This window comes from Streptomyces sp. NPDC006923, from assembly GCF_040635655.1.
Taxonomy (GTDB): Bacteria; Actinomycetota; Actinomycetes; order Streptomycetales; family Streptomycetaceae; genus Streptomyces.
Genome location: NZ_JBEYIF010000013.1, coordinates 1 through 115343, shown reverse-complemented (window position 1 = coordinate 115343; position 115343 = coordinate 1). Strand labels below are relative to the sequence as shown.

Here is a 115343-nt window from a genome sequence, read left to right as displayed (position 1 = left end):
AGCGGACCCGCAGCCCGAAGCGGTCGAGGGCGACGGGGACGGCGGCCGTGCCGCCTCCGGCCGTCGCCCCGCCCCGTTCCCCGAGCAGTCGGCGCAGCCCCTGGACCTCCCCGCTGTGCGCGGCGTGCAGATGCTGGAGCAGCTCCGCCTCGTGCTCCATCAGCGGGTCGGCCACGGCGGCGGCGAAGTCCTCTGGGCGCACCGGGCCGGCGCCCCAGAGGTCGTCCACGGACGCTTCGCCCACCTCCAGCCGGAGCATCACCCGCCCGGGCTCCGACAGCGCGGGCTCCCGGGTGAGCCACCCGGAGAGCGAGGCGCGGCCCCGGATACGGTGGGGTACGGAGACGGGCGCGACATCCGTGACCTCCAGCACCGCGCTCAGCTCGTCGTCCTGCGCGTGGGCCGCGGCGCGTACGGCGGGAGAGCCGGCGGGGAACACCAGGAAGACCTCGCCCTCGGGCCCGACGGTGCGGGCGTCCGGCATCAACTGGTGGCTCCGGGCCCCGTTCAGACCTGGAATGAGCAGCACTGCCGAGCATGTACTCTGTACGAGAGTTCGTGTGCGTTCGGCTGCTGACGGCATCCGATCGATTTCAAGCCCGCTGGGACGCGGCTGACCATGAGCTGATCGGACCTCCGTCGATTCGGTGCCCTGCGCGGTGCCGTGACTGTCTGTGATGCGCGTGGTGTTCCCAGGGCGAGACATGCGATCTCCTTTGAGTAAGGTGAGCCTAACCTAACCTACAACGGAGGTCTGGAGAACGTGCCTAACCAGTCGCGTCCCAAGGTCAAGAAGTCGCGTGCGCTCGGTATCGCGCTGACGCCCAAGGCTGTCAAGTACTTCGAGGCCCGTCCCTACCCGCCGGGTGAGCACGGTCGTGGACGCAAGCAGAACAGTGACTACAAGGTCCGTCTGCTGGAGAAGCAGCGCCTGCGCGCCCAGTACGACATCAGCGAGCGCCAGATGGCCCGCGCCTACGACCGCGCCAAGAAGGCCGAGGGCAAGACGGGCGAGGCCCTGGTCGTCGAGCTCGAGCGCCGTCTCGACGCGCTGGTCCTGCGGTCGGGCATCGCCCGCACCATCTACCAGGCCCGCCAGATGGTCGTCCACGGTCACATCGAGGTCAACGGCGGCAAGGTCGACAAGCCGTCCTTCCGTGTCCGTCCCGACGATGTCGTGATGGTCCGCGAGCGCAGCCGTGAGAAGGTCCCCTTCCAGGTCGCGCGCGAGGGTGGCTACGACACCGACGGCGAGACCCCGCGCTACCTGCAGGTCAACCTGAAGGCCCTGGCGTTCCGCCTGGACCGTGACCCGCAGCGCAAGGAGATCCCGGTCATCTGCGACGAGCAGCTCGTCGTCGAGTACTACGCCCGCTGACGCGGCGCGCGGACTCACCAGCGCTTCAGCCCGCCGCTTCCCCGCCCTTCCGGGTGGGGGAGCCGGCGGGCTTCCGCTTGTTCCGGGCGGGCCGGCGCGCGCCGGAGGCCGGCGCCGGGGCCGGGACGGCAGGCTGTCCGCCGAGCGCCCTGCGGACGGCCGCGGCCGCGGAGAGCCCGCGCCCCTCGCTCGCGTACGCCTCGTACCGCTCCCGGCCGAGCAGCTCACCGGCCCGCCGCCGGCACAGCGCGCGCGGCGCACCGAAGTAGCCGGAGCCGAACAGCGGGACGCCGACCGGTTCCCACAGCCGGGTCGCGGCTCCCTGGAGGACAGCGGCCTCGGCCGGATCGCCCTCGCTCGCCGTCACCAGCGCCATCAGCTCGACCGCCAGCACCAGCCCGACCAGGTCGTTGAAGGTGTGGTGGATGGTGATGGACTCGGCGACCAGGGCACGTGCCCCGGCGTACTCCGCGCGGGTCCAGGCCGCGTAGCCCAGCACATAGAGGGCGTACGCCCTGGCCCAGCGTTCGCCGCTGTCCTCGCAGACCTCGCGGACCTCAGAGCACAGGGCGACCGCCGCGTCCAGATCGCCCTGGAAGACCAGTGACATGGCCAGTTCGGCCCGGCCCATCAGCACATTGCTGTTGAGTTCTCCCAGCTCCTGGTAGGCGGCGAGCGCCGAACGCAGCAGCCGTTCCGCCCGCGGCATGTCGTCGGAGAGCAGCGCCAGACATCCCAGCCGGTGCACGGCGTAGGCGTGCGCGTGCGCGTTGCCGGTACGGGCCGCCTCCTCCCGGCACTCGTACAGCGCGCCCACCGCCGCCGGGCCGTCGCCCTGGAGGACCGCCACATATCCCAGGACCCACAGCGCCTTCAGCCGTGCCTCGTCGGAGGGGGTGTCCAGCGCGAGGGCCCGCTCCAGCCAGTGCCGTCCCTCGGTGAGCCGGCCGCAGCCGGCCCAGTAGAACCAGAGCGTGCCCGCCAGATGCTGGCCCAGCCGGGCCTCACCGGGCGTCTCCAGACAGAGTTCGAGCGCCGCGCGGAGATTGGGCAGCGCGCTGTCCGTGCCGACCGCGACCTGCGCCTGGCGCGGGCCGAACCAGTCCAGCTCGTACCAGGTCACCAGGCCCATGTACCAGTCGCGATGGCGCCGGCGCATCCGTCCGGTGTCGTCCAGGGCGTCCAGCCACCCGGCGCCGTAGGCCCTGACCGTGTCCAGCATCCGGTAGCGCACCCCCGCCGGTGTCTCCTCGCGGACCAGCAGGGACTGGCTGATCAGCTCGGCGATCTCGTCGACGACGCTCTCGGACGGCAGTTCGGGACCGCCGCAGACATACTCGGCCGCCTCCAGTTCGAACGGCCCGGCGAAGACCGACAGCCGTGCCCAGAGCAGCCGTTGCGGCGGGGTGCAGAGCTCATGGCTCCAGCCGATCGCCGTCCTGAGCGTCCGGTGGCGCGCCGGCGCGTCCCGCCGGCCCTCGGTGAGCACCCGGAACCGGTCGCCGACGCGGTCGAGCACCTGCTCCACGGAGAGCGCGGGCAGCCGTCCGGCCGCCAGTTCCAGGGCGAGCGGGAGGCAGTCGAGCCGGCGGCAGAGCTCCCGTACGGCGGGGCGCTCGGCGTCGGCGGGCCCGAAGCCGGGCAGCACGGAAGCCGCCCGCTCGGTGAAGAGCAGGAGCGCGTCCTCGTCCGTCATCGGCGCGAGCGGGAAGGGCAGCTCACCCTCCACCCGCAGCGTCCTGCGGCCCGCGGCGAGCACCCGCAGCCCCGGTGCGCGGCGCAGCAGTTCGGCCACCAGCGCGGCGCACTCGTCGACGAGCCGCTCGAAGCCGTCCAGGACGAGCAGCAGCCGGCGCGGGGCGAGATGGTCGGCCAGCACCCGGCGGGGCGGTCTGCTGCTGTGGTCGGTCAGTCCGAGCGCGTCGGCGAGGGCGTGTTCCAGCAGCCCGGGGGCGCGCAGCGTGGACAGGTCGGCGAACCAGACCCCGTCGCAGTAGCGTTTCTTCGCCAGGTGGGCCGCCCGGACGGCCAAGCGGGTCTTGCCGACCCCGCCGACTCCCACCACCGTCACCAGCCTGGACCGGCCGAGGCGCTCCGTCAGCGCGGACAGCTCCTCCGCGCGCCCCACGAAAGGGCTCAGCTCGACGGGGAGATTGCCCGGGACCGGGGGAGGCCCGTCGGAGGAAGGGCCGGAGCGGAAGGAACGGCGCATGGCACACGCAGAGTACTCATCCGGCAGCACTCCGTACAATCTCGCGGTCGCCCCCGGTTCCGGCGGAGGGTAATGCGGTACGGGACGCGACCGCCGGCGCGATAGGGTCGGAGGACGACTTTCCAGTCGCCTTCCAGAGGACCGTCAACGATCAGGGAGCGGTGCGGCGTGACCGGTGGAGAGGTTGCCGGGATCCTGGTGGCCGTGTTCTGGGCGATTCTGGTCTCCTTCCTGGCCGTGGTGCTGGTGAGACTGGCCCAGACGCTCAAGGCCGCCACCCGGCTTGTGGCGGATGTGACGGAACAGGCCGTTCCGCTGCTCGCGGACGCGTCCGCGACCGTCCGCTCCGCACAGACGCAGCTCGACCGGGTCGACGCCATCGCGACGGACGTCCAGGAAGTCACCTCCAACGCCTCGGCGCTGTCCACGACGGTCGCCTCGACCTTCGGCGGACCCCTGGTGAAGGTGGCGGCATTCGGCTACGGCGTACGGCAGGCCCTGGGACGCAGGAGCGCACCGGCCGCCGGTGCGCCCCGCCGCACGGTGGTCGGCCGCACGGTGCCGGCGGCCCGCCGCAGGAAGAAGGGCTGACGCAGCGATGTTCCGCCGTACGTTCTGGTTCACCACAGGCGTGGCCGCAGGCGTCTGGGCCACCACCAAGGTCAACCGCAAGCTCAGGCAGCTCACCCCGGAGAGCCTCGCCGCCCAGGCGGCGGACAAGGCGCTCGAAGCCGGGCACAAGCTGAGGGAATTCGCTGTTGACGTCAGGGCGGGGATGGCGCGGCGCGAGGCCGAGCTGGGAGAGGCGCTGGGCCTGGAGGCACCCGCCGACCCCGCGCTTCCGGCGCCCCGGCGTATCGCCGCCATCGAGCAGACCGCTCACCCCAGGACCAAGAACTCCTACAACCCGCACAACCGGAATGAGGACCACTGATGGAGTCGGCTGAAATCCGCCGCCGCTGGCTGAGCTTCTTCGAGGAGCGCGGGCACACCGTCGTCCCTTCGGCGTCGCTCATCGCGGACGACCCGACTCTGCTGCTGGTCCCGGCGGGCATGGTGCCCTTCAAGCCGTACTTCCTCGGCGAGGTCAAGCCGCCGTTCCAGCGCGCCACCAGCGTGCAGAAGTGCGTGCGTACGCCGGACATCGAAGAGGTCGGCAAGACCACCCGGCACGGCACCTTCTTCCAGATGTGCGGCAACTTCTCCTTCGGGGACTACTTCAAGGAAGGCGCCATCAAGCTCGCCTGGGAGCTGCTCACCGGCTCGGTGGCGGACGGCGGCTTCGGCCTGGAGCCCGAGAAGCTCTGGATCACCGTCTACCAGGAGGACGGCGAGGCCGAACGCATCTGGCGTGATGTCGTGGGCGTACCGGCCGAGCGCATCCAGCGTCTCGGCATGGGCCCCAACTTCTGGTCCATGGGTGTGCCCGGACCCTGCGGCCCGTGCTCCGAGATCAACTACGACCGGGGCCCGGAGTTCGGCGTCGAGGGCGGCCCCGCCGTCAACGACGAGCGCTACGTGGAGATCTGGAACCTGGTCTTCATGCAGTACGAGCGCGGCGAGGGCACCGGCAAGGACGATTTCGAGATCCTCGGTGACCTGCCGTCCCAGAACATCGACACCGGTCTCGGTCTCGAACGCCTCGCCATGATCCTGCAGGGCGTGCAGAACATGTACGAGATCGACACCTCGATGGCGGTCATCGACAAGGCCACCGAGCTGACCGGGGTGCGCTACGGCGCCGACCACGCCTCCGACGTCTCGCTGCGGGTAGTCACCGACCACATGCGTACGTCCGTGATGCTCATCGGTGACGGTGTCACGCCCGGCAACGAGGGCCGCGGCTATGTGCTGCGCCGCATCATGCGCCGCGCCATCCGCAATATGCGGCTTCTCGGCGCCACCGAGCCGGTCGTCGCCGAACTGGTCGACGTGGTCATCAAGACCATGGGCGACCAGTACCCGGAGCTGGAGAGCGACCGCAAGCGCATCGAGACCGTGGCCCTCGCCGAGGAGGCCGCCTTCCTCAAGACGCTCAAGGCGGGCACCAACATCCTCGACACCGCCGTCACCGAGACCAAGGCCTCCGGCGGCCGGGTCCTCACCGGCGACAAGGCCTTCCTGCTCCACGACACCTGGGGCTTCCCGATCGACCTCACCCTGGAGATGGCCGCCGAACAGGGCCTGTCCGTGGACGAGGACGGCTTCCGCCGCCTGATGAAGGAGCAGCGGGAGCGGGCCAAGGCCGACGCCAGGGCCAAGAAGTCCGGCCACGCCGACCTCTCCGCCTACCGCGCGGTCGCCGACGGCAGCGGCGCCACCGAGTTCACCGGCTACACCTCCACCGAGGGCGAATCGACCATCGTCGGCCTGCTGGTCGACGGCGTGCCGTCGCCCGCGGCCTCCGAGGGCGACGACATCGAGGTCGTGCTCGACCGCACCCCGTTCTATGCCGAGGGCGGCGGCCAGCTCGCCGACCAGGGCCGGATCAGGCTCGACACCGGCGCCGTCATCCACGTCCGCGATGTCCAGCAGCCGGTCCCCGGTGTCACCGTGCACAAGGGTTCGGTGCAGGTCGGCGAGGTGACGGTGGGCGCCCCGGTGCACGCCGCCATCGACATCACGCGCCGCCGCGCCATCGCCCGCGCCCACAGCGCCACCCATCTCACGCACCAGGCGCTGCGCGACGCCCTCGGCCCGACGGCCGCCCAGGCCGGTTCGGAGAACTCGCCGGGACGCTTCCGTTTCGACTTCGGTTCGCCGGCCGCCGTGCCCGGCACGGTCCTCACCGACGTCGAGCAGAAGATCAATGAAGTGCTCGCCCGTGAACTGGACGTCCGGGCCGAGGTCATGAGCATCGACGAGGCCAAGAAGCAGGGCGCCATCGCCGAGTTCGGCGAGAAGTACGGCGAGCGGGTCCGTGTCGTCACCATCGGTGACTTCTCGAAGGAGCTGTGCGGCGGTACGCACGTCGGCAACACGGCCCAGCTCGGCCTGGTGAAGCTGCTCGGCGAATCGTCGATCGGCTCCGGAGTGCGGCGCATCGAGGCCCTGGTCGGCGTGGACGCGTACAACTTCCTCGCCAAGGAGCACACCGTCGTCGCCCAGCTCCAGGAGCTGGTCAAGGGCCGCCCCGAGGAGCTGCCCGAGAAGATCTCCGGCATGCTCGCCAAGCTGAAGGATGCCGAGAAGGAGATCGAGAAGTTCCGTGCCGAGAAGGTCCTCGCCGCCGCCGCCGGGCTGGCCGCGAGCGCCGTCGACGTACGGGGCACCGCCCTGGTGACCGGGCAGGTCCCGGACGGCACCTCGGCCGACGATCTGCGCAAGCTGGTCCTCGATGTCCGGGGCCGTATCCCGGGCGGCCGGCCGGCCGTCGTGGCGCTGTTCACCACGGCGAACGGACGTCCGCTGACGGTCATCGCCACCAACGAGGCCGCCCGTGAGCGCGGTCTCAAGGCCGGTGACCTGGTCCGTACCGCCGCCAAGACCCTCGGTGGCGGCGGTGGCGGCAAGCCGGACGTCGCCCAGGGCGGCGGGCAGGACCCGGCCGCCGTCGGTGACGCCATGGCTGCCGTCGAACGCCTTGTCTCCGAGATCTCATGAACCGGGCTCGCGCGGTCGGAGAGACACACCGCGGGAAAGAGGTCTGACGCCGTGCGCCGAGGACGCCGTCTCGCGATCGATGTCGGTGACGCCCGGATCGGGGTCGCCTCGTGCGACCCCGACGGGATCCTCGCCACGCCGGTGGAGACCGTGCCGGGACGCGATGTCCCGGCCGCCCACCGGCGGCTGCGGCAGCTTGTCGAGGAGTACGAGCCGCTCGAGGTGCTGATCGGGCTGCCCCGGTCCCTCAACGGTGGCGAAGGACCGGCCGCCGCGAAGGTACGTGTGTTCGCCCAGGAGGTGGCCCGGGGCATCGCGCCGCTGCCGGTACGGCTGGTCGACGAGCGCATGAGTACGGTGACGGCCGGTCAGGGACTGCGCGCCTCGGGCGTCACGTCCAAGAAGGGCCGGTCCGTCATCGACCAGGTGGCGGCGGTCGTCATCCTCCAGAGTGCGCTGGAGGCCGAACGGGTCTCTGGAAGTGCTCCCGGTGAGGGCGTCGAAGTGGTCATCTGATCGCGATACGGTAACGTTCCGCGCGATGCGGTGGTGTTTCGAACAGCCGCCGCACAATGAAGAGGCGAACGACCGCCGTGTCACTGCGCTCGGCGACGCCGCCTCGCGGCTCTAGGGGATCGATGACTGACTATGGCCGGGGCCCCGGCTCCGCACCGTGGCACCCCGAGGATCCCCTGTACGGGGACCAGGGGTGGGGAGCACAGCAGCCCACAGACGGCCATGCTCCCTACGGCGGGCAGCCGCAGCAGCACTATCCGCCGCAGCAGCATCCCCAGACCCAGGGGCAGTACGGGGCAGGTCAGGACCCGTACCAGCAGGCTTACCAGCAGCCGCAGTACGACGGGAACGGCGTGCCGCAGCACGGTGGGCAGCCGGGATACGACCCCCAGCAGTACGTCGATCCCCAGCAGCAGCCTCAGCAGGCCCAGGCGCAGGCGCAGGCGCAGGCCCAGGCCCAGGCCCAGACACTGCATCAGCAGCAGCAGCAACATCAGCAGCAGCAGTATGTCGACCCCCAGTACAACGGCGGCTGGGACACCGGCCAGCAGGCGACGATGCCCTACGCCGGAAACGCTGTGCCCCCTTATGAGGCGCAGCAGGGCGGCGCCTATGGGGAGAACCAGGACTATTACGGCACTCCCGACGCGTTTCCGCCGCCTCAGCCGCCCGGTCGGCGGCAGCCCGAGCCCGAGCCGGAGACCGAGTGGGACGCCGATCCGCAGAAGGAGGAGGACCATCCCTTCTTCACTGGTGACGAGGGCCGCGACGACGACGGCGAGCACGACGGCGACCCGGGCGTGGACCGGCGCGGCAATGGCCGTGAGCGCCGCGGCAAGACGAAGAAGAAGAGCCGCAACGGCTGCGCGTGCCTGTTCCTGACGGTGGTGCTCGCGGGCGGTGTCGGTGGCGTCGGCTACTTCGGCTACCAGTTCTGGCAGGCCAAGTTCGGCGCGCCGCCGGACTATTCGGGCAAGGGCTCCGGCTCGGTCCAGGTCGAGATTCCCCAGGGGGCCGGCGGCTACGAGATCGCCGCGATCCTGGTCAAGAACGGTGTGGTGAAGAGTCAGGGCGCCTTTGTGGCCGCCCAGCGGGGCAACCCCAAGGGCAACATGATCCAGGCGGGCGTCTACTCGCTCAGCAAGGGCATGTCGGCGGCGAACGCCGTGACGCAGATGCTCAAGCCCAGCAGCCGCGAGTCCCTGATCATCCCTCCGGGCACACGCAACGTCGTCGTCTACAAGCAGATCGACAAGCGGCTCGGTCTTCCGGAGGGCACCACCCAGGGGGTCGCCAAGGAACAGGCCGCGAATCTCGGTCTGCCGGCCTGGGCCAGGAACCACCCGTCGGTCAAGGATCCGCTGGAGGGCTTCCTCTATCCCGCGAGCTATCCGGTCGCGAAGGGGACAAAGCCGGAGGCCGTCCTCAAGAAGATGGTCGCTCAGGCGAACGCGGAGTACACCCGGCTCGACCTGGCGGACAACGCCAAGCGGCTCGGCCTCGAAAGCCCGTGGGAACTGGTCACCGTCGCCAGCCTTGTCCAGGCGGAGGGCAAGACGCACGAGGACTTCCGCAAGATGGCCGAGGTCGTCTACAACCGTCTCAAGCCCACCAACACCGAGACGAACCAGCTCCTCCAGTTCGACTCCGCCTTCAACTACCTCAAGGGCCAGAGCAAGATCGCGATCAGCGAGTCCGAGATCAACAGCAACAAGGACAAGTACAACACCTACACCCAGAAGGGCCTCACCCCCGGGCCCATCGGCAACCCGGGCAACGAGGCGCTGGCCGCGGCCCTGGATCCGACGGAGGACGGCTGGCTGTACTTCGTGGCGACCGACGGAAAACACAAGACCGAGTTCGCCAAGACCTATGCCGAATTCCAGACGCTCAAGGAAAAGTTCAATGACCGTCAGGGCACAGGCTGAGGCGCGCAGGGCGGCCGTCCTCGGGTCGCCCATCGCCCACTCCCTCTCCCCGGTGCTGCACCGCGCCGCGTACGCGGGTCTCGGGCTCACCCACTGGTCGTACGACCGCTTCGAGGTGGACGAGGCCGGGCTCCCCGGCTTCTTCGCGAAGCTGGGCGACGACCGCTGGGCCGGGCTGTCGCTGACCATGCCGCTCAAGCGGGCGGTCATACCGCTGCTCGACGAGGTGACCGAGACCGCGGCGGCCGTCGAGGCCGTCAACACGGTCGTCTTCGGTGACGACGGCCGGCGGGTGGGGGACAACACCGACATCCCCGGCATGATCGCCGCGCTGGGCGAGCACGGTGTGGACACGGTGGAGTCCGCGGCCGTCCTGGGCGCGGGCGCGACCGCGTCCTCGGCGCTCGCGGCGCTCGCCCGGATCTGCACGGGGCCCGTCACGGCGTATGTGCGCGGTGAGACCCGGGCGGCCGAGATGCGCGGCTGGGGCGAACGGCTCGGTGTCGACGTCCGTATCGCCGGCTGGGCCGACGCCGCCCTGGCCTTCGAGGCGCCGCTGGTGATCGCCACCACCCCGGCCGGTGCCACCGACGAGCTGGCCCTCCGGGTCCCCGGGCGTCCCGGCACACTCTTCGACGTGCTGTACCACCCCTGGCCCACGGCCCTCGCCGCCGCCTGGTCGGCCCGGGGCTGTCCGGTCGTCGGCGGTCTCGACCTGCTGGTGCACCAGGCGGTGCTCCAGGTCGAGCGGATGACGGGACGCTCGCCGGCGCCGCTCGCGCTGATGCGGAAGGCGGGCGAAAAGGCGCTCGAAGCGCGATAGATCCCGTCCCGGCCGGTTTGCCACACCGTGCGACGGCTGTCCCCGGCCCCGGCACGCCGTCCGCCGGTTGGACCGGAGGCCGGGCCGCGCCATGGGCGTGGGAGGATCGGAGATGGCGGGCCAGGGCCGCGCACCCGGTCGCGCCACTGCAGTTCCAGGCGCGAGGATGAGGAGCACCGTTGAGCAGGTTGCGCTGGCTGACCGCAGGGGAGTCGCACGGCCCCGCACTCGTCGCGACGCTGGAGGGTCTTCCCGCGGGCGTACCCATCACCACGGAGATCGTCGCGGACCACCTGGCCCGGCGGCGCCTCGGCTATGGGCGCGGCGCGCGGATGAAGTTCGAGCGTGACGAGGTCACCTTCCTCGGCGGTGTCCGGCATGGCCTGACCATGGGATCGCCCGTCGCGATCATGGTGGGAAACACCGAGTGGCCCAAGTGGGAACAGGTCATGGCGGCCGATCCGGTCGATCCCGCCGTCCTGGCCGAGCTGGCCCGCAACGCGCCGCTGACCCGGCCGAGGCCCGGCCACGCCGATCTCGCGGGGATGCAGAAGTACGGCTTCGACGAGGCCCGGCCGGTCCTGGAGCGCGCCAGCGCCCGGGAGACCGCGGCCCGGGTCGCGCTCGGCGCCGTGGCGCGGTCGTATCTCAAGGAGACGGCCGGGATCGAGATCGTGTCCCATGTGGTCGAGCTGGCCGCCGCCAAAGCGCCCTACGGCGTGTACCCCGTGCCGTCCGACGTGGCGAAGCTGGACGCCGACCCGGTGCGCTGCCTGGACGCGGACACGAGCGAGGCGATGGTCGCCGAGATCGACCAGGCCCACAAGGACGGCGACACCCTCGGCGGTGTCGTGGAGGTGCTGGCTTACGGAGTGCCGGTCGGCCTCGGCTCGCACGTCCACTGGGACCGCCGGCTCGACGCACGCCTGGCAGCCGCGCTGATGGGCATTCAGGCCATCAAGGGCGTCGAGATCGGTGACGGCTTCGGTCTGGCGCGGGTGCCGGGATCCCAGGCGCACGACGAGATCCTCGCGACCGACGAAGGCGTCAGGCGTGCCTCCGGCCGCTCCGGCGGTACCGAGGGCGGTCTGACGACGGGTGAGCTGCTGCGGGTACGGGCCGCGATGAAGCCCATCGCCACCGTGCCCCGCGCGCTCGCCACCATCGACGTGGCCACCGGTGAGGCCGCGAAGGCCCACCACCAGCGCTCGGACGTCTGCGCCGTGCCGGCCGCCGGCATCGTCGCCGAGGCCATGGTCGCGCTGACCCTCGCGGACGCGGTCGCCGAGAAGTTCGGCGGCGACAGCGTCCCGGAGACGCGCCGCAATGTCCGCTCGTACCTCGACAACCTCCAGATCCGATGAGCGCGGACAGCGGACCGGCCATTGTGCTGGTCGGCCCGATGGGGGTCGGCAAGTCCACCGTCGGTGAGCTGCTCGCCGCACGTCTCGGCACGGGCTTCCGGGACAGCGACGCCGACATCGTCGCCGCGCGGCAGAAGTCGATCTCCGACATCTTCGTCGACGAGGGCGAGCCGCGCTTCCGTGAGCTGGAGCGGGAAGCGGTACGGCTCGCGGTCGCCGAGCACACGGGCGTCCTGGCCCTCGGCGGCGGCGCCATCCTCGACGCCGCCACCCGCGAACTGCTCACCGGGCTGCCCGTCGTCTACCTGTCGATGGAGGTCGGTGAGGCGATCAAGCGCGTCGGGCTGAACACCGCGCGCCCGCTGCTCGCCGTCAACCCCCGCCAGCAGTGGAAGCTGCTGATGGAGGCGCGCCGCCATCACTACACCGATGTGGCCCGGGTGGTGGTCGCGACCGACGACCGCTCGCCGGAAGAGGTCGCGGAGGCCGTCCTCGACGCCCTGGAGCTGAAGCACCTTCCGGGGACCGCCGCACCGGCGGCCGGTACCGAGGACCCCCGGACCGCCGACAAGGAGAACCACGCATGACGGACCAGGCAGTCACCCGTATCCAGGTCGGCGGCACGGCAGGGCACGACCCGTACGAGGTGCTGGTCGGCCGGCAGCTCCTCGGCGAACTGCCCGCGCTCATCGGCCCGAAGGCCAGACGGGTCGCCGTGCTGCACCCGGAGGCGCTCGCCGGGACGGGCGAGGCGCTGCGCCAGGACCTCGCGGAGCAGGGGTACGAAGCCGTCGCGATCCAGGTGCCCAACGCGGAGGAGGCCAAGACCGTCGAGGTCGCCGCGTACTGCTGGAAGGCGCTCGGCCAGACCGGCTTCACCCGCACCGACGTGATCATCGGCGTCGGCGGCGGGGCCACCACCGACCTGGCCGGGTTCGTCGCCGCGACCTGGCTGCGCGGAGTGCGCTGGATCGCCGTACCGACGACCGTGCTCGCCATGGTCGACGCGGCGGTGGGCGGCAAGACCGGCATCAACACCGCCGAGGGCAAGAACCTCGTCGGCGCCTTCCACCCGCCGGCCGGGGTCCTCTGCGACCTGGCCGCGCTGGACTCGCTGGGCGTCCACGACTACGTCAGCGGCATGGCCGAGATCATCAAGGCGGGGTTCATCGCCGACCCGGCGATCCTCGATCTGGTCGAGGCCGACCCGGCGGGCGCCCGTACCCCCGCCGGCACGCACACCGCCGAGCTGATCGAGCGTTCTATCCGGGTCAAGGCCGAGGTCGTCTCCAACGACCTGAAGGAATCCGGGCTGCGCGAGATCCTCAACTACGGCCACACGCTGGCGCACGCCATCGAGAAGAACGAGCGCTACAAGTGGCGGCACGGCGCCGCCGTCTCCGTCGGCATGGTCTTCGCCGCCGAGCTGGGCCGTCTCGCCGGCCGTCTCGACGACGCCACCGCCGACCGGCACCGCTCCGTCCTGGAGTCCGTCGGGCTGCCGCTGACCTACCGGGGCGACCAGTGGCCCCGGCTGCTGGAGACGATGAAGGTCGACAAGAAGTCCCGCGGCGACCTGCTGCGCTTCATCGTGCTGGACGGTCTCGCCAAGCCGACCGTGCTGGAGGGGCCCGACCCGGCCGTGCTGCTCGCGGCGTACGGGGAGGTGTCCGCGTGACCCGCCGGGTCCTCGTCCTCAACGGGCCCAACCTCGGCCGTCTCGGGTCGCGTGAGCCCGATGTCTACGGCGCGACCTCGTACGCCGGGCTGGTGGACACCTGCCGCACGCTGGGCAAGGAACTCGGCTTCGACGTCGACGTACGCGAGACGAACGACGAGGGAGAGCTGATCCGCTGGCTCCACGAGGCCGCGGACAGTGCGATTCCGGTCGTTCTCAACCCGGGCGCCTTCACCCACTACTCGTACGGAATGCGGGACGCTGCGGCCCAGCGCACCGCGCCCCTCATCGAGGTGCACATCTCGAATCCGTACGCCCGTGAGGAGTTCCGGCACACCTCGGTGGTCGCGGCCGTCGCCAGCGGAACGGTCGCGGGCTTCGGAATCGGCTCGTACCGGCTCGCCCTGCGGGCCCTCGCCGAGGAACTGACCGGCTGACCGGGCACCTGGAAGGGACCCCGGCCGTTGCCGTGGTGGCGGCCGGGGGCGGTACCGTTCGGTAGCACGCGGCCCCGGGGCCGCCGACCAGCGTCAGTCGTACGAGACGGAGTGGCACCGGATGCAGCACGCAGTGGGGGCTCCGCTGCCGCCTCCTCGGGGGCCGGGGCAGGGAGCGGGCGGATGGTCGCAGCAGGCACCGCCGCCGGGCTCGCCGGCAGGGCCCGGCCCGCACCAGGGACAGCGGCCCGCGCCGGGCTGGACCGGAGCGGGACCCGCGCAGGGCCCGCCGCCCCCGCCGCAGCACGCTCCCGGAGTCCGTCCGGGCGCGCCCGGGCAGGCGCCCGTACCGCCGCCGGGCCCGCCGGCCGCACCGCCGCCCCCGGACTCCACCGGGCACATCCGGCTCCCGCCCGGCGGCCCGGTGCCCGTACCGCCCCCGCCGTCCGCGGACGGCGGCACCGGCGCCGCGACGCTCGCCGTGCTGCTCATCGGCCCGGCCGGCGCCGGCAAGACCACCGTCGCGCGTCACTGGGCGCAGCGCCGCCGCGTGTCCACCGCGCACATCAGCCTGGACGACGTCCGCGAATGGGTCTGCTCCGGTTTCGCCGACCCCCAGGCCGGCTGGAACGACCACTCCGAGGCGCAGTACCGGCTGGCCCGCCGCACCTGCGGCTTCGCCGCCCGCAACTTCCTGGCCAACGGCATCTCCTGCATCCTGGACGACGCGGTCTTCCCGGACCGGCCGGTCGTCGGACTCGGCGGCTGGAAGCGCCATGTCGGCCCGGGGCTGCTGCCCGTCGTGCTGCTCCCCGGCCTGGAGATCGTGCTGGAGCGCAACGCGGCCCGCAGCGGAAACCGCCGGCTCGCCGACGAGGAGGTGGCCGGCATCCACGGCCGGATGGCCGGCTGGTACGGATCGGGGCTGCCCATCATCGACAACTCCAGCTATGACGTGGAGACCACGGCCCGGGTCCTCGACGACGTCCTGGCCCGCGCGCTCGCCAGCCCGCCGAGCTGGTAGGCCGCGCGGACGGCCCCCAGTCGGACGCGCTGAACCGGCCGGGTGGCGCGTTCGCTCATACGCTCGGATCATGTCAGACGTGTATGCGGCCCGCCGCGCGCGGCTGCGCGACCGGTGTGCCGCGGCAGGCAATGCCGCGGCCCTGGTCTCCCGCCCCGCCAATGTCCGCTATCTCGCGGGCGGGGCGCTGCCGGGTGCCGTGCTGCTGCTCGGCCCCGACGAGGACACGCTGCTCAGCCCCCGCACCCCGCTGGGCGCCGCCGACGGACGGGTCGACGAGCGGCTGCGGGGGATCGTCCTGCCCACCACGACCGGCGACCCCGCGGTCGCGGCGGCCGGGATCCTCGTACGGGCGGGCGTGGAGTCGCTCGCCGTTGAAGAACACCATCTGACCGTCGCCCGACACCGGGCGATTGGCTCCGTGGCACCCCGGCTGCGCCTCGCGGACCTGGGCTGCGCCGTCGAGCAGCAGCGCATCGTCAAGGACGAGGAGGAGATCGGCTGTCTGCGGATCGCGGCCGAGATCGCCGACCAGGCGCTGGGTGAACTGCTGGAGTCGATCCTGGTCGGCCGCACCGAACGCCATCTCGCGCTGGAGCTGGAGCGGCGGCTCGTCGATCACGGCGCCGCGGGCCCCGCCTTCCCGACCAATGTCGCCACCGGCCCCAACTCCGGCCGCCACGGGCACCATCCGTCGGACCGCCGGGTCGAGGAGGGTGATTTCCTCACGGTCAGCCTCGGTGCCGACTACCGGGGATACCGCTGTCTCATCGGGCGGACCTTTGTCATCGGCACCTCACCCGACGACTGGCAGATCGAGCTGTACGAGCTGGTCTTCGCGGCACAACGGGCAGGTCGGGAGGCTCTCGTACCGAGCGCCGGCTACCGCGACGTGGACCGCGCGGCCCGTCAGCCGCTGGAGGCGGCCGGGTACGCCGAGGGGCTCCCTCCCCGTACGGGGCACGGGGTCGGGCTCGAAATCGACGAGGACCCGCAGCTCGCCCCTGCGGCCATGGGTAAACTGGACGCTTGCGTGCCGGTCACCGTCGGACCGGGGGTCCACCTCCCGGGCCGGGGCGGTGTCCGGATCGATGACACGCTCGTCGTCCGCCCCGAGGCGGACGGCGGGCCGGAGCTACTCACCATCACGACCAAGGAGCTGCTCGCGCTCTAGCGCGCACTCCCGGTCGTCCACCAGCTTTCAGTCCAGGAGATTCCGCAACCGTGGCTTCCACGAACGACCTCAAGAACGGCCTGGTGCTCAAGCTCGACGGGGGCCAGCTCTGGTCCGTCGTCGAGTTCCAGCACGTCAAGCCCGGCAAGGGCCCGGCCTTTGTACGCACCAAGCTCAAGAACGTGCTCTCCGGCAAGGTCGTCGACAAGACCTTCAACGCCGGTGTGAAGGTCGACACGGCCACCGTTGACCGCCGTGACATGCAGTTCTCGTACATGGACGGCGAGTACTACGTCTTCATGGACATGCAGACGTACGACCAGCTCATGGTCGACCGCAAGTCCGTCGGTGACGCGGCCAACTACCTCATCGAGGGGTTCACGGCCAGCGTCGCCACACACGAGGGCGAGGTGCTCTACGTCGAGCTGCCCGCCGCCGTCGAACTGGTCGTGCAGCACACCGACCCGGGCGTGCAGGGCGACCGCTCCACCGGCGGCACCAAGCCCGCCACCCTGGAGACCGGCTACGAGATCGGTGTCCCGCTCTTCATCACCACCGGCGAGAAGATCAAGGTCGACACGCGCTCCGGCGAGTACCTCGGCCGGGTGAACAGCTAACCGTGGCTGCCCGGAACAAGGCCCGTAAGCGCGCCTTCCAGATCCTTTTCGAGGCCGACCAGCGCGGGGCGCCCGTGCAGACGGTCCTCGCGGACTGGATTCGGCATGCCCGGACCGACGAGCGCCAGCCGCCGGTGGGCGAGTACACCATGGAGCTGGTCGAGGGGTACGCCGAGTACGCGGACCGTATCGACGAGCTGATCTCCACCTACTCGGTGGGCTGGACGATCGACCGGATGCCGGTCGTCGACCGGAACATCGTGCGGCTCGGCGCGTACGAGCTGGTGTGGGTGGACGACACCCCGGACGCGGTGGTGATCGACGAGGCGGTACAGCTCGCCAAGGAGTTCTCCACGGACGACTCCCCGTCCTTTGTGAACGGCCTGCTGGGCCGCTTCAAGGACCTCAAGCCGAGTCTGCGCCGCGTCTGAGCCCCGGGGCCTTCCCGGAGGCCCGGGATCCGGCTGCCGCGCCCGCTCGGCTCGCCAGGCCCGAAGCAGAAGACCGCTCGTCTTCTGCTTCGGGCCTGGCGCGTACCGGGCCTCGCGGGCGCCGGGCGCGGCCCGCGCGAGTCCGCGCACCGGGGGCACCCGCCTCTCCGGACGCAGCGGAGGGCGGCCCCCTACCACGGGTCCGCCCTCCGGAGGTGACGTTTCTGCTGTTTTGTTCCCGGTTCGGTCAGCTCTCCTCGTGGGCGACCGCACGGCGGGCGTCCGCGTCCAGGACGCCCCAGCTGATGAGCTGCTCGGTCAGGACCGACGGCGACTGGTCGTAGATCACGGCGAGCGTCCGCAGGTCGTCCTGGCGGATCGACAGGACCTTGCCGTTGTAGTCGCCGCGCTGGCTCTGGATCGTCGCCGCGTAACGCTGCAACGGGCCCGCCTTCTCCTGCGGCACATGGGCCAGCCGCTCCAGGTCCAGAACGAGCTTCGGCGGCGGCTCGGCCGCTCCGCCGGGCGTGGTGCCCGGGAGGAGTTCCTGCACCGGGACCCCGTAGAAATCAGCCAGCTCGGCGAGGCGCTGCACCGTGACGGCACGGTCGCCGCGCTCGTACGAACCGACCACCACGGCCTTCCAGCGGCCCTGGGACTTCTCCTCCACGCCATGGAGCGAGAGGCCCTGCTGGGTGCGGATGGCGCGGAGTTTGGCCCCGAGCTGCTTTGCGTATTCGCTGGACATATAGCTCCCCGGACGAAGTCTGGTAACTCACTGTGAGGTTACGCAGCGTTACTTGGATGCGTCAAGCCGGGGAGGCCGGGGGGCCCTCCGCGGAGCCCCGGAAGAGGGGCGGTACACGGCGTTCCGGCGGCCCCTGGTAGCTTGGGTGGCGTAATTCAGACATCCCGACGTCCTTTAAGGTCCGTCCCGTGAGGCGGAGAAGGAGGTCCGTTTCGCATGGACACGGAAAACCCGCCGGAGAGCTCCGGCATCGCGCGCCCCGTGCTGGAGGCGCCCGACATCGCACGGGTTCTCACCCGTATCGCCCACGAGATCGTCGAACGCGCCAAGGGCGCGGACGATGTGGTGCTGCTGGGCATTCCCACCCGCGGCGTCTATCTGGCCCGCCGGCTGGCCGGCAAACTCGCGGAGATCACCGGCCGCTCGATCCCCGTCGGCTCCCTCGACATCACCATGTACCGCGACGACCTGCGCCTGCGGCCCGCCCGCGCGCTGGCCCGCACCGACATTCCCGGTGACGGCGTCGACGGACGCCTGGTGGTCCTCGTCGACGACGTGCTCTTCTCCGGCAGAACGATCCGCGCCGCCCTCGACGCGCTCGGCGACATCGGCCGGCCGCGGGCCGTACAGCTCGCCGTGCTCGTCGACCGAGGCCACCGCGAGCTGCCGATCCGCGCCGACTACGTCGGCAAGAACCTCCCCACCTCGCTGCGGGAGACGGTCAAGGTGCAGCTCGCCGAGGAGGACGGCCGGGACACCGTGCTGCTCGGCCTGAGGCAGCCCGCCGCGTCCGGCGAGCAGTAGCGGCGTCTCCGTACGCCCTCCGTCCCGTACGGCCGCGCCGGCGCGCCCGCACGCCCGCACACCTCCACACACCGGAGCCCTCCCGATGCTGCGCCTCCCAGGGGCAAACCCCCGCACACCCGGCCATCTCATCTCGGCCGCCGATCTCAGCCGTGACGACGCCGTCCTGATCCTCGACACCGCGGAGGAGATGGCCCGGGTCGCCGACCGGCCCATCAAGAAGCTGCCGACCCTCCGCGGCCGTACCGTCGTCAACCTCTTCTTCGAGGACTCGACCAGGACCCGGATCTCCTTCGAGGCCGCCGCCAAGCGGCTGTCGGCCGATGTCATCAACTTCTCCGCCAAGGGCTCCTCCGTGTCCAAGGGCGAGTCGCTCAAGGACACCGCGCTGACCCTGGAGGCGATGGGCGCGGACGCCGTCGTCATCCGGCACGGCGCCTCCGGCGCCCCCTACCGGCTGGCCACCTCCGGCTGGATCGACGGCGCGGTCGTCAACGCCGGCGACGGCACCCACGAGCACCCCACCCAGGCGCTGCTGGACGCCTTCACCCTGCGCCGCCGCCTGGTCGGCCCGGACACCGGCATCGGGCGCGGTCTCGACGGCCGGCGGGTGACCATCGTCGGCGATGTGCTGCACAGCCGGGTCGCCCGCTCCAATGTCCTGCTGCTGCACACGCTGGGCGCCCGGGTCACCCTGGTCGCCCCGCCCACCCTGGTGCCGATCGGCGTCGAGCGGTGGCCCTGCGAGGTGTCGTACGACCTCGACCGGGTGCTGCCCGAGTCCGACGCGGTGATGATGCTGCGCGTCCAGCGGGAGCGGATGAACGCCGCGTTCTTCCCGACCGAGCGCGAGTACTCCCGCCGCTACGGCCTGGGCGGCGACCGGATGGCCCGGATGCCCGAGCACTCCGTCGTGATGCACCCGGGCCCGATGAACCGCGGTATGGAGATCACCGCCGAGGTCGCCGACTCCGACCGCTGCACGGCCGTCGAACAGGTCGCCAACGGCGTCTCGATCCGGATGGCAGTGCTCTATCTGCTGCTCGGCGGCAACGAGCCCGCCGTCACCCACTCCCGCCCGTCGGCCGCCACCAACCCAGATCCGGCGCGTCTCGCGCCCGCCACAGACTCCGAGGAGAGCAAGTAACCATGGGCAAGACCCTTGTACGGGGCGCGAAGGTACTCGGCGGCGAGGTGCGGGACGTCCTGATCGACGGCGAGACCATCGCCCGCGTCGGCACCGGGATCGAGCCCGGTGACGCGACCGTCGTCGAGGCCGCGGGGCGGATCCTGCTGCCCGGTCTGGTCGATCTGCACACCCATCTGCGCGAGCCGGGCCGCGAGGACTCCGAGACCGTCCTCACCGGCACCAGGGCCGCCGCCGTCGGCGGCTTCACCGCCGTGCACGCCATGGCCAACACCTTCCCGGTCGCCGACACCGCCGGTGTGGTCGAGCAGGTCTGGCGGCTCGGCCGGGAGTCCGGCTACTGCGATGTGCAGCCCGTCGGCGCCGTCACCGTAGGACTGGAGGGCAAGCAGCTCGCCGAGCTGGGCGCGATGAACGACTCCGCCGCCGGGGTCCGGGTCTTCTCCGACGACGGCAAGTGCGTCGACGACGCCGTGATCATGCGCCGGGCGCTGGAGTATGTGAAGGCCTTCGACGGAGTGATCGCCCAGCACGCCCAGGAGCCCCGGCTCACCGAGGGCGCCCAGATGAACGAGGGCGTGGTCTCCGCCGAGCTGGGTCTCGGTGGCTGGCCGGCCGTCGCCGAGGAGTCGATCATCGCCCGCGATGTCCTGCTCGCCGCCCATGTCGGCTCCCGGGTCCACATCTGCCATCTCTCCACGGCCGGCTCGGTCGACCTGGTCCGCTGGGCGAAGTCCCAGGGCTGGAACGTCACCGCCGAGGTCACCCCGCACCACCTCCTGCTCACCGACGAGCTCGTGCGCTCGTACAACCCCGTCTACAAGGTGAACCCGCCGCTGCGCACGGAAGCCGATGTGACGGCCCTGCGCGAGGCCCTCGCCGACGGCACCATCGACTGTGTCGCCACCGACCACGCCCCGCACCCGCACGAGGACAAGGACTGCGAGTGGGCCGCGGCCGCCATGGGCATGGTGGGCCTGGAGACGGCGCTCTCCGTCGTCCAGCAGACGATGGTCGACACCGGCCTGCTCGACTGGGCGGGCGTCGCCGACCGGATGTCCTTCCGCCCGGCCCGCATCGGCCGTCTGGCGGGCCACGGCAGGCCCGTGGCGGCGGGGGAGCCCGCCAACCTGACCCTGGTCGATCCGGCTTACCGTGGTGTCGTGGACCCCAAGGGCTTCGCCTCCCGCAGCCGCAACACCCCGTACGAGGGACGCGAGCTGCCGGGACGCGTGACCCACACCTTCCTGCGGGGCCGCGCCACGGTCGTCGACGGGATTCTGGCGTGACAAGTGCGAAGCTCCTCCTGACGCTGGCCGCCGAGCGGAAATCGGCGGACGTGACCGACTGGGCCGCCCGGCTCGGCTGGGTGATCGGTCTGCTGCTCTTCATCGCGTTCGTGTACTGGCTGATGCGCCAGGGATGGAAGTGGCGCGGCAGCCTCCAGTCCGGGCTGCCTGAGCTGCCCGCGCCGCCGGAGACCCCCGGCGCGGCCGTCCCCGGTGCCGACGGCGCGCCCCTGCCGGTACTGACCGGCCGCTACCACGGCTCGACCACCGCCGGGCAGTGGCTCGACCGCATCGTCGCCCATGGCCTGGGCGCCCGCAGCAGGGCCGAACTGACCCTGACCGACGCCGGTCTGGAGGTCGTACGCCCCGGCGCGAACGACTTCTTCGTCCCGGCGGGCCGGCTCCGCGGGGCCCGGCTCGACAAGGGCATCGCGGGCAAGGTCCTCGCCGAGGGCGGTCTGCTGATCGTCACCTGGCAGCACGGCGACACGCTGATCGACTCCGGCTTCCGCTCCGACCGCTCCGCCGAGCACCCCGCCTGGGCCGCCGCCGTCAACTCCCTGGCCCGGTCCCTCACGGCATCCACCCCCGCATCCACGACGACATCCACCACGACGGAAGGCCCCGCACGATGACCACCTCCACCCGGGGAAGCGCCCAGCGAGCGGCGCTTCCCGCCGTACTCGTCCTGGAGGACGGCCGCACCTTCCGCGGCCGCGCCTACGGGGCCGTGGGGGAGACCTTCGGCGAGGCGGTGTTCTCCACCGGCATGACCGGCTACCAGGAGACCCTCACCGACCCGTCGTACCACCGCCAGGTCGTCGTCATGACCGCCCCGCACATCGGCAACACCGGCGTCAATGACGAGGACCCCGAATCGAGGCGGATCTGGGTCTCCGGCTATGTCGTCCGCGACCCCGCGCGCACCCCCTCCAACTGGCGCTCGCGCCGCTCGCTCGACGAGGAACTGGTCGCCCAGGGCGTCGTCGGCATCAGCGGTGTCGACACCCGCGCGCTCACCCGCCATCTGCGTGAACGCGGCGCGATGCGCGTCGGCATCTTCTCCGGCGAGGCGCTCACCGGTGCCTCCGGCGCCGGACCGGCCGACGAGGCGGCGCTGCTGGCACGGGTGCGCCAGGCCCCCGAGATGACCGGGGCCGACCTCTCCGCGGAGGTCGCCACGGAGCGGACGTACATCGTCCCCGCCATCGGCACCAAGCGCTTCACCGTCGCCGCGCTCGACCTGGGCATCAAGGGAATGACCCCGCACCGGCTGGCAGAACGGGGCATCGAGGTGCACGTCCTGCCCGCCACCGCCACCCTCGACGAGGTGTACGCGGCCGGTCCCGACGGCGTCTTCCTCTCCAACGGCCCCGGCGACCCGGCCACCGCCGACCTCAGTGTCGTCAAGGGCGTACTGGAGCGCGGCACACCGCTCTTCGGCATCTGCTTCGGCAACCAGCTCCTCGGCCGCGCGCTCGGCTTCGGCACCTACAAGCTGAAGTACGGTCACCGCGGCATCAACCAGCCCGTGCAGGACCGCACGACGGGCAAGGTCGAGGTCACCGCCCACAACCACGGATTCGCCGTCGACGCCCCCCTCGACCGGGTCTCCGACACCCCGTACGGCCGCGCCGAGGTCTCCCACGTCTGCCTCAACGACAACGTGGTCGAGGGCCTGCGGATGCTCGACCGGCCGGTCTTCAGCGTCCAGTACCACCCCGAGGCGGCCGCCGGCCCGCACGACGCCGCGTACCTCTTCGACCGTTTCGTCTCCCTGATGGAGGGCCAGCGTGCCTAAGCGCACCGATATCCAGTCCGTCCTGGTCATCGGTTCAGGACCGATCGTCATCGGCCAGGCCGCTGAGTTCGACTACTCGGGCACCCAGGCGTGCCGGGTCCTCAAGTCCGAGGGCCTGCGCGTCATCCTGGTCAACTCCAACCCGGCCACGATCATGACGGACCCGGAGATCGCCGACGCGACCTACGTCGAGCCGATCACCCCCGAGTTCGTCGAGAAGATCATCGCCAAGGAGCGCCCCGACGCGCTGCTGCCCACCCTCGGCGGCCAGACCGCGCTCAACACCGCGATCTCGCTGCACGAGGCCGGCACCCTCGACAAGTACGGCGTCGAGCTGATCGGCGCCAATGTGGAGGCGATCAACAAGGGCGAGGACCGCGACCTGTTCAAGGGGGTCGTCGAGGCCGTACACGCCAAGATCGGCCATGGCGAGTCGGCCCGCTCGGTCATCTGCCACTCCATGGACGACGTCCTGTCCGGCGTCGGGACGCTCGGCGGCTACCCCGTCGTCGTCCGGCCCTCCTTCACCATGGGCGGCGCCGGGTCCGGCTTCGCCCACAACGAGGAGGACCTCCGCAGGATCGCCGGCCAGGGGCTGATGCTCTCCCCGACCACCGAGGTGCTCCTGGAGGAGTCCATCCTCGGCTGGAAGGAGTACGAGCTGGAGCTGATGCGCGACAAGAACGACAACGTCGTGGTCGTCTGCTCCATCGAGAACTTCGACCCGATGGGCGTGCACACCGGTGACTCGATCACCGTCGCGCCCGCGATGACGCTCACCGACCGCGAATACCAGATCCTGCGGGACATCGGCATCGCCGTGATCCGCGAGGTCGGTGTCGACACCGGCGGCTGCAACATCCAGTTCGCGGTCAACCCCGAGGACGGCCGGGTCATCGTCATCGAGATGAACCCGCGCGTCTCCCGCTCCTCCGCGCTCGCCTCCAAGGCCACCGGCTTCCCGATCGCGAAGATCGCGGCCCGGCTCGCCGTCGGCTACACGCTGGACGAGATCCCCAACGACATCACGGAGAAGACCCCCGCGTCCTTCGAGCCCACGCTCGACTATGTGGTCGTCAAGGTGCCGCGCTTCGCCTTCGAGAAGTTCCCGGCCGCCGACGCCAGCCTCACCACCACGATGAAGTCGGTCGGCGAGGCCATGGCCATCGGCCGCAACTTCACCGAGGCACTCCAGAAGGCACTGCGCTCGCTGGAGAAGCAGGGCAGCCAGTTCTCCTTCAGCGGCGACCCGGGCACCGCCGCCGACAAGGACGCGCTGCTGGAGACCGCCAAGGTCCCCACCGACGGCCGGATCAACACCGTCATGCGGGCGATCAGGGCGGGCGCCACGCCCGAGGAGGTCTTCGACGCGACAAAGATCGACCCCTGGTTCGTCGACCAGCTCTTCCTGATCAAGGAGTACGCGGACGAGCTGGCCGGCGCCTCGAAGCTCTCGCCCGAGCTGCTCGCCGAGGCGAAGCGGCACGGCTTCTCCGACGCGCAGATCGCCGGGATCCGGGGCCTGCGCGAAGACGTGGTCCGCGAGGTCAGGCACGCCCTCGGTGTGCGTCCCGTCTACAAGACGGTCGACACCTGCGCCGCCGAGTTCGCCGCGAAGACCCCGTACTTCTACTCCTCGTACGACGAGGAGAGCGAGGTCGCGCCGCGCGAGAAGCCCGCCGTGATCATCCTCGGCTCGGGCCCCAACCGCATCGGCCAGGGCATCGAGTTCGACTACTCCTGTGTCCACGCCTCCTTCGCGCTGAGCGCGGCCGGCTACGAGACCGTGATGGTCAACTGCAACCCCGAGACGGTCTCCACCGACTACGACACCTCCGACCGGCTCTACTTCGAGCCGCTCACCCTGGAGGACGTCCTGGAGATCGTGCACGCCGAGACGCTCGCGGGACCGGTCGCCGGTGTCATCGTGCAGCTCGGCGGCCAGACCCCGCTCGGCCTCGCCCAGGCGCTCAAGGACAACGGCGTACCGGTCGTCGGCACGCCGCCGGAGGCGATCCACGCCGCCGAGGACCGCGGCGCCTTCGGCCGGGTCCTCGAAGAGGCCGGGCTGCCCGCGCCCAAGCACGGCACGGCCACCACCTTCGCCGGGGCCAAGGCCATCGCCGACGAGATCGGCTACCCCGTCCTCGTACGGCCGTCGTACGTCCTCGGCGGCCGGGGCATGGAGATCGTGTACGACGAGGAGCGGCTCGCCACCTACATCGCCGAGTCCACCGAGATCAGCCCCAGCCGACCGGTGCTGGTCGACCGCTTCCTCGACGACGCCATCGAGATCGACGTCGACGCGCTGTACGACGGCACGGAGCTGTACCTCGGCGGAGTGATGGAGCACATCGAGGAGGCCGGCATCCATTCCGGCGACTCGGCGTGCGCCCTGCCCCCCATCACCCTGGGCGGCTTCGACATCAAGCGGCTGCGCACCTCCACCGAGGCGATCGCCAAGGGTGTCGGCGTCCGCGGACTGATCAACATCCAGTTCGCCATGGCCGGAGACATCCTGTACGTCCTGGAGGCCAATCCCCGCGCGTCCAGGACGGTCCCCTTCACCTCCAAGGCGACCGCCGTACCGCTCGCCAAGGCCGCCGCCCGCATCTCGCTCGGCGCCACCATCGCCGAGCTGCGCGACGAGGGCCTGCTGCCCTCGCACGGCGACGGCGGCACGCTGCCGCTCGACGCGCCGATCTCCGTCAAGGAGGCCGTGATGCCGTGGTCCCGCTTCCGCGACAGCCACGGCCGCGGGGTGGACACCGTCCTCGGCCCGGAGATGCGCTCCACCGGTGAGGTCATGGGCATCGACTCGGCCTTCGGCACGGCGTACGCCAAGTCGCAGGCCGGGGCCTACGGCCCGCTGCCCACCAAGGGACGCGCCTTCATCTCCGTCGCCAACCGCGACAAGCGCTCGATGATCTTCCCGGCGCGCGAACTGGTCGCGCACGGCTTCGAGCTGCTCGCCACCTCCGGCACCGCCGAGGTCCTCAAGCGCAACGGCCTCAGCGCCACCGTCGTACGCAAGCAGAGCGAGGGCCCGGGGCCGGACGGGGAGAAGACCGTCGTCCAGCTCATCCACGAGGGCGGGATCGACCTCATCGTGAACACGCCCTACGGCACCGGCGGCCGTCTCGACGGCTACGAGATCCGTACGGCGGCCGTGGCGCGCGGCGTCCCCTGCCTGACGACCGTCCAGGCGCTGGCCGCCGCGGTCCAGGGCATCGACGCCCTGAATCACGGCGACGTCGGGGTGCGGTCGCTCCAGGAGCACGCGCGGCATCTGATCGCGGCCCGCGAGGACTGACCGTTCCAGCAGTAGGCCCGAAGGGGGACACCGGACCGGTGTCCCCCTTCTCATGAGGAAAGACACTCCATGTACCGATTCTTCTTCAGGCTGGTCTTCCGGCGGATGGACCCCGAGCGGGCCCACGGGCTGGCCTTCCGGTGGATCCGGCTCGCCGCCAGCGTCCCCGTCCTGCGCACCGTCGTCGCCGCCGTCCTCGCGCCCCGCTTCCAGGAGCTGCGCACCGAGGCGTTCGGCCTGCGGATGCACGGCCCCTTCGGGCTCGCCGCCGGTTTCGACAAGAACGCCGTCGCCATCGACGGCATGGCGATGCTCGGCTTCGACCATGTCGAGATCGGCACGGTCACCGGCGAGCCGCAGCCCGGCAACCCGCCGTCCCGGCTCTTCCGCCTGGTGGCCGACCGCGCGCTGATCAACCGCATGGGCTTCAACAACGAGGGCTCCGCGGCGGTGGCGGCACGTCTCGCCGCCCGCGACGCGGTCTTCCGTACCACGGTCGGCGTCAACATCGGCAAGACCAAGGTCGTCCCCGAGAGTGAGGCGATCGGCGACTACGTCACCTCGACGGAGCGGCTGGCCGGTCACGCCGACTACCTCGTGGTCAATGTCAGCTCGCCGAACACGCCCGGTCTGCGCAGCCTCCAGGCCGTCGAACTGCTCCGGCCGCTGCTGACCGCCGTACGCGAGGCGGCCGACCGGACCGTCACGCACCGCCGGGTCCCGCTGCTCGTCAAAATCGCGCCCGATCTCGCCGACGAGGACATCGACGCCGTCGCCGACCTCGCCGTCGAGCTGGGCCTGGACGGCATCATCGCCACCAACACCACCATCGCCCGCGACGGGCTCGGCCTGGTGTCCGGCCCGGCACTGACCTCGGAGACCGGCGGACTGTCCGGCGCGCCCCTCAAGGCGCGCTCGCTGGAGGTCCTGCGCCGGCTCTACGCGCGGGTGGGCGACCGGATCACCCTGGTCGGGGTCGGGGGCATCGAGAACGCCGAGGACGCCTGGCAGCGCATCCTCGCCGGCGCCACGCTGATCCAGGGCTACAGCGCCTTCATCTACGAGGGCCCGTTCTGGAGCCGCGCGATCCACAAGGGGCTCGCCGCGCGCCTGGCCGCCGGCCCCTACGCCACACTCGCCGAGGCCGTCGGCGCCGACACCAGGAAGGCCACCGCATGAGCCACCCCCGTCCCCCGGAGCCCTTCGGGGCCCGGCTGCGCCGTGCCATGGACACCCGCGGCCCGCTCTGCGTCGGCATCGACCCGCACGGTTCGCTGCTCCGGGCGTGGGGCCTGGACGACGACATCGCGGGCCTGGAGCGCTTCACCCGTACGACGGTCGAGGCTCTGGCGGACCGGGTCGCCGTGCTCAAGCCGCAGTCGGCGTTCTTCGAACGGTTCGGCTCGCGCGGCGTCGCCGTGCTGGAGAAGGCCGTCGAGGAGGCGCGGGCGGCCGGTGCGCTGGTCCTGATGGACGCCAAGCGCGGCGACATCGGCTCGACGATGGCCGCGTACGCCGCGACCTACCTGGACCAGGACTCGCCGCTCTTCTCGGACGCGGTCACGGTCTCGCCGTATCTCGGCTTCGGTTCGCTGCGTCCGGCACTGGACGCGGCGGCCGCCTCCGGCTCCGGTGTCTTCGTGCTGGCCCTCACCTCCAATCCGGAGGGCGCCGAGGTGCAGCGCGCCACCGCGGCCGACGGCCGGTCGCTCGCACAGCTCATGCTCGACCACATGGCCGAGGAGAACGCCGGCGCGTCGCCGCTCGGGTCGGTCGGCGCGGTCGTCGGCGCCACCCTCGGCGACGCGGGCGTGGATCTCGCGATCAACGGACCGCTGCTCGCTCCCGGGATCGGCGCGCAGGGCGCGACCCCCCGGGACCTCCCCGGGGTGTTCGGTGCCGCGGTCGGCAATGTGGTCCCGAGCGTCAGCCGGGGCGTCCTGCGGCACGGTCCCGACACCGGCGCGCTGCGGGCCGCCGCGGCGCGCTTCGCCGACGAGGTGAGGACGGCTGTGGGCGCCGCGCGGTGAGGTTCGGGCACCGCGTGGGACGCCCGATGACAGAGTTCTGAGAAGAAAAGCAGGTCAATTTGCACGAAATGTCGCGGTCGATCGATGCTGACCAGGACTTTTCGTCTGTTCTCGCTGACTCAGGCGGCCTTGGCCGCTAGTCTCCGTCGAGAGCCAACGTGCAGTGCGTTGCCCGTTGCTCGCCTGGTGTGGGGCGATCAGGTCCCTCACCGGTCCGTATCCGACAGTTCGACATCCGAGGTGACGTAGGCGTGGCTCTTCCGCCCCTTACCCCTGAACAGCGCGCAGCCGCGCTCGAAAAGGCCGCCGCGGCTCGCCGGGAGCGGGCCGAGGTCAAGAATCGACTCAAGCACTCCGGCGCCTCCCTCCATGACGTCATCAAGCAGGGCCAGGAGAACGACGTCATCGGGAAGATGAAGGTCTCCGCCCTGCTTGAGTCCCTGCCCGGCGTGGGCAAGGTCCGCGCCAAGCAGATCATGGAGCGGCTCGGCATTTCCGAGAGCCGCCGTGTGCGTGGTCTCGGCTCCAACCAGATCGCCTCCTTGGAGCGCGAGTTCGGCGGCAGTGGCGCCTGACGTTTCCGGGCACCCCCGGGAACCTGGATAATCGCTGCATGGCAGCAGAGGCACGACCGCGGCTGACCGTGCTCTCCGGCCCCTCCGGGGTCGGTAAGAGCACGGTCGTCGCCCATATGCGCAAGGTCCACCCCGAGGTATGGCTCTCGGTGTCGGCCACCACAAGAAAACCGCGCCCCGGCGAGCGCCACGGCGTCCAGTACTTCTTCGTCTCCGACGAGGAATTCGACAAGCTGGTCGCCAATGGTGAGCTGCTGGAATGGGCGGAGTTCGCGGGCAATCGCTACGGCACTCCGCGCCGGGCGGTCCTCGACCGCCTGGAGGCCGGCGAGCCGGTACTGCTGGAGATCGATCTTCAGGGTGCCCGGCAGGTCAGGGAATCGATGTCCGATTCCAGGCTGGTCTTCCTGGCTCCGCCGAGCTGGGACGAGCTGGTACGCCGTCTGACCGGCCGGGGCACCGAATCGGCCGAGGTGATCGAGCGCCGGCTGGAGGCCGCTCAGGTGGAGCTGGCCGCCGAATCGGAGTTCGACACGACGCTGGTCAACACCTCCGTCGAGGACGTCTCACGCGAGCTGCTAGCCTTGATGGCAGTTGCTTGATCTTCTGTGATTTCCTCGCACCCCGTGTGTGCCGGTGTCACCGGCGCCAAGCGTTCCCGGCGCCACCAGTCTTCTGACTGTTTTCCGTTTTCCTGAATTATCTTCGGAAGGTCCAGAGAGTGTCCTCTTCCATCACCACGCCCGAGGGCATCATCAACCCGCCGATTGACGAGTTGCTTGAAGCCACTGACTCGAAGTACAGCCTCGTGATCTACGCGGCCAAGCGCGCGCGTCAGATCAACGCGTACTACTCGCAGCTCGGTGAGGGCCTGCTCGAGTACGTCGGTCCGCTGGTGGACACCCATGTCCACGAGAAGCCGCTCTCGATCGCCCTGCGGGAGATCAACGCGGGACTGCTGACCTCCGAGGCCATCGAGGGCCCGGCCCAGTAGGCGCAGACGCTCTTCATCCAGGCCCGGCAGCGCGACTGCCGGGCCTGTGGTGTGTCATGTGGTTGTGTCATTGCCGGGACGCAGGAGGGGAGACACGGTGGACAAGCCGAAGGTCGTTCTGGGGGTCGCGGGCGGGATCGCCGCGTACAAGGCGTGCGAGCTGCTGCGCCGGCTCACCGAGTCCGGCCACGACGTACGGGTCGTACCGACCGATTCGGCCCTGCGGTTTGTCGGGGCCGCGACCTGGTCGGCCCTCTCCGGACATCCGGTCTCCACCGAGGTCTGGTCCGACGTCCACGAGGTGCCGCACGTGCGGATCGGGCAGTCCGCCGATCTGGTCGTCGTCGCCCCGGCCACCGCCGATCTGCTCGCCAGAGCCGCCCATGGCCTCGCCGGTGATCTGCTCACCAACACACTCCTGACCGCGCGCTGTCCCGTCGTGTTCGCACCGGCGATGCACACCGAGATGTGGGAGCACCCCGCCACCCAGGAGAATGTCGCGACGCTGCGCCGGCGCGGAGCCGTCGTCATCGAGCCCGCCGTCGGCCGTCTCACCGGGGTCGACACGGGCAAGGGGCGGCTCCCCGACCCCGGAGAGATCTTCGAGGTCTGCCGACGGGTCCTGGCGCGCGGCGTGTCCGCGCCCGACCTGGCGGGCCGCCATGTCGTGGTCAGCGCCGGGGGCACCCGCGAACCGCTCGATCCCGTGCGCTACCTGGGCAACCGCTCCTCGGGAAAGCAGGGGTACGCGCTGGCCCGTACGGCGGCGGCCCGGGGGGCGCGGGTCACCCTGATCGAGGCCAACACCGGGATGACGGATCCCGCCGGGGTGGACGTCGTCCATGTCGGGACGGCCGTGCAACTGCGGGAGGCCGTACTGAAGGCCACCGCCGAGGCCGACGCCGTGGTCATGGCCGCCGCCGTCGCGGACTTCCGGCCGGCGGTCTACGCCGAAGGCAAGATCAAGAAGAAGGACGGTGAGGAGCCCGCGCCCGTCGCGCTGGTCCGCAATCCGGACATCCTCGCCGAGATCTCCGCCGAACGGGCGCATCCGGAGCAGGTGGTCGTCGGCTTCGCCGCGGAGACGGACGACGTCCTCGCCAACGGCCGCCGGAAGCTGCTGCGCAAGGGGTGCGACCTGCTGGTCGTGAACGAGGTGGGGGAACGCAGGACATTCGGCGCCGAGGAGAACGAAGCGGTCGTGCTGGCGGCGGACGGCGGCGAGACACCCGTGCCGCACGGGCCCAAGGAGGCCCTCGCGGATGTCGTGTGGGATCTGGTGGTGCCGAGGCTGGGCCGGGCGCGTACCGGCGGGACCGGCGACTGACCGTGACCGGGCGCCCGGCTGCGGAGCGTGATTCCGGGCGCCCGGCGCGGGCCGTATGAATTCTTTGTTGCGCCTTATTCGCGGCGCTCCTCCGGTTTTGTCGCTCCGATGGGCGAAACCTGATGAAACCAGGCGTAGTCATCTCTGGTCAGGGCCGATCGCCGTACCGCATAATGCAGTGCCGCGGGCGACGGGGCTCCCACAGACCGAGACACCTGGCCCCGTGGTCCCATTCGACCGATAAAGTGGTCGAGGACCGTCGCGGGGCCTGCAGCCTCCCGCCGGTCCGCCAATGATCAGCCAGCAGCCGCTGCAACCTCAGGGAGCGATGTGTCCCGCCGTCTGTTCACCTCGGAGTCCGTGACCGAAGGTCACCCCGACAAGATCGCTGACCAGATCAGCGACACCATTCTTGACGCGCTCCTCCAGGAGGACCCGTCCTCCCGGGTCGCCGTGGAGACCTTGATCACCACGGGTCTGGTCCATGTGGCCGGCGAAGTGACCACCAAGGCCTACGCGCCGATCGCCCAGCTTGTGCGGAACAAGATTCTGGAGATCGGCTACGACTCCTCGAAGAAGGGCTTCGACGGCGCCTCCTGCGGCGTTTCGGTGTCCATCGGCGCGCAGTCGCCCGACATCGCCCAGGGCGTCGACACGGCGTACGAGAAGCGGGTCGAGGGCGACGAGGACGAGCTGGACAAGCAGGGCGCCGGCGACCAGGGCCTGATGTTCGGCTACGCGTGCGACGAGACGCCCGAGCTGATGCCGCTCCCGATCCACCTGGCGCACCGGCTCTCGCGCCGCCTCTCCGAGGTCCGCAAGAACGGGACCATCCCGTATCTGCGTCCCGACGGCAAGACGCAGGTCACCATCGAGTACGACGGCGACAAGGCCGTCCGTCTCGACACCGTCGTCGTCTCCTCGCAGCACGCGTCCGACATCGATCTGGACTCGCTGCTCGCTCCCGACATCCGCGAGTTCGTCGTCGAGCACGTCCTCAAGGAGCTCGTCGACGACGGCATCAAGCTGGAGACCGAGGGCTACCGCCTGCTGGTCAACCCGACCGGCCGCTTCGAGATCGGCGGCCCGATGGGCGACGCCGGCCTGACCGGCCGCAAGATCATCATCGACACCTACGGCGGCATGGCCCGCCACGGCGGCGGCGCCTTCTCCGGCAAGGACCCGTCCAAGGTCGACCGTTCCGCCGCGTACGCGATGCGCTGGGTCGCCAAGAACGTGGTGGCCGCCGGCCTCGCCTCGCGCTGCGAGGTCCAGGTCGCCTACGCGATCGGCAAGGCCGAGCCGGTCGGTCTCTTCGTCGAGACCTTCGGCACCGCCAAGGTCGACTCCGAGAAGATCGAGCAGGCCATCGGCACGGTCTTCGACCTCCGCCCGGCCGCGATCATCCGCGACCTGGACCTGCTCCGCCCGATCTACGCGCAGACCGCGGCGTACGGTCACTTCGGCCGGGAGCTTCCCGAGTTCACCTGGGAGCGCACGGACCGCGTGGACGCCCTGCGCGAGGCCGCCGGGGTCTGAGCACCGGCCGCACCCGTTCAGCACGACGGCCCCGGACCACAGGTCGGTCCGGGGCCGTTCGGTGCCTGCCCGCCGCCGGGTTCCGTGGCCCGCGCTGTCAGTGCGGTCTGGTACTTATGAAGCTGTGAGCAGCGACGACAGGCAGCCCGAGGATCCCGCCAGTGGCGGGCCCGAGCAGCTTGCGCTCATCCGCGAGAGTGTGCGGAAGGCCAAGGTGCCGCGGGCGAAGCCGCGGACCTGGCGAGGGGCCGCGCTGGCCGAGGAGCTGCCGGTCGCGCGGGTCGTGGTCAACAAGGGCGTGCTCCACCTCGACCAGTTCTTCGACTACGCCGTACCGGCGGAGCTGGACGAAGCGGCCCGGCCCGGGGTGCGGGTGCGGGTGCGGTTCGGCGCCGGGGCGCACCAGGTGCGGGGCGGGCGGCGCGAGGGCGGGCGGCTGATCGACGGATTCGTCGTAGAGCGCCGAGCCGAGTCCGACTACACGGGACCGCTCGCCGCGCTCGCCGACGTGGTGTCGCCCGAGCCCGTGCTCAGCGCGGAGCTGCTCGGGCTGGCGCGGGCCGTCGCCGACCGCTACGCGGGCAGCCTGGCGGACGTGTTGCAGCTCGCGGTCCCGCCGAGGAACGCGCGCGCCGAGTCCAAGCCCTCCCCGGAGCCGCTGCCGCCGCCGGCCGCCCCGGAGGCCGGCACCTGGGAGCGGTACGAGAACGGCGCGGCGTTCCTCGACGCGCTCGCCGGGGGCGGCGCGCCGCGTGCCGTCTGGACCGCGCTGCCCGGCCCGCACTGGGCGGACGAGCTGGCCAGGGCGGTCGCGGCGACGCTGGCCTCGGGGCGCGGCGCGCTGGTCGTCGTACCGGACGGGCGGGTGGCGGCCCGGGTCGACACCGCGCTCGGGGCGCTGCTGGGCGAGGGCCGGCACGCACTGCTCACGGCCGAGGCCGGGCCGGAGAAGCGCTACCGGGAATGGCTCGCGGTACGGCGCGGCTCGGTGCGGGCCGTCGTCGGGACCCGTGCGGCGATGTTCGCGCCGGTCCAGGATCTGGGGCTGGTGGCCATCTGGGACGACGGCGACGGCAGCCACAGCGAGCAGCATGCCCCGCAGCCGCACGCCCGGGAGGTGCTGCTGCTGCGCGCCGCCCACGACAAGTGCGGCTTCCTGCTGGGCAGTACGGGCTGCACGGTCGAGGCGGCCCAGCTCGTCGGCACGGGCTGGGCGCTGCCGCTGGCGGCGGGCCGGGAACAGGTGCGCCTGGCCGCGCCGCTGGTGCGGACCGTCGGCGACGGCGAACTGGCGCGGGACGAGGCGGCGCGCGCCGCCCGGCTGCCCAGCCTCGCCTGGCAGGCGGTCCGGGACGGGCTGAAGAGCGGCCCCGTACTGGTGCAGGTGCCCCGGCGCGGTTATGTGCCCCGGCTGGCGTGCGAGCGCTGCCGCACACCCGCGCGGTGCCGGCGCTGCGCGGGACCGCTGGAGGCCGCGGACGAACGGGAGTTGCACTGCTCGTGGTGCGGCCGCGAGGACCGGGACTGGCGCTGCCCGGAGTGCGGCAGCGCCCGGCTGCGCGCGCGCGTCGTGGGGGCGCGCCGGACGGCGGAGGAGCTGGGCCGGGCCTTCCCTGCCGTCCCGGTCCGCACCTCGGGGCGTGACCATGTGCTCGATTCCGTGCCGGGACGCCCCGCGCTCGTCGTCTCCACCCCCGGCGCGGAGCCGGTGGCCGAGGGCGGTTACGCGGCGGCGCTGCTGCTGGACGGCTGGGCGATGCTCGGGCGGCCCGATCTGCGGGCGGGGGAGGAGGCCCTGCGCCGCTGGATCCAGGCGAGCGCGCTGGTGCGCGGCCAGAGCGAGGGCGGCACGGTCGTGGTGATCGCTGAGCCGACGCTGCGGCCGGTGCAGGCGCTGGTGCGCTGGGATCCGACCGGGCACGCCCGGCGGGAGCTGGCGGAGCGGGCGGAGCTGGGGTTTCCGCCGGTGTCGCGCATGGCCACGGTGACCGGCCGGGCGGAGGCGGTCGGCGCGTTCCTGGCGAGCGCGGGACTGCCGGGCGACGCGGAGGTGCTCGGGCCCGTGCCGCTGCCGCTCCCGGACCCGGGCAGGCCGCGCAGACCGGGAGACCCTCCGCCGGGCGAGCACTGGGAACGGGCTCTGCTGCGCGTCCCGCAGGGCAGCGGCGCCGCCCTGGCCGGCGCGCTGAAGGCGGCGCAGGCGGCGCGGCTGGCCCGGGGCGGCGGTGATCCGGTGCGCGTGCGAATCGATCCACCGGACATCGGCTGAGGCCGGAGCGCCGCGCCGCCGCTGATACGGCGGCGCTCTCCGGCCGGAGGCGGTGCGGCCGTGCGGCTGCCGGCCGCACCGCCCCGTTCGTGTCGCCGCTCCCGGGCGCCGCCTCCCGGTCGTCGCGGGCCGATCCGCGTGGACCGAGCAGGGCGGACCGAGCAGGGCGGACCCGGGCGGCGGGCGGGTCAGCCGCCTCGCGGCCCGGGAAAGGCACCCGGGCGGGCTTCCTCACGCAGGGAATGGCTGGTGGCCGTCGGCTGCGGCGGCATCGACCGCGCCGCGGGCACGGTGCCCGGCACCGCCGACAGCGGCGGACGGGGCGCGGTGGCGTCCTGCGGGCGGTCCGCCTCGACCGTGTGGGGCTGCTGCGCGGCGCGCCGCGTGCCGTATCGCCGGTGCACCGCCTGCTTGGTGACACCGAGCGCCGAACCCACCGCGTCCCACGAGAAGCCCAGCGAGCGGTCGAAATCCACCGCGGCGGTCACCAGGGTCTCGACGCTGTCCCTCAGCTCCTGCGCCAGGCGGACGGTCGGTGCGGGGGCTCTGCCGTAGACGACGAATCCCGTGGACGGGCCCGAGCGGCGCGGGCGGTAGACATTGCCCAACTGGGCGGTGAGGGTACGCAGCGCGTCCACCTGGCGCCGGACCCGCTCGATGTCCCGCACCAACAGGTGCAGACTTGCCCGGGCTTGTGCGTCGTGGGTTGCGTGGTCGGCCATGAACAAGCCTCTCGAACCGGCGTTGAAAAGGATCCGGGCCGCACCGGTGCGGCCCGTACTGGTCAATCTCTCTTGACAACGCGCCACCCGGCGTTGTGGTCACGCTGCGGGGGCGTATCCGCATATGTGCGGGGCGCGCGGTCCGCCGTACGCCCCCCGCGTCAGGGGCCCATAGACTGGTGCGCTGCTCGATCACCGCACGTACCCGCCTGCGCGTACCCACCAGTCCGAGAGGCAGTGAGCCACCGATGAAGCTCGTCTTCGCCGGCACCCCCGAGGTCGCCGTACCCGCCCTGGACGCACTCATCGCCTCCGACCGGCACGAAGTCGTGGCCGTCGTGACCCGGCCCGACGCGCCCGCCGGGCGCGGACGCCGGCTGGTCGCCAGCCCGGTCGCCCAGCGCGCGGAGGAGGCCGGCATCGAGGTGCTCAAGCCGGCGAAACCGCGTGACGAGGACTTTCTGGCGCGGCTGCGCGAGATCGGCCCCGACTGCTGTCCCGTCGTCGCGTACGGCGCGCTGCTGCCCAGGGTCGCCCTCGATGTGCCGGTCCACGGCTGGGTGAATCTGCACTTCTCGCTGCTGCCGGCCTGGCGCGGCGCCGCCCCCGTGCAGCACGCGGTCATGGCGGGTGACGAGATGACCGGCGCCGCCACCTTCCAGATCGAGGAAGGGCTGGACTCGGGCCCCGTGTACGGCGTGATCACCGAGCGGGTACGGCCCACCGACACCAGCGGCGATCTGCTGACCCGGCTGGCCTTCGCCGGCTCCGGGCTGCTCGCCGCGACGATGGACGGCATCGAGGACGGCTCCCTCAAGCCCGTACCGCAGCCCACCGAGGGCGTCTCGCTCGCGCCGAAGATCACCGTCGAGGACGCGCGGGTGGAGTGGACGGCGCCGGCGCTCCGGGTGGATCGCGTCGTCCGCGCCTGCACACCCGCGCCCGGCGCCTGGACCGTGTTCCGCGGGGAGCGGCTCAAGCTGGTCCAGCTTGGGCTGCTTCCCGGGCGTACGGACCTGGCCCCCGGGGAGCTGGCCGTCGGCAAGAACAACGTGTACGCGGGCACCGGCTCGCACGACGTCGAGCTGCTCTGGGTCCAGCCGCAGGGAAAGAAGCCGATGCGCGCCGCCGACTGGGCGCGCGGCGTACGGATCGCCCCGGGCGAACGGCTCGGCGCGGCGGACGTACGCTGAGAGGGATCGACTCTTCTCACCGCGGAGCACCTTTGAACGAGCAGGCCCCTCGCCGTCCCGCCAAGCCGTATCGCCGCCCCAAGAAGGATCCTGTGCGGATCCTCGCCTTCGAGGCGCTCAGGGCCGTCGACGAGCGGGACGCGTACGCGAATCTCGTACTGCCGCCGCTGCTCAGGAAGGCCCGGGAGAAAGGCGATTTCGAGACCAGGGACGCCGCCCTCGCCACCGAGCTGGTGTACGGCACACTGCGCCGCCAGGGCACCTACGACGCGATCATCTCGGCCTGTGTCGACCGGCCGCTGCGCGAGGTCGATCCGCCGGTGCTCGATGTGCTCGCGCTCGGCGCGCACCAGCTCCTGGGGACCCGGATCCCGACCCACGCCGCGGTCTCCGCGAGCGTGGAGCTGGCCCGGGTGGTGCTCGGCGACGGACGGGCCCGGTTCGTCAACGCGGTGCTGCGGAAGATCTCGCGGGACGACCTGGACACCTGGCTGGAGCGGGTCGCGCCGCCGTACGACGAGGACGCCGAGGACCATCTCGCGGTCGTCCACTCGCATCCGCGCTGGGTGGTCTCCGCGCTCTGGGACGCGCTGGGCGGCGGCCGTGCCGGTATTGAGGACCTCCTGGAGGCGGACAACGAACGGCCCGAGGTGACCCTGGTCGCCCGGCCCGGCCGCTCCACCACCGATGAACTGCTGGACGTGCTGGGCGAGGAGTCCGGGCTGCCGGGGCGCTGGTCGCCGTACGCGGTACGGCTCGCCGAGGGCGGCGAGCCGGGGGCCATCGACGCCGTGCGCGACGGGCGGGCCGGGGTCCAGGACGAGGGCAGCCAGCTTGTCGCGGTGGCCGTCGCCAACGCCCCGCTGGACGGCTCCGACACCCGCTGGCTCGACGGCTGCGCGGGACCCGGCGGCAAGGCGGCGCTGATGGCCGCGCTGGCCGCCGGCCGTGGCGCCTCGCTGCTGGCCGCCGAGAAGCAGCCGCACCGGGCGCGGCTCGTCGAACGCGCGCTCGCCGGGAATCCCGGCCCCTATCAGGTGATCACCGCGGACGGCACCAGGCCGCCCTGGGTCCCCGGGTCCTTCGACCGGGTGCTGGTCGATGTGCCCTGCTCGGGCCTCGGCGCGCTGCGGCGCAGGCCGGAGGCGCGCTGGCGGCGGCGGCCCGAGGACCTGGAAAGCTTCGCGCCGCTCCAGCGCTCGCTGCTGCGGGAGGCGCTCAGCGCGGTACGGGTGGGCGGCGTGGTCGGATACGCGACGTGTTCCCCGCACCTCGCCGAGACCAGGGTCGTCGTGGAGGACGTGCTCAAGGGACGCGGCGGCCCCGCCGCCGAGGCCGAGTGGATCGACGCCCGGCCGCTGATGCCCGGCGTGCCGGCGCTGGGAGACGGCCCGGACGTCCAGTTGTGGCCGCATCTGCACGGTACGGACGCGATGTATCTGGCGCTGCTGCGCCGTACGGCCTGACGTCTCGGCCGGTGCCCGGGGCCGTGGCCGTCGCGGGCCGGCACCGGCAGCGGCGGGGAAACGCGCGGATTGCGCGGACTGTGCCCCCACCGCCGGGCATTGGTCCGTACCGGGGCCCGCATCGGTGTCGGGAAGTGGCCCGGGGCATGGCAGGCTTGGCACATGGCCCAGATCAACCCCAGCATTCTGTCAGCCGACTTCGCGCGTCTCGCCGAGGAGGCCAAAGCCGTCGAAGGCGCCGACTGGCTCCATGTCGATGTGATGGACAACCACTTCGTGCCCAATCTGACCCTGGGCGTGCCGGTGGTCGAAGCGCTCGGCCGGGCCACGGACATCCCGCTGGACTGCCATCTGATGATCGAGGCACCGGACCGGTGGGCCCCGCAGTTCGTGGAGGCGGGCGCGGGCTCGGTGACCTTCCACGCGGAGGCCGCCGCCGCTCCCGTACGGCTCGCGCGCGAGATCCGGGCCAAGGGCGCCAGGGCGTCCATGGCGCTGAAGCCGGCGACGCCCGTCGAGCCGTACGAGGATCTGCTCCCCGAGCTGGACATGTTGCTGATCATGACCGTCGAGCCGGGCTTCGGCGGGCAGGCGTTCCTCGACATCATGCTGCCCAAGATCCGCCGTACCCGGGAGCTGATCTCCAAGCACGGTCTTGAGCTGTGGCTCCAGGTCGACGGCGGGGTCTCGGCCACCACGATCGAGCGATGCGCCGAGGCGGGCGCCGATGTGTTCGTCGCCGGCTCCGCGGTGTACGGGACGGACGATCCGGCGGCCGCGGTACGGATGCTGCGCAACCAGGCGGACGAGGCCACAGCGACCTCTTCATGGGCGTGCGGCCACTGAGCCACGGGAACGTGAACGGGACCCATCGGGGCTGATCAGGGACCGCTGCATCTGACAGGATGGACAGCGAATCCCGAGTATGCGCAGCAGTGAGGAGACAGCGGTGTCTGGTATGGCGGCGGGTCGACCAGCCCTGCGGATGGGACCCGCGGAGCTGGTGCAGGCGGCGGCCATGGCCCGTCGCTTCTACCTGGAGGGCAAGTCCAAGATCCAGATCGCGGAGGAGTTCGGCGTCAGCCGCTTCAAGGTGGCGCGGGTCCTGGAGACCGCCCTGGAGCGCGATCTTGTGAGAATCGAGATCCGTGTCCCGGCGGAACTGGACGCGGAACGCTCCGACGCGCTGCGCGCCCGCTACGGCCTGCGGCACGCGGTGGTCGTCGAGTCTCCCGCGGAGGGCACGGAGGAGTCGCCCGACCCGGAGAATCTGGGCGAGGTGGCCGCCGATCTGCTGGGCGAACTGGTGACCGAGGGCGATGTGCTCGGTCTGGCCTGGGGCCGGTCCACGATCCATATGGCGGCCGCGCTCGACCGGCTGCCGCCCTGCACGGTCGTCCAGCTCACCGGCGTGTACGACGCGGGCACGGCCGAGCGCGGCTCGGTCGAGGCGGTGCGCCGGGCCGCCCAGGTGTCCGGGGGAGAGGCGCACCCCATCTACGCTCCGATGCTGCTGCCCGACACGGCGACCGCCGCCGCGCTGCGCGCCCAGCCCGGTATCGCGCGCGCCTTCGAGTACTTCGACAAGGTCACGGTCGCGGCCGTCTCCATCGGGTCCTGGGAGCCGGGCATCTCCACCGTGCACGACATGCTCACCGACGAGGAGCGCGGCCACTACGCCTCGCTCGGTGTCGCCGCCGAGATGTCCGCGCATCTCTTCGACGCGGAGGGCCGGCGGGTCGGCCGCGATCTCGGCGAGCGCTGCATCACCGTCGAGGCCGACCGGCTGCGCCGTATCCCGGAGGTCGTGGCGATCGCGGGCGGGCTGCGCAAGGCCGAGGCGATCGGGGCCGTTCTCCGGTCGGGACTCGTCACCAGCCTGGTCACCGACACCGTCGCCGCGGACTTCCTGCTGACGCGGTTCACCCCGGCGCCCCGGCCCGCGCTGGAGCGGTGCGACCCGGACGGCGACTGACTTGTGTTGTCCCTGACCCTTCCGGTGACCGGGGTGCGCGGGCAGGCGCGCTTGACCGTGCCGCGCGAGCTGCTCGACGCGGGGCGCCGCCGGTCACCAGCGCACCCGCGAGCCGCTCACCGCCATGACCGGCGGTGCTTCGGGTAGGCTCCACGAGTAAGGCAGGTTCTCCTGTCTGACGCGGAGCCCCCACCTCCTCTTCGGAGGAACAGAAGATCGTGGGGGTGTTTTTCTGTGTCCTTCGTGAGAGCGACCTGCGCCGTTTCATCCGGAAAATGGTTATTATGCGTTTCCTTGAGCCCGGCACCGGTCAGCTTCTCCCGACTCCCTCTGTGCCTTACGACCTCACCTACGACGATGTGTTTATGGTGCCGAGCCGTTCGGCCGTGGGCTCCCGGCAGGGTGTGGACCTCTCCTCGCCCGACGGCACCGGTACGACCATCCCGCTCGTCGTCGCGAACATGACCGCGATCGCGGGCCGCCGGATGGCCGAGACCGTCGCCCGGCGCGGCGGGCTCGTTGTCATCCCCCAGGACATCCCGATCGAGGTCGTCGCCGATGTCGTCTCCTGGGTCAAGTCCCGTCATCTCGTCCTCGACACCCCGATCGTCCTCGCGCCCGTCCAGACCGTCGGTGACGCGCTGTCCCTGCTGCCCAAGCGGGCGCACGGCGCGGGGGTCGTGGTGGACGAGGAGAGGCGGCCCGTCGGGATCGTCACCGACCACGATCTGACCGGCGTCGACCGCTTCACCCAGCTCTCCGAGGTCATGTCGAAGGACCTGCTGCTGATCGCGGCGGACATGCACCCGCGCGAGGCGTTCAACACCCTCGACAACGCCAACCGCAAGCTCGCGCCGGCCATCGACGCCGACGGCAGGCTGGTGGGCATCCTCACCCGTAAGGGCGCCCTGCGCGCGACCCTCTACACGCCGGCCACCGACGCCCGGGGCACGCTGCGGATCGCCGCCGCCGTGGGCATCAACGGCGATGTCGCGGGCAAGGCCAAGCAGCTCCTGGACGCGGGCGTCGACACGCTTGTGGTCGACACCGCGCACGGCCACCAGGAGTCGATGATCGCCGCGGTCGGGGCGGTGCGCGCGCTCGACCCGCGGGTGCCGCTCGTCGCGGGCAATATCGTCGGCGCCGAGGGCGTACGGGATCTCATCGAGGCCGGCGCGGACATCATCAAGGTCGGTGTCGGACCCGGCGCCATGTGCACCACGCGCATGATGACCGGCGTGGGCCGGCCGCAGTTCTCCGCCGTGCTGGAGTGCGCCGCCGAGGCCAAGAAGTACGGCAAGCACGTCTGGGCCGACGGCGGCGTCCGGCATCCGCGCGATGTCGCGATGGCGCTCGCCGCCGGCGCGTCCAATGTCATGATCGGATCCTGGTTCGCCGGCACCTACGAGTCCCCAGGCGATCTTCAGCAGGCCGCCGACGGACGCCTCTACAAGGAATCGTTCGGCATGGCCTCCGCCCGCGCGGTGCGCAACCGTACGAGCGAGGAGTCGGCGTACGACCGGGCCCGCAAGGCGCTGTTCGAGGAGGGCATCTCGACCTCGCGCATGTTCCTCGACCCGTCCCGCCCCGGTGTCGAGGACCTGATCGACTCGATCATCGCCGGAGTGCGGTCCTCCTGCACCTACGCCGGGGCCAACTCCCTGGAGGAGTTCGCGGAGAAGGCGATCGTCGGGGTCCAGAGCGCCGCCGGATACGCTGAGGGCAAGCCGCTGCACGCGAGCTGGAGCTGAGCCGCTCGCGTTCGCACCCGGCGGGGCGCCACGCGGTCGTGGGGCCCTCAGCGGGCCGGGGCCATGGCCGACTGCCGCTGCCAGACCGCCTGCACGCGCTTGCCCTCCGGCAGCGGCGTCACCTCGACATGGCCGGCGAGCCTCAGCACCATGGGCCAGCCGAACCCGCCTCCACCGGCGAAGTCGGGCCGGCGCGCGACCGGCGGCAGCGGACTGGAGTCGTCGATGTCCACGATCAACGTCTCCTGCTCGGCGGTGAGATGGAGCCGCCACCACCCCGAGGTGTGCCGGATGGCATTGGTGACGAGCTCGGAGACGACCAGCAGCACCGCGTCCAGGTCCGCCCAGGGACAGTGCTGCTTCAGGAATTCGGCGGCGACCCCGCGGGCTGCCGCACTGTCCCGGTGCGACGAGTCCACAACCACCACCTGCGGCTCATTACTCATCACCGACTCACTTACCCCGTAATCACACTTTCACCGGCGTCCGTCCCACTCCACCGGACAGCGGCCCGGCACCGCCCCGCCGGGACGGCCGGGACGGGCCGCGCCCGCCGGTCCGGGCTCATGTTCTACTTCCGTTACGGCGTCCCCGCCACCGGCCTCGCACGGCCGGCCACCGCAGAGAAGTGAACCACCAGCAGTGCGACTCAACGATCTCGACGAACGCATCGTCCACGCCCTCGCCGAGGACGCCCGCCGTTCCTACGCGGACATCGGCTCCCTCGTCGGTCTCTCCGCCCCTGCCGTGAAGCGGCGCGTCGACCGGCTGCGCGCCGAGGGCGCGATCACCGGTTTCACCGTACGGGTGGATCCGGCCGCGCTCGGCTGGGAGACCGAGGGGTTCATCGAGATCTACTGCCGCCGCAACACCTCGCCCGACGCCATCCACCGGGGCCTGGAGCGCTATCCGGAGGTGGTGTCCGCGTCCACCGTCACCGGTGACGCCGACGCGATCGTCCAGGTCTTCGCCGCCGACATGCGCCACTTCGAGCAGGTGCTGGAACGTATCGCCGGTGAGCCCTTCGTGGAACGCACCAAGTCGGTGCTGGTCCTCTCGCCGCTGCTGAGACGCTTCTCGGCGGGCTCACCGGCCTGAGAACGGGGCCGCGCAACGAATCACCGCGCGGACGGCCCCTCGCGCAACGGATCGATGGTCCTCCCGCAACGGTCGCGTCTTGTCCGGGCCGGCGGCCGGCCCGTAGCGTCATGGCGTCCGCCCGGAACCCCTTCGCACCGTCCGAGGTCAGCCATGCCGCCGCTGCGCACCGCCCTGCTCCAGAGCTCAGGACGACCCGGTGCGGTCGCGGGGAACCTCAGGGTGCTCGACGAGGCGGCCGGCCGCGCCGCTGCCGCCGGCGCCGGGCTGCTGGTCTGCCCCGAGATGTTTCTGACCGGATATGCCATCGGTGACGCCGTGCCCCGGCTGGCGGAGCCCGCCGACGGCCCCGGAGCCCGGTCCGTCGCCGAGATCGCCGTACGCCATGGACTCGCCGTGCTGTACGGCTATCCCGAGCGCGACGGCGAGCGGGTCTTCAACGCCGCCCAGCTCATAGGCGCCGACGGGGAACGCCTCGCGAACTACCGCAAGACCCATCTCTTCGGCGGCTTCGAGCGCGACTGGTTCACGCCGGGCGAGACGCCCCTCGTCCAGGCGGAGCTGGCCGGGCTGCGGCTCGGCATCATGATCTGTTACGACGTCGAATTCCCGGAGAACGTCAGGGCGCACGCCCTGGCCGGTACGGATCTGCTGCTGGTGCCCACCGCGCTCATGCATCCGTTCGAGTTCGTCGCCGCATCCCTCGTGCCGGTGCGGGCCTTCGAGAACCAGATGTATGTCGCGTATGCGAACAGGACCGGCCAGGAGGGCGAGTTCGAGTTCGCCGGGCTGAGCTGTCTCGCCGGTCCCGACGGCGCCGCCCGGGCGCGGGCCGGGCGCGGCGAGGAGCTGGTCCTCGGCGAGGCCGATCCCGAGCTGCTGAGCGCTTCCCGCGAGGCCAATCCGTATCTGCTGGACCGCCGCCCCGGTCTGTACACGTCCCTCCTCTGAGCCCGCCCGAGCGCGCGAGAACTTCCGTACAAGGAGTCCGACCCCATGACGTCCACGGTGCCCAACGCCGTCCAGCACACCGGCGCGCAGCCGCCGATCACCATGTTCGGGCCGGACTTCCCCTACGCCTACGACGACTTCCTGGCACACCCGGCCGGGCTCGGCCAGATACCGGCGACCGAGCACGGCGCCGAGGTCGCCGTCATCGGCGGCGGCCTCTCCGGTCTCGTCGCGGCGTACGAACTGATGAAGATGGGCCTCAGACCCGTGGTCTACGAGGCGGACCGGCTCGGCGGACGGCTGCGGACGGTCGGCTTCGAGGGCTCCGACCCGGAGCTGACCGCCGAGATGGGCGCGATGCGTTTTCCGCCCTCCTCGACCGCGCTCCAGCACTACATCGACCTGGTGGGGCTGGAGACCCGGCCGTTTCCCAACCCGCTGGCCCCGGGCACCCCGTCGACCGTGGTCGATCTCAAGGGCGAGACGCACTACGCCAGGACCATCGACGAACTGCCGCAGGTCTACCGCGATGTGATGGACGCCTGGAACACCTGCCTGGAGGAGGGCGCGGACTTCTCCGGCATGAACCGCGCGCTGCGCGAGCGCGACGTCCCCCGTATCCGCGAGATCTGGGCGCGGCTGGTCGAGAAGCTCGACAACCAGACGTTCTACGGCTTCCTCTGCGACTCCCCGGCCTTCAGATCCTTCCGCCACCGGGAGATCTTCGGCCAGGTCGGATTCGGCACCGGCGGCTGGGACACCGACTTCCCCAACTCCATCCTGGAGATCCTGCGGGTCGTCTACATCGAGGCCGACGACCACCACCGCTCCATCGTCGGCGGCAGCCAGCAGCTTCCGCTGCGGCTGTGGGAGCGGGAGCCGGCGAAGATCACCCACTGGCCGGCCGGGACGTCGCTGTCCTCGCTCCACGACGGCGCGCCGCGGCCCGCGGTGACCCGGCTGCACCGGACGGCGGGCAACCGGATCACCGTCACGGACGCCTCCGGCCGTATCCGTACCTTCCGGGCCGCGGTCTTCACCGCGCAGTCCTGGCTGCTGCTCTCCAAGATCGCGTGCGACGACTCGCTCTTCCCGATCGACCACTGGACGGCGATGGAGCGCACCCACTACATGGAGTCCTCCAAGCTGTTCGTCCCGGTCGACCGGCCGTTCTGGCTGGACGCGGCCGTCGACGACAACGGGCGCCCCACCGGTCGCGACGTGATGTCGATGACGCTCACCGACCGGATGACGCGCGGCACCTATCTGCTGGACAACGGTCCCGACAAGCCGGCCGTCATCTGTCTGTCGTACACCTGGTGCGACGACAGCCTGAAGTGGCTGCCGCTGTCCGCCGAGGAGCGGATGGAGGTCATGCTCAACTCGCTGCGCGAGATCTATCCCAGGGTCGACATCCGCCGTCACATCATCGGCAGTCCCGTCACGGTGTCCTGGGAGAACGAGCCGTATTTCATGGGCGCGTTCAAGGCCAATCTGCCCGGTCACTACCGCTATCAGCGGCGACTGTTCACGCACTTCATGCAGGACCGGCTGCCGGCGGACAAGCGCGGCATCTTCCTGGCCGGCGACGACATCTCCTGGACGGCGGGCTGGGCCGAGGGCGCGGTGCAGACGGCGCTCAACGCGGTGTGGGGCGTGATGCACCACTTCGGCGGCGCCACCGACGCCACAAACCCCGGGCCCGGCGACGTCTACGACGACATCGCCCCGGTCGAGCTTCCCGAGGACTGACGGGGCTCGGGCCGCCGCTGGTCAGACGCCCGCCGCCCGCGCCGCCGCGTACACCTCCGCCGCCACATCGGTCAGCTCCGCCGCGTCGCGTGTGGTGCTCTGGAGGTCCAGCAGGATCTCCGACACGCCCGTCCCGGCATGGGCCACCAGGTCCTCGACGATCTGCGCGACGCTCCCGTGGAAGGGTCGGCGGTCCTTTCCCTCGTACGGGGCGGCGCTGTACCGCGCGTTGACGCGGGCGCAGGCGTCGAGCGGCCGCTCGCGGCCCCGCTCGGCGGCCAGCTCCCGGATCCGCTGCCACTGCTCGGCGAGCCGCGCGGCGCCCGCGGCCAGCGGCACCCAGCCGTCCGCCCGGTCCACCAGCCGGCGCGCGGCACGGGTGCTGGTCGCGGGCAGATAGACGGGGATGGGGCGGACCGGCTTGGGGCCGACCTCGGACGGCGCGACGGTCGTCAGCTCGCCCCGGTACGAGACGGGGTCCGGGCCCCAGACGGCCGCACACACGTCGAGCAGCTCGTCGAGGACCGCGCCGCGTTTCTCGAACGGTGCCACGGCCGCGGCGGCGTACTCGTCCAGCGACCAGCCGGTGCCGAAGCCCGCGATCATCCGGCCGCCGCTCGCGACATCCAGGGAGGCGAGCGAACGGGCGAGCTGGAAGGGCACGTGCAACGGCGCGACCAGGACGCTCGTGCCGAGCCGGGCCCGCTCGGTGGCCCCGGCCGCCAGCGCGAGCGTCACCAGCGGGTCGGCGACCGAGCGGTACTGGTCGGGCCAGGGCATCCCCGGGATGTTGTAGAGACCCTGGGTGGGCCGTTCCGGGAAGAGGATCCGCTCGAAGGCCCACAGACTCTCGTAGCCGGTCTCCTCGGCGGCCCGCGCCACGGTGGCCACGTCGCGGCCGATGTCGTACTGCTTCATCTGGGGAAGGCCGAGACCCAGCTTGAGCGGCATGCGTGCACCCCTTTGCGCGGACAGTGGCGAGGTTGAATACCGTAGGAGCGCCGGTCGTTGACGAATCGGCTGCCGCGCCGGGCCATTCGGGGGCAGTGTCCGGTGGGCCGTACAGAAGGCGGCGGGCCGGGCCCGGCCGGCGGCGCCGGGGGCCTCGTCCGGGAGCCCGGCCCCACTCAAGGTTTTCCCAAGGTTTCCGTCAGGTCGGCCGTCCATGATGTCTGTGTCCGGCCGGTCGGCCGCCGTGTGGACGGGGGAGGCGGGGACCTCACCCACGGGGGTGGTGAGGTCCCCGGCCCCACGCGAGCCCGGCAAGCGGGAGCGAGGAGTTCAGGTCCTCGGGTCAGGTGCTCGGGTCAGGTTTTCGGGTCAGGTCCTCGGGTCGGGCACTGTCGCGCCCGGAGCACTGACCGGCGCGGCCCGCCGGTCGCTCGTACGCAGCACACCGGCGCCCACGACCAGCCCGAGGGCGAGCACCGTCACCAGTCCGAAGGACACCACCAGTGAGGTCGCGTCGGCGACGGCGCCGATCGCGGAGGGCGCGATGAGCCCCGAGGTGTAGGTGATGGTCGCCACACCCGCGATGGCCTGGCTCGGGTTCGGCCCGCTGCGGCCGGCCGCGGCGAAGGCGAGCGGTACGACCACCGCCACCCCCAGTCCCAGCAGCGCGAAACCGCCCATGGCGATCGCGGGCTGGGGCGCGAACACCACCAGCAGACCGCCCGCCGCCGCCAGCAGGCCGCCCGTCCGCACGGTCCGCACCGCGCCGAACCGGTCGACCACCCTGTCGCCCACCAGCCGCGCGACGGCCATGGTCAGCGCGAACGCCGTGGTCGACGCCGCGGCGGTGCCGGCCGAGGTGTCCAGTACGTCCCGGAGATAGACCGCCGACCAGTCCATGCTCGCGCCCTCCGCGAAGACCGCGCAGAATCCGATGGCGCCGATGACCAGCGCGGACTTCGGCGGCAGCGCGAAGCGCGGCGGCGGTTCGGCGTCGGGGGCGCTGCGCAGGTCCAGCACCTCCTGGCAGGCGACCAGGCCCAGCACCGTGAGCACGGCCGCCGCGAGCAGATGGTGCAGCCGCGCGTCACTGCCGAGATGCGCGGCGAGAGTGCCTCCCGCGGAGCCGAGCAGCGCGCCGATGGACCACATGCCGTGCAGGCCGGACATGATCGACTTGTCGAGACGGTTCTCGACCTCCACGCCCAGGGCGTTCATCGCCACGTCGGACATGCCCGCGCTCGCCCCGAACACGAACAGGGCGGCGCACAGGGCGAAGACATTGGGGCTGAAGGACGGCAGGATCAGCGCGAGGGTCCACAGGACGAGCAGTCCGCGCAGCGCGTTGCGCGCACCGAAACGGTGGGTGACCGTGCCGGCCAGCGGCATCGCGAGGGACGCGCCGAGCGCGGGGAAGGCGAGGGCCAGCCCGAGCTGCCCCGCGCTGACCCCGGCATGGTCCTGGATCCAGGGGATGCGCGTGGCGAAACTGCCGGTGACGGCGCCGTGCACACAGAAGACCGCGGCCACGGCGAACCGCGCGCGCCGCAATCCCGCCTTGTCGTAGACCACTTCAGCCGTCATCCCGCCTCGTCCTCCCCTGAGAGGCGCGTACATCCCGACGCACCCGTGACGCACCCTTCCCCGGTGCCGGAGTAAATTATCAGGAACCCTGCCTGATAAAAAGGAGCGTCACCGAAGCGATCTGAAAGGATCCCGGCATGGCCGCATCCCCGAGTACCGCCCGGGCCATCAACGACCGGCTCGCCCTGCGACTGCTCCAGCAGGAAGGCCCGTTGACGGCAGGACAGTTGAAGACGCTGACCGGGCTCTCCCGCCCCAGCGTCGCCGATCTGGTGGAACGGCTCCAGGACTCCGGCCTGGTCCAGATCGTCGGGGAGACGAGTGACCGGCGCCGGGGTCCCAACGCCCGGCTGTACGGGATCGTCGCGGGCCGGGCCCATCTCGCCGCCCTCGATGTGCGCACCCACAGCGTGTCCGTCGTGGTCGCGGATCTGCTGGGCGCCACCCTCGCCGAGGCCGCCCTGCCCATCGGCAGCGACACCGCCGCCGACACGGCCGTGGAGCAGGCCGCGGCCCTGCTGGAACGCACCGCCCGGGAGGCCGGCGCGGTACGGCTGCACAGTGTCGGCATCGGCGCTCCCGGCCTGGTCGACCCGGCCACCGGTGAACTCCGCGACACCAGCGGGCTGCCCGCCTGGCACCGGAGGCTCGTCGCCGCGCTCCAGGACCGGCTGCCCGCCCATGTGCTGGTGGAGAACGAGACCAATCTCGCCGCCCTCGCGGAACAGCGGCTCGGCGCGGCACGCGGCCAGGACACCTTCGTCCTGCTCTGGCTGGGCCACGGCGTGGGCGCGGCGGTGGTGCTCGACGGCAAACTGCGCCGGGGCGCCTCGGGCGGCGCGGGCGAGATCGGCTTCCTGCCCGTGCCCGGCACCTCGGGGCTGCCCTCCGCGGTCGACTGCGGCGGTGGCTTCCATGCCCTCGCGGGCTCGGCGGCCATCTGTGAACTGGCCCTGGAACACGGCATCTCGGCCGTCCCCGTGCCGCAGGAACCGCCCGCGGCCGCGCAGGTACGAGCCGCCGCCTCGGCGGGCGGTGAGGGCGGCGCGTTCCTCGACGCCCTGGCCGACCGGCTGGCCGTCGGCGCGGCGGCGGTGAGCGCCGTGCTCGACCCGGGCAGGATCGTGCTGGCCGGCGAGGTGGGACACGCGGGCGGTGAGGCGCTGGCCGCCCGGGTCGAGGAGCGGGTGGCCACGATGTCCCCGCTGCGTACGGAGGTCAGAGCCGGGACCCTCGGCGGCGCGGCCGTGCTGCGGGGCGCTCTGCTGACGGCGCGGGACGCCGCGCAGGACGAACTGTTCGCCCCCGGGGCATGAACCGGCCGGCAGGGCCCGTACGCCGGCCGGTTCATGCCCCGGGGCACACGCGACTCCCCGCCGGCCTCGCGCGGAGCTTCCTGTGAGCCAGCCCACAGACGGCACCCGTATGGGCGACGAACCGGCGTGGCACACTGGTTCCGTACCAGAAGCAGCGCACTCCGGGGTCGGTGTAATTCCGAACCGGCGGTTATAGTCCGCGACCCGTCCGCATCCAGCGGCCGGTTGACCAGGTGAGATTCCTGGACCGACGGTGAAAGTCCGGATGGGAGGCAGTGCGCGGCGGGCCGTCACCGGTACGCCACCGTCGGTGGGTCGTTCTCGGACGAACCAACTTCCCGGCCTCGGCGTTCCCGCGTGTGTTCCCGCTTCTCTGTCATCATCGACAGGCCCCGGAGTCCGTGCCCGAAGAGGCAGGAGGACCCGGTGGTCACGGAAGCCGAACCCGTCACCGACATCGACGCCATGCGCCGAGCCGTCACGCTCGCCGCTCGCGGACTCGGCTTCACCAGCCCCAACCCGGTCGTCGGATGCGTGATCCTCGACGCCTCAGGACAGCTCGCCGGGGAAGGCTTCCACCAGCGCGCGGGCGGCCCGCACGCCGAGATCCACGCGCTGCGGGACGCCGGGGAACGCGCCCGCGGCGGCACGGCGTACGTCACCCTCGAACCCTGCGCCCACACCGGCCGCACCGGCCCCTGCGCCCAGGCGCTGATCGACGCCGGTGTCGCCCGCGTCGTGTACGCCGTCGCCGATCCGAACCCGCAGGCCAGCGGCGGCGCGGACACCCTGCGCGCGGCCGGGATCACGGCCGGGGCGGGGCTGCTCGCGGAGGAGGCCGAGGCGGGCAACACCGCCTGGCTCACCTCCGTACGGCGCGGACGCCCGCATGTCCTGTGGAAGTACGCGGCCACACTGGACGGCCGGATCGCCGCCGCCGACTCGACCAGCCGCTGGATCACCTCCGCCGAGGCCCGCGCCGATGTCCACCGGCTGCGCGCCGAGGCCGACGCGGTCGTGGTCGGCTCCGGCACCGCCCGCGCCGACGACCCGCATCTCGCGGTACGCGGCATCGAGGGCGCCGTGCAGCCGCTGCGCGTCGTCGTCGACACCGAGGCCACCGCCGTCCGGCCCGGCGCCCGTGTCCTGGACGACGCCGCGCCCACCCTGATCGCCGTCGCCGAGGACGCCGACGCCGGACATCTCAAGGACGTCGTACGGCTGCCCCGCGCCGCCCGGGGACTGGACGTCCCGGCCCTGCTGGCCGCCCTCTACGAGCGCGGTGTCCGCTCCGTACTCCTCGAAGGCGGCCCGGCCCTGGCCGGGTCCTTCGTCGCCGCGGGCGCCGTCGACAAGGTCGTCGGCTATCTCGCCCCGGTCCTGCTCGGCGCGGGTCCCGCGGCCCTCTCCGGCGCCGGAATCACCACCATCGCCGAGGCGTTGCGACTCCGGATGACGGAGAGCGTCCGGATCGGCGCCGACCTGCGCGTCACCGCCGTCCCCGAGCCCGCCACACCCCTTACGAAGGAGCACTGAGTGTTCACCGGAATCGTCGAAGAACTGGGTGAGGTCACCGCCGTCGAGAACCTCGGTGACTCCTCCCGTTTCCGGCTGCGCGGCGCCGTCGTCACCGAGGACGCGAAGCACGGCGACTCGATCGCCGTCAATGGCGTCTGCCTCACCGTTGTCGGTCTCGACGAAGGTGAGTTCACCGCCGATGTGATGGCGGAGACGCTCAACCGCTCCAGCCTCGGCGCGCTGAAAACCGGCTCGAAGGTCAACCTGGAACGGCCGATGGCCGTCGGTGACCGCCTCGGCGGGCACATCGTCCAGGGACATGTGGACGGCACCGGCACCATCGTCGGGCGCGAGGTCTCCGACCACTGGGAGATCGTCCGGATCTCCCTCCCGGCAGGACTCACGCGCTATGTCGTGGAGAAGGGCTCGATCACCGTGGACGGCGTCAGCCTCACGGTTGTGGAGGCCGGCCCCGACTACTTCACCATCAGCCTCATCCCCACCACTCTCGCGCTGACCACCCTCGGCATCAAGGGACCCGGCGACCCGGTGAACCTCGAAGTGGACGTCATCGCGAAGTACGTCGAGCGGCTGCTCGGCCCCGGATCCGAGGAGTCCGTACTGTGAGCGCTCTGTCCTGGCTGAACGGTGAGGCGTTCACCGCCTTCGATCAGCACATCCTGTGGTCCGACATGATCGGCAACACCATCGGTCTGGCCGCCCTCGCGCTCGGCTGGCGGCGTTCGATCTGGACCTGGCCCGCTCAGTTCCTGTCCGGTGTCATCCTGGTCGGCGCCTATGCCTCCGCACAGCTCAGCGGCGGTGTCGGCAAGCAACTCCTGGTCATCGGAGTGGCCCTGTGGGGCTGGCAGCAGTGGCGGCGCGGCAGGCGGCAGGCGCAGGACGGCTCGATCGCCGTCCGCTTCGCCACCTGGCGCGAGCGCGGCGTGCTCCTCGGCGGTACGGCCCTCGGCACCCTCGCCGTGGGCGGTCTGTTCGTCGCCGTACCCGAGCTGTCCTGGAACCCCTGGCCCGACGCGTACATCTTCGTCGGCACCCTCGCCGCGATGGTGGCGCAGGCCCGGGGCCTGGTCGAGTTCTGGTTCGCCTGGCTGCTCGTCGACATCGTCGGCGTACCGCTCGCGTTCAGCAGCGGGCTCGCCTTCTCCGGCTTCGTGTACGTGATCTATCTCGTTCTCGTGCTGTGGGGAATGCGCGACTGGTGGCTGCGTTCCCGCGCCCACGCCCTGCCCATGGAAGGAGCAGCGGTATGAACCGCCGCCCGCCGCGCGCCACCGCCCCGGACGCGCCCGCGACCGACCCGCCGCCGTTCACCTGGTACTCCGCCGACAACGCGGAGGGTCTCGCCCTCGACCCGGTGGAGCAGGCCGTACGCGACATCGCCGCCGGCCGTCCCGTCGTGGTCGTCGACGACGAGAACCGTGAGAACGAGGGCGACCTCGTCATCGCGGCCGAGAAGGCCACCCCCGAGATCGTCGCCTTCATGATGAGCGAGTGCCGCGGCCTGATCTGCGCGCCGATGGAGGGCGCGGAGCTGGACCGGCTCGAACTCCCGCAGATGGTCGGCCAGAACACCGAGTCGATGCGCACCGCCTTCACGGTCTCCGTCGACGGGGCCCCCGAACACGGCGTCACCACCGGTATCTCCGCCGCCGACCGGGCCACCACACTGCGGCTCCTCGCCGCGGGCGGCACCCTGCCCGGCGACCTCGTCAGGCCGGGACATGTCTTCCCGCTGCGCGCCAGGCCCGGCGGAGTGCTGGAACGCGACGGCCACACCGAGGCCGCCGTCGATCTGGCACGGCTCGCGGGGCTGCGGCCGGCCGGCGCGATCGTGGAGATCGCGGGCGAGGACGGGGTGATGCTGCGCCTGCCCGATCTCATCCCGTTCGCCCGCAAGCACGGCCTGACGATCATTTCCATCGAGGATCTGATCGCCTACCGGCGCGGCTCCGAGCCGTCCGTCCGCCGCGAGGCCGAGGTCCAGCTCCCCACCGCCTTCGGAGCGTTCACCGCCTACGGCTACCGTTCCACGGTCGACGGGGTGGAGCATGTCGCCCTTGTGCACGGAGACATCGGCGACGGCGAGGACGTGCTCGTCCGGGTCCATTCCGAATGCCTCACCGGTGACATCTTCGGCTCGCTGCGCTGCGACTGCGGCCCTCAGCTCCAGGCGTCGATGGAGCGCATCACGGAGGCCGGCCGAGGAGTCGTCGTCTATCTCCGCGGCCACGAGGGGCGCGGCATCGGGCTGCTGTCGAAGCTGCGGGCGTACGAACTCCAGGAGCGCGGTCGCGACACCCTCGACGCCAACCTGGAACTCGGGCTGCCCGCCGACGCCCGGGACTACGCGGCCGGCGCGCGGATCCTCGAAGACCTCGGTGTGCACAGCCTGCGGCTGATGACCAACAACCCGGACAAGACCACCGCCCTCGTCGGTCAGGGACTCCGGGTCACCGGACGCGAGCCGATGCCCGTCCAGGCGGGTGAGCACAACCTCCGCTATCTGCGGACCAAGCGCGACCGGATGGGGCACGACCTGCCCTGGCTGGACGCCGCCGCCGGGGTGTCCGCCTGCGGCAACCAGTAGGAGCCGTACGCGAGATCCGTGAGACCAGCAGGACCCGCAGGACCAGCAAGACCCGCAAGACCTGAACAAGCACAGACAAGAACAGACAAGAACAAGCTTCAAGGAGCGATGTGAGCGGCAAGGGCGCACCCGAACTGAGTGTGAAGAACTGCGGAGACCTCCGGGTCGCCGTGATCGCGGCACAGTGGCACGAGAAGATCATGGACGGCCTGGTCGACGGCGCGCTGCGCGCACTGAGCGAACTCGGCATCGACGAGCCGACCCTGCTGCGGGTCCCGGGCAGTTTCGAGCTTCCGGTGGTCGCCAAGGTGCTGGCCGGGCGCGGCTACGACGCGATCGTCGCGCTCGGCGTTGTCATCCGGGGCGGCACCCCGCATTTCGAGTATGTGTGCCAGGGCGTGACCCAGGGCCTGACCCAGGTCTCGGTGGACACCGGGGTGCCGATCGGCTTCGGCGTGCTGACCTGCGACAACGAGGAGCAGGCCCTGGACAGGGCCGGCCTTGAGGGCTCGCACGAGGACAAGGGCCACGAGGCGGTCACCGCCGCCGTCGCCACCGCGGCCACCCTGCGCACCGTCGCCGAACCCTGGCGCTGAGGAGGGCGCCTCCGGCGGGACGGGAGGCGCTTCGCGCCGCTGTCACCCGGCCGCGTAAAGTGAGCGTCACCATGTCCAAGAAGACGTTCGAGGAGCTCTTCTCCGAGCTCCAGCAGAAGGCCGCCAACGGCGACCCGGCCACCTCCCGCACCGCCGAACTGGTGGGCAAGGGCGTGCACGCCATCGGCAAGAAGGTCGTCGAAGAGGCGGCCGAGGTCTGGATGGCCGCGGAGTACGAGGGCAAAGAAGCCGCCGCCGAGGAGATCTCCCAGCTTCTCTACCACGTCCAGGTGATGATGGTGGCGCGCGGAATCTCCCTCGACGACGTGTACGCCCATCTCTGAGCACGCGCCCAGGCATCCCGCACCGCCCGCCCGAGCCCACCACACCCCTACGCACGAAGGAATCCGACCTCATGCTGCGCATCGCCGTCCCCAACAAGGGTTCACTGTCCGGGCCTGCGTCGGCGATGCTCCATGAGGCCGGCTACCAGCAGCGCAAGGAGTCCAAGGAACTCGTCCTGGTCGACCCGGACAACGAGGTCGAGTTCTTCTACCTGCGCCCCCGCGACATCGCGATCTATGTGAGTTCCGGCCGGCTCGACATCGGCATCACCGGCCGCGACCTCCTGCTGGACTCCGGCGCGAGCGCCGAGGAGATCCTCCCGCTCGGCTTCGCCCGCTCCACCTTCCGTTACGCGACCAAGCCGGGCACCGCCGGCAGCGTCGAGGACTTCGGCGGGATGACCGTCGCCACCTCCTACGAGGGCATCGTCGCCAAGCACCTCGCGGACAACGGCGTCGACGCCTCCGTCGTCCACCTGGACGGCGCCGTCGAGACCGCCATCGAGCTGGGGGTCGCCCAGGTGATCGCCGATGTGGTGGAGACCGGCACCTCGATGCGGAACGCCGGCCTCGAAGTGGTCGGCGAGCCGATCATGACCTCCGAGGCCATCGTCATCCGCCGCACCGGCGCGAACACCGAGGAGCCGAAGGTGCAGCAGTTCCTGCGCCGGCTCCAGGGCGTCCTCGTCGCCCGCACCTACGTGATGATGGACTACGACTGCCGCGCCGAGCACCTGGAGCGCGCCGTCGCCCTCACCCCCGGCCTGGAGTCGCCGACCGTCTCCCCGCTGCACAACGAGGGCTGGGTCGCCGTCCGCGCGATGGTCCCGGCCAAGGGCGCGCAGCGGATCATGGACGATCTCTACGAGCTGGGCGCCCGCGCCATCCTCACCACCGCCATCCACGCCTGCCGTCTCTGACGCCCCCCGGAAGAGCGAGAACTCATGCCCGCCCCCGCGCCCCCGACCGGACCGCCCGTGCTGCCGGTCACTTTCCGGCCGACCCGTACCCGGGCCGTCCTGCTCTGCGTCGGCACGGTCATGTTCGCCGTGATCACGGCCGTCGGCCTGTTGCTGGAGCAGCTCAGCGCGGGGGAGCGGCTGAGTTTCATCCTCACGGCCCTGCTCTTCTCCGGCGTGCTGGCCCTGCTCAGCCGTCCCAAGGTCGTCGCGGACGCCACCGGTGTGACAATCGTCAACCTCACCCGTACGCGCCGACTGGCCTGGGCGGAGATCCTGCGGGTCAATCTGCGTCCCGGCGACCCCTGGGTCTTCCTGGACCTCAGCGACGGCAGCAGCCTGCCCGTGCTGGGCATCCAGCCCGGTATCGCCAAGGCGCACGCCATCCGTGATGCCCGCGCTCTGCGCACGCTCGCCGAGGCCCGGGGCGCCGGCGCCGACAACGGCTGAGCCGCACGCCCTCCTGCTCTCCATTTGCCGGCCGGTCTTGTTTACTCTGGTGGCGGTGGCGCCGAGCGCGCCCCGCCCCGCATCCGACGGCCACGACCGGCCCGTGGGGCACCCTGCGACCCGAGGAGTGACTCCCTCCAGCAATGGACGGATCGTCCGGTAGTACCTGCGCCGCCCCCTTCGAAGAGGCGGCGGCATGACCATCCCCCTTCTGCTGCTCGCCGCAGCGTTCCTTCTGATCCTCGCCAACGGGTTCTTCGTGGCGGCCGAGTTCGGCCTGGTCACGGTGAACCGTTCCGACGCCGAACGCGCCGCCGCCGCGGGCGACCGCCGCGCGCGTACGGTCGTCGCGTCCCTGCGGGAGCTGTCGTTCCAGCTCTCCGGCACCCAGCTCGGCATCACCATCACCTCGCTCGTCGTCGGCATGCTCGCCGAGCCCGCGCTCGCCCAGCTCCTGGACGGGCCGCTCTCCGCGACCGGGCTGCCCGAAGGGGCCGTCTCCGGGGTCGCGGTGGTGATCGGCATGCTGCTCGCCTCCGCCGTCCAGATGGTCGTCGGCGAGCTGGTCCCGAAGAACTGGGCGGTCTCCCGGCCGCTCCAGGTCGCGCGGTTCGTGGCCGGCCCGCAGCATCTCTTCGCGACGCTGTTCCGGCCGGTGATCTCCCTGCTCAACACGGTCGCCAACCGTCTCGTCCGGATGCTGGGCGTGGAACCGACGGACGAACTCGCCTCGGCGCGGACCCCCGGCGAACTCGTCTCCCTGGCCCGTCACTCGGCCCGGGCGGGCACCCTCGAACAGGACACGGCCGATCTGTTCGTACGGACCCTCTCACTCGGCCGGCTCACCGCACAGCACGTCATGACGCCCCGGGTGAAGGTGAGCGCCCTGCAGTCCGACGCGACGGCGGCGGACGTGCTCAACCTCACCCGGGCCACCGGCCTGTCCCGCTTCCCCGTCTACCGGGAGCGGATCGACGAGGTGGTGGGGATGGTGCATCTCAAGGACGCGCTCGCCGTCCCCGTGGCGGAACGGCTGCGCACCCAGGCCGGACGGATCGCCGTCCCGGCGCTCCTGGTGCCCGAGACCCTGCCGGTGCAGCAGCTCCTGGAGCGGCTGCGCAGTGAACAGCCGATAGCCGTCGTGGTCGACGAGTACGGCGGCACGGCCGGGGTCGTCACCCTGGAGGACATCATCGAGGAACTGGTCGGCGAGGTCCGCGACGAGCACGACGCCGAGGGTGACGGACGGCCGGAACTGGCCCCCGTCGCACCCGAGGACGGCAGGCCCGCCTGGGAGGCCGACGGAAGCTGCCGGGTCCTCGCCCTCCGGCGGATCGGACTCGACGTGCCCGACGGACCCTACGAGACCGTGGCCGGCCTCGTCGCCGATCTGCTGGGCCGCATCCCGGCCCCCGGTGACAAGGCGGAGCTGCCCGGCTGGCGGCTCTCGGTCCGTCAGGTGGACCACTACCGGGCCGAGCGGGTCAGGCTCGTACGGCTCTCCGACACGCCGGCCGGCACCGCCCCGTCCGGGGCCCCGGACGCCGCGCCCGCCGTGCTCCCCGTGATGGCGGAGGGCGCCCGGTGAACGCCCTGCAACTCGTCTTCGCCCTTCTGCTGGTCCTGGCCAACGGCTTCTTCGTGGGAGCCGAGTTCGCCCTTGTCTCCGTACGCCGCAGCCAGATCGAACCGCACGCGGCGCGCGGCTCCGCCCGTGCCAGACAGACACTGCACGGGCTGGAGCATCTGCCGCAGATGATGGCCGCCGCGCAGTTCGGCATCACCGTCTGCTCCCTGACGCTCGGCGCGGTCGCGGAACCGACGGTGGCGCGGCTGCTGGAGCCGCTCTTCCACGTCGTTCACCTGCCCGAGGGCCTGATCCATCCGCTGGGCTATGTCATAGCCCTGGCTCTGGTCGTCTTCCTGCACCTCGTCATCGGCGAGATGGTCCCCAAGAACCTCGCCATGGCCGCCCCGGAGAAGACCGCGCTCTGGCTCGCTCCGGGTCTCGTCGGCTTCGCCCGGCTCTGCCGTCCGGTCACGGCCGGTCTCGGCGCCTGTGCCCGGCTGGTGCTGCGGGCCTTCCGCGTCGAACCCAAGGACGAGGTGGAGGCCGTCTTCACCAGCGAGCAGCTCAACCGGCTCGTCGAGGACTCCGGCCAGGCCGGACTGCTCGAACCCGAGGCGCAGGAACGGCTGGAGGACGCCCTGGAGCTGGGCAGCCGGCCCGTCACCGATGTGCTGCTCACCCACGCCTCGCTGGTCACCGTGACCCCGGCGGTCACCCCGCGCGAGATCGAGGAGCTGACGGTACGTACCGGCTACTCCCGCTTCCCGGTGTGCGCGGAGAGCGGCGGGGTCTTCATGGGCTATCTGCACGTCAAGGACGTACTGGACCTGGAGGCGGGCGAGCGGGCCGTGCCGCAGCACGTCTGGCGGCCGATGGCGACGCTGCGCGCGGAACTCCCGCTGGACGACGCGCTCACCGTGATGCGCCGCGCCGCCACCCATCTCGCCCAGGTCGCGGACGCCTCGGGGCGGATCCTCGGGCTGGTGGCGCTGGAGGACGTACTGGAAATGCTCGTCGGTGAGGTGCGGGACCCGTCCCACCGCCGGCGCGTCCCGCCCGCGGCCCTGGTCGGTGAGCAGCGCTCCGACCAGACGGACCAGGTCCTGGCACGCTGAGCGATCCCCGGGACCCGGCGGCGGTCAAGGCCCCGGCGGGTCCTGGGGGCCGCGGTTCAGCGGACCGCGGCCCGACAGCACCTCGCCGTACGCCTGCATCAGGTCGGGCAGCCGCAGGGTGGCCAGATCGTCACGGGTGGGCGTACCGCTGTAGCCGGAGAGCCGCAGATCGCGGTAGGCGCAGCTCTTCTCGTAGAGCGTGCGTATGAAACGTCCGTTGCCCAGCTCGTCGATCCAGCCCTGGTCGACCACGTGCCCGCAGACCGAGCGCAGCTCGTCCACCGACTCCTCGTCCCAGACGTCGCCGTTCTCCGCCGCCAGGACACCGCCTATCGCGGTCAGTTCGAGCGGCCGGTAGCTCGGGAAGTCGACCCTGGTGGTGAAGCGGGAGGACAGCCCCGGATTGGTCGCCAGCAGCCGGTCCATGCCCTCCGGATAGCCGGCCAGGATGACCACGAGATGGTCCCGGTTGTCCTCGGCCCGCTTCAGCAGCACCTGGAGGGCCTCGTCGCCGTAGGCGTCGCCCTTGCTGTAGCCGGAGTTGGCGAGGCTGTACGCCTCGTCCACGAAGAGCACGCCGCCGAGCGCCGAGTCGATCAGATCATTCGCCTTGACGGCGGTCTGGCCGAGGAACTCCCCGACCAGATCGGCCCGTTGGGCCTCCACCAGATGATCGCCGCCGAGCAGCCCGAGGGCGTAGAATATCCGGCCGAGAATGCGCGCGACGGTCGTCTTGCCGGTGCCCGAGGGCCCCGAGAAGACGAAGTGCCGCTTCGGCGGCTGGACCGGCAGCCCCTGTCCCGCCCGCAGCCGGGCCATGTTGAGCTGCGCGGAGAGCGCCTTGACCTGGCGCTTCACCGGCTCCAGGCCCACCATCCGCTCCAGCTCCGCCAGGGCGTCCGCGAGCAGCACCGGATCGGTCGGCCCCTCGGGGAACGGCGGCGGAGCGGGCTGCGCCGGTGGCGGGACCTTCTCCCGTACGTCGTCGGCCGCCGCGCCGGCCCCGCCGAACTGCGGCTCCACCGCCCCGTCGACCAGCAGACCGGACCCGGGCGGGGTCTCCGCCTCGCTCCGCGCGTCCACCGCGTCCTGGCCGAAACCGGCCAGGGTCACCGAGGCGAGGCCCACCGGATCGTCGGGGCCGTCGTACCCGTCGGAATCGGTGATCGCCGCCAGCCGGGCCGCGGTGTCCATGAACGCCGGATCGAGCCGGTGCACGGCCCGGTACAGGGGCAGGGCCGCCGCACTGCGGCCGGTGCCCTCATGGGCGCGCGCCAGCCAGTACCGCAGTTCCTTGCGCTGCGGCTGCTCGCTGCGGCAGCGCATCAGAGCGGTGGACAGCAGAGGCTCGGCCTGCCCGTACATCTCAAGCCTGACCCGGGCCATCCCGCCGAACAGCCCCGCCTCGATGCCCAGCAGCGGGTCGTCCACGAGCGCCTCGGTGTGGCGCACCAACTGCTCCCAGTCCTTGACCAGATAGGAGCGGCAGGCGTGCAGGAAGCGCACCTGCGGATCGGCGTCGACGGGCGGCAGGCCCGCGAGCGCCCGGTCCAGCTCCGGCACGTGCCGGCCGTCGAGCCAGTGCGAGGCGTGGGCGAGCAGCAGATCGCGCCCGCTCTCCAGCACCGGCTGGACCCACCAGCCCAGCCAGTACCAGGAGTTCAGCGTGCGCCGGTGGCGGGTGCGCTGCTCGCCGAAGCGGTCGCGGTGACGGTACATCTGGAGCAGCGCGGTGGTGGTGTCCACCCGCAGCGCGTGCAGCCCGAGCCAGCCGTCCGCCATCGCGGGATCGAGCCGTACGGCGGCCCTGAACTCCTCTTCGGCCTGGGGATACGCCCCCATGGTGTAGGCGTCCACGCCACGCATCCAGGCGAGGTCGGCCGGGGCCTGCGTGCCCTGCGTGCCGGTGTCCATCAGGTCCCCCACAAACCGTGCCCCCGTGATGTCCCGCCGGGCGGGCGCCCGTGGGCAGCGTGCCGAACCACCTTCTCGCGGACGGGAATTGACCGCACCGAGAGGCATCGTACCTGCGCAGAGTGTGTGCGACTAAGGGCACTGGAGAGCGACCGCGGTGGTGACCCACGGTGAGCGGAGGAGGGGGCCCGGCGCCGGGAAAGCGGCGAAGAGGGCAGAACGAAGCCCCCGATCACGGGGGAACAACCGGGGGCTTCGCGTCTGGGGCGGCTCCGAAAAGCCGCACAATGAGAACGTAAGACCTGTCCTGCTCCCCGGTCAAGCCGGGTTGGGGCACTCGCGGGGGTGATTCCCGAGCGCTCAGTGCGGCGGAGGCATCTGATCACGGTGGGTGATGGGCTGGTTCGGTCCCGCGTTCATAGGGCGCCCCACACGCACCACATACCCCTCCCGTCCCTCGTGTACCAGGGCATCGGCGAAGGGACGGGACGGGTCGGCCGCGAAATGGCGAGTCTCCGCCGCCGTCCACCCGTCCCAGAAGGCCGCCTGGGCGGGCCCGTCCCGCCGGCGCCCCCGCTCCCAGGACCCCGCCGCGTCCCGCTCCATCCAGAACAGCCGCGCGAGATACGGCCGCAGCGCCCGGCGCCCGGCCCCGACGCCCTCGACGATCACGTGGGGCGCCGGGGGCAGGGAACGCGGCGCCGTGAAGTGCCGCAGCGTCCAGTCGTACGGCGCGTAGCGCGCGGTCGCGCCCCGGGAGAGCGGCACGATCACCTGTGCATCCAGCCGCTCCGTCCAGTCGAAGAGCTCCTCGTGCGTCGCGATGTCGTCCAGACGCAGCACGGGCGCGCCGTCCAGCGCCGCCGCGAGCCGCGTCGCGAAGGTGCTCTTGCCGGAGCCGGCGTGGCCGTCGACCGCGATCAGCCGCACGGGACCGCAGGAGGGCGGCAGGGCGCGCAGCTCCGACACCACGGCGTCGTCGATGAATGCGGCGCGCGGCGCGGCGCCCTCGGGACCGTTCATCCGGCCCAGCCTACGAGGCGCCCGCCTCCCGGCCCCGGCCGCGTCCCGCAGTACCACCGCAGGTCATGTCACTGGTGCAGACCAATATTGCCGGGACGACGCGGCTCGAATCGCTGGCAGAAGCCCGGCGCGAGGCGCCATAGTGGGCGACTGCCGGGCAGCCGTTGTCTCTCCGCCTTCGACCGGAGGTTCCCTTGACCAGTCCCACTTCGCGCAGAACCGTGCTCGCCGCCGCTCTCGCGGCCGCGGCCGGCGCCGGGGCGGCCGGCGCCGCCCACGCCGCCGTCCCGCCCTCATCCGTCCGCGTCGGGCCGCTCGTGGAGAACTCGTTCTGGACCTCGTACGCCGACTGGCGTTCCGGTACGCACAGCGGCACCCGGGCCGTGGCCGGCGACCGGCCCGCCCTGGTCATCGACGTCCCCGCGGGCCGTACCGGCTACACCGACCCGCACACCGGGAAGACCGACACCTGGGAGTACGCGAGCTGGACCTCGCCCTCGCACCGCTCGAAGGTCCCCGCCACCGAGGTGATCGCCTCCTGGAACGCCCGGACTCCGGCCGGCACCTGGCTCCAGATCGAGCTGAGCGGCCACTACAGCGACGGCACGGAGACCCCCTGGTACGTGATGGGCCGCTGGACCGCGGGAGACGGCGAGGGCGACATCCGGCGCACCTCCGTCGACGACCAGACCGACGGCCGCAGCACCGTCTGGACCGACACCTTGTCCCTGGACGACCCGGCCTCCGGGCTGCGCCTCACCGCGTACCGGCTGCGCCTCACCCTGTACCGCACGCCGGGCAGCGGGCGCACGCCCGTCGTGCACCGGATCGGCGCCATGGCGTCGGACATCCCCGACCGGTTCACCGTCCCGGCCTCCACACCGGGTCCGGCCCGTGAGCTGTCCGTGCCGCGCTACTCGCAGAACACCCACACCGGGCAGTACCCCGAGTACGACAACGGCGGCGAGGCGTGGTGCAGCCCCACCTCCTCCCAGATGATCATCGAGTCCTGGGGCCGCGCACCCACGGCCGGGGAACTCGCCTGGGTCAATCCCGCCTTCGCCGACCCGCAGGTCTGCCACGCGGCCCGGTTCACCTACGACTACCAGTACAAGGGCTGCGGCAACTGGCCCTTCAACGCCGCGTACGCCGCCACCTACCGGGATCTGAGCGCCGCCGTCACCCGGCTCGGTTCGCTCTCCGAGGTGGAGACCCTGATCGGGGCGGGCATCCCCGTGATCACCTCGCAGTCCTTCCTCAAGGAGGAGCTGACGGGCGCCGGTTACGGCACGTCCGGCCATCTCATGACCGTGATCGGCTTCACCGACAGCGGCGATGTCATCGCCAACGACCCCGCTTCGCCGGACAACAACGCCGTACGGCGGGTCTACCGGCGCCGGGAGTGGGAGACGATCTGGCTCAGGACCAAGCGGTACAACGCGACCGGCGGCGTGGCGTCCGGCACCGGCGGGGTCTGTTACGTCTACTGGCCGGCCCGGCCGACCACGCGGCAGAGGGCGGCGCTGACCTCCGTCGGCCTGCTCTGAGACCGGGGGCCTCTCGCGACACGGTGAGGGGCCCGGCTTTCCCGGTCGGCCGGCGCGGGATCCGCGCCGTTGCCCGCTTGATGCGGTTGTGGCCAGAGTGTGGAGGTGCTGCGGAGTGGGGTGATCGCCGGTGTGCGGGACCAGTTCTTCGGGCCCGTCGGCGGCCTCTGCGATACTGCGGGGATTCTGAGGCAGCCGGAGACCAGGACGCGAATGTGAAACGTAGTCAACAGCGCGGCGCGTCCATACGCTCCGAGGAGCGGCGCGCCGAACTCATCGCGACCGGGCGGAAGTTGTTCGCGAACACCTCGTACGACGCGCTGTCGATGGATGACATCGCCCGGCACGCCGGGGTCGCCAAGGGGCTGATCTACTACTACTTCGGGAACAAGCGCGGCTACTACCTCGCCATCGTCGAGGACTCGGTCGCGGAGCTGGTCGCCCTCGCCGCCAGTGACCCGGAGCTGTCGCGTACCGAACGCGTACGGCGCACCGTTGAGGCGTATCTGTACTTCGCGCAGCACAACGAGGCCGCCTACCGCACCATCATCACGGGCGGCGTCGGCTTCGACACCCAGGTGCAGGCGATCCGTGACGCCGTACGCACCGGCCTCGTCTCCACCGTCGCCGAGGGCGCCTACGGCCGCAGGGACATCCCGCCCATCGCCCGGCTCGCGCTGCTCGGCTGGCTCAGCAGCGTCGAGTGGCTCACGCTGGAATGGCTGGGACATCAGGAGCTCACCCTGGAGATCCCGCGCGATCTGCTGGTGCGCATGCTGCGGCACACACTGAACACGATCGAGGAGTTCGCGCCGGAGTGCCCGGCGCCACCGGTGGACCCGCACTGGCGGCCGTTCACCGGCCGCACGGACGCCGCGAGTCCGGTGACGGACCCCGCCGGAGACATGACGGACTCGCCGGGGACATGACGCCGGGGACGGGGGCCGTCGAGGCACCCCGCCCCCGGCGGGTCATTCGCTCCTGCCGCGACCGGGCGGCAGTCAGCTGATGGACTTGATCAGTTCACCGTCGGCGGTGTCACCGCTGAGCTCCCAGAGGAAGGTGCCGCCCAGGCCCTGCTGGTCCTTGTACGCCATCTTCCCGGCGATGGTCGCCGGTGTGTCGTAGCTCCACCACTGGCTGCCGCAGAAGGCGTACGCCGTGCCCGCGACCGTGCCGTTGGCGGGGCAGGTGTTCTTCAGGACCTTGTAGTCCTCGATCCCCGCCTCGTACGTCCCCGGCGCCGCGCCCGTCGCGGTGCCGCCCGGCTCCTTCTGGGTGACGCCGGTCCAGCCGCGGCCGTAGAAGCCGATGCCGAGCAGCAGCTTCTCGGACGGGATGCCGAGCCCCTTCAGCTTGGTGATCGCCGCGTCGGAGTTGAAGCCCTCCGTGGGAATGCCCTCGTAGGAGGTGAGCGGCGAGTGCGGGGCGGTGGGCCCCTGCGCCGCGAAGGCGCCGAAGAAGTCGTACGTCATCGGGTTGTACCAGTCGAGGTACCGCGCGGCGCCCGCGTAGTCCGCGGCATCGATCTTCCCGCCGTCCGAACCGTCCGCGGTGATGGCCGCCGTCACCAGATCGGAGCCGAACGCGTCACGCAGCGCCGACGCGAGGTTCCTGAAGGCCGCAGGCCCGCTGGTGTCACAGGTCAGTCCGCAGGAGTTGGGGTACTCCCAGTCGATGTCGACGCCGTCGAAGACATCGGCCCAGCGCGGGTCCTCGACCAGGTCGCGGCACGACTGCGCGAAGGCGGCCGGGTTCTTCGCCGCCTCGGTGAAGCCGCCGGACCAGGACCAGCCGCCGAACGACCAGATGACCTTGAGCCCGGGGTGCAGCGCCTTCAGCTTGCGCAACTGATTGAAGTTGCCGCGCAGCGGCTGGTCCCAGGTGTCGGCCGTGCCGTCCACGCTCTGGTCGGCGGTGTACGCCTTCTCGTAGTCGGCGAACGAGTCCCCGACCACGCACTTGCCGCCGGTGACATTGCCGAAGGCGTAGTTGATATGGGTGAGCTTGTCGGCGGAGCCGGAGGTCTCGATGTTCTTGACGTGGTAATTCCGGTCGTAGACACCCCAGTTGGTGAAGTAACCGACCACCTTGTCGCCGGCCGCGGCGGGCGCGGCGGCGACGGTGGAGACCGTGGCGCGGTCCGTCTCACCGGCCGAGGCGGTGCCCGCCCCGGAGAGCAGGGCGACGCCGAGGGCGGCGGTACACGCGGTGGCGATCAGCGCCCGGAACCCGGCGCGGGGGCGGTGGAGCTTGAGCATGGAGTCTCCTCGTGGGGGAGGAAGAGCGAGTGGGGGGAACGGCCTGGCGTTGGTGGGCACCGCCGGCCAGGACATCGGCGTGGCATCGGAGATGGACTTGGCATGAACGCGGAACGCGCACAGGGGGACGTTAGAAGGACTAGACCACTGGGGTCAATGGTGCGGACCAAGTTCCGCCGTACGAGGAGGGGGCTTCCGACCCGTGACGACGGACCGCCGATCGGGCATACTCAACGCGCCACAGCCGCTGGTCAGCCGCTTCCGCGATCCGGGAGGGCAGCATCGGCTGGGTAGAACTGCTGTCCGGGGGCACCCCCGGACCCCAGCCGGCGGCGCCGCCACACCCTGCGCGCGCGACCGCCGCAGCGCCCCGACAGGGAGGAGAGCGCCGCCATGTCCGACCGCGCCCCGCAGCCGGTGGAACGTCAGCTGCCCACCGAGGAGTCCAAGGACCTCGTCGCCCTCGTACGCGACATCATCCAGCGGGAGATCAGCCCCAGGGCGGCCGAGGAGGAGGACAGCGGCCACTTCCCGCGCGAACTCTTCACCCTGCTCTCCGAATCGGGCCTGCTCGGCCTGGCCTACGACTCCGCGTACGGGGGCGGGGACCAGCCGTACGAGGTCTACCTCCAGGTACTCGAAGAACTCGCCGCGGCCCGGCTCACCGTCGGCCTCGGCGTCAGCGTCCACTCGCTCGCCTGCCACGCCCTCGCCGGGTACGGCAGCAAGGAGCAGCGGGCCGAGTTCCTCCCGGCCATGCTGGGCGGCGGTCTCCTCGGCGCCTACTGTCTCTCCGAGCCCTCCTCCGGCTCGGACGCCGCGTCGCTGCGCACCAAGGCCGTACGGGACGGTGACGACTGGATCATCACCGGCACCAAGGCATGGATCACCCACGGTGGCATCGCGGACTTCTGCACCGTGCTCGCCCGTACGGGCGGAGAGGGCGCCCGGGGCATCACGGCCTTCCTGGTGCCGTGCGACGCGCCCGGCCTGAACGCCGCCGCTCCCGAGAAGAAGATGGGCATGAAGGGCTCGCCCACCGCCCAACTGCACTTCGACGGCGTACGGGTGGCCGACCACCGCCGGATCGGCGAGGAGGGACAGGGCTTCGCGATCGCGCTGTCCGCGCTGGACTCGGGCCGCCTCGGCATCGCCGCCTGCGCCATCGGTGTCGCCCAGGCCGCGCTGGACGAGGCGGTCGGATACGCCACGGGACGGCTGCAGTTCGGCAGACCCATCGCGGACTTCCAGGGACTGCGCTTCCTGCTCGCCGACATGGCCACCCAGATCGAGGCCGGGCGGTCGCTGTACCTCGCCGCGGCACGGCTGCGCGACGCGGGCCGGCCGTTCTCCCAACAGGCCGCCATGGCCAAGCTGTTCTGCACGGACGCGGCGATGAAGGTCACCGTGGACGCCGTGCAGGTGCTCGGCGGCTACGGCTACACCACGGACTTCCCCGTGGAGCGCTACATGCGCGAGGCGAAGGTGCTGCAGATCGTGGAAGGCACCAACCAGATCCAGCGCATGGTGATCGCACGGCATCTCGCGGGCCCGGAGACCCGCTGACCACGGCGTGACAGCGCCCATCGCTCGACCGGCTTCCCCGGCCCGCTCTCTGACCTGCGATCAGTCATCGTGCCGGGGGCCCTGCGAGATGCTGTCTCAGGCGGCGTGCCGCTGCATCGTCGGCACCTTGAACGGGCGCGAGCCCGGGCCGCCGACGTGCGAGAAGGGCTGCGTCCGCCAGTCGAGCCCCTGAGGGAGCGTCAACAGCAGCGCGGTGTCCTGCTCCTGGGCCTCGACCGTCTCGTCGGCGGGCCGGGCGTCCGCCGCCGGGCGTCCCGTACCGGCGCACACCGACAGCACGAACGGATTCCACGGGGAGGGGCAGAGCGCGTGCTCCGGCAGGACGTCCTCGTCCGCCAGCAGCGCGATCGGCTGCACACAGTCGGGGCAGACGACCCGGTACATCTCGAAGGTGTCGTAGAAGTCGAGCTCGTCGGGATCGACAAGATCAACAGGCTCCGGTTCGCCACGTCCGGATCGCTTCAAACTCTGCATGGAGACATTCCCCCTCGGGTGGGCCGACCAGGCACTTGTGGTCTCGACCACAGCAAGCAATTCCCCTCCGGCGAGCCAGGTAACCGCGAGGTCTCGACGGACCCGGTCGCGAGCCTGTGTCCTTCGTCACATGCCCTTCGCAGATGCCCCGGCTGGCCGCCGCCGACTGTGCCGGAAACCGGCCTGGGCCATAGGTTGATCCATATGGAGGAGCTGGATCGTCAGATCGTGGAGTTGCTCGTCAAGGACGGCCGGATGAGCTACACCGACCTGGGCAAGGCCACCGGCCTGTCCACCTCGGCGGTGCATCAGCGCGTACGGAGACTGGAGCAGCGCGGAGTCATCCGCGGCTATGCCGCCGTCGTCGACCCGGAGGCGGTCGGCCTGCCTCTGACGGCCTTCATCTCGGTGAAGCCGTTCGACCCCAGCGCCCCCGACGACATCGCGGACCGGCTGGCCGTCATCCCCGAGATCGAGGCCTGCCACAGCGTCGCGGGCGACGAGAACTACATCCTCAAGGTACGCGTGGCGGCCCCCCTGGAACTGGAGGACCTGCTCACCCGCATCCGCTCCCTGGCCGGGGTCTCCACCCGCACGACGGTGGTGCTGTCGACGCCGTACGAGTCGCGGCCGCCGTCGTTTTGAGAGAGGGCTCGGTATTCCTTCTTTGGGGGCTCGGTTCGCCTCCGGGGCGCTGTGGGGTGGTGTCGACGGTTGACCGTGCTCGGTTCGCTCGTTCCTCGCGAACCTCCGCGCGCTCTTCCTTACGACACCACCGCGCCCCTTCGGCTCACGCACCCCCTTTTTTTTGGGCTCGGTTCGCCTCCGGGGCGCTTTGAGGTGGTGTCGACGGTCGACCGTGCTCGGTTCGCTCGTTCCTCGCGAACCTCCGCGCGCTCTCCCTTACGACACCACCGCGCCCCTTCGGCTCACTCGCCGGGCGTTTGGGCACCCGGGGCCCGGCTTCGCACCCCCACACCGCCCCACCCGCCCCCCACCCGCGAGACTGGGCACATGAACGACCGCACCTCCCCCCAGAGCGAACACCGCACCGTCCTGCTGCGCGGTGGCGAAGTCCACAGCCCCGCCGATCCCTTCGCCACCGCCATGGTCGTCGAACGCGGCCACGTCGCCTGGGTCGGCTCCGAAGGCGCCGCGGACGCCTTCTCCTCCGGTGTCGACGAGGTCGTCGACCTCGAAGGCGCGCTCGTCACGCCCGCGTTCACCGACGCCCATGTCCACACCACCGCCACCGGCCTCGCCCTCACCGGCCTCGATCTCTCCCGCGCCGCCGGTCTGCCCGAGGCCCTCTCGCTCGTACGGGCCCACCACGCCGCGCACCCGGGCGACCGGATTCTTCTCGGTCACGGCTGGGACTCCAGCCGCTGGCCGGAACAGCGTCCCCCGTCCCGCGCCGAACTCGACGAGGCGGCGGGCGGCCGGCCGCTGTATCTGCCCCGGATCGATGTGCACTCGGCGGTGGTGACCACCGCCCTGCTCGATCTCGTCCCCGGTGTCACCTCACTCACCGGCTACCACCCGGACGCCCCGCTGACCGGCGCCGCCCACCACGCCGTACGCGCGGCGGCCCACGGCGCCATCACCGCGCGCCAGCGGGCCGAGGCCCAGCGGGCTGCCCGGCACCGGGCCGCGTCGCTCGGCATCGGGACCCTCCATGAGTGCGGGGGGCCGGACATCTCCGACGAGGAGGACTTCACCTCGCTCCTCAAGCTGGCGGCCGAGGAACCGGGACCGCGGCTCCATGGCTACTGGGCCGAGCAGATCACCGACGAGAAGGGCGCCAGGCGCGTCCGTGAGCTGGGCGCCGTCGGGGCCGCCGGTGATCTCTTCGTCGACGGTTCGCTGGGCTCCCACACCGCCGCTCTGCGCGATCCGTACGCGGACGCCGCGCACAGCGGTGCCGCTCATCTTGACGCGGCGGCGATCGCGGCCCATGTCGCAGCCTGCACCGAGGCCGGGCTGCAGGCCGGCTTCCACGCCATCGGCGACGCCGCGATCGGCACCGTCGTCGACGGTGTGCGGGCCGCTGCCGAGCGGCTGGGCCCGGCGCGTGTCCGGGCGGCCAGGCACCGCGTCGAACACGCCGAGATGCTCACCCCCGAGACGATCTCCGCCTTCGCGGAGCTGGGGCTCACCGCTTCCGTGCAGCCGGCCTTCGACGCGTTCTGGGGCGGCGAGGACGGTATGTACGCGCGACGGCTCGGCGCGGAGCGCGCGCGCACGCTCAATCCGTACGCCGGGCTGCTGCGCGCCGGTGTCCCGCTGGCCTTCGGCTCGGACAGCCCGGTGACCCCGACGGATCCCTGGGGCGCGGTCCGGGCGGCGGCGTTCCACCGCACTCCCGGGCACCGGATCTCGGTGCGTGCCGCCTTCACCGCCCACACCCGGGGCGGCTGGCGGGCCGTCGGACGGGACGACGCGGGCACCCTCGTGCCCGGCGCCCCCGCCGACTACGCCGTCTGGCGCACCGACGAGCTGGTGGTCCAGGCCCCCGACGACCGGGTGGCGCGCTGGTCCACCGATCCGCGCTCGGGTACGCCCGGTCTGCCGGATCTCACCCCGGGCCGTCCGCTGCCCGAATGCCTGCGTACGGTGGTGTTCGGGCGGACGGTGTTCGTGCGACCGAATGAGTGACGTACGGACATTTCGTACCGCCGACCGATGCCCGCCGCCCTCCGCCGCGACCTGCGGATCTTCCCCGCTGACCTGGTGATTTGCGGCAACACCGCAGGTCAAACGGCTATTGACAGTAAGTAGCCACCGGCGGGTAGGTTCGGCCGGGTCCACCACAGGACGTCCGTCCGGCAACCTTCACGCAGTCTTCGAACACCGCTGGGCCATGGGGTGGTGTGCCGCACCGGCGCACCACCGCTGGGAGCCAGGTCCAGCGCCCGTGTTCAGGGGGCCGGGGAAGGGGCAAGCCGGCCGGCGGGTGCGACCCGGGTGGGGCCCGGCGTTCAGTAGACAACGGCTTTCGGTCGACCCGCAGCCAGCGGGTCCCAGGTCGGCCCGAAGGACGCCGGGTCCCGATCCGCAGTTCGTCTCCGTACGAGATCTCCGGTTCCGGGCGCCATCTCCGGACATCGCCCCCCGCCCCCGCTCCGTCGGACCACCACGGTGCTCGCCGCCCCCCGCGTGCTCGCTAAGGTGTGCACAGGAGCACGGCGACTAAGGGGCAGTAGTGAACGACGGTGATCAGAGGCGGTACGGCCCGCTCGGTACAGCCTTGGTGATCATCCCGACCTACAACGAGGCCGAGAACATCAGGCCCATCGTCACCCGGGTGCGCGCCGCGGTGCCCGCGGCCGACATCCTCATCGCCGACGACAACAGCCCCGACGGCACCGGCAAGATCGCCGATGAGCTGGCCGCCGAGGACGGCCAGGTCAAGGTGTTGCACCGCAAGGGCAAGCAGGGCCTCGGCGCCGCCTATCTCGCGGGCTTCCGCTGGGGCATCGAGCACGGCTACGACGTACTGATCGAGATGGACGCCGACGGCTCCCACCAGCCCGAGGAACTGCCCCGGCTGCTGACCGCCCTCAAGGGGGCGGACCTGGTCCTCGGTTCACGCTGGGTGCCGGGCGGCCGTGTCGTCAACTGGCCCAGAAGCAGAGAGATCCTCTCCCGCGGCGGCAGCACCTACTCGCGCGTCCTGCTCGGCGTCCCGATCCGTGATGTCACCGGCGGTTTCCGGGCCTTCCGCAGGGAGACCCTGGAGGGGCTCGGCCTCGACGCCGTCTCCTCCCAGGGGTACTGCTTCCAGGTCGACCTCGCCCGCCGCGCCGTCGACGCGGGCTTCCATGTGGTCGAGGTGCCCATCACCTTTGTCGAACGGGCCCTGGGGGATTCCAAGATGAGCCGTGACATCGTCGTCGAGGCGCTCTGGCGGGTCACGGCGTGGGGTGTCGAGTCCAGGGCCAACCGGCTGCTCGGCCGTAAGTCCGGCTGATCCGGGGCGGTCATTTTGACTGCCCTCATACGCGGTTCAGATGTGGTCCCAGGCACACTGGGGACATGACGACAGCGCATCCGACCGGCACCGCTCCCAAGCGTTCCCGTGCTCGCACCCTCATCCCGCTCGCCTTCGCCGTCTGGCTGGTGCTGGAGATCTGGCTGCTGACCGTCGTGGGCGACATCGCGGGCGGACTCTCGGTCCTGCTGCTGCTCGTCGGCGGGGTCGTGCTCGGCGCGGTGGTCATGAAGAGCGCCGGGCGCCGGGCCTTCCGCAATCTGACCGAGACGCTCCAACGTCAGCAGCGGCAGCAGCGGGAGCACCCGGGAGAGGTCCCCGGCCCGGACACCGGCTCGGGCGGCGGCGGGAACGGCTTCCTGATGCTCGGCGGTCTGCTGATCATGCTGCCGGGGCTGATCACCGATGTGCTGGGGCTGGTGCTGCTCGTACCGCCGGTGCGCGCGTTTCTGAGCCGTTACACGGAGCGCTCGCTGGAGCGGCGGATGAGCGCCGTGGCCGCTCCCGGCAGCCTCGGCGAGGCATTCCAGCAGGCCCGGATGCGCCGGCCCGACGGCAAGGTGGTCCAGGGCGAGGTCATCAAGCACGACGAGCGGCCTCGCCGCGAGGACGACGAGGGCAAGGGTCCGCGACCGCCGCTCACCCCCTGACGCGCTGACGGGGCCGTTCACTCCACGGGCGCCGGAACGGCGCGCAAGCCGCGGGCCCCGGCACACACACGGTGTGACGGGGCCCACGGCTTGTGTTGTTGTCGTTTGTCTTGTGCGGTGGCTACGCGGTCAGGCGGACTTCCGGCTGTCCCGCGGATGCACGGCGATGTTCATGGCGCCGGAGCGCAGGACCGCCAGCCTCTCGGCCAGCACTTCCTCCAGCTCCTCGCGTGTGCGCCGCTCCATGAGCATGTCCCAGTGCGTACGCGCAGGCTTGCCCTTCTTCTCTTCGGGGCCATCCCCGTCCACCAGGAGTGCCTGGGCGCCACACGCCTTGCACTCCCACTCCGGCGGAATTTCCGCCTCTACCGAGAACGGCATCTCAAATCGATGGCCGTTCTGGCATGCGTACTCCACCGCCTGGCGCGGGGCCAGATCGATGCCGCGGTCCGTCTCGTAGCTGGTAACCACAAGTCGCGTGCCGCGGAGAGCTCGCTCACTCATGAATCGTGCCTCCCGGGCTTGTCGCCCACAGGACAGGTGTCGCTGTCGTCGTCATCCGGTCAACGTCCGGTCGGCGGTAAAGATTCCCGTTCCGGGTCATGCGTCGCCCGTCGTGCCGCCCCTTGTTGTACCCACCAGTGCCCGGTTTGTCACATCTACCAGGAGATGTCACCCAACGAATTGATTTCCACAATACGCAGTAACGGTCCGCCCGGCAGGCCAAACGCGTACACTACCGCCCTTTCACTTCAACGTCTAAATCCGCTCCGGCACGGGGTTTCCCGCCGCCGCGATGGCCTGTCTGACCGGCACCCTTGCCAGCAGGCCGAATCCGAGTACGAAGAAGACCACCAACGAGATGATCGCATCCCGGTAGCTGCCCGTGAGCTGATACGCGAGACCGAACACCAGTGGCCCCAGCCAGCTCAGTCCCCGGTCGCTCATCTCGTAGGCGGAGAAGTACTCGGCCTCCTTCCCGCTCGGCACGAGATGCGAGAAGAGCGAACGGGACAGCGCCTGGCTGCCGCCCAGCACCAGCCCGATCGCCGCGGCCAGCGCGTAGAACGCCACCGGCGCCCCGGCGGGCAGGAAATACCCGGATACGAGGATGAGCGTCCAGACGGCCAGCGAACCCAGGATGGTGCGCTTGGCCCCGTACGACCTGGCCATCCGGCCCATGCCCAGCGCGCCCGCCACCGCCAGGATCTGTACCAGCAGCACGGCCGTGATCAAAGTTGTCTGGTCCAGGCCCAGTTCCTCGGAGCCGTAGATCGAAGCCTGCGAAATCACCGTCTGGATGCCGTCGTTGTAGACGAGATAGGCGAGCAGGAAGGACAGCGTCAGCGGATGGCGGCGCATGTCCCGCAGGGTGGCCACAAGCTGCCGCCAGCCGGTGCCCACGGCGCCCTCGGTGTTTTCGGTGCCCTTGGCGTACCGCGGCACCCGGCGGTCGCGCAGCCGGCGCAGCGGGACCAGCGTGAAGGCGCCCCACCACACACCGGCCGAGGCCAGACAGATCCGGACCGCCGCGGACTCCGAGAGGCCGAACGAGTCGTGGCCGGTGTAGAGCACCAGATTGAGCACGAGCACGAGCGCGCCCGATGTGTAGCCGAAGGCCCAGCCCCGCGAGGAGACCGCGTCGCGCTCCTCAGGCCCGGCGATCTGCGGCAGAAACGCGTTGTAGAGCACCATCGACACCGACAGTGAGGCGTTCGCCACGATCAGCAGCAGCGCGCCCAGCAGATAACGGTCGCCGTCCAGGAAGAACATGCCCGCGGTGGCGCCCGCACCCAGATAGGCGGCCGCGGCCAGCAGCGGCTTCTTGCGCCCCGTACGGTCCGCGGCGGCGCCGGCCAGTGGCATCACCAGCACGGCCACCACGACCGACACGGAGACGGCGTAGGCGAAGACCGAGCCCGCGCGCACGGGTATGCCCAGCGGATGGACAAAGCCCTCGGCATCGGCGGCGGCCTTGGCCACCGAGGTCAGATACGGCCCGAGGAAGACCGTGAGCACGCTCGTCGAATAGACGGAGCACGCGAAGTCGTAGAAATACCAGCCGCGTTGCTCGCGGCTGCGGTCCGCCGCCCTGTCGGCCCGGTCCACGGTGTCGGCGGTCACCCCGCGCCCCCTCGCTCTCCCCGCGTCGACGCCCGCCCGGTCAGGACCAGGCTCCCCGCGCGGTGAGTACCGCGCGCAGCGTCTCCAGATGATCGGTCATGATGCCATCCACGCCAAGGTCCAGGAGAGCCTCCATCCGATCCGGCTCATTGACCGTCCAGACATGGACCTGGAGGCCGCGCGCGTGCGCCGTCCTGACAAAGCGCTCGTCGACCACCCGGACGCCGTTCTGTTTCTCGGGGACCTGCGCGCACACGGCGCCCGGCCGGACGGCGGCGGCTATCCCGTACGAGCGCAGCCGCAGGCCGAGCACGCCCCGTACGCCGTACGAGGTGGCGAGCCGGGGGCCCGCGAGCCGCGCCGCGCCCGCCACCCGGGCCTCGGAGAAGGAACCGACGCACACCCGGTCCCAGCTCCCGGTCCTGCGGATCAGCTCGACCAGCGGGACCAGTGCGGGCGCCGCCTTGATGTCCACGTTCCAGCGGGCCTCGGGGAACTCCTCCAGCAGCTCCTCGAAGAGCGGCAGCGGTTCGCTGCCCGCCACCCGGGCCCGGCGCACCTCGTCCCACGGCAGGTCGGCTATCCGGCCCCGGGAGTCGGTCACCCGGTCCAGGGTCGGATCGTGGAAGGCGACGAGCCGGCCGTCGGCCGTGGCGTGCACATCGGTCTCGAAGTAGCGGTATCCGAGGCCGGCGGCGCGCCGGAACGCGGCGGCGGTGTTCTCCAGACCGTCCGCCGCGCCGCCGCGATGGGCGAACGCGATCGGGACCGGCCGGTCCAGGTAGGGGTGAGGTGGGCGAGTCACCGCCGCAGTATGGCCTGCTCCGGTGACCCGGCGGCGACGGCCGTGCTGCCGGGACGCGCCGCCGGGATGGCGAAGACGCGCAGGAAGAGCTGGGCCAGCGGTCCGATGGCGAGGGCGTAGAGCAGCGTGCCGAGGCCCACCGAGCCGCCGAGCGCGAAACCGGTGGCGACGACGGCCACCTCGATCGCCGTACGCACCAGCCGGACCGAGCGGCCGGTCAGCCGGTGCAGCCCGGTCATCAGACCGTCGCGCGGCCCCGGACCGAAGCGGGCCGCTATGTAGAGGCCGGTGGCCGCGCCGTTGAGGACGACACCGGCGATCAGCAGCGCGACGCGGGCGGGGAGGCCGTGAGCGTCCGGGACCAGGGCGAGTGTGGCGTCGATCGCGATCCCGACCGCGAACACATTGGAGACCGTGCCGAGTCCCGGGCGCTCCCTGAGCGGGATCCAGAGCAGCAGCACCCCGGCGCCCACGATGATCGAGACGACGCCCATGGTGAGACCGGTGAGCCGGGCCAGTCCCTGGTGCAGGACGCCCCACGGCTCCAGGCCGAGGCCGCCGCGCACCAGCAGCGCCGAGCTCACCCCGTACAGCGCGAGACCGGCGTAGAGCTGAGACAGCCGACGGGGAAGACGCCCGCCCCGGAGACCGGAGGTGAGGGACACGTTGCTGCTCCCTGGTGGGATGGTGGACTGGTACATGGCACTCTGTGGCGGGCAGGCTGTGGCCAGCCATGGCCAATTCGGGGAAGGTGGACTGATTTTCATGGCTCAGTGGACTTCAGCGGTCGGTGTGGCCCAGCTCGCCCGGCAGCTGACCGCCCAGCAGAGCCGCCCCGCCGGCGCCGGGACGCGCCGCCCGCCCGCCTACCGGGCCCTCGCCGACGGCATCAGGCTGCTCGTCCTCGAAGGCCGGGTCCCCGTCGCCGCCCGCCTCCCGGCCGAACGCGAACTGGCGCTCTCGCTGTCCGTGAGCCGTACGACGGTGGCCGCCGCCTACGAGGCGCTGCGCGCCGAGGGCTTCCTCGAATCCCGCCGGGGCGCCGGTAGCTGGACCGCTGTGCCGGCGGGGAATCCGCTGCCCGCACGCGGTCTGGAGCCGCTGCCCCCGGAGTCGCTCGGCTCGATGATCGATCTCGGCACCGCGGCCCTGCCGGCTCCCGAGCCCTGGCTGACCCGGGGCGTCCAGGGCGCGCTGGAGGAACTGCCGCCGTACGCGCACACCCACGGCGACTATCCGGCCGGGGTACCCGCGCTGCGCCGGATGCTCGCCGACCGCTACACCGAGCGCGGCATTCCGACCATGCCGGAACAGATCATGGTCACCACAGGCGCGATGGGCGCGATCGACGCGATCTGTCATCTCTTCGCGGGCCGCGGTGAGCGGATCGCGGTGGAGTCGCCCTCGTACGCGAACATCCTCCAGCTCATGCGGGAGGCGGGCGCCAGGCTGGTGCCCGTCGCCATGGCGGAGGGGCTGGCCGGCTGGGATCTGCACCGCTGGCGGCAGGTGTTCCGGGACGCGGCTCCCCGGCTCGCCTACGTCGTCGCCGACTTCCACAATCCGACCGGCGCCCTGGCCGACGAGGACCAGCGGCGCGGCCTGGTCGAGGCCGCGCGCTCGGCGGGCACGGTGCTGATCGTCGACGAGACCATGTCCGAACTGTCGCTGGACGCGGATGTCGACATGCCGCGGCGGGTCTGCGCGTTCGACCCGGCGGGCAGCACGGTCCTCACGGTCGGTTCGGCCAGCAAGGCGTTCTGGGCGGGGATGCGGATCGGCTGGGTGCGCGCGGCCCCGGATGTGATCAGGTCCCTGGTCGCGGCCCGCGCGTACGCGGACCTCGGCACCCCCGTGCTCGAACAGCTCGCCGTGAGCTGGCTGATGCGGACGGGCGGCTGGGAGGAGGCGGTCACCCTGCGGCGCGCTCAGGCCCGGGAGAACCGGGACGCGCTGGTGACGGCGGTGCGCGAGCGGCTGCCCGACTGGGAATTCGAGGTGCCGCGCGGCGGGCTGACGCTGTGGGTGCGCACCGGGGGACTGTCCGGCTCGCGGCTCGCGGAGGTGGGCGAGCGGGTCGGGGTACGGGTGCCTTCGGGGCCGCGCTTCGGCGTCGACGGCGCGTTCGAGGGATACGTACGGCTGCCGTTCACCGTCAGCGGCCCGGTGGCCGTCGAGGCGGCGGTCCGGCTCGCGGCCGCCGCGCGCCTGGTGGAGACCGGGGCGGGCACCGGTACGGACGCGCCGCGCACCTTTGTCGCCTGACGGGGAGCGCGGCCCCCGTCAGGAGAAATCCCCGTCATGGGAATGCCGGGACGGGTCCGGTGTGCGCCCCGTCAGCCCTCGGCCGGGACCGGATCCGTGACGCGGTCCGCTGCCCGCTCCTGCCCGTGTTCCTGGACCGGCAGCGCGGCCGTGGTCTCGTCGAGCGTGTGGTGGGGCTCGGGGAGGAGCTCCAGGACGGCCCGGCGGTGCGCCTCGCTTGTCGCGCTGTCGTACGGGTCGGGAGTGGCCGGGACCTGGAGGCGGAGCACGGGACCCGCGCCGAGCCGGGCGTACCCCCTGCCGGGCGGGACGTGCGGGGTGGGCGTGGTGTGCGGCGGCGCGCCCAGCACCGTCTCCACCTGCGCGGACGTGGCGGGCCCCAGGACGACCCGGGCACGGGTGTGTGTCCGTACGGCCTCGCTGAGCGAGTCCAGGCTGTCGAGCTGGTCGGCCACGACCACCGTCACATGGGCGGCCCTGCCGTGGCGCAGCGGCACCTCCAGCAGTTGCTGGGGGTCGGGCCGGCCGTCGGCGGCGGCGAGATGCCCGAAGACGCTCGGCCGGTCGAGCAGGATCCACAGCGGACGCCTGGTGTCGTCGGGCGGGGGATGACCGGCCTGCCGGGCCCGGTTGGCGGCGATCAGCCGCCGCTCGGTCTCCTGCGCGGCCCATTCGAGGCCGGCCAGCGCGCCGGCCAGTCCGCACTCCACGGCCAGCACACCGGTGCGGCCCGGCAGACAGGCGAACTCGCCGGTGCCGCTGCCCTCCACGACCAGCACCTCGCCGTGCTGGAGGGCCTGGAGCGCGATCGAGCGCAGCAGGCTTGTCGCGCCGCTGCCGGGGTGGCCGGCGACCAGGAGATGCGGCTCCGTCGAGCGGGGCCCGGTCCGCCAGACCACGGCCGGCGCGTCACAGCGCTCGGTGCCCGCGAGGACCGGCACGGTGCGCTGCACCCCGGTGTCGGTGAAGCCGAGGACGGTCTCGCCGGGGACGGTGACAAAGCGCTGGGCGGCGATGGAGGTGGACAGGGCGGGGAGCACGCTCATCGAGAGCTGGTTCGCCTCCTCGTCCCAGTCGAAGAGATACTCCCGGCCGCGGCCGGACTTGGCTTGCAGCAGATGCTCGATCCGGGCCCGCGCGGCGGGCTCGCCGTCGGTGAAGTAAGGGGGGTATGTGACCCGCAGCCGGGTGAGCCGGCCGGTGCTGTCGAATTCCTGGCCGCTGAACGCCTTGCTCCAGGTGCCGCCGTGGACGAAGAGCGGCCTCGGGTCCTCCGGCACGGAGAAGTACGGCACCAGCGCCTCGTAGAGGGCCTGGAGCCGCCGTGGCTCCGCGCCGTCGGACCCGGTCCGCGCGGGCGCCCGGTCCCGGCCCTTCCAGCCGGCCGCCGCCATCACCGAGATCAGGACCAGCAGCGGTCCGTACGGCAGGAGCACGACCACCAGGACACAGGCCGCGGCGAGGAACAGCGCGGGACCACGCCGGTCCTTGGGGGTGGCGGCCCATTTCTGCCGGCCCCCGGCGGTCAGCAGCCGCAGGCCGCGGCTGACCGTGATGAGGGGCTGGAAAACGTCCGTGGCGCTGTCGGCGGCCGAGCGGGCCAGCTCGCGACCGCGGGCGATCTGGGCGCTGCCGCTGCTCAGAATGCGGGGAAGTGGTCGCCGGGCCACGGCTGTCTCCTGACGGTGCGGAAGGGATGGGCGGACGTCAGAACTTGATCCCGCCCAGGAGACCGGCGAGGCTCTCGCCGCCGGCCGAGATGCTGGGGGCGATGGCGGTGCCCGCCAGATAGAAGCCGAAGAGCGCGCACACCATCATGTGCGAGGCCTTGAGGCCGTCCTTCCTGAAGAAGAGAAAGACGATCACTCCGAGCAGTACGACACCTGACATGGACAGAATCATGAGAGTTCTCCTGGTAGAGGGGGACAGTCACCATGAGTCCTTCCAGGATCACCGAAAGTATCTATGCGACAAAAGGTGTGAATGAGTGAAATCTCAGGTATTTCACTGTGCTGGCCCAGGCTGAAGAGCCGTTCGGAGGGCGGACCGGCCGCCGCCGGGCCACGCGGGGCGCCCGCGATGATCCTCTCGGCGGGTGAGCCCGGGCCCGGCCGGCACCCGCGCAGTACTCTGTCGATTCACTCGTACGGCGTCGTTGTCGTACGTGCCAGGTCAACGGCGTGAAAGGTGGTCCACCGATGAGCGAAGCCCCGGACCCGGAGGTGATCGCGCTGGCGACGAAGATCTTTGGTCTGGCCCGGAGCGGCGAGGCCGAGGCGCTCGCCGCGTACGTGGACGCCGGTGTGTCCCCCGATCTCAGCAATGAGAGAGGCGACTCGCTGCTGATGCTCGCCGCTTATCACGGCCACGCCCCGACGGTGGAGGCACTGCTGGCCCGTGGCGCCGACGCGGACCGGGTCAACGACCGCGGGCAGACCCCGCTCGCCGGCGCGGTGTTCAAGGGTGAGGACGCGGTGATCCGGGCCCTGCTGGCCGGCGGCGCGGATCCGGCCGGAGGGACCCCCTCCGCCGTGGATACCGCGCGGATGTTTGGGAAGTCGGACCTCCTGGAACTGTTCGGAGCCCAGTGAGACAGACGCCGTAAATGTGGTCGCGGTGGCGAAATGGCTGGGTCATCATGACGTCGGGCCCGTAGGGGGCCACCGACGAGAGGCAGGGAAGATGGTCTGCGCCAAGCGGAAGACGACGGTCGGCCGAACATGTTGCCGCGAGGCCTAGGGCTGTGCGCCCGGCATCCACAACCCCCGGTCGCGTCGACAGCTTGATGTGAGGCTTTTCCCATGTTCGATCCAGTCATAGCGCCGAGCGGCACTCTGCTCGGCCTGCTGCAGAGGGGCCGCGGCGACGGCACGCTGCACGCGCTCGCCGCGCCCCGCGCGGAGGCGCTCGCCGCCCTCAACCACTGCGTACTGAACGACCCGCGCCACGACTGGCAGGTCGAGAACCGTTCGCTGTACTACGCACGCCTGTATCTGGATCTCCACGGCGGCCTCGACGCCGTCGACCACCATCTCTTCGGCGCCGAGGACCGCTTCGACACCGAGGAGTCCAGGACCGGGCTCGCGCTCGCCGTGCTCGGGCATCTCGCCTCGTACGGCAGGCGCGACGCGCTGGAACTGCTCCGGCGTTACGCGGCGACGGGGTCCAACTGGGCCTGGGCCCTGGACGAGCTCGCCCTGCGCGACGACGACCAGGGGCTGCGCGCGCTCGCCGCGCCGGTCCTCGCCCGGTTCCCCGCCTCCCCGGAGGGCGACGCCGACCTGGCGTCCGCCGTACGGGACGCCTTCGAGCCCCGGCCCTGGCGGCTCTGGGCCGACGATCCGCGCGACGCGGTCGGCGCCCGGATCCGGGCCGCCGGTGAACAGGGCTCCTTCGACCGCTGGCAGCGCCAGCTCCGGCCGAGCGGCCCCCGTCCCGGCTGGAGCGTGCGGGCCGTCTTCGACTGGGCGCAACAGGCCCTCGAACGCGGCACCGCGCTGCATGTCCCCGCCGCCCGCTGTCTCACCGCCGTGGCGGGGCCCGAGGACCGGCCCATGATCGTCGAGGCCGCCCGGGGCGGCCCCGACGGCGCCCGCTGCGCGGCACTCCACTATCTCGCCGAGGCCCGCGATCCCGTCGTCCTCGATCTGATCGAGGACGCCGCGCTCAGCCCGGACCGTACGGTCGCCGACGCCGCCGTCTCCGCCTTCGAGCGGATGTGCGGGGACGAGGCCGTCGACCGGGCCCGGGGCTGGGTGCACCGGCCGGACGCCCTCGGAGCGTCCGCGGCGGGCGTGCTCGCCACCCGTGGCGGCACCCGGGACACCGATCTCGTGCTCGGCGCGCTGCGCGAGACGGTGCGGGCCCAGGGCCCCGACGCCCCGCCGCTGTGGACCCTCGTTGACGGCGCGGGGCGCCTCGGCATCGTCTGCGCGGCTCCCGTGCTGCGCCATGTCTACCGGGAGACCGCCTCCTCGCAACTGCGCGGCCGTACGGCCCGCGCGCTCGCCGCCACCGATCCCTCCTACGCCACCGGATTCGCCGTGGAGTGCCTGTGGGACTGCGAGGAGACCACCCGGGAGATCGCGGCGAGGCACGCCGAGACCGCCGACGCGCGGGTGGCGGAACGGCTGCGGCGGCTGGCCGCGGACCCGGCCGAGGAGGCCGAGGTGCAGACCGCCGTACGCAGCCGGATCGGTCCGGACACCGGAGCGGCATGAGGCGCGGTACGAGACGGGGCGCCGCCGCCGCGCGGACCGCCCCGGCCTGACCGGGAGGCCGCCCGGAGCGCCTCCGGGAGGGCGCCCGCGCAGCCTTTGTACCTTTGCCGCCTGCTCGGGACGCCCCTGATCCCAATGCTCATGGGACGTTTCCCACGCGGAAAGATCCACGTTGGCAGGGACACGTTCGGCAGGACGACAACACGGATATGCGTGTCGTCATCGTCACCGAGTCCTTTCCGCCAGATGTGAACGGCGTAGCCCACTGCGCCCTGCAGACCGCCCGGCACCTCGCCGCCCGCGGTCATGATCCGCTCGTCATCGCCCCGGCGGTCGCCGCCGATGCCGAGACCGACGCACCGTGCCCCGTGGTGCGCGTGCCCTCCCTGCCGCTGCCCGGCTATCCGCAGGTGCGGGTGGCGCTGCCGAGTCGGCGGGTGGCGGCGACGATTGCCGCGCACCACGCTGATCTCGTCCATCTCGCCGGGCCCTTCGTCCTCGGCGTGCGGGGCATGACGGCCGCCGCCCGCCTCGGTGTGCCCGCCGTCGCCGTCTACCAGACCGACCTGGCGGGCTACGCGCGTACCTATGTCGGCGCGGGCGAGGCCGCGGCCTGGCGCCGGATACGCGCCGTGCACACCGCGGCCGACCGCACGCTCGCGCCGTCCAGCGCCGCCGTCCGCGACCTGGCGGAGCACGGCATCCCGCGGGTGCGGCTCTGGCAGCGAGGCGTGGACACCGACCGGTTCCGGCCGGAACTGCGCGACGAGGCGCTGCGCAGGCGGCTCGCCCCCAACGGAGAGCTGATCGTCGGATACGTCGGCCGGCTGGCGCCCGAGAAGCATGTCGAACTCCTCTCCGGCGTCTGCGAACTGCCCGGCGTCCGGGTCGTGATCGTGGGCGACGGCCCCAGCGAGACCTCGCTGCGCGCCGCGCTGCCCGGCGCGGTGTTCCTGGGCCGTACCACCGGGGACGAACTGGCCCGGGTCTTCGCCTCGTTCGACGTGTTCGCGCACACCGGCCCGTACGAGACCTTCTGCCAGACGGTGCAGGAGGCCATGGCCAGCGGCGTACCGGTCGTCGCGCCCGCCGCCGGCGGACCGCTCGACCTCGTCGACCACGGACGTACCGGACTGCTGGTGACCCCGCACGACGCCGGAGCCGTCACCGAGGCGGTACGGGAACTCGCCTTCGCCCCCGCGCTCCGCGCGGCCTACGGACGGGTCGGCCGGGCCACGGTCGAGGGCAGGACCTGGGCCGCGGTCGGCGATCAGCTCCTCGGCCACTACGCCGAGGTCCTCGGCGCGCGCACGGCGGTGGTCGCGTGAGCGCCCTGCGGATCGTACGGCTCGCCAACTTCGTCACCCCGGCCTCCGGAGGACTCCGCACCGCCCTGCGGGAACTCGGCAGCGGCTATCTCGCGGCCGGCCACCGGCCCGTGCTGATCGTCCCCGGCGACCGGGAGACCGACGAGGACACCGAACAGGGACGGGTGATCACCCTGCCCGGCCCGGTGCTGCCCGGCACCGGCGGATACCGGGTGCTGACCGCGCGGCGGCGGCTGCGCGAGGTGCTCGAATCGATCGGCCCCGACCGGCTCGAAGTCTCCGACCGGACCACGCTGCGCTGGACGGGGGAGTGGGCACGGCGCCACCGGGTCCCCTCCATGATGGTCTCGCACGAGACGGCCGACGGAGTGCTGCGCACCTGGGGCGTGCCCGCCGTCGCGGCGGGACGGACGGCCGACCGGATCAATCTGCGCAGTGCCTGGGCGTATTCGCGGATCGTGTGCACCACCGAGTGGTCGGAGCGCGAGTTCCTCCGGATCGGCGCGCGCAATGTGGTGCGCGCCCCGCTGGGCGTCGATCTGACCCGGTGCACGCCCGAACGCCGCAGCGAGGCTCTGCGCGCCCGCTACGCGCGTGGCGCGGACGTGCTGCTGGTCCTCGGGTCACGGCTCTCGGTGGAGAAGCGCCCGGGGATCGCTCTCGACACGCTGGCCGAGCTTCAGGCGCGGGGTGTCCGGGCCGTGCTGGTCGTCGCCGGCGAGGGTCCGCTGCGCGCCGGACTGGCCCGCCGGGCCCGTGCGCAGCGGCTGCCCGCGCTGTTCCTCGGGCATGTGGCCGACCGGCAGGAGATGGCCGATCTGCAGGCCGCCGCCGACATCTGTCTGGCGCCGGGCCCCGCCGAGACCTTCGGGCTGTCGGCCCTGGAGGCGCTCGCCTGCGGCACCCCCGTCGTGGCGAGCGCGTCCTCGGCGCTGCCCGAGGTGATCGGCGACGCCGGGGCCGCGGCCGCCGACAACGCCGTCGCCTTCGCCGACGCGGTCCAGGACCTGCTGTCCCGCCCGGAGACGGACCGCCGCACCGCGGCCCGCACCCGCGCGGAGCTGTTCGGCTGGGACACCTCGGTCGCCGCGTTCCTGGCGGCCCACGACGCGCCGGCACTGAAGGCCGTGGCCCCCGCGCGCCCGGAAGGAGCCCCGAGATGACGACGTGGCCCGCCACCGGGACACCGGTGCCGGGCGGCCGTACGGAGCGCGGCGGGATCCCGGCGCCCGGGGCCCCGGCAGCCGTGTCCCGGGGCGCGCGGGACCTTCCCGCGCCGCTCCCCGCCGTGCTGCCAGGCCCGGCCGTCACCCCGCCGCCGACCCTGCGGTACGCCGCCCTCGGCGACTCGCTCACCGCCGGGGTCGGCGACCCGGTGGACGGCGGGTGGCGCGGCTGGGCCGCGCTGCTCGGCGCCGGGATCGGAGGGCCCGACGCGCCCGGTGTGTTCCGTAATTTCGCCGTCAGCGGGGCCCTGACCCGCGATGTCGAGGAACGCCAGGCCCCGGCCGCCGTCGAGTTCGCGCCCGGTGTCGCCTCCGTCGTCGTCGGCGTCAACGACACCCTGCGCCGCGCCTTCGACATCCAGGACCTCGCCCAGCGCCTCGACAGGATCTGCGGCGTCCTCGCGGCGCACGGCACCCTCCTGCTGACCGCCTGCCTGCCCGACCCGGGCAGCATGCTGGGCCTGCCGGCGCCCCTGGCCCGGCCGCTCGCCCGCCGTCAGCGCGCCGTCAACGCCGTCGTGCACGCCCTGTCCGCGCGCTACGACACCGTCCATCTGCACATGGCGGACGCCTCCTGGGTCGCGGACCGCTCCCTGTGGAGCGCCGACCGGCTGCACCCCGGGGAGCGCGGCCACCGGACGATCGCCCTGCGCTTTCACGAACTGCTCGCCGCACGCGGACTTGTGGCGGGCCCGCCGCCCGCCCTGGAGACGGACCAGCCCTCGCCCACCCGGACGGCGGTACTTCTCTGGCTCGCCACCTCGGGCACCGGCTGGGTGGCGCGCCGCTGCCGGGATCTCCTGCCCGAGCTGCTGCGGCTGGCGGGTGACGAGGTACGGCACGGGGCCCGGGGCACCAGCGCCCGGCTCGACCTCCACGCCGAGCACGCGCTGTCCCGTGCGCTCGCGGCCCTCTCCCCGGGCGCCCCGCTTGCGAGAATGGGGGAATGACCGGGCGCTGGGAATTCTGGATCGACCGGGGCGGCACCTTCACCGACGTGGTGGGCAGGCGCCCCGACGGAGAGCTCGTCACCAGAAAGCTGCTCTCGCACGATCCCGAGCGCTACCGGGACGCGGCGGTCGCCGGAATCCGGCTGCTGCTCGGTCTCGGACCGCACGACCCGGTCCCCGCCGACCGGATCGACGTCGTCAAGATGGGCACGACCGTCGCCACCAACGCGCTCCTGGAGCGGCGCGGGGAGCCGACCGTCCTGCTCATCACCGAGGGCTTCGGGGACGCCCTGCGGATCGCCTACCAGAACCGCCCCCGGCTGTTCGACCGCCGTATCGTGCTGCCCGAGGCGGTGTACGACCGGGTCATCGAGGTCCCGGAGCGGATCGGCGCCGACGGCGCCACCGTACGGCCGCTCGACACGGACACCGTCACCGAACGGCTCCGCGCGGCGCGCGCGGACGGCTTCCGGAGCGCCGCCGTCGTGCTGATGCACGGCTACCGTCACCCCGGGCACGAGCGGGCCGTCGCGGACATCGCCCGTGCGGCGGGCTTCACGCAGATCAGTTGCTCCCACGAGGTCAGCCCGCTGATCAAACTTGTGCCGCGCGGGGACACCACCGTCGTCGACGCCTATCTGTCACCGATCCTGCGCCGCTATGTCGACGAGATCGCCGCCGAACTCCGGGACGTCCGGCTGATGTTCATGCAGTCCAACGGCGGGCTCCGGGAGGCGGCCCATGTCCGCGGCAAGGACGCCGTGCTCTCGGGACCTGCCGGTGGTGTGGTCGGCATGGCCCGTACGTCGGAGCAGGCGGGCTTCACCCGCGTCATCGGTTTCGACATGGGCGGCACGTCCACCGATGTCTCGCACTACGCGGGCGGCTTCGAGCGCGCACTCGGCACCCAGGTGGCCGGCGTCCGGATGCGCGCGCCCATGATGAACATCCACACCGTCGCGGCGGGCGGCGGGTCCGTCCTGCACTTCGACGGACAGCGCTACCGCGTCGGCCCCGACTCGGCGGGCGCGGAACCGGGCCCGGCCTGCTACCGGCGCGGCGGTCCGCTCACGGTGACCGACGCCAATGTGATGCTCGGCCGCGTCCAGCCGGCCCACTTCCCCGAGGTGTTCGGGCCGGACGGCGACCAGCCCCTGGACGCCGGGACCGTACGGGAACGCTTCACGGCACTGGCCGCCGAGATCCGCGAGGCCACCGGCGTCGAGCGTGCGCCGGAAGAGGTCGCGGCGGGATTCCTGGAGATCGCCGTCCTCAATATGGCGAACGCCGTCAAGAAGATCTCCGTACAGCGCGGACGCGACATCACCCGCTACGCGCTGACCAGTTTCGGCGGGGCCGGAGGCCAGCACGCCTGCGCGGTCGCCGACGCCCTCGGGGTCGACACCGTGATCGTGCCGCCGCTCGCCGGCGTGCTCTCCGCGTACGGCATCGGGCTCGCCGACGCCACCGCCATGCGGGAACAGTCCGTCGAGGCCGAGCTGGACGAGCGGACCCTCGCCGAGGTGCGCGAGCTGTGCGGCTCCCTCGCCCGGCGCACCCGGGCCGAACTGCGCGCCGACTCCGTCCCGGACGCGGCGATCACCACGCGCGCGCGGGTGCTGCTCCGCTACGCCGGTACCGACGCGAGTCTGCCGGTCGCCCTGGGGGACCTCTCCGCCATGGCCGGCGCGTTCACGGCCGAGCACCGCGCGCGCTACGCCTTCACCATGGACAAGCCGCTGGTCGTGGCGGCCGTCTCGGTCGAAGCCGTCGGTGTCTCGGGACCGGACGCCCCCCGTCCGCCCGTCCGGTCCGGCCGTACCGCCCCCGCCGCCCCGGCCGCGACCGTGCGGGTGTTCTCCGACGGCCGCGCGCAGGACACCCCGCTGTACCGACGCGAGGATCTGGGGCCCTCCGACACCGTGACCGGGCCCGCCGTGATCGCCGAGGCCGACGCCACGACCGTCGTCGAGCCGGGCTGGCAGGCGGTGCCGGGAGAGCGGGGACATCTGCTGCTCACCCGCGTACGGCCGCGTCCCTCGCGTGTCGCGGTCGGCACCGATGTCGATCCCGTGCTCCTGGAGGTCTTCAACAACCTCTTCATGGCCGTCGCCGAGCAGATGGGCGTGCGCCTGGAGAACACCGCCCACTCCGTCAACATCAAGGAACGCCTCGACTTCTCCTGCGCGCTCTTCGACGCCGACGGCAATCTGATCGCCAACGCGCCCCACATCCCCGTCCACCTCGGGTCGATGGGCGAGTCCATCAAGGAAGTGCTGCGGCGCGACCACGACGAGCTGCGGCCCGGCGACGTCTACGCCATCAACGACCCGTACCACGGCGGCACCCATCTGCCCGATGTGACCGTGGTGACGCCCGTCTTCGACGAACGCGGCGAGCGGCTGGAGTTCCTGGTGGCCTCGCGGGGCCACCACGCCGAGATCGGCGGGATCACCCCCGGCTCCATGCCCGCCTTCAGCACCACCGTCCACGAGGAGGGTGTGCTCTTCGACAACTGGCTGCTGGTCAGGGACGGCCGGTTCCGCGAGGCCGAGACCCGGGAACTGCTCACCACCGCCCGCCACCCGTCCCGCGACCCGGACACCAATCTCGCCGATCTGCGCGCCCAGATCGCGGCGAACGAGAAGGGCATCGCCGAACTGCGGCGCATGGCCGGGCAGTTCGGCACCGACGTGGTGCAGGCGTACATGGGCCATGTGCGGCGCAACGCGGAGGAGTCCGTACGCCGGATCGTCGCCGGGCTGCACGACGGCTGGTACCGCTACGAGACGGACGGCGGAGCGGCGATCGAGGTCGCCGTCCGGGTCGACCGCGCGGCGCGCGGCGCGGTCCTGGACTTCACCGGCAGCTCGGCGCAGCTCCCGGGCAACTTCAACGCGCCCAGGTCGGTGGTCATGGCCGCCGTCCTGTATGTCTTCAGGACCCTTGTCTCCGACGACATCCCGCTCAACAGCGGCTGTCTGGAGCCGCTGGAGGTGCGCGTACCGGAGGGCTCGATGCTGGCGCCCGTGTATCCCGCGGCGACCGTCGCGGGCAATGTGGAGACCTCGCAGGCCGTCACCGGAGCGCTGTACGCGGCGCTCGGCGTCCAGGCCGAGGGGTCCGGCACCATGAACAACCTCACCTTCGGCAATGACCGGGTGCAGTACTACGAGACCGTCGCGAGCGGCTCCGGCGCGGGCGACGGCTTCGACGGGGCGGACGCCGTCCAGACCCATATGACCAACTCTCGTCTCACCGACCCCGAAGTGCTGGAGTGGCGCTACCCGGTGCGGGTCGACAGCTTCGCGGTCAGGAGGGGCAGCGGCGGCCCCGGGCGGTGGCGGGGCGGCGACGGGGTCGTCCGGCGTATCCGCTTCCTGGAGCCGATGACGGTGACCCTGCTCAGCGGTCACCGCAGGGTCCCGCCGTACGGCATGGCCGGGGGCGGCCCCGGCGCGCTCGGCAGCAACGAGGTGGAGCGCGCGGACGGCACGGTCACACCGCTGCGCGGCGTCGACTCGGTGGAGGTGGCACCGGGCGATGTGCTGATCATGCGGACACCGGGCGGAGGCGGCTACGGAACACCGGGCTGATCCGCCGGCGGCTCAGCGTCCCGCCGCCGAGAAGCGCACCGGCGTCCCCGGCGGCGCCTGCGCCGCCGCCGCGAGATCCCGCTCCCGGACGACCGCGACCACCGGATAGCCGCCGGTCGTCGGATGATCGGCCAGGAACACCACCGGCAGTCCGTCCGGCGGCACCTGCACGGCCCCGGTCACCAGGCCCTCGCTGGGCAGTTCACCCGTCACGGCCCGTTCCAGCGGCGGCCCCTCGGTGCGCAGCCCGATGCGGTTGCTCGCGGACGACACCCGGTAGACACGGGTGACCAGGGTGCGCAGAGCCGCGTCCGTGAACCAGTCGTCGCGCGGCCCGAACCGCACCCGCAGCACCAGCTCCGCCGGCGGCGCCGGAAACGGCACGGCGTCCGCCGGTACGGCCCGCCCCCGGGCACGGCCGAGCGGCAGTACCGTCCCGACCCGCAGCGGCGCGGGGCCGAGACCCGACAGCAGGTCCGTGGACCGGCTGCCCAGCACCGGCGCCACCGCGATCCCGCCGCCGAACGCCACATAGCCGCGGACGCCGGAGACCGCCGCCCCGATGTCGAGCACCGCGCCCGCGGGCACGTGTACCGGAGCGCCCCAGGGCGCCGGACGGCCGTCGACGGAGACGGGGCACGGCGCCCCGGCGACCACCGCGGTGACCGCGCGGCGCGGCCGTACCGCACAGCCGTCGAGCGTGGTCTCCAGGACGGCCGCGCCCTCCGGATTGCCCACCAGCCGGTTGACCAGCCGCAGCGTGGGCAGATCAAGGGCGCCGGAGCGCGGGACGCCCAGGTGCGCGTGCCCGTACCTGCCCAGATCCTGCACCGTGGTCAGCGCCCCGGCCCTGATGACCGTGAGTGCCCCGTCCGTCATCGGTCGGCCGCCGTGAACCGCACCCGTGTGCCGGGCGCCAGCAGCGCGGCGGGCTCGCGCGCCGGGTCCCACAGGACGCTGTCCGTCGTCCCGATGAGCTGCCAGCCGCCCGGGGAGGAGCGCGGATAGACCCCGGTGTACGGGCCCGCGAGGCCGACCGCGCCGACCGGGACGGCGGTACGCGGCGTGGGCCTGCGGGGCACGGCGTACCGCCGCGGCAGCCCGGTGAGATAGCCGAAGCCGGGTGCGAACCCGCAGAAGGCCACCCGGAAGTCGACCGCCGAGTGGATCCGCGCGACCTCGCGCGCCGGCACTCCCCACAGCGCCGCCACCTCCGCCAGATCCGGGCCGTCGTAACGCACCGGCAGTTCGACCGTGCCGGCCGCCCGCGCCCCCGGAGAGGCGGCCTCCCAGCCGGCCAGCCGCGCCGCGAAACCGGCCGGATCGGCCAGGCCGTCGATCAGCACGGTGCGGGCCGCGGGCACGATCTCACCGACCGGCGGCAGCGTCCCGGCGGCCCGGCGGCGCAGCAGCTCGGCGTGGAGCGCCACCGTCTCGTCGGCGTCGGCCAGTTCGACCAGCAGGGCCCGGTCGCCGACGGGCAGCGTCCTCATACGAAGGCCTCCACCCGGACACCGGCCGATTCGAGCTGGGCGCGGACGCGGCGGGCCAGGTCGACGGCACCGGGGGTGTCGCCGTGCAGACAGAGGGAGCGGGCCCGGACATTGACCGGCTGTCCGCACCGGGAGGTCACCACGCCGAACCGGGCCATACAGACGGACCGTTCCACGACGGCCGCCGGATCGGTGATCACCGCGCCCTCCTGGCCGCGCGGCACCAGTGTGCCCGCCGCCGTGTACGCCCGGTCGGCGAACGCCTCGGTGACGACCGGCAGTCCGGCCTTCTCCGCCCGCTCGTGCAGGACGGAGCCCGGCAGACCGAGCAGCGGCAGCCGTTCGCCGCTGAGCATGACGCCCTCGACGACGGCCTCGGCCTGCTCCCCGTCGTGCACGACCCTGTTGTAGAGCGCGCCGTGCGGCTTGACATAGGCGACCCGGGCGCCCGCCGCCCTGGCGAACACCTCCAGCGCGCCGATCTGGTAGGCGATCTCGGCGGCCAGCTCGTCCGACGGCACATCCATGGAGCGGCGGCCGAAGCCCGCCAGATCGCGGTACGAGACCTGGGCGCCGATCCGCACTCCCCGCTCGGCGGCCCACGCGCAGACCCGCCGCATGGTGGCCGCGTCCCCGGCGTGGAAGCCGCAGGCCACATTGGCGCTGGTGACGACGGAGAGCAACTGCTCGTCCTCGGTCAGCCGCCAGCGGCCGAAGCCCTCGCCGAGGTCGGCGTTGAGATCGATGGACGCCCAGGTCATGGAGTCACCTTCCGATCGGATCAGAGCAGTTCCCGGCCGCGCGTCTCGGGCAGGCCGAGCAGCGCGAGTACCGCGAGACCGTAGCCGACGGCCCCGAAGACCAGGGCGCCGCCCACACCCCAGCTTTCGGCCAGAAATCCGACGAGGGTGGGGAAGAGCGCGCCGACGGCCCGTCCGGTGTTGTACGTGAAGCCCTGGCCCGTGCCGCGTACGGCGGTCGGATACAGCTCACTGAGGAACGAGCCGAAGCCGCTGAAGATGGCCGACATGCAGAAGCCCAGCGGGAAGCCGAGGACGAGCAGCAGACCGTCGGCCGTGTCCGGGATGTTGACATAGGCCAGGATCGCGGCGGCGGAGAGCACGGCGAAGATCGCGACGTTCTTCTTCCGGCCCAGCCGGTCGGTGAGATAGCCGCCGGTGAGATAGCCGATGAAGGCACCCGCGATCTGGAAGGTCAGATAGCCGCCGGTGCCGACGACGGTGAGACCCCGGTCGGTCTTGAGATAGGTCGGTACCCAGGTGGCGAGCGTGTAGTAGCCGCCCTGGACACCGGTGGACAGCAGGGTCGCGAAGAGCGTGGTGCGCAGCAGATTCCCGCGGAAGATGGCGGTGAACGAGCCCTTCTCGCGGCTCTCGCGGCGCTGTGCCGCCGCCGCGGGGGCGTCGCTGACGTTCCGGCGGACATAGATGATCAGCAGGGCGGGCAGCGCGCCCGTCCAGAACATCACGCGCCACGCGGTGTCCGCGTCGAGGAACTGGAAGACCAGCGTGTAGACGACCACGGCGAGCGCCCAGCCGGCCGCCCACGCGCTCTGGACGGCGCCGAGCGTACGGCCCCGGTGCTTGGCGGAGGCGTACTCGGCGACCAGGATGGCGCCCACCGCCCACTCGCCGCCGAAACCGAGGCCCTGGAGGGCCCGGAACAGCAGCAGCGTCTCGTAGTTGGGTGCGAAACCGCACAATACGGTGAAGACCGCATAGGTGATCACCGTGATCATCAGGGCCTTCACCCGGCCGATCCGGTCGGCGAGGACGCCGGCGATCGCGCCGCCCACGGCGGAGACGACGAGCGTGACGGTTGTGAGCAGACCCGTCTGCCCGCTGTCCAGGCTGAAGTACGCGGCGATCGCCACCATGCCGAGCGGCAGCGTGAAGAAGTCGTAGGAGTCGAGGCCGTAGCCGCCGAACGCGCCGGCGAAGGCGCGGCGGCCCCGGGGCCCCAGCGCCCGGAGCCAGGCGAACGCGCCGGTGTCCTCGGGGAGTTCGTCCTTGGTGGTCTGTGCCCGGGTGGTGCTCATGTGCACCTCGCAGAGGGAGGGGGAGAGTGCGCTGAGGAGAGCGTGCGCAGACCGTGACCCGGGAACCGGAAGGAGAACAACCGGCCCGATACGGCCCGAGAGCTGAGCTGAGCTGAGAACTGAACTGAGCGGTGTGAGCTGAGCGTTGAGCTGAGAACAACGTAGGGGATCGTTCAACGATCCGACAAGAGTTATGTTGTTTCGTTCTTGCTTCTACGATGGGTCGTACACGTGGCGGATGCCGTCGGCGAGGGAGAGAGCGCTGTGGGGACAAGCGGGGCCGAACTCGGCGAACTGGCGGACGACCGCCCGCTGCTGGGCCGTACCAGCACGGCGGAACGGGTCGCGGACATCCTGCGCACCCGTATCGCGGAGGGCTACTTCCCGCCGGGGGAGCGACTGTCCGAGGACGCCATCGGCAAGGCGCTCGGCGTCTCGCGCAACACGTTGCGCGAGGCGTTCCGGCTGCTCACGCACGAGCGGCTGCTCGTCCATGAGCTCAACCGGGGTGTCTTCGTACGGGTGCTCGCGGTCGGGGACGTCGAGGACATCTACCGCACGCGCCGGCTGATCGAGTGCGCCGTGGTCCGGGGGCTCGCCGGGCCGCCGTTCGCGCTGAGCGGCCTGGAGAAGGCGGTCGCCGAGGGCGAGCGGGCGGCGAACGAGGAGATCTGGAAGGGCGTTTCGACGGCCAACATCCACTTCCACCGGGAACTCGTCGCGCTGGCGGGCAGCGCGCGCACCGACGAACTGATGCGCGGCGTCCTGGCCGAACTGCGCCTCGCCTTCCATGTGGTGGACGATCCGCGCGGGCTGCACGAGCCGTATCTCCTACGGAACGGGCAGCTTCTGGAGTCCCTCAGATCGGGGGACCGGGAGGGCACGGAGCGGATGCTCGCCCGCTATCTGGACGACTCGCGGGAGCAACTCGTCGAGGTCTACGCGGGTCTCGTCGCCGGGGACGGCGCGCGCGGCGGTGCGGAAGGCTCCGGCTGAGCCCGCCCGGACGCGGTCGCTTCTGCGCCGTTTCGACCGTTGTCGGTGCGAGGACCTAATCTGTTCAGCGTGACTTCGCCTGCCTCGACGGAATTCGTTCCGCCCCAGCTCAGCGCGGGGCCGCGACCCGCCCAGGGCCCGGCCGCCGACGAAGGGCTGGCGCGGCGGCTGCGCGCGCTCGCCTGCACCGCGCCGCTGCACGACCTCGACAGCCGCAAGGCCAATCTGGCGGGGGAGTACTCCGTCTACGCGATGGCGGAGGTGGCGCTCTCCGCCATCGATCTGGTCACGCTCAACATGGACTTCGACACCGGCGCCGACCACGAGCAGATAGTGGCCAGACTGCTGCCGCGGGTCGCCGCCCAGGCCCCCGGCCGCCCGGTCGCCGAGCACGAGCGGGTCGCCCGCTGGGTGCTGGAGAATCTGATCAATGTCGGCAGCGTCGACCGGGGCTTCCGCGCGGTCTACGGCACCTTCGGCACCGACGGCGTGTACACGCGCAGGGACTACGACTTCAAGCTCATCGAAGAGGTGCCGGGCCACGGCGGCAGCGTCTATCTCCGGACGACCGACGAGGCGGTGAACGTCCTGGTCGGCGCGCTCGACACGGATGTCACCAGCGCGCAGATCGCGGCCGAGGTCAAGCTGGAGGTGCTGATCAGCCGGGGACGGCTCGCCGACGCGCAGCTCGCCGCCGAGCAGGCCCGCTACCGGACCGTGCAGTACGCCGAGTCGCTGCGCAGAACGCTGGAGGCGACCCGCCGCAATGTGCGGGCCGTCGACTGGCTCAACGCCGTACCGGACATGATCGACGAGGCGCTCGACCATGTCGCCGACCGCTACCGCCACGAGAACGCGATCCTCACCAACATCCGCAAGGCGCGCGACGAGGCCGAGACCGGCGCGGACCCGAAGACCGCCGAGCACAAGCGCCGCGCGGCCGAGCTGGTCGACATCGTCAAGGACTGCATCCGCCGGCACACCCAGCTCCAGTCCCGGCTGCTGGAGGCCGGCCCGCTGTTCCGCGCGGAGCAGGACCGGCAGGCGTTCGCCCGGCCCACGGCCCGCACCGGCCTCGATCTGTACGGGCAGCTCGTCGCCCCCCTGCTGCCGCTCGCCGTCGAGCGGGCGACCCGGGTGACGGACGCGTACTTCGCCCGTGGCACCGGCCTGCGCACCCCCGCCTCCGTCCGGCTCGGGGACCTGATCGATCTTCTGCTCACGCCGCCGGTGGAGCGGGAGCACCTGGGCGTGGAGATGCCCGAGCCGGATCTGATCGCGACACCGGACGACAGCCGCTTCAGCGAGGAGCAACTGGCGAGCGCCAAGGAGCTGCTCGATCTGGAGCACGACGCCCCGCGCCGCCTCTCCGGCCTGCTCGCGGAGGCCCGCGAGCGCGATCCGGAGCTGCCGTACCTGGTCGCCCTGCTCGCCGTGCACGCCGCCAGCCCGCCGGTCGGCACGGCCTACCGCCAGGGCGAGCAGCGGCTGTTGTTCGCGGTCGACGACGGGACGGAGCTGGACGACCCGGAGTTCGGCGGAGCCGACCTGATAGTGGGCACGGCCCTGCTCGACGCGGCGGGCATGACCGCGGACCGCGCGGAGGCGTCGTGACCGTCCCCGCGAGGCCCGCGAGCGTCCGGTCCGCGGCCCCGGCCCTTCCATGGCCACCCACCACCCACCGCAGCGAGGAGCACCACCCGTGAGCGACCACCACGCCGAGCACACCGCCGCGTGGAGCGACCCCGGCGGCGGCGAGGCGGCCGAGACCGCGGCGCCGGCGCCCGGCGGCGCGGTCACCCCCGCCGACGCGGCCGACGCCGCGCGGCTCGTCTCCTTCGGGCTGCAGCCCAAGCTGCTGCCCGCGCGGGACGCCGAGTACACCGAGCTGCTGCGCCGCTATCGCGAGGACTCCGCCTTCGCGCGCGTCGCCGACGCCGTCGCCACCGGATTCGGCCTGGTCGTCCTGGAGGTCTCGCCACGCGCCGGCATGGCCGTGACAGCCGGGGAGGACTCGGTCTTCGCGGTCCGCATGGGTGATTACGCCCGCCGCGCCTCCACCGACTCCGCCGACCGCTTCCTGCACGGTCTCGCCCATCTGGCCGTCGCCGCCATGGCGTTCCCCCGGCCCGAGGACCTCGCCGACGACGGATACATCGGCCGCATCACGGTCAACGGAGTCGACGCGTTCGTACGGCAGGCGTGCCGCAGGCTCGAAGAGCGCGCCGAGGAACAGGGCGAGAACACCGACCCCTCGACGGACGCCCCCGGCCTCGAAGCCGCCTGGCGGATCTACACCAGGCGCAGCGCCACCGGCGCCACCAAGGACGCCCGCCGGCTCGCCGGGTCCACCACCGGCATCATCGGCAAGGCCGTCGCGTTCCTCACCGACTCGGGCTTCCTCCAGCGGACCGGTGACGACGCGGGAGGCGCGTACCGCACCACCGCCCGCTACCAGCTCCAGGTGCGCGACATGGCCGGTCACGCGGCCATGGCCGAGCTGCTGGAGCTGGGCGTCGTACCGGTCAGCGACGGCTCCGCGACCCTGCTGCCACCGCCCGACGGCGACGACCTGGAGCTGGCCGCCGACGCCGGTCTGCCCTTCCACGCCTGACCCCGCCCGCCGGCGGTCCCCGTACCATCCCGCCCGACCGCGCCCGAGCCCACCGGCCTTCGCCCCGGTCCTTCACCACGACGAGAGTCCGCCGCCATGTACGAGCTGTCCCGGGTCCGCCTCTACTCCATCGGGCCTGCCGGTGCGCGCTACGCCGACACCGTGCTCGATCTGCGCGGAGTGGGCGCTCCCGTGCCCCACCCCGCCCCCACGCAGGCGGAGTTCTTCGAGGACGAGCCGGTGGGACCGCCGCGCCGGCCGGCCCCCGCCGGTGTGCTCTTCCTGGAGAACGGCGGCGGCAAGTCCGTCCTGCTCAAGCTGATCTTCTCGGTCATGCTCCCCGGTCACCGCAACACGCTCGGCGGCGCCAGCTCCGGGGTGCTGCGCAAGTTCCTGCTCGCCGACGACTGCGGCCATGTCGCCCTGGAGTGGCAGCACACCCTCACCGGCGAACTCGTCGTGGTCGGCAAGGCCAGTGAGTGGCGCGGCCGTCAGGTGTCCAACGACCCGAGGAAGTTCGCCGAGGCCTGGTACTCCTTCCGGCCGGGCCCCGGGCTCAGCCTCGACTCGCTCCCCGTGGCCGAGTCCACCGCGGTCCGGCCGCCCGTGGAAGGCGCCTCCGGCGCACGCGGCCGGCGCCGCACCATGAAGGGCTTCCGGGACGCCTTCACCGAGGCGGGCAAGGCGTATCCGCATCTCGACGTCCACTGGGAGGAGATCCACGACCGCTGGAACGAACACCTCGGTGATCTGGGCCTCGACCCCGAACTCTTCCGCTACCAGCGGGAGATGAACGCCGACGAGGGCGAGGCCGCGGGGCTCTTCGCGGTCAAGAAGGACTCCGACTTCACCGATCTGCTGCTGCGCGCCGTCACCGACACCCGGGACACGGACGGACTGGCCGACCTCGTCGGCGGCTTCGGCGGCAAACTGGGCCGCCGGTCCGAACTCACCGCGGAGCGCGACTTCACCGCCGGCTCCGTCGACCTGCTCGGCAGGATCGTCGAGGCCGCGGACACCCGCTCCCGCGCCCGGGACATCCACGCCGGCGCCGAACGCCGCGCCCGTACGCTGGTCCGCCGGATCATGGCCCGGGCAGGCGAGGAGCGGGCGCGCGCCGCCGCGCTCGCCCAGCAGGTCACCGCGGCCGCCCACACCGTGACGGCCGCCGAGCAGGCGCGCGGCCGCAGCTCACTCATCGCGGCCGAACTCTCCTACCGCCACGCCTCGCTGGCCCTCACCGTGGCGGAGAAGCGCGCCGCCGCGCAGCGCCGTGAGCTGACCGACGCCCGTACGCTCCATTCGGCGTGGCAGGCCGCCGAGGCCGTACTGCGGCACCGTGCCGCCGCCGACCGCTCCGCGCGGGTGGCCGTCGCGATCCGGGAGGCCGAGCGCGACGCCGCACCCGCCCTGGCGGCGCGGGCCACGGCGGCGGCCGACCTCGTCCGGGCGCTGCACGCCGCCGCCGAGGACGGCGAGCGCCTGGCGAACGAGCAGGAGGAGCGCTCCGCCGTCCTCCAGGAGACCGGCGAGGCCGCGCACCGCGACGCGACCTCCGCCGCCACCGAGGCCCAGCGCGCCCGCAGCGAGGCCGGCCATCTGCGCCAGCGCCTGGCCGAGGTCGAACAGGAGACGGCAGAGGCGGTACGCGCCGGATGGCTCGACGACACCGCGCCGGACGCCGACCCGGCCCGCGCCGCGCTCGCCGCGAGCGACGCCGAGAAGCCGGCGGTGGCCGCCTGGGACACGGCGCGCGAGGCCGCCCGTTCGGCCGCCGAGCGGGCCAGGGAGACGGCCTCGGCGGAGTCCAGGGCCGAGCTGGCGGCGGCGCGGGCCGCCGACGCGGCCCGCGCGGCGGAACACGCCTACGAAGCGGAGCGCCGCGCCGCCGAATCGATCGCGGAGGACCCCAGGCTCGCCGAACTGCTGAGCCTGCCCGTGCCGCCCGCCGCCCAGGCCGGAGTCCCCGCGCCGCGCCGGGGCCCGGGCTCCGCGCAGGAGCGTACGGCCGCCCCCGGGGACACGCCAGGCGGCGTCAGGACGGGCCCCGGCGCCACCGGTCACGACACCGGCCCCGGCCCCCGGCACCCGTCCGGCGCAGGAGAGACGCACGGCCTGGTGCCGCACCCGGCCCGGAGCCGGCCCGGCGGCCCGGCCCCGCACGCGCCCCAGCGGTCCGCCGGGGCCTCCCTGAGCCCCGGGGAACTGGACCGGTACGCCGACGAACTGCGCGAACTGCTCGACCAGGGCATCGCCTCCGCCGAACGGCAGCTCTTCGAGCTGCGCACGGCCGCCGCCGACGACTCCCGTATCCTCGGCGCGCTCGGCGACGGCGGACTGCTGCCGCCAGGGCCCGATGTCCTCGCCACCGTCGAGTACCTCGGCGAGCACGGCATCCCGGCCCTCCCCGGCTGGCGCTATCTGGCCCAGGCCGTCGACCCGGCGGACCACGCCGCGGTGCTGGCCGCCCGGCCGGAGCTGGTCGACGGTGTGGTGATCACCGATCCGGCCTCGCACGCCAGGGCCCGCGAGGCGCTCAGCGGCGCCGCGCTGCTGCCGCGCTCCACCGTCGCCGTGGGCACCGCCGCCGCGCTGCTGGCGCCCGTCCCGGCCCCCGGGGCGGACGAGAGCGGTGTGTTCCTCGTACCGCCGAACCCGGCGATGCACGACGAACACGCCGCCGACGAGGAGCGGCAGGCGCTGCGCACCCGCGCCGCCGCCAGGGACGAGGAGATCCGCACCCTCGCGGCCCGGCTCGCCGGCGACCGCTCGCTCGCCGCCCGGCTCGGCTCCTGGCGTACGGACTGCCCGCCCGGCATGCTCATGGAGCTGGCCGAGGCGGCCGGCACCGCACGGGAGACCGCCGAGTCCGCCTCGGCGGCACTCGCCGAGGCCCGTACGGCACGCGCCGAGGCGGACGAGGCCGCCGCCGACACCGCCCGGGTCCGCGACGAACGCCAGGAGGCGGCCCAGCGCGCCCGCCGCGCGGCCGACGCCCTGGCCGGCCTCGCGTTCCGGCTCCGAGAGCGGTCCGGCTGGCAGGCGAAACTCCGCGAACTGGCCGACGAGGCCGCCGAGTCGGAGGCCCGGGCCGCCGAATGCCTGGAGCGGGCCCGCGCCGCCGACGAGGACCGCAGGGCCGCCCAGCGAGCCGGGGACGACGCCCGCCGTACCGCCCGCGCCCTGCGCGCGGAACGCGCCGAGATCGCCGGCGCGCCGGAGATCCTTCCCGAGCCGGAGCCGGACGCACCCCGCGCCGCGCTGCCCGCGCTGCGCGAGGCCTACCGCGCCGCCTCCCAGCTCTACGAGAAGGTCGGTGTCGGCGCCGACCTTCGGGCCGAACAGGCCCGTGCGGAGAGCGACGAGAGCGCGGCCCTCGCCGAACTCGACCGGCTCACCAACAAGGTCCGGGGCCGCGCCGCGCAGCTCCTCGAATCCACCGACGGCGCCGACGGCCCGTCCCGGCAGGCGGCCGCCGCCCGCGCGGAATCACTCGTGCAGCTCCTCGAATCGCGTGCCTCGGCCGCCAGCGAACAGCTCGGCCGGTACCGCGGCGAGGCCGAACGGCTCGCCCCCGTGGACGGCGACGCCCACACCGAACTGCCCGAAGAGCTCGTCCCCGCCGATGTCGAGCAGGCGGGAAGCCTGCTGCGCACCGCCACCACCGAACTCGCCCTGCGTACCGACGCGCTGGAGACCGCGCGCACCGCGCACGACGAGCTGCTGCACGCCCACCGCGCCGCCGAGGACGCGGCGGGCGGCTTCGACGAGACGGCCGCTCTCCTTCGCGATCTGCTGCGCGGCGCCGCCGCCGACGACCACGAGCAGGGGCGGGACGAGGAGGCCCCCCAGGCCCCGGAGCCGTATCCGGGCACCCTGGAGGAGGCCCGGCACTCCGCGGCCGAGGCCCGGCGCTCGCTGCGCGGCTGCGCGTCCGACCTCTCCGCCGCGGAAGCCGGTCTGCGGGAAGCCTGTGACGTGCTCGTACGGCATGCCAACTCCACCCGCTACGAGCAGGTGCGCACGCCCGCGCGCCAGCAGATCCGGGAGCTGCCGGCGTCGGCGCTGCCCGAGCACGCCGCGGCGTGGGCCGAGGCGTTCGCGCCCCGGCTGCGGGTGCTGACGGACGAGCTGGCGCAGCTCGAACGGAACCGGGACTCCATCGTGGCCCGGCTGCGCGGTCTGGTGGAGTCCGCGCTGACGACGCTCCGTTCGGCGCAGCGGCTGTCCCGGCTGCCCGAGGGGCTGGGGGAGTGGTCAGGACAGGAGTTCCTGCGGATCCGCTTCGAGGAACCCGACCGGTCCCTGCTCACCGAGCGGCTCGGCGAGGTCATCGACGAGGCGACCCGCGCGGCCCTGAAGAAGAACTCCGACCTCCGCAGGGACGGGATGTCGCTGCTGCTGCGGGGTGTCCAGGCGGCACTTCAGCCCAAGGGTGTCGCCGTGGAGATCCTCAAGCCCGACGCCGTCCTGCGGGCCGAGCGGGTCCCGGTCGGACAGATGGGCGACGTGTTCTCCGGCGGGCAGCTTCTCACCGCCGCGATCGCGCTGTACTGCACCATGGCGGCCCTGCGCAGCAACGACCGGGGCCGGGACAAGCACCGCCACGCCGGGACGCTCTTCCTCGACAATCCGATCGGCCGCGCCAACGCCACCTATCTGCTGGAACTGCAGCGCGCGGTCTCGGACGCGCTGGGCGTTCAGCTCCTCTACACCACCGGGCTGTTCGACACGACGGCGCTGGCGGAGTTCCCGCTGGTGATCAGGTTGCGCAATGACGCGGATCTGCGTGCGGGGCTGAAGTACATCAGCGTGGAGGAGCATCTGCGTCCCGGCCTGCCCCAGCAGGACCCGGAGGGCGAGACCGTGCACGGCGAGATCACCGCCACACGGATGTTCAAGCGCGCCCCGGAGCCCGCCGCTGAGTGACGGCGGACCGGCTCCCGGACGCGTGGGACACGGAGCCGGAAGCGGCGGTCAACCACCTCCGGCCGCCGGGGACACGGACGCTCAGGCTTCGCTGAGCCTGTTCGCGCCCCGGCGCCGTATCCGGGTCTCCTCACGCATCGCGGCCCGCGCCGCGCGCCGGGCCCTGCGCCGCTCCCGGCGCAACTGCCGCGCCGTGCTGCTGGGAACGGACACCACGCCGTGCCGCTGGTTCCACATCTGGCGCGTCACCCATACGTCCAGCACGCCCCAGGTCGCCACGACCGTCGAGGCCACGCTGCTGAGCACCATGGGAAAGGCCAGCCAGGAGCCCGCGAGCGTACTGAGGAAGGCAATCATGGCCTGAATCAGTGTCACCGCCGCTATGATCACCGCCCGCACGGCGGCTCTTCTCACCTGATCCGGCATCCGGTACCGCACGGCCGGCTCCTCGACCCAGAGCCCTCGGCGCACCCCCGCGAACCCGTCCGCCGACGCCGTGCCGCGCCACTCGTCCGTCTCCATGACCCCGTCACTCCCCACCGATGTCCGACTCAAGGGTGACTGCCCGGCGTGCGCCGCTTCATTCCGGCATGGGCCCTGCCCGGCCACCCGCCCCGCCCGGGGGCGGACGGCGCGTGTGCCAGACAGGGGCCCGGGCGCCGAATGTGCCGCGCGAACCACCCGCAGCGCTCCCCACTTCCCCTGATCCCCGCACACAAGGACGAACGGCAGGACGGGAAGATTCCCGGCACCGATCACCTGTCGAATGATTTCAGCCATCGTCGTGAGGTTTCATGGAACCCTGCCCGGGTTTCCCCGTCTCGGGCCCGGAAGCCATCTCGCCGGATACCGGGACAACTCATGATCAACGCTGTGGTGGGTGGCTGAAAAACATCCGGACATGCCTTCGAGTTGCTGGTGTGGCAGTAGTAGGCTCGCGCCGTTTGTTGACGGAGCATCTCCCGCACCGGGCGGGGATCGAGCTGGGGGAGGCCATGCGCTTTCGCGGGAAGTCAATCCGCCGGAAGATCGTGGCGCTGCTGCTCGTGCCGCTCGTCGCCCTCACCGCGCTCTGGGGGCTCGCCACCACGCTCACCAGCCGTGAGGCCGCTCAGCTACTGGACGTCGGCTACGCCTTCGAGAAGGTCGGCCACCCCGTCGAGGACACGCTCCGCGGCATCCAGAGCGAGCGCCGCCAGACACTCGTCTACCTGGCCGACCCCCGGGCCTCCGATTCGCTGAGCGAACTCCGCGTCCGCCGCGCCGAGACGGACGAGGCCGTCGCACAGGTCAGGGCCAACGCCGACGCCGTACGCGATCAGCTCGACCCCGCGGCGTCCCAGCAGTTCAAGACACTCCTCGACGCGCTCCACGGCCTCGGCGCCATGCGCCGCTCGGTGGAGAAGAACACCGTCTCCCGCGCGCAGGCACTGGACTTCTACAGCCGGCTGGTCGACCCCGGCTTCGGCTTCCTCGCGGCCCTGAACGACCGCGAGGACGTGGACGAGGACAACTGGGGCCGCGCCCTGGTCGGGCTCGACCGCGCCAAGGAGATGGTCTCCCGCGAGGACGCCCTGGTGGTCTCCGCGCTGATCGCCCGCAGGATCACCGCGGACGAGATCCGCGCCCTCTCCGACCTGGTCGCCAACCGCACCCTGCTCTACCAGACCAACCTGTCCGACCTGCCCGCCTCGGACCGCGCGATCCTCGAACAGTACTGGCGCACTCCGGCCAGCCTCACTCTCCGCACCACCGAGGACCGTCTCATCGCGGCCGGCCCCGGCCGGGATCCGAAGACGATCGACGCCGAGGGCTGGCAGGAGATGACCGCCCCCGTCCTTCAGGACCTGACCCATGAGAGCGCCCAGGCCGGCGCCCTCTACCGGGACCATGTGAACCCGGTCCGCCGCGAGGTGTTCGTCCGGGCCGGGGTCGCGGGCGTGCTGGGTCTTGTCGCCCTCCTCGTCTCCCTCTTCGTGTCCGTACGCGTCGGCCGCGACCTGATCCGTGACCTGTCCCGGCTCCGCAAGGAGGCCCACGAGGTCTCCGGCGTACGGCTGCCCAGCGTCATGCGCCGCCTCGCCGCCGGCGACCAGGTCGACGTGGAGACCGAGGCCCCGCGGCTCGACTACGAGAAGGACGAGGTCGGCCAGGTCGGCCAGGCCCTCAACACACTCCAGCGCGCCGCTGTCGAGGCCGCCGTGAAACAGGCCGACCTCAGGCGCGGTGTCTCCGAGGTGTTCGTCAACCTCGCCCGCCGCAACCAGGTCCTGCTCCACCGTCAGCTCACGCTCCTGGACACCATGGAGCGCCGTACGGAGGACACCGAGGAACTCGCCGACCTCTTCCGGCTCGACCACCTCACCACCCGTATGCGACGGCACGCGGAGGGCCTGGTGATCCTCTCCGGGGCCGCACCGTCCCGGCAGTGGCGCAAGCCCGTCCAGCTCATGGACGTGGTACGCGCGGCGGTCGCCGAGGTCGAGGACTACGAGCGCGTCGAGGTCCGCAGGCTGCCGCGGATCGGCGTCGGCGGCCCCGCGGTCGCCGACCTCACCCACCTCATCGCGGAACTCCTGGAAAACGCCACGGTGTTCTCGCCGCCGCACACCGCCGTACAGGTGCACGGCGAGCGGGTCGCCAACGGCTTCACCCTGGAGATCCACGACCGCGGTCTCGGCATGGCGCCGGACGTGCTGCTCGACGCGAATCTCCGGCTCGCCGAGACCCCCGAGTTCGAGCTGTCCGACACCGACCGGCTCGGGCTGTTCGTCGTCAGCCGGCTCGCCCAGCGGCAGAACGTCCGCGTCTCCCTCCAGACCTCCCCGTACGGCGGGACCACCGCGATCGTCTTCCTGCCGGTCGCGCTGCTGACCGACGCGCCCGAGACGGAGGGCACCGGCTTCCGGCTCGACCGCAAGAGCGCTCTGGAACGCGGCCGGGGCCGCGCCGACAGCGGCGGCAGGCTCACCACGCTGGCACAGGTCCCCGCCGGACTGGGCACCGGTCCTTCCGTACTCGACGGCCCGGTCGAACTCGAACCGCCGCTCGGCGCTCGCGCCGATCTCGACGACGCGCAGAACGAACGCGGCGGGCTGTTCCGCTCGCGCGAGCACCTCCGCGACTCCCGCCATGCCGCACGCGACGACGGCCATGACCTCCGGGGGCTCGCCGCCGAGGAGTCCCGTGGCCCGCGCGACCAGCACCAGCAGGTCCTGGACGAGGGCGCCGACGAACCGGTTCTGCCCCGCCGCAGGCCCCCGACGCTGGTCGTGGACCGCGGCCGGCGGCTGGACGACCAGGGCGCGGAACCGGGGTCCGGCGGATCCGGCACGGGCAGAACGGCCCGGTCCTGGGCCGCCGCCCCTGGCACCCCGGCCCGCCGGCCGTCCCAGGACGCCCCGGCCATGATCGACGGGCTGCCCCGCCGCGTCAGACAGGCCAGCCTCGCCCCTCAGTTGAGGGACACCGCTCCGGCACCCGCCGCCGACAGGGCGCCCGCCGCGAGCCGGAACACCGAACGGGACGCCGACGAAGTACGCGACCGCATGGCCTCACTCCAGCGGGGCTGGCAGCGAGGGCGCCGGCAGAACGATGCCGAGGACACCACCGGCCCCGGCGAGACACCAGGAACCACATCGGAGGGGGACGGTCGATGACCGCACCGAACGCCGCAGTACGCAACTCAACCGACCCCGACGGCGCCGGAGAGCTCAACTGGCTCCTCGACGAACTCGTCGAACGCGTCGCCAGCATCCGTAAAGCGGTGGTCCTCTCCGGTGACGGCCTCGCCACCGGTACGTCCAAGGACCTCACGCGGGAGGACGGCGAACACCTCGCGGCCGTCGCGTCCGGATTCCACAGCCTCGCCAAGGGCGTGGGCCGGCACTTCGAGGCCGGCCAGGTCCGGCAGACCGTCGTGGAGCTCGACGAAGCCTTCCTCTTCGTCACCGCGGCCGGCGACGGAAGCTGCCTGGCCGTGCTGTCCGACGCGGACTCCGACGTCGGACAGGTCGCCTACGAGATGACGCTCATGGTCAAGCGGGTCGGCATCCATCTCGGCACGGCACCCCGGACCGGTCTGCCCGCCGGAGGGTGAGTGGGACGGCATGAGTGACGCAGATCAGGATCCGCAGCACTGGTTCGACGGCGAAGCCGGACCGGTGGTACGCCCGTACGCGATGACGCGCGGCCGCACCAGCAGCGCGGCACGCCATCGCCTCGACCTGATCGCGGTCGTCGTCCCCGAACCCGCGGCCGAGGACCCCGGCCGGGACCAGACGCTCTCTCCCGAACATGTGGAGATCGTCGAACGCTGCCTCGACAGTCCCCAGTCGATCGCCGAGCTCGCCGCCGGCCTGGACCTCCCCGTCGGGGTGGTCCGGGTCCTGGTGGGCGACCTCGTCGACGGCGAGATCGTGCATGTAACCCGTCCAGTTCCGCCGGCCGAGCTGCCGGACGAGAGCATTCTCCGCGAGGTGATCAATGGTCTTCGGGCGCTCTAGCCGCAGGGAGCGGCCGGTCGATCCGGTGACGCTGAAAATCCTGGTCGCGGGTGGTTTCGGGGTGGGCAAGACCACCCTGGTGGGCGCGGTCAGCGAGATCAGACCGCTCCGTACCGAAGAGATGCTCAGCGAGGCGGGCCGGCCCGTCGACGACGTCGACGGCGTCGAGAGGAAGACGACCACCACCGTCGCCATGGACTTCGGCCGGATCACACTGCGCGAGGACCTGGTGCTGTACGTCTTCGGCACCCCGGGCCAGGACCGCTTCTGGTTCCTCTGGGACGAACTGGCCCAGGGCGCCCTCGGCGCGGTCGTACTCGCCGACACCCGGCGCCTCGCCGACTCCTTCGCGGCCGTCGACTACTTCGAACGGCGCGGCATCCCGTTCACCGTCGCCGTCAACTGCTTCGAGGGCGCCGAGCGCTTCCCGCCCGAGACCGTACGCTCCGCACTCGACCTCGACCCCGAGGTACCGCTGATGATGTGCGACGCACGCGAACGCGAGTCCGTCAAGGAAGTACTGGTGACGGTCGTCGAACACGCCATGACCCGCGCGGCGCTGCGCCGGGAGCACGCGGTGACCTGAACACCGCACAGCCGGTACGCCCGGACCGCCGGGAACACGGCCCGTACCCCCACCGACCGGGGTACGGGCCGTGGCTCTTCCGGCCGCCGCGTGCCGCCTCCGGCCACGTGCCGGACAACGCGTGGCCGAGCAGTACGGCCAGAACTCCCCGTACGAGTCGGATGTGCGCCGTTCGGCCGTCCTTCGCTCCGCCATAAGGGCACCGTCAGGGCACGGAGAGAACCGGAAACGGGTTCGGTACGTCCAGTAGGGAGACGGACGGCCGGAGCCTACGGGGGTGGTCCCGGCCGTCCGTCCGCCGGCGGTCAACGGCGGCACAGGGACGCGGTTCCCCGCCGGCGGAGCGCCGGTTCACCGGGGCGGGTCCGCCCGGCAGCCCCGATCGGATACAGTCCGCGCGTGGTGGAGCCCGAGAAGAAGCCCGTGCCGCACTCGCACTGCGGAAGCTGCGGCGCCCCGTATCCCCCGGACGCCGGCTGGCCCCGTACATGCACGGCCTGCGGCGCCACCGCCTACCGCAACCCCCTGCCCGTCGCCGTCGCCCTGCTGCCGGTGACGGACCGCCGGGGCACCGCGCTGGTCGTCATCACCCGCACCATCGAGCCCCAGCGCGGCGGCCTCGCACTCCCGGGCGGCTTCATCGACCACGGCGAGGACTGGCGGCACGCCGTCGTACGGGAGCTGGGCGAGGAAACCGGCATCGAGGCGGCGCCGGAGGATGTGCGGGGGGCCGACATCCTCAGCTCACCGGGCGGCCATCTGCTGCTCTTCGGCCTGCTCCCGGAGCGCCCCGCCGCCCAGTTGCCGCCCTCCGTCCCCACGGACGAGACACGGGGCTGGCAGCTTCTGCGCGCTCCGGCGGAACTCGCCTTCCCCCTGCACACGGAGGCCGTACGCGCCTGGTTCGCCGGCCGCTACGACCCGGCCCGGGCGACGAGACGTCCCTGACGCGGGACGCCCGGTCCGCCCCGTCCGCCCGGGGGACGGTCCCGTCACCCCCGCCGTACGCCCCGCACCCGCACCTCCCAGTCCGGCTCCACCGCGCCGTCGTGCCCCACCCGCTCCACCACGACCTCACCGTCCACCAGCCGTGAGGTATAGCGCTCCACCTCCGGCTCACCACGGCCGTCGCCCGGATCCCGGACCACCAGGCCACCGCCCGGACGTCCGTCCGCCGGAGCCCACACCTCCAGCACACAGCCGCCGTCCTCGCCCCGCACGGGAATCACCGCACCGGCCCGTGCCAGCACCGGAATACGGGAGCGCGGCGCGTCCAGCACAACCTGACCGGGCCCCTCGTACGCCTCTCCCGTCACCGTGTCGTACCACCGGCCGCGCGGCAGACGCACTCCGCGCCGTTCCACTCCGCGTTCCAGCACCGGGGCCACCAGCAGCGAGTCACCGAGAAGAAACGCGTCCTCGCAGTCGCGCAGCGCCCGGTCCTCCGGAGCGCCCCACCACAGCGGCCGCGCATACGGCGCTCCCGTCAGCCTCGCGAGCTGAGCCAGCGTCACGAAGTACGGCAGCAGCCGCTCCCGCCCGGCGAGCGCGGCCCGCGCGTGTTCGAGTACCTCGGCGCCGAACTCCCACGGCTCCCGCCGCCCCGCGTCGATCGCCGCGTGCGTACGGAACAGCGGCAGATACGCCCCGAGCTGGAACCAGCGCAGATACAGCTCGGGCGACGGACTCCCGTCGAACCCGCCCACATCGGGCCCCGAATACGGCACTCCGCACAGGCCGAGCCCCAGCACCAGCGAGAGCGACGCCCGCAGCCCCGGCCAGCCGGTCGACACATCGCCGGACCACGTACCGCCATATCGCTGCATCCCGGCCCAGCCCGAGCGGGAGAAGAGAAAAGGACGCTCCTCCGGCCGCAGCCGCCACAGACCTTCGAATCCGGCCCGCGCCATGGCCAGCCCGTACACATTGTGGGCCTCGCGGTGGTCCCCGCCCCTGCCTTCCAGCCGGTGCCTGGCCGACCGGGGCAGCGTCGGGTCACCGAACGGAGCGAAGGACACCGGCTCGTTCATGTCGTGCCACACCCCGGCGAACCCCTGCGCCAGCCGCTCCTCGTACAGCCCGCCCCACCAGTCACGCACCAGCGGATCCGTGAAGTCCGGATAGACGCAGTCGCCGGGCCAGACCACGCCCCGCACCTCCCGCCCCCGTCCGTCCCGCACAAAGGCGCCCACCGCGGAACCGCTGTCGTACACCGCGTTCCCACGCTCCGCCTTCACCGCCGGATCGACGATCGAGACCAGCCGGACGCCGTCCGCGCGCAACTCCTTGGCGAGACCCGGCAGATCGGGGAAGCGCTCACGGTCGACGGTGAAGACCTGATGCGCGTCGTAGTGATCGATGTCGAGATGGACCGCGGACAGCGGCAGATCCCGCTCCCGATAACCGGCGACGATCCGCCGCACCTCCCGCTCGCTGCCGAAACCCCAGCGGGCGTGCTGCGGCCCGAGCGCCCAGGCCGGCGGCGGGGTCGGCGCCCCGCTGAGCGCCGTCCAGGCGTGCAGCACCCGGGCCGGTGTACCGGTCACCACCCAGCAGCGCAGCGGCCCCCCGTCCATCCGCAGCTCGCTGCCGCCGGGCCGGTCGTGCCCCGAGCCCGCGCCCTCCTCACCCTCCCTCAGGACGACCCGGCCGTCCCAGGAGTTGTCGTAGAAGGCCAGATGCGTACCCGCGTCGGCCACCACGAGCTGCACCGGCATCGTCACATACAGCGGATCGTCGTCAGGTCCGAAGCGACCGCCCGGATCGGTGTTCCACAGCCGGTACACACCGTCCCGCAGCCGGGGCCCCGAGGCCCGCCCGCCCAGGCCGAAGAACCGCGCGTCCGCGGGCACCTCGGACCGCTGCACCCAGCGCGCGGGACCCCCCGGGGCCCGCTCCCACCAGCGGGGCGGCAATTCCCGGCGCAGCAGCACACCGCCCGGTGTACGGACCTCCACAGCGCCGTGGCGCGAGACCGCCACCGTCACCCGCTCCGACACCACCCGCCAGCCGCCGTCCTTGTCGGGCTCCAGCCCGGCCCGCGGATCCGGCCCGGGAGATGCCTCGTCGAGCGCGTACGACGGCAGCGGCCGCGCGCCGTCCCAGCCCCAGAAGACCGCCCCGCCCACCGTGACGCACACATGCAGCTCCGCGCGCGCGAACCGTACGGTGCCGCCACCGGGCATGCGCTCGGCGCCGGTCACCGGACCGGGCACCCGGGCCCGTTCCGGGCCGCGCGGCGCCGGCTCTCTGGCATCCGTACGCCATTGCCGCCAGGCCGACCGTACGGCGCGGAGCCCCTGTACCGACCCGACCACTTTCATCGAACGCACCAGTTCACGACCGTCCATGCTGCTCAGCCTGCCATCCGGCCGGGACCCCGGGGGCATCGTTCAACTCCCGTTCACCCGTGGTGACAGCACATATCCGGCCAGCCGACCATGGGTGGCGAAACCTGGTGCGAACGACGATCACATGGCATCGTCCGTGTCAGCCGCGTCACGCGCACACCCCCGCCCGTGCGCGCGACCACGCACACCACGCGTCGAGCCACCGGGAGCCGCCCCATGACCGCAGCAGCCAGCCTCGACCCCCTCTGGCAGCCGAGTCCCGACCGCATCGCGGCCGCCCATGTCACGCGCTTCCAGAGCTGGGCCGCCGAGCGGTACGGCGCCCCGGCCGAGGGCGGCTACGCCGCGCTGCACCGCTGGTCGGTCGACGAACTCGAAACGTTCTGGGCCGCCGTCGCCGACTGGTTCGACATCCGGTTCTCCACTCCGTACACACGCGTCCTGGGCGACCGCACCATGCCCGGCGCACAGTGGTTCCCCGGAGCCACCCTCAACTACGCCGAACACGCGCTGCGTACCGCCGAAGACCCGGCCCGCGCCCACGACCCGGCCCTCCTGTATGTCGACGAAACACATGAACCGGTCGCGACAAGCTGGTCCGAGCTGCGCCGCCAGGTCACCTCCCTCGCCGGGGAGCTGCGAGCACTCGGCGTGCGGCCCGGAGACCGCGTCAGCGGCTACCTTCCCAACATCCCGCAGGCCGTCACCGCGCTGCTGGCCACCGCCGCCGTCGGCGGAGTCTGGACCTCCTGCGCCCCGGACTTCGGCGCCCGCAGTGTCCTGGACCGCTTCCAGCAGGTCGAACCCGTCGTACTCTTCACCGTCGACGGCTACCGCTACGGCGGCAAGGAACACGACCGCACCGAGACCGTCGCCGAACTCCGCCGTGAGCTGCCCACCCTGCGGGCCGTGGTCCATGTCCCGCTGCTGGGCACCCCGGCCCCCGAAGGCGCCCTGGAATGGGCGGACCTGACCGCCGGCACCACCGGCGCCGACGACCGGATCTTCGAACAGGTCCCCTTCGACCACCCCCTGTGGGTCCTGTACTCCTCCGGCACCACCGGCCTGCCCAAGGCGATCGTCCAGTCCCAGGGCGGCATCCTGCTGGAGCACTTCAAGCAGCTCGGACTGCACTGCGACCTCGGCCCCGGGGACCGGTTCTTCTGGTACACCTCCACCGGCTGGATGATGTGGAACTTCCTCGTCTCCGGCCTGCTCACCGGCACCACGGTCGTGCTGTACGACGGCAGCCCCGGCTTCCCCGCCGTCGACGCCCAGTGGGCCGTCGCCGACCGGACCCGCACCACCCTCTTCGGCACGTCCGCCGCGTATGTCATGGCCTGCCGCAAGGCCGGGGCGCGGCCCGCGGCCAACCACGACCTCTCACGCGTGAAGTGCGTCGCCACCACCGGTTCACCGCTCCCGCCGGACGGATTCCGCTGGCTGCACGACGAGGTGGCCGAGGACCTGTGGATCGCCTCCGTCAGCGGCGGCACCGACGTCTGCAGTTGCTTCGCCGGGGCCGTACCCACCCTCCCGGTGCATGTCGGAGAGCTCCAGGCGGCCTGCCTGGGCACGGACCTCCAGGCATGGGACCCCGCGGGAAAGCCCGTCCTGGACGAGGTCGGCGAACTGATCGTCACCAACCCCATGCCCTCCATGCCGATCCGCTTCTGGAACGACCCCGACGGCAGCCGCTACCGCGACAGCTACTTCGAGATGTTCCCCGGTGTCTGGCGCCACGGGGACTGGATCACCATCACCGGGCACGGCTCGGTCGTCATCCACGGCCGCTCCGACTCCACCCTGAACCGCCAGGGCGTCCGGATGGGCTCCGCCGACATCTACGAGGCCGTCGAACGCCTGCCGGAGATCCGCGAATCCCTGGTCATCGGCCTGGAGGAGCCGGACGGCGGCTACTGGATGCCGCTCTTCGTCCACCTCACCGAGGGCGCCGTGCTCGACGACGCCCTGCGGGCCCGCGTCACACAGACGATCCGCGAACATCTCTCCCCCCGCCATGTCCCGGACGAGATCATCACCGTTCCCGGCATCCCGCACACCCTGACCGGCAAGCGCATCGAAGTCCCCGTCAAGCGCCTGCTCCAGGGCACGCCCCTGGACAAGGCCGTCAACCCCGGATCCGTGGACAACCTCGAACTGCTCCATTTCTACGAGGACCTCGCCCGCGACCGTCGCTGACCGCCGTCGGGGCCCGTTGTCAGACCCCTCAATTACTGTCGGTGACCAGTGATCGACAGTACTGAGGGGGACTCATGGCACGCGACGAGCACCACGGACGAGCCGGGCGGACACGGCGGCCCGCACACGACAGGGCGGGCGGCACCGTCCGCCGCAGACTGCGGCGCGAAGTCCCCAGCACCGTCGGCCTGCTGGCCGACGAACGGGACTTCGCCGCCATGCGCCGGTACCGCAGCTTCACCTTCGACGACCACGCGGCCTATCTGCGCCAGCTCGACGGACTCCTGAGATCCCTGGCATCCCAGGGCGTCCACACCACGGTCGCGCTCTTCGACCCGGAGGAATTCGCGGAGTACTGCGCGCACACCGGGCTCGACCCGGACAGCCCGGCCAGCCGCAGCCGGTTCACCGCCAGAATCCCCGTGGACGGCGCCGCCGTCGCCTACGCCGGGCAGCCCCACGACAGTCTTGTCCCGCTGCTCCTCGACACCGCGGTCCGCAGAGCCACCTGGGAGTACACGACAACGGTCCTCGCCGATCTCGGGGAGTGCGCCGAATGCGGACAGGACATCGGCCGCGCGGCCTTCGACCGCGCCTCCCACCTGCTGCTCCGGCTGCTGGAGACGGCGGGCCCCGGCACGCACCACCTCGTCTGCAGCGTCCCCGCCGCCGACGAACAACTTCTCGCGGTGCTCCACACCGAACGCGCCGGCGACACACCCGCCCGGCTCGACTCGTCCGAGGGCGCCGAATTCGTGAGCGTCCTGGCCGCCGGTATCGCCCTGGAAAGCCCGGGAGGAGTGGTGCTTCGCACCACAGGACCGGACACCCCCGACCGGCTGCACGGCTGGCGACTGCGCCGCGACCGCCTCGTCCCGCTCACCGCGGGCGAGGTCTTCAGCGCCTACTGCACCGATGCCGACACCGGAGAGCCGCTCTCCCCGGAGCCCGGAGTGGAGTACTGCGCCGGCTTCGACCTCGGCCCGGACGACACCGGCACCCACCACTGAACGCCGCGGGGGCTCCCCGCCCGGACACGGCGGGAAGCCCCTGCGGCACCACGATCAGAACGGGCCAGGTCCGTCACTCGCCGGACAGCACCGCCTGCGCCGCCTTCCTGGCGTCCTCGGCGGTGTCCGTGGCGCGCGCGGCGGCGGCGGCCCGCTCGCACTGCGCCAGTGTGTGCTTGGCCAGGGTCGACCGCACATAGGGGATCGACGCCGCGCCCATCGACAGCGAGGTCACCCCGAGCCCGGTGAGCACACAGGCGAGCAGCGGATCGGCGGCCGCCTCACCGCACACGCCACAGCTCTTGCCCTCGGCCCTGGCGCCCTCCGCGGCCAGCGCCACCAGGTCGAGCAGCGCGGGCTGCCACGGATCCTGCAACCGTGCCACCGCACCCACCTGCCGGTCGGCGGCGAAGGTGTACTGCGCGAGATCGTTGGTCCCCAGCGAAAGGAACTCGACCTCCTGAAGAATCGAACGCGACCGCAGGGCGGCGGACGGAATCTCCACCATCGCACCGAACTTGGCGTGCAGCCCCGCCTCACGGCAGGCGTCCGCGAACGCCCTGGCATCCGCACGGTCGGCCACCATGGGCGCCATGACCTCCAGATACACCGGAAGACCCTGGGCCGCCTTGGCCAGCGCGGTCAGTTGGGTCCGCAGCACCTCCGGGTGCTCCAGCAGACTCCGCAGACCCCGCACACCGAGCGCCGGGTTCGGCTCGTCGGCGGGGGTCAGGAAGTCCAGCGGCTTGTCCGCTCCGGCGTCCAGCACCCGTACGACCACACGGCCCTCGGGGAACGCTTCGAGCACCGTCCGGTACGCCTCGATCTGCTTCTCCTCCGAAGGGGCCTGCTCACTGTCGTCCAGGAACAGGAACTCGGTACGGAAGAGCCCCACACCCTCGGCACCCGCCTCGACGGCGGCCGGCACATCCGCGGGCCCGCCGACATTGGCGAGCAACGGGACCTTGTGACCGTCCGAGGTCGCGCCGGGCCCGGTGGCGGCGGACAGCGCGGCCTTCCGCGCGGCGGCCGCCTCCTCCAGCTCCGCCCGCTTCTCGGCACTGGGATCCACGAAGACATCACCGGTGCTGCCGTCGACCGCGACCACCACACCTTCGGCCAGTTCCCCGGCACCCGGCAGCGCGACGACCGCCGGCACTCCGAGCGCCCGCGCCAGAATCGCGCTGTGACTGGTCGGCCCACCCTCCTCGGTCACAAAACCGAGCACCAGAGCGGGGTCGAGCAACGCCGTGTCGGCGGGCGCGAGATCGCGGGCGATCAGGACATACGGCTCATCACTGTCCGGCACACCCGGCATCGGGACACCCAACAGCCGGGCGACGATGCGATTGCGCACATCGTCCAGGTCCGCGACCCGCCCGGCCAGATAGTCACCGGCACCCGCGAGCAGCGCGCGGTACGAGGCGAACGCGTCGTACACCCCGCGCTCCGCCGTGCTCCCCACGGCGATACGCCGGTCCACATCGGCGATCAGCTCGGGGTCCTGCGCCATCATCGCCTGCGCCTCAAGCACCGCCTGCGCCTCGCCGCCCGCCAGATTGCCGCGCGCCATCAGGTCGGCCGCGACCGCCTCGACGGCCTGACGGGCGCGTCCCTGCTCGCGCTCCGCCTCCTCCGCCGGGATCTGCTTGGCCGGCGGCTCCAGCACCGCGGTCCCCATGTGCCGGACCTCGCCGATCGCCACTCCATGGCTGACCCCGACGCCTCGCAGCGTTGTCTCCATCTCACCGTCTCCGCATTGTGGGGCGCCCCGGTCGGGCCCCGATGGGTGTGCGACGAGCGCTCAGCGCCCGTCCCTGACATACGGTTCCGGCGTCACTGCCAGCCGAAGAGCGTGTCACCGGTCTTCACATCGCCGTCCTCACGGAGATCGGAGAGCGCGTCGGCCGTGGCCTCCAGTGCCACGATCGGGCAGACGGGAGACTTGCCGGCCTCTTCGACAGCGGCCGGGTTCCAGCGCACGACGGCCTGACCGCGCTCGACCGTGTCCCCCTTGTTGACGAGCAGTTCGAAGCCCTCGCCATTGAGTTGAACGGTGTCGATACCCAGGTGCGTCAGCACCCCGTGCCCGGCCGCGTCGACCACGACAAACGCGTGCGGATGCAGAGACACAACGACACCGTCGATCGGGGAGACGGCCTCGCCCGGCTCCCGGACGGGGTCGATGGCTGTGCCGGGGCCGACCATCGCGCCGGAGAACACCGGGTCGGGGACGGCGGCGAGTCCGACGGCCCGTCCGGGCAGCGGCGCGGTCACGATGGTCATGGGGGGCCTCCCAGGGGGCGGAGATTCGGGGGCGCCGTCACCGCCTGTGATGGGACGACGTGCTGTTCAGAAGGGTAAGTCATGGGAAGTAACGGTTCCGCATGACAGCAACGAGTCGGGCAGCGCCGGTGTCACCGGAATGGATTTGCCTGTCTCGACCGACCCGCTGTAGTGTCGTACTCCTGCCTGGCCCCGCCGAGACATTGTGTCGGGGGTCGGCAGCATCTATCACACCTGGATTCTTGCTTTACCTCCGCTTTTGCATGTCTGCGAGACGGTGGTCAAGGAGAGCGAAAAGGCCTGATAGAGTCGGGAACACGAAGTACGGAACGAAATGAAGTACCGGAGGGAAGCGCCCGGAGGGCCCGGAGACGGGGCTGAAGGAAGCGTTCGTTCCTTGAGAACTCAA

General features: G+C 72.0%; 98 protein-coding genes and 1 riboswitch (1 of these 99 running past the window's edge). Of the genes, 73 read left to right on the top strand and 25 right to left on the bottom strand.

Features of this window, described 5'->3' with window-relative positions; all coding sequences use genetic code 11:
- On the bottom strand, window positions 1-583 hold the 5' portion of the coding sequence (locus ABZ707_RS24855) for a DUF2470 domain-containing protein (protein ID WP_360179001.1). It extends 110 nt beyond the left edge of the window; 583 of the gene's 693 nt are visible here — the first part of the coding sequence; its start codon is at window positions 581-583; its stop codon lies off the left edge, out of view.
- Window positions 584-763: 180 nt separating this feature from the next.
- Here ABZ707_RS24855 and rpsD point away from each other — a divergent pair, with 180 nt between their 5' ends.
- Window positions 764-1378 carry a 30S ribosomal protein S4 gene (gene rpsD / locus ABZ707_RS24850; protein ID WP_161311511.1) on the top strand — a complete coding sequence of 205 codons (615 nt, stop codon included), beginning with the start codon at window positions 764-766 and terminating at the stop codon, window positions 1376-1378.
- 25 nt (window positions 1379-1403) lie between these two features.
- On the opposite strand, the gene ABZ707_RS24845 is transcribed toward rpsD, so the two are convergent.
- Complete coding sequence (locus ABZ707_RS24845; RefSeq protein WP_360178998.1) at window positions 1404-3590, bottom strand: NACHT domain-containing protein; 2187 nt, start codon at window positions 3588-3590, stop codon at window positions 1404-1406.
- 168 nt (window positions 3591-3758) lie between these two features.
- Here ABZ707_RS24845 and ABZ707_RS24840 point away from each other — a divergent pair, with 168 nt between their 5' ends.
- From ABZ707_RS24840 to nusB, 14 genes are all read left to right on the top strand, one after another.
- The gene (locus tag ABZ707_RS24840) at window positions 3759-4181 is read left to right on the top strand and encodes a DUF948 domain-containing protein (protein WP_360178996.1); all 423 of its coding nucleotides are present in this window, start codon (window positions 3759-3761) and stop codon (window positions 4179-4181) included.
- A gap of 7 nt (window positions 4182-4188) precedes the next feature.
- Window positions 4189-4524 (top strand): hypothetical protein, encoded by a 336-nt coding sequence (locus tag ABZ707_RS24835; RefSeq protein ID WP_360178994.1) that lies wholly within the window; start codon window positions 4189-4191, stop codon window positions 4522-4524.
- A complete protein-coding gene (alaS, locus tag ABZ707_RS24830) occupies window positions 4524-7193 on the top strand; it encodes an alanine--tRNA ligase (protein ID WP_360178992.1) in 2670 nt (889 codons plus the stop codon). The genes ABZ707_RS24835 and alaS overlap by 1 nt, the downstream gene beginning before the upstream one ends.
- 51 nt (window positions 7194-7244) lie before the next feature.
- Entirely contained in the window at window positions 7245-7709 is a 465-nt protein-coding gene (gene ruvX / locus ABZ707_RS24825) for a Holliday junction resolvase RuvX (RefSeq protein ID WP_360178990.1), read from the top strand.
- Between the two features lie 122 nt (window positions 7710-7831).
- Window positions 7832-9637 (top strand): endolytic transglycosylase MltG, encoded by a 1806-nt coding sequence (gene mltG, locus ABZ707_RS24820; protein ID WP_360178988.1) that lies wholly within the window; start codon window positions 7832-7834, stop codon window positions 9635-9637.
- Entirely contained in the window at window positions 9615-10460 is an 846-nt protein-coding gene (locus ABZ707_RS24815) for a shikimate dehydrogenase (RefSeq protein ID WP_360178986.1), read from the top strand. The genes mltG and ABZ707_RS24815 overlap by 23 nt, the downstream gene beginning before the upstream one ends.
- 179 nt (window positions 10461-10639) lie before the next feature.
- A complete protein-coding gene (gene aroC, locus ABZ707_RS24810) occupies window positions 10640-11824 on the top strand; it encodes a chorismate synthase (RefSeq protein WP_360178983.1) in 1185 nt (394 codons plus the stop codon).
- On the top strand, window positions 11821-12411 hold the full coding sequence (locus ABZ707_RS24805; RefSeq protein WP_360178980.1) for a shikimate kinase: 591 nt from the start codon (window positions 11821-11823) through the stop codon (window positions 12409-12411). The genes aroC and ABZ707_RS24805 overlap by 4 nt, the downstream gene beginning before the upstream one ends.
- Entirely contained in the window at window positions 12408-13502 is a 1095-nt protein-coding gene (aroB, locus tag ABZ707_RS24800) for a 3-dehydroquinate synthase (protein ID WP_360178977.1), read from the top strand. The genes ABZ707_RS24805 and aroB overlap by 4 nt, the downstream gene beginning before the upstream one ends.
- Window positions 13499-13939: a type II 3-dehydroquinate dehydratase gene (aroQ, locus tag ABZ707_RS24795; protein WP_360178974.1), complete on the top strand. Its 441-nt coding sequence runs from the start codon at window positions 13499-13501 to the stop codon at window positions 13937-13939. The genes aroB and aroQ overlap by 4 nt, the downstream gene beginning before the upstream one ends.
- 121 nt (window positions 13940-14060) lie before the next feature.
- Window positions 14061-14963 carry a Pro-rich N-terminal domain-containing protein gene (locus ABZ707_RS24790; RefSeq protein WP_360178971.1) on the top strand — a complete coding sequence of 301 codons (903 nt, stop codon included), beginning with the start codon at window positions 14061-14063 and terminating at the stop codon, window positions 14961-14963.
- A gap of 70 nt (window positions 14964-15033) precedes the next feature.
- On the top strand, window positions 15034-16137 hold the full coding sequence (locus ABZ707_RS24785) for a M24 family metallopeptidase (RefSeq protein WP_360178968.1): 1104 nt from the start codon (window positions 15034-15036) through the stop codon (window positions 16135-16137).
- A 50-nt stretch (window positions 16138-16187) separates the two neighbouring features.
- Window positions 16188-16754, top strand: a complete 567-nt coding sequence (efp, locus tag ABZ707_RS24780; RefSeq protein ID WP_319681393.1) for an elongation factor P — start codon at window positions 16188-16190, stop codon at window positions 16752-16754.
- 2 nt (window positions 16755-16756) lie between these two features.
- The gene (gene nusB / locus ABZ707_RS24775; protein ID WP_319681392.1) at window positions 16757-17185 is read left to right on the top strand and encodes a transcription antitermination factor NusB; all 429 of its coding nucleotides are present in this window, start codon (window positions 16757-16759) and stop codon (window positions 17183-17185) included.
- 247 nt (window positions 17186-17432) lie between these two features.
- On the opposite strand, the gene bldD is transcribed toward nusB, so the two are convergent.
- Window positions 17433-17933, bottom strand: a complete 501-nt coding sequence (bldD, locus tag ABZ707_RS24770; protein ID WP_005319862.1) for a transcriptional regulator BldD — start codon at window positions 17931-17933, stop codon at window positions 17433-17435.
- A gap of 216 nt (window positions 17934-18149) precedes the next feature.
- Between bldD and pyrR the strand changes: the two genes are divergently transcribed.
- The 14 genes from pyrR (at window position 18150) to ABZ707_RS24700 (ending at window position 35021) form a co-directional block, all read left to right on the top strand.
- Window positions 18150-18737, top strand: a complete 588-nt coding sequence (gene pyrR / locus ABZ707_RS24765) for a bifunctional pyr operon transcriptional regulator/uracil phosphoribosyltransferase PyrR (RefSeq protein WP_360178964.1) — start codon at window positions 18150-18152, stop codon at window positions 18735-18737.
- Window positions 18738-18822: 85 nt separating this feature from the next.
- Window positions 18823-19884 (top strand): aspartate carbamoyltransferase catalytic subunit, encoded by a 1062-nt coding sequence (locus ABZ707_RS24760; protein WP_360178962.1) that lies wholly within the window; start codon window positions 18823-18825, stop codon window positions 19882-19884.
- A 2-nt stretch (window positions 19885-19886) separates the two neighbouring features.
- Entirely contained in the window at window positions 19887-21173 is a 1287-nt protein-coding gene (locus ABZ707_RS24755; protein WP_360178959.1) for a dihydroorotase, read from the top strand.
- Complete coding sequence (locus ABZ707_RS24750) at window positions 21170-21808, top strand: hypothetical protein (protein WP_360178956.1); 639 nt, start codon at window positions 21170-21172, stop codon at window positions 21806-21808. Before ABZ707_RS24755 ends, ABZ707_RS24750 begins: the two co-directional genes overlap by 4 nt.
- Window positions 21805-22974, top strand: a complete 1170-nt coding sequence (gene carA / locus ABZ707_RS24745) for a glutamine-hydrolyzing carbamoyl-phosphate synthase small subunit (RefSeq protein ID WP_360178954.1) — start codon at window positions 21805-21807, stop codon at window positions 22972-22974. The genes ABZ707_RS24750 and carA overlap by 4 nt, the downstream gene beginning before the upstream one ends.
- Complete coding sequence (gene carB, locus ABZ707_RS24740; protein ID WP_360178951.1) at window positions 22967-26287, top strand: carbamoyl-phosphate synthase large subunit; 3321 nt, start codon at window positions 22967-22969, stop codon at window positions 26285-26287. Before carA ends, carB begins: the two co-directional genes overlap by 8 nt.
- Before the next feature lie 69 nt (window positions 26288-26356).
- On the top strand, window positions 26357-27466 hold the full coding sequence (locus tag ABZ707_RS24735) for a quinone-dependent dihydroorotate dehydrogenase (RefSeq protein WP_360178948.1): 1110 nt from the start codon (window positions 26357-26359) through the stop codon (window positions 27464-27466).
- Window positions 27463-28317, top strand: a complete 855-nt coding sequence (gene pyrF / locus ABZ707_RS24730) for an orotidine-5'-phosphate decarboxylase (RefSeq protein WP_360178945.1) — start codon at window positions 27463-27465, stop codon at window positions 28315-28317. Before ABZ707_RS24735 ends, pyrF begins: the two co-directional genes overlap by 4 nt.
- A 251-nt stretch (window positions 28318-28568) precedes the next feature.
- Window positions 28569-28892 carry an integration host factor gene (locus ABZ707_RS24725; RefSeq protein ID WP_066954827.1) on the top strand — a complete coding sequence of 108 codons (324 nt, stop codon included), beginning with the start codon at window positions 28569-28571 and terminating at the stop codon, window positions 28890-28892.
- Window positions 28893-28930: 38 nt separating this feature from the next.
- A complete protein-coding gene (gene gmk / locus ABZ707_RS24720; protein ID WP_319681382.1) occupies window positions 28931-29494 on the top strand; it encodes a guanylate kinase in 564 nt (187 codons plus the stop codon).
- 119 nt (window positions 29495-29613) lie between these two features.
- The gene (gene rpoZ, locus ABZ707_RS24715; RefSeq protein WP_003970369.1) at window positions 29614-29886 is read left to right on the top strand and encodes a DNA-directed RNA polymerase subunit omega; all 273 of its coding nucleotides are present in this window, start codon (window positions 29614-29616) and stop codon (window positions 29884-29886) included.
- Between the two features lie 97 nt (window positions 29887-29983).
- Window positions 29984-31213 (top strand): bifunctional phosphopantothenoylcysteine decarboxylase/phosphopantothenate--cysteine ligase CoaBC, encoded by a 1230-nt coding sequence (coaBC, locus tag ABZ707_RS24710; RefSeq protein WP_360178939.1) that lies wholly within the window; start codon window positions 29984-29986, stop codon window positions 31211-31213.
- A gap of 330 nt (window positions 31214-31543) precedes the next feature.
- Window positions 31544-32752, top strand: coding sequence for a methionine adenosyltransferase (metK, locus tag ABZ707_RS24705; RefSeq protein WP_360178936.1), 1209 nt, complete (start codon window positions 31544-31546; stop codon window positions 32750-32752).
- A 124-nt stretch (window positions 32753-32876) separates the two neighbouring features.
- Window positions 32877-35021, top strand: coding sequence for a primosomal protein N' (locus ABZ707_RS24700; protein WP_360178933.1), 2145 nt, complete (start codon window positions 32877-32879; stop codon window positions 35019-35021).
- A gap of 188 nt (window positions 35022-35209) precedes the next feature.
- On the opposite strand, the gene ABZ707_RS24695 is transcribed toward ABZ707_RS24700, so the two are convergent.
- Window positions 35210-35743, bottom strand: coding sequence for a hypothetical protein (locus ABZ707_RS24695; RefSeq protein WP_360178930.1), 534 nt, complete (start codon window positions 35741-35743; stop codon window positions 35210-35212).
- A 248-nt stretch (window positions 35744-35991) separates the two neighbouring features.
- Here ABZ707_RS24695 and fmt point away from each other — a divergent pair, with 248 nt between their 5' ends.
- From fmt to ABZ707_RS24670, 5 genes are all read left to right on the top strand, one after another.
- The gene (fmt, locus tag ABZ707_RS24690; RefSeq protein ID WP_360178927.1) at window positions 35992-36936 is read left to right on the top strand and encodes a methionyl-tRNA formyltransferase; all 945 of its coding nucleotides are present in this window, start codon (window positions 35992-35994) and stop codon (window positions 36934-36936) included.
- A gap of 32 nt (window positions 36937-36968) precedes the next feature.
- A complete protein-coding gene (locus ABZ707_RS24685) occupies window positions 36969-38402 on the top strand; it encodes a transcription antitermination factor NusB (protein ID WP_360178924.1) in 1434 nt (477 codons plus the stop codon).
- A gap of 162 nt (window positions 38403-38564) precedes the next feature.
- A complete protein-coding gene (gene rpe / locus ABZ707_RS24680) occupies window positions 38565-39248 on the top strand; it encodes a ribulose-phosphate 3-epimerase (RefSeq protein ID WP_360178921.1) in 684 nt (227 codons plus the stop codon).
- Window positions 39249-39327: 79 nt separating this feature from the next.
- On the top strand, window positions 39328-40377 hold the full coding sequence (locus ABZ707_RS24675) for a sugar-binding domain-containing protein (protein ID WP_360178918.1): 1050 nt from the start codon (window positions 39328-39330) through the stop codon (window positions 40375-40377).
- Window positions 40378-40661: 284 nt separating this feature from the next.
- On the top strand, window positions 40662-42128 hold the full coding sequence (locus ABZ707_RS24670) for a GuaB1 family IMP dehydrogenase-related protein (RefSeq protein ID WP_360178915.1): 1467 nt from the start codon (window positions 40662-40664) through the stop codon (window positions 42126-42128).
- 47 nt (window positions 42129-42175) lie between these two features.
- Here the strand turns inward: ABZ707_RS24670 and ABZ707_RS24665 are convergent, their stop codons facing one another.
- A complete protein-coding gene (locus tag ABZ707_RS24665; protein ID WP_360178912.1) occupies window positions 42176-42574 on the bottom strand; it encodes an ATP-binding protein in 399 nt (132 codons plus the stop codon).
- A gap of 196 nt (window positions 42575-42770) precedes the next feature.
- Here ABZ707_RS24665 and ABZ707_RS24660 point away from each other — a divergent pair, with 196 nt between their 5' ends.
- The 3 genes from ABZ707_RS24660 (at window position 42771) to ABZ707_RS24650 (ending at window position 45929) form a co-directional block, all read left to right on the top strand.
- Window positions 42771-43226 carry an Lrp/AsnC family transcriptional regulator gene (locus ABZ707_RS24660; protein WP_360178909.1) on the top strand — a complete coding sequence of 152 codons (456 nt, stop codon included), beginning with the start codon at window positions 42771-42773 and terminating at the stop codon, window positions 43224-43226.
- Window positions 43227-43379: 153 nt separating this feature from the next.
- A complete protein-coding gene (locus ABZ707_RS24655; protein WP_360178906.1) occupies window positions 43380-44177 on the top strand; it encodes a carbon-nitrogen hydrolase family protein in 798 nt (265 codons plus the stop codon).
- Between the two features lie 45 nt (window positions 44178-44222).
- Window positions 44223-45929: an NAD(P)/FAD-dependent oxidoreductase gene (locus tag ABZ707_RS24650; RefSeq protein WP_360178903.1), complete on the top strand. Its 1707-nt coding sequence runs from the start codon at window positions 44223-44225 to the stop codon at window positions 45927-45929.
- Window positions 45930-45950: 21 nt separating this feature from the next.
- Here ABZ707_RS24650 and ABZ707_RS24645 read toward each other — a convergent pair whose 3' ends face one another.
- Together ABZ707_RS24645 and ABZ707_RS24640 are read right to left on the bottom strand one after the other, a co-directional pair.
- Window positions 45951-46880, bottom strand: coding sequence for an LLM class F420-dependent oxidoreductase (locus tag ABZ707_RS24645; RefSeq protein WP_360178900.1), 930 nt, complete (start codon window positions 46878-46880; stop codon window positions 45951-45953).
- Window positions 46881-47249: 369 nt separating this feature from the next.
- A complete protein-coding gene (locus ABZ707_RS24640; RefSeq protein ID WP_360178897.1) occupies window positions 47250-48464 on the bottom strand; it encodes an MFS transporter in 1215 nt (404 codons plus the stop codon).
- Window positions 48465-48601: 137 nt separating this feature from the next.
- Here ABZ707_RS24640 and ABZ707_RS24635 point away from each other — a divergent pair, with 137 nt between their 5' ends.
- From ABZ707_RS24635 to ABZ707_RS24585, 11 genes are all read left to right on the top strand, one after another.
- Window positions 48602-49780: an ROK family transcriptional regulator gene (locus ABZ707_RS24635; protein ID WP_360178894.1), complete on the top strand. Its 1179-nt coding sequence runs from the start codon at window positions 48602-48604 to the stop codon at window positions 49778-49780.
- A gap of 152 nt (window positions 49781-49932) precedes the next feature.
- Window positions 49933-50063: riboswitch (FMN riboswitch) on the top strand.
- Between the two features lie 182 nt (window positions 50064-50245).
- On the top strand, window positions 50246-51316 hold the full coding sequence (gene ribD / locus ABZ707_RS24630) for a bifunctional diaminohydroxyphosphoribosylaminopyrimidine deaminase/5-amino-6-(5-phosphoribosylamino)uracil reductase RibD (protein WP_360179093.1): 1071 nt from the start codon (window positions 50246-50248) through the stop codon (window positions 51314-51316).
- Window positions 51317-51925, top strand: coding sequence for a riboflavin synthase (locus tag ABZ707_RS24625; protein WP_360178891.1), 609 nt, complete (start codon window positions 51317-51319; stop codon window positions 51923-51925).
- Complete coding sequence (locus ABZ707_RS24620; protein ID WP_360178888.1) at window positions 51922-52572, top strand: nicotinamide mononucleotide transporter family protein; 651 nt, start codon at window positions 51922-51924, stop codon at window positions 52570-52572. The genes ABZ707_RS24625 and ABZ707_RS24620 overlap by 4 nt, the downstream gene beginning before the upstream one ends.
- Entirely contained in the window at window positions 52569-53909 is a 1341-nt protein-coding gene (locus ABZ707_RS24615; protein WP_360178885.1) for a bifunctional 3,4-dihydroxy-2-butanone-4-phosphate synthase/GTP cyclohydrolase II, read from the top strand. Before ABZ707_RS24620 ends, ABZ707_RS24615 begins: the two co-directional genes overlap by 4 nt.
- Before the next feature lie 110 nt (window positions 53910-54019).
- Window positions 54020-54505, top strand: coding sequence for a 6,7-dimethyl-8-ribityllumazine synthase (gene ribH / locus ABZ707_RS24610; RefSeq protein WP_360178882.1), 486 nt, complete (start codon window positions 54020-54022; stop codon window positions 54503-54505).
- A gap of 71 nt (window positions 54506-54576) precedes the next feature.
- Window positions 54577-54849: a phosphoribosyl-ATP diphosphatase gene (locus tag ABZ707_RS24605; protein ID WP_319684669.1), complete on the top strand. Its 273-nt coding sequence runs from the start codon at window positions 54577-54579 to the stop codon at window positions 54847-54849.
- Between the two features lie 71 nt (window positions 54850-54920).
- Window positions 54921-55769 carry an ATP phosphoribosyltransferase gene (hisG, locus tag ABZ707_RS24600; RefSeq protein WP_360178878.1) on the top strand — a complete coding sequence of 283 codons (849 nt, stop codon included), beginning with the start codon at window positions 54921-54923 and terminating at the stop codon, window positions 55767-55769.
- Window positions 55770-55793: 24 nt separating this feature from the next.
- Window positions 55794-56258, top strand: coding sequence for a PH domain-containing protein (locus ABZ707_RS24595; RefSeq protein WP_360178875.1), 465 nt, complete (start codon window positions 55794-55796; stop codon window positions 56256-56258).
- Between the two features lie 196 nt (window positions 56259-56454).
- Entirely contained in the window at window positions 56455-57846 is a 1392-nt protein-coding gene (locus tag ABZ707_RS24590) for a hemolysin family protein (RefSeq protein WP_360178872.1), read from the top strand.
- Window positions 57843-58943, top strand: a complete 1101-nt coding sequence (locus tag ABZ707_RS24585) for a hemolysin family protein (protein WP_360178869.1) — start codon at window positions 57843-57845, stop codon at window positions 58941-58943. The genes ABZ707_RS24590 and ABZ707_RS24585 overlap by 4 nt, the downstream gene beginning before the upstream one ends.
- Window positions 58944-58967: 24 nt before the next feature.
- Here the strand turns inward: ABZ707_RS24585 and ABZ707_RS24580 are convergent, their stop codons facing one another.
- Both ABZ707_RS24580 and ABZ707_RS24575 read right to left on the bottom strand, forming a co-directional pair.
- On the bottom strand, window positions 58968-60857 hold the full coding sequence (locus tag ABZ707_RS24580) for an AAA family ATPase (protein ID WP_360178866.1): 1890 nt from the start codon (window positions 60855-60857) through the stop codon (window positions 58968-58970).
- Between the two features lie 360 nt (window positions 60858-61217).
- Window positions 61218-61880, bottom strand: a complete 663-nt coding sequence (locus tag ABZ707_RS24575; protein WP_360178863.1) for a hypothetical protein — start codon at window positions 61878-61880, stop codon at window positions 61218-61220.
- A gap of 194 nt (window positions 61881-62074) precedes the next feature.
- Between ABZ707_RS24575 and ABZ707_RS24570 the strand changes: the two genes are divergently transcribed.
- Together ABZ707_RS24570 and ABZ707_RS24565 are read left to right on the top strand one after the other, a co-directional pair.
- Complete coding sequence (locus tag ABZ707_RS24570) at window positions 62075-63427, top strand: peptidase C39 family protein (protein ID WP_360178860.1); 1353 nt, start codon at window positions 62075-62077, stop codon at window positions 63425-63427.
- A gap of 215 nt (window positions 63428-63642) precedes the next feature.
- The gene (locus tag ABZ707_RS24565) at window positions 63643-64356 is read left to right on the top strand and encodes a TetR/AcrR family transcriptional regulator (protein ID WP_360178857.1); all 714 of its coding nucleotides are present in this window, start codon (window positions 63643-63645) and stop codon (window positions 64354-64356) included.
- Window positions 64357-64428: 72 nt separating this feature from the next.
- Here the strand turns inward: ABZ707_RS24565 and ABZ707_RS24560 are convergent, their stop codons facing one another.
- Window positions 64429-65688 (bottom strand): glycoside hydrolase family 18 protein, encoded by a 1260-nt coding sequence (locus ABZ707_RS24560; protein ID WP_360178855.1) that lies wholly within the window; start codon window positions 65686-65688, stop codon window positions 64429-64431.
- Window positions 65689-66081: 393 nt separating this feature from the next.
- Here ABZ707_RS24560 and ABZ707_RS24555 point away from each other — a divergent pair, with 393 nt between their 5' ends.
- Complete coding sequence (locus ABZ707_RS24555) at window positions 66082-67254, top strand: acyl-CoA dehydrogenase family protein (RefSeq protein WP_360178852.1); 1173 nt, start codon at window positions 66082-66084, stop codon at window positions 67252-67254.
- A gap of 96 nt (window positions 67255-67350) precedes the next feature.
- Here ABZ707_RS24555 and ABZ707_RS24550 read toward each other — a convergent pair whose 3' ends face one another.
- The gene (locus ABZ707_RS24550; RefSeq protein ID WP_360178849.1) at window positions 67351-67749 is read right to left on the bottom strand and encodes a hypothetical protein; all 399 of its coding nucleotides are present in this window, start codon (window positions 67747-67749) and stop codon (window positions 67351-67353) included.
- A 204-nt stretch (window positions 67750-67953) separates the two neighbouring features.
- Here ABZ707_RS24550 and ABZ707_RS24545 point away from each other — a divergent pair, with 204 nt between their 5' ends.
- From ABZ707_RS24545 to fxsA, 4 genes are all read left to right on the top strand, one after another.
- Window positions 67954-68394, top strand: coding sequence for an Lrp/AsnC family transcriptional regulator (locus tag ABZ707_RS24545; protein WP_360178846.1), 441 nt, complete (start codon window positions 67954-67956; stop codon window positions 68392-68394).
- 369 nt (window positions 68395-68763) lie between these two features.
- Window positions 68764-70404: an amidohydrolase gene (locus ABZ707_RS24540; RefSeq protein ID WP_360178843.1), complete on the top strand. Its 1641-nt coding sequence runs from the start codon at window positions 68764-68766 to the stop codon at window positions 70402-70404.
- 547 nt (window positions 70405-70951) lie between these two features.
- Window positions 70952-71719: a polyprenol monophosphomannose synthase gene (locus ABZ707_RS24535; RefSeq protein ID WP_360178840.1), complete on the top strand. Its 768-nt coding sequence runs from the start codon at window positions 70952-70954 to the stop codon at window positions 71717-71719.
- A gap of 65 nt (window positions 71720-71784) precedes the next feature.
- Entirely contained in the window at window positions 71785-72390 is a 606-nt protein-coding gene (gene fxsA / locus ABZ707_RS24530; RefSeq protein ID WP_360178837.1) for an FxsA family membrane protein, read from the top strand.
- A 129-nt stretch (window positions 72391-72519) separates the two neighbouring features.
- Here fxsA and ABZ707_RS24525 read toward each other — a convergent pair whose 3' ends face one another.
- The 4 genes from ABZ707_RS24525 to ABZ707_RS24510 all read right to left on the bottom strand — a co-directional run bounded on the left by ABZ707_RS24525 (window position 72520) and on the right by ABZ707_RS24510 (window position 75984).
- Window positions 72520-72894 (bottom strand): RNA polymerase-binding protein RbpA, encoded by a 375-nt coding sequence (locus ABZ707_RS24525; protein ID WP_003959706.1) that lies wholly within the window; start codon window positions 72892-72894, stop codon window positions 72520-72522.
- A gap of 255 nt (window positions 72895-73149) precedes the next feature.
- Window positions 73150-74514, bottom strand: a complete 1365-nt coding sequence (locus tag ABZ707_RS24520; RefSeq protein ID WP_360178833.1) for an MFS transporter — start codon at window positions 74512-74514, stop codon at window positions 73150-73152.
- A gap of 40 nt (window positions 74515-74554) precedes the next feature.
- Entirely contained in the window at window positions 74555-75319 is a 765-nt protein-coding gene (locus ABZ707_RS24515; protein WP_360178830.1) for a glycerophosphodiester phosphodiesterase, read from the bottom strand.
- On the bottom strand, window positions 75316-75984 hold the full coding sequence (locus ABZ707_RS24510) for a hypothetical protein (RefSeq protein ID WP_360178827.1): 669 nt from the start codon (window positions 75982-75984) through the stop codon (window positions 75316-75318). The genes ABZ707_RS24515 and ABZ707_RS24510 overlap by 4 nt, the downstream gene beginning before the upstream one ends.
- A gap of 100 nt (window positions 75985-76084) precedes the next feature.
- On the opposite strand from ABZ707_RS24510, the gene ABZ707_RS24505 reads away from it, so the two are divergent.
- Window positions 76085-77584, top strand: coding sequence for a PLP-dependent aminotransferase family protein (locus ABZ707_RS24505; protein ID WP_360178824.1), 1500 nt, complete (start codon window positions 76085-76087; stop codon window positions 77582-77584).
- A 71-nt stretch (window positions 77585-77655) separates the two neighbouring features.
- Here ABZ707_RS24505 and ABZ707_RS24500 read toward each other — a convergent pair whose 3' ends face one another.
- A complete protein-coding gene (locus ABZ707_RS24500; protein ID WP_360178821.1) occupies window positions 77656-79254 on the bottom strand; it encodes a hypothetical protein in 1599 nt (532 codons plus the stop codon).
- Window positions 79255-79291: 37 nt separating this feature from the next.
- A complete protein-coding gene (locus tag ABZ707_RS24495; RefSeq protein WP_360178818.1) occupies window positions 79292-79486 on the bottom strand; it encodes a hypothetical protein in 195 nt (64 codons plus the stop codon).
- Window positions 79487-79782: 296 nt separating this feature from the next.
- On the opposite strand from ABZ707_RS24495, the gene ABZ707_RS24490 reads away from it, so the two are divergent.
- The 6 genes from ABZ707_RS24490 to ABZ707_RS24465 all read left to right on the top strand — a co-directional run bounded on the left by ABZ707_RS24490 (window position 79783) and on the right by ABZ707_RS24465 (window position 88904).
- Window positions 79783-80175, top strand: coding sequence for an ankyrin repeat domain-containing protein (locus ABZ707_RS24490; RefSeq protein ID WP_360178815.1), 393 nt, complete (start codon window positions 79783-79785; stop codon window positions 80173-80175).
- Between the two features lie 210 nt (window positions 80176-80385).
- Entirely contained in the window at window positions 80386-81804 is a 1419-nt protein-coding gene (locus ABZ707_RS24485; protein ID WP_360178812.1) for a HEAT repeat domain-containing protein, read from the top strand.
- A 209-nt stretch (window positions 81805-82013) separates the two neighbouring features.
- Window positions 82014-83132, top strand: a complete 1119-nt coding sequence (locus ABZ707_RS24480) for a glycosyltransferase family 1 protein (protein WP_360178809.1) — start codon at window positions 82014-82016, stop codon at window positions 83130-83132.
- Entirely contained in the window at window positions 83129-84295 is a 1167-nt protein-coding gene (locus tag ABZ707_RS24475; RefSeq protein ID WP_360178806.1) for a glycosyltransferase, read from the top strand. The genes ABZ707_RS24480 and ABZ707_RS24475 overlap by 4 nt, the downstream gene beginning before the upstream one ends.
- Window positions 84292-85308 (top strand): SGNH/GDSL hydrolase family protein, encoded by a 1017-nt coding sequence (locus ABZ707_RS24470; protein ID WP_360178803.1) that lies wholly within the window; start codon window positions 84292-84294, stop codon window positions 85306-85308. The genes ABZ707_RS24475 and ABZ707_RS24470 overlap by 4 nt, the downstream gene beginning before the upstream one ends.
- Window positions 85305-88904 (top strand): hydantoinase B/oxoprolinase family protein, encoded by a 3600-nt coding sequence (locus ABZ707_RS24465; RefSeq protein ID WP_360178800.1) that lies wholly within the window; start codon window positions 85305-85307, stop codon window positions 88902-88904. Before ABZ707_RS24470 ends, ABZ707_RS24465 begins: the two co-directional genes overlap by 4 nt.
- Before the next feature lie 12 nt (window positions 88905-88916).
- Here the strand turns inward: ABZ707_RS24465 and ABZ707_RS24460 are convergent, their stop codons facing one another.
- From ABZ707_RS24460 to ABZ707_RS24445, 4 genes are read right to left on the bottom strand one after another with little or no spacing between them, the layout of a single operon-like run.
- Entirely contained in the window at window positions 88917-89783 is an 867-nt protein-coding gene (locus tag ABZ707_RS24460; RefSeq protein WP_360178797.1) for a biotin-dependent carboxyltransferase family protein, read from the bottom strand.
- Window positions 89780-90397 (bottom strand): allophanate hydrolase subunit 1, encoded by a 618-nt coding sequence (locus ABZ707_RS24455; protein ID WP_360178794.1) that lies wholly within the window; start codon window positions 90395-90397, stop codon window positions 89780-89782. Before ABZ707_RS24455 ends, ABZ707_RS24460 begins: the two co-directional genes overlap by 4 nt.
- The gene (locus tag ABZ707_RS24450) at window positions 90394-91158 is read right to left on the bottom strand and encodes a 5-oxoprolinase subunit PxpA (RefSeq protein ID WP_360178791.1); all 765 of its coding nucleotides are present in this window, start codon (window positions 91156-91158) and stop codon (window positions 90394-90396) included. Before ABZ707_RS24450 ends, ABZ707_RS24455 begins: the two co-directional genes overlap by 4 nt.
- Window positions 91159-91178: 20 nt before the next feature.
- Window positions 91179-92456: an MFS transporter gene (locus ABZ707_RS24445; RefSeq protein ID WP_360178788.1), complete on the bottom strand. Its 1278-nt coding sequence runs from the start codon at window positions 92454-92456 to the stop codon at window positions 91179-91181.
- A gap of 264 nt (window positions 92457-92720) precedes the next feature.
- Between ABZ707_RS24445 and ABZ707_RS24440 the strand changes: the two genes are divergently transcribed.
- The 4 genes from ABZ707_RS24440 to ABZ707_RS24425 all read left to right on the top strand — a co-directional run bounded on the left by ABZ707_RS24440 (window position 92721) and on the right by ABZ707_RS24425 (window position 100995).
- On the top strand, window positions 92721-93452 hold the full coding sequence (locus ABZ707_RS24440) for a GntR family transcriptional regulator (protein WP_360178785.1): 732 nt from the start codon (window positions 92721-92723) through the stop codon (window positions 93450-93452).
- A gap of 69 nt (window positions 93453-93521) precedes the next feature.
- Window positions 93522-95066 (top strand): hypothetical protein, encoded by a 1545-nt coding sequence (locus tag ABZ707_RS24435; protein ID WP_360178782.1) that lies wholly within the window; start codon window positions 93522-93524, stop codon window positions 95064-95066.
- An 88-nt stretch (window positions 95067-95154) separates the two neighbouring features.
- Complete coding sequence (locus ABZ707_RS24430) at window positions 95155-96066, top strand: hypothetical protein (protein WP_360178779.1); 912 nt, start codon at window positions 95155-95157, stop codon at window positions 96064-96066.
- A 96-nt stretch (window positions 96067-96162) separates the two neighbouring features.
- Window positions 96163-100995 (top strand): hypothetical protein, encoded by a 4833-nt coding sequence (locus ABZ707_RS24425; protein WP_360178776.1) that lies wholly within the window; start codon window positions 96163-96165, stop codon window positions 100993-100995.
- Window positions 100996-101076: 81 nt separating this feature from the next.
- On the opposite strand, the gene ABZ707_RS24420 is transcribed toward ABZ707_RS24425, so the two are convergent.
- On the bottom strand, window positions 101077-101517 hold the full coding sequence (locus ABZ707_RS24420) for a hypothetical protein (RefSeq protein ID WP_360178773.1): 441 nt from the start codon (window positions 101515-101517) through the stop codon (window positions 101077-101079).
- 473 nt (window positions 101518-101990) lie between these two features.
- On the opposite strand from ABZ707_RS24420, the gene ABZ707_RS24415 reads away from it, so the two are divergent.
- From ABZ707_RS24415 to ABZ707_RS24395, 5 genes are all read left to right on the top strand, one after another.
- Window positions 101991-104654 (top strand): nitrate- and nitrite sensing domain-containing protein, encoded by a 2664-nt coding sequence (locus ABZ707_RS24415; protein WP_360179091.1) that lies wholly within the window; start codon window positions 101991-101993, stop codon window positions 104652-104654.
- On the top strand, window positions 104651-105094 hold the full coding sequence (locus ABZ707_RS24410; protein ID WP_360178770.1) for a roadblock/LC7 domain-containing protein: 444 nt from the start codon (window positions 104651-104653) through the stop codon (window positions 105092-105094). The genes ABZ707_RS24415 and ABZ707_RS24410 overlap by 4 nt, the downstream gene beginning before the upstream one ends.
- A 10-nt stretch (window positions 105095-105104) precedes the next feature.
- A complete protein-coding gene (locus ABZ707_RS24405; RefSeq protein ID WP_360178767.1) occupies window positions 105105-105500 on the top strand; it encodes a DUF742 domain-containing protein in 396 nt (131 codons plus the stop codon).
- Complete coding sequence (locus ABZ707_RS24400; RefSeq protein ID WP_360178764.1) at window positions 105481-106086, top strand: ATP/GTP-binding protein; 606 nt, start codon at window positions 105481-105483, stop codon at window positions 106084-106086. The genes ABZ707_RS24405 and ABZ707_RS24400 overlap by 20 nt, the downstream gene beginning before the upstream one ends.
- Before the next feature lie 399 nt (window positions 106087-106485).
- Window positions 106486-107034: an NUDIX domain-containing protein gene (locus ABZ707_RS24395; protein WP_360178761.1), complete on the top strand. Its 549-nt coding sequence runs from the start codon at window positions 106486-106488 to the stop codon at window positions 107032-107034.
- Window positions 107035-107078: 44 nt separating this feature from the next.
- Here ABZ707_RS24395 and ABZ707_RS24390 read toward each other — a convergent pair whose 3' ends face one another.
- On the bottom strand, window positions 107079-109436 hold the full coding sequence (locus tag ABZ707_RS24390) for a glycoside hydrolase family 31 protein (RefSeq protein ID WP_360178758.1): 2358 nt from the start codon (window positions 109434-109436) through the stop codon (window positions 107079-107081).
- A 216-nt stretch (window positions 109437-109652) separates the two neighbouring features.
- Between ABZ707_RS24390 and ABZ707_RS24385 the strand changes: the two genes are divergently transcribed.
- Window positions 109653-111638, top strand: a complete 1986-nt coding sequence (locus ABZ707_RS24385; protein ID WP_360178755.1) for an acetoacetate--CoA ligase — start codon at window positions 109653-109655, stop codon at window positions 111636-111638.
- Window positions 111639-111712: 74 nt separating this feature from the next.
- The gene (locus ABZ707_RS24380; RefSeq protein WP_360178752.1) at window positions 111713-112648 is read left to right on the top strand and encodes a hypothetical protein; all 936 of its coding nucleotides are present in this window, start codon (window positions 111713-111715) and stop codon (window positions 112646-112648) included.
- Between the two features lie 73 nt (window positions 112649-112721).
- Here the strand turns inward: ABZ707_RS24380 and ptsP are convergent, their stop codons facing one another.
- Window positions 112722-114392 (bottom strand): phosphoenolpyruvate--protein phosphotransferase, encoded by a 1671-nt coding sequence (gene ptsP, locus ABZ707_RS24375; protein ID WP_360178749.1) that lies wholly within the window; start codon window positions 114390-114392, stop codon window positions 112722-112724.
- Between the two features lie 92 nt (window positions 114393-114484).
- A complete protein-coding gene (locus tag ABZ707_RS24370) occupies window positions 114485-114934 on the bottom strand; it encodes a PTS glucose transporter subunit IIA (protein WP_360178746.1) in 450 nt (149 codons plus the stop codon).
- Between the last annotated feature and the right edge of the window lie 409 nt (window positions 114935-115343).

Bases quoted from the DNA above. Each gene is read 5' to 3' on its own strand.
- fxsA (WP_360178837.1), top strand. From the start codon at position 71,785: ATGACGACAGCGCATCCGACCGGCACCGCTCCCAAGCGTTCCCGTGCT.
- ABZ707_RS24655 (WP_360178906.1), top strand. From the start codon at position 43,380: ATGCCGCCGCTGCGCACCGCCCTGCTCCAGAGCTCAGGACGACCCGGT.
- ABZ707_RS24545 (WP_360178846.1), top strand. From the start codon at position 67,954: ATGGAGGAGCTGGATCGTCAGATCGTGGAGTTGCTCGTCAAGGACGGC.
- ABZ707_RS24550 (WP_360178849.1), bottom strand. From the start codon at position 67,749: ATGCAGAGTTTGAAGCGATCCGGACGTGGCGAACCGGAGCCTGTTGAT.
- hisG (WP_360178878.1), top strand. From the start codon at position 54,921: ATGCTGCGCATCGCCGTCCCCAACAAGGGTTCACTGTCCGGGCCTGCG.
- ABZ707_RS24505 (WP_360178824.1), top strand. From the start codon at position 76,085: ATGGCTCAGTGGACTTCAGCGGTCGGTGTGGCCCAGCTCGCCCGGCAG.
- aroB (WP_360178977.1), top strand. From the start codon at position 12,408: ATGACGGACCAGGCAGTCACCCGTATCCAGGTCGGCGGCACGGCAGGG.
- gmk (WP_319681382.1), top strand. From the start codon at position 28,931: ATGGCAGCAGAGGCACGACCGCGGCTGACCGTGCTCTCCGGCCCCTCC.
- ABZ707_RS24605 (WP_319684669.1), top strand. From the start codon at position 54,577: ATGTCCAAGAAGACGTTCGAGGAGCTCTTCTCCGAGCTCCAGCAGAAG.
- ABZ707_RS24400 (WP_360178764.1), top strand. From the start codon at position 105,481: ATGGTCTTCGGGCGCTCTAGCCGCAGGGAGCGGCCGGTCGATCCGGTG.
- ABZ707_RS24805 (WP_360178980.1), top strand. From the start codon at position 11,821: ATGAGCGCGGACAGCGGACCGGCCATTGTGCTGGTCGGCCCGATGGGG.
- ABZ707_RS24675 (WP_360178918.1), top strand. From the start codon at position 39,328: ATGCGCAGCAGTGAGGAGACAGCGGTGTCTGGTATGGCGGCGGGTCGA.
- ABZ707_RS24465 (WP_360178800.1), top strand. From the start codon at position 85,305: ATGACCGGGCGCTGGGAATTCTGGATCGACCGGGGCGGCACCTTCACC.
- ABZ707_RS24450 (WP_360178791.1), bottom strand. From the start codon at position 91,158: ATGACCTGGGCGTCCATCGATCTCAACGCCGACCTCGGCGAGGGCTTC.
- ABZ707_RS24790 (WP_360178971.1), top strand. From the start codon at position 14,061: ATGCAGCACGCAGTGGGGGCTCCGCTGCCGCCTCCTCGGGGGCCGGGG.
- ABZ707_RS24650 (WP_360178903.1), top strand. From the start codon at position 44,223: ATGACGTCCACGGTGCCCAACGCCGTCCAGCACACCGGCGCGCAGCCG.
- ABZ707_RS24580 (WP_360178866.1), bottom strand. From the start codon at position 60,857: ATGGACACCGGCACGCAGGGCACGCAGGCCCCGGCCGACCTCGCCTGG.
- ABZ707_RS24540 (WP_360178843.1), top strand. From the start codon at position 68,764: ATGAACGACCGCACCTCCCCCCAGAGCGAACACCGCACCGTCCTGCTG.
- ABZ707_RS24735 (WP_360178948.1), top strand. From the start codon at position 26,357: ATGTACCGATTCTTCTTCAGGCTGGTCTTCCGGCGGATGGACCCCGAG.
- ABZ707_RS24480 (WP_360178809.1), top strand. From the start codon at position 82,014: ATGCGTGTCGTCATCGTCACCGAGTCCTTTCCGCCAGATGTGAACGGC.
- ABZ707_RS24370 (WP_360178746.1), bottom strand. From the start codon at position 114,934: ATGACCATCGTGACCGCGCCGCTGCCCGGACGGGCCGTCGGACTCGCC.
- ABZ707_RS24385 (WP_360178755.1), top strand. From the start codon at position 109,653: ATGACCGCAGCAGCCAGCCTCGACCCCCTCTGGCAGCCGAGTCCCGAC.
- ABZ707_RS24560 (WP_360178855.1), bottom strand. From the start codon at position 65,688: ATGCTCAAGCTCCACCGCCCCCGCGCCGGGTTCCGGGCGCTGATCGCC.
- ABZ707_RS24815 (WP_360178986.1), top strand. From the start codon at position 9,615: ATGACCGTCAGGGCACAGGCTGAGGCGCGCAGGGCGGCCGTCCTCGGG.
- ABZ707_RS24415 (WP_360179091.1), top strand. From the start codon at position 101,991: ATGCGCTTTCGCGGGAAGTCAATCCGCCGGAAGATCGTGGCGCTGCTG.
- ABZ707_RS24525 (WP_003959706.1), bottom strand. From the start codon at position 72,894: ATGAGTGAGCGAGCTCTCCGCGGCACGCGACTTGTGGTTACCAGCTAC.
- ABZ707_RS24455 (WP_360178794.1), bottom strand. From the start codon at position 90,397: ATGAGGACGCTGCCCGTCGGCGACCGGGCCCTGCTGGTCGAACTGGCC.
- ABZ707_RS24470 (WP_360178803.1), top strand. From the start codon at position 84,292: ATGACGACGTGGCCCGCCACCGGGACACCGGTGCCGGGCGGCCGTACG.
- pyrF (WP_360178945.1), top strand. From the start codon at position 27,463: ATGAGCCACCCCCGTCCCCCGGAGCCCTTCGGGGCCCGGCTGCGCCGT.
- ribD (WP_360179093.1), top strand. From the start codon at position 50,246: ATGCGCCGAGCCGTCACGCTCGCCGCTCGCGGACTCGGCTTCACCAGC.
- ABZ707_RS24390 (WP_360178758.1), bottom strand. From the start codon at position 109,436: ATGGACGGTCGTGAACTGGTGCGTTCGATGAAAGTGGTCGGGTCGGTA.
- ABZ707_RS24590 (WP_360178872.1), top strand. From the start codon at position 56,455: ATGACCATCCCCCTTCTGCTGCTCGCCGCAGCGTTCCTTCTGATCCTC.
- ABZ707_RS24695 (WP_360178930.1), bottom strand. From the start codon at position 35,743: ATGGCCGACCACGCAACCCACGACGCACAAGCCCGGGCAAGTCTGCAC.
- ABZ707_RS24595 (WP_360178875.1), top strand. From the start codon at position 55,794: ATGCCCGCCCCCGCGCCCCCGACCGGACCGCCCGTGCTGCCGGTCACT.
- ABZ707_RS24485 (WP_360178812.1), top strand. From the start codon at position 80,386: ATGTTCGATCCAGTCATAGCGCCGAGCGGCACTCTGCTCGGCCTGCTG.
- ABZ707_RS24460 (WP_360178797.1), bottom strand. From the start codon at position 89,783: ATGACGGACGGGGCACTCACGGTCATCAGGGCCGGGGCGCTGACCACG.
- bldD (WP_005319862.1), bottom strand. From the start codon at position 17,933: ATGTCCAGCGAATACGCAAAGCAGCTCGGGGCCAAACTCCGCGCCATC.
- ABZ707_RS24445 (WP_360178788.1), bottom strand. From the start codon at position 92,456: ATGAGCACCACCCGGGCACAGACCACCAAGGACGAACTCCCCGAGGAC.
- ptsP (WP_360178749.1), bottom strand. From the start codon at position 114,392: ATGGAGACAACGCTGCGAGGCGTCGGGGTCAGCCATGGAGTGGCGATC.
- ABZ707_RS24835 (WP_360178994.1), top strand. From the start codon at position 4,189: ATGTTCCGCCGTACGTTCTGGTTCACCACAGGCGTGGCCGCAGGCGTC.
- ABZ707_RS24615 (WP_360178885.1), top strand. From the start codon at position 52,569: ATGAACCGCCGCCCGCCGCGCGCCACCGCCCCGGACGCGCCCGCGACC.
- ABZ707_RS24755 (WP_360178959.1), top strand. From the start codon at position 19,887: ATGGGCAAGACCCTTGTACGGGGCGCGAAGGTACTCGGCGGCGAGGTG.
- ABZ707_RS24665 (WP_360178912.1), bottom strand. From the start codon at position 42,574: ATGAGTAATGAGCCGCAGGTGGTGGTTGTGGACTCGTCGCACCGGGAC.
- ABZ707_RS24380 (WP_360178752.1), top strand. From the start codon at position 111,713: ATGGCACGCGACGAGCACCACGGACGAGCCGGGCGGACACGGCGGCCC.
- ABZ707_RS24490 (WP_360178815.1), top strand. From the start codon at position 79,783: ATGAGCGAAGCCCCGGACCCGGAGGTGATCGCGCTGGCGACGAAGATC.
- ABZ707_RS24635 (WP_360178894.1), top strand. From the start codon at position 48,602: ATGGCCGCATCCCCGAGTACCGCCCGGGCCATCAACGACCGGCTCGCC.
- ABZ707_RS24640 (WP_360178897.1), bottom strand. From the start codon at position 48,464: ATGACGGCTGAAGTGGTCTACGACAAGGCGGGATTGCGGCGCGCGCGG.
- ABZ707_RS24760 (WP_360178962.1), top strand. From the start codon at position 18,823: ATGCTGCGCCTCCCAGGGGCAAACCCCCGCACACCCGGCCATCTCATC.
- ABZ707_RS24845 (WP_360178998.1), bottom strand. From the start codon at position 3,590: ATGCGCCGTTCCTTCCGCTCCGGCCCTTCCTCCGACGGGCCTCCCCCG.
- ABZ707_RS24645 (WP_360178900.1), bottom strand. From the start codon at position 46,880: ATGCCGCTCAAGCTGGGTCTCGGCCTTCCCCAGATGAAGCAGTACGAC.
- ABZ707_RS24555 (WP_360178852.1), top strand. From the start codon at position 66,082: ATGTCCGACCGCGCCCCGCAGCCGGTGGAACGTCAGCTGCCCACCGAG.
- alaS (WP_360178992.1), top strand. From the start codon at position 4,524: ATGGAGTCGGCTGAAATCCGCCGCCGCTGGCTGAGCTTCTTCGAGGAG.
- ABZ707_RS24425 (WP_360178776.1), top strand. From the start codon at position 96,163: ATGTACGAGCTGTCCCGGGTCCGCCTCTACTCCATCGGGCCTGCCGGT.
- ABZ707_RS24420 (WP_360178773.1), bottom strand. From the start codon at position 101,517: ATGGAGACGGACGAGTGGCGCGGCACGGCGTCGGCGGACGGGTTCGCG.
- mltG (WP_360178988.1), top strand. From the start codon at position 7,832: ATGACTGACTATGGCCGGGGCCCCGGCTCCGCACCGTGGCACCCCGAG.
- ABZ707_RS24575 (WP_360178863.1), bottom strand. From the start codon at position 61,880: ATGAACGGTCCCGAGGGCGCCGCGCCGCGCGCCGCATTCATCGACGAC.
- ABZ707_RS24785 (WP_360178968.1), top strand. From the start codon at position 15,034: ATGTCAGACGTGTATGCGGCCCGCCGCGCGCGGCTGCGCGACCGGTGT.
- pyrR (WP_360178964.1), top strand. From the start codon at position 18,150: ATGGACACGGAAAACCCGCCGGAGAGCTCCGGCATCGCGCGCCCCGTG.
- ABZ707_RS24495 (WP_360178818.1), bottom strand. From the start codon at position 79,486: ATGATTCTGTCCATGTCAGGTGTCGTACTGCTCGGAGTGATCGTCTTT.
- ABZ707_RS24405 (WP_360178767.1), top strand. From the start codon at position 105,105: ATGAGTGACGCAGATCAGGATCCGCAGCACTGGTTCGACGGCGAAGCC.
- fmt (WP_360178927.1), top strand. From the start codon at position 35,992: ATGAAGCTCGTCTTCGCCGGCACCCCCGAGGTCGCCGTACCCGCCCTG.
- ABZ707_RS24670 (WP_360178915.1), top strand. From the start codon at position 40,662: ATGCGTTTCCTTGAGCCCGGCACCGGTCAGCTTCTCCCGACTCCCTCT.
- ABZ707_RS24410 (WP_360178770.1), top strand. From the start codon at position 104,651: ATGACCGCACCGAACGCCGCAGTACGCAACTCAACCGACCCCGACGGC.
- rpe (WP_360178921.1), top strand. From the start codon at position 38,565: ATGGCCCAGATCAACCCCAGCATTCTGTCAGCCGACTTCGCGCGTCTC.
- carA (WP_360178954.1), top strand. From the start codon at position 21,805: ATGACCACCTCCACCCGGGGAAGCGCCCAGCGAGCGGCGCTTCCCGCC.